Raw genomic sequence first — 113,735 nt, forward strand, 5'->3', positions numbered from 1 at the left:
TGGCCATGCTCCGCTTGCGGCGCGGCCAGGCCGGCTTCGGCCTCGTGGTCGTGCCCGTGGTGCATGACCGTGGTGACGCTGTAGATCAGCGCCACGCCCACGCCGACCAGCAGCAATTGCGGGACGGCATCGGCCAGGGATACCCGTTCGTGCATCTGCGGCATCAGGTCGGCCACCGAGATATAGAGGAAGCTGCTGGCTGCAACCACCAGGACATACGGCACCCATTGCTGCGCCTGCTGCAGCACGAAGTACCCTATTATGCCGCCCACGGCTGAACACAAGCTGGTGAAGAGGATCAGCGAAAAGGCGCGGCGGCGCGCCAGGCCCGCGTTGAGCAGCACCACGAAGTCGCCCAGCTTGTGCGGCACTTCATGAATGATGATGGACGCCGCGGTCAGCACGCCCAGCAGGGGGTCGGTCAGGAACGCCGCCGCCACCAGCACCCCGTCGCATAGATTGTGCAGCGAACTGCCGATCAGGATCAGCACGCCGCCGCGGCCCGCCTCGTGGCGGTCATGTCCCTTGTGGTGGTGATGGCCGTCGCCCTCGTGGTGATGGCTGTGGCGCAGCAGCGCGATCTTCTCCAGCACGAAAAACCCGATCAGCGACGCCAGCATCAGGCCGAACAGCACGTGGGCATCGCCCACCCCGGTCTCGAAGGCCTCGGGCAGCAGGTGCAGCAGCGCCACCGACAGCAGCACCCCCACCGACAGGCTGACCATATGGTGCAGGTATTGCGCGAAGACCTTGTAGGCCAGCCAGCTGGCGACAAGGACGGCGATAAGCCCGCCGGTGACGGTGGCGAGCAAGATCCAGAGCAGCAACATTTTTGGGGGGACGCTTTAAGGCGGAGGGAAGCGAAACATTATATTGTTTCAATACCAAAAACGGAAATGGGCTGCCCGAAGGCAGCCCATGTGTCTTGGGACGGGGTGATTCCGGCCCTAGTGGGCCTGCTCCCAGTTCTTGCCCATGCCGACTTCCGCCACCAGCGGCACGCGCAGTTCCGCAACGTTGCACATGAGGCGCGGCAACGCTTCCTTGACCAGCTCCAGCTCGGCGTCGGGCGCTTCCAGCACCAGTTCGTCGTGCACCTGCATGATCATGCGCGTCTGCAGCTGTTCGGCTTCCAGCCAGTCCTGCACCGCCACCATGGCCATCTTGATCAGGTCGGCCGCCGTGCCCTGCATGGGCGCGTTGATGGCCGCGCGTTCGGCCGCCTGGCGGCGCGGACCCGAGGCGCCGCGGATTTCCGGCAGCTGCAGGCGGCGCCCGAAGACGGTTTCCACGTAGCCCTGTTCGCGCGCGCGGCGGCGGGTATCGTCCATGTACATCGCCACGCCGGGATAGCGGGCGAAATAGCGGTCGATGTAGGCCTGGGCGGCATCGCGCGTGATGCCCAGGTTGGACGCCAGGCCGAACACCCCCATGCCGTAGATCAGGCCGAAGTTGATGGCCTTGGCGGCGCGGCGCTGATCGGTGGAGACGTCGGCCAGCGCCACGCCGAACACTTCGGAGGCGGTAGCGCGGTGGATGTCCTCGCCCGCCGCGAAGGCGCGCTGCAGGTTGGCGTCGTCCGACACGTGCGCCATGATGCGCAGCTCGATCTGGGAATAGTCCGCCGACAGCAGCATGCCCTGCTCGGCGATGAACGCCTCGCGCACGCGCCGGCCGGCTTCGGTGCGCACCGGAATGTTCTGCAGGTTGGGATCGGACGAGGCCAGGCGGCCGGTGATCACCGCGGCCTGCGAATAGTGCGTGTGCACCCGCCCCGTGTCCGGGTTGATCATGCGCGGCAGCTTGTCCGTATAGGTGGACTTCAGCTTGGACAGGCCGCGGTACTCCAGCAGCACCTGCGGCAGCGGATAGTCCAGCGCCAGCTTGCTCAGCACCTCTTCGTCGGTGGATGGCGCGCCGCTGGCGGTCTTGCGCACCACCGGCAGCTGCATGCGGCCGAACAGGATCTCGCCCAGCTGCTTGGGGGAATTCAGGTTGAAGGGTTGGCCTGCCAACTCATAGGCCTTCTGTTCGAGCTGCAGCATCTCCTGGCCCAGCTTGTGGCTCTGGCGGCCGAGTTCCGCGGCATCCACCTTGACGCCGTTGCGCTCGACCGTGGTCAGCACCGAGGACACCTGCATTTCCAGCAGATAGATGCGGTTCAGGCCTGCGTCGGCGGCCACCATCGGGCGCAGCACCTGGTGCAGCTGCAAGGTGAAGTCCGAATCTTCGGCGGCGTAATGGCCGGCCTTGTCCACCGCCACTTCGTCAAAGCCGATCTGCTTGGCGCCCTTGCCGCAGAGGTCCTCGTAGGACACGCCGCTGCGGCCCAGATAGCGTTGGGCCAGGTCATTCAGGCCCACGCCGCGGTGCGATTCCAGCACATAGGCCTGCAGCATCGTGTCTTCGGCGATGCCGGCCAGCTTGATGCCTTCGTTGGCGAACACGTGCGCGTCGTACTTGGCGTGGTGCAGCAGCTTGGCGCGGGACGCGTCTTCCAGCCAGGGCTTCAGGCGCGCCAGCACCTCGGCCTTGGGCAGCTGCGGCGCATTGTCCGGGCCGCGGTGCGCAACCGGGATGTAGCACGCCACGCCGGGCGCCACCGCCAGCGACATGCCCACCATCCTGGCCTGCATTTCGTCCAGCGAGGTGGTCTCGGTGTCCACCGCGACCAGGGGCGCATCCTTCAGCTTTTCCATCCAGGCGTCGAACGCGGCCCAATCGGAAATGATCTGATAATCCAGTTCCACCGGCGCGGCTGGCGCCTCGTGCGCGACGCGGGCGTCGCCCGTGGGCACACGCTCGGCGTCGCCAGTCAGATCGCGCAGCCAGGTGCGGAAACCATAGCGTTCATAAAGTTCGGTCAGCGTCGCGTCGTCGCGCGGACGCGGCGTCAGGTCGTCCACGCTGTCCACATGGCCGGCCAGGTCGCAGTCGTACTTCACGGTCAGCAATTGGCGCGTCAGCGGGAAGTTGGGAATGGCCTCGCGCAGGTTGCTGCCCGCCACGCCCTTGACGCCTTCCGCGCCTTCCACCAGCTTGTCTATCGAGCCGAATTCCGTAAGCCATTTGACCGCCGTCTTCGGGCCCACCTTGGTCACGCCGGGAACGTTGTCCACCGCGTCCCCCACCAGCATCAGGTAATCCACGATGCGGTCGGGCGGCACGCCGAACTTGTTGACCACGCCGGGCTCGTCCAGCACTTCGCCGGTCATGGTGTTGACCAGGGTGACGTGGCTGTTGACCAGTTGCGCCAGGTCCTTGTCGCCGGTGGACACGATGGTGTGCACGTCATGCTCGGCGGCGCGCTTGGCCAGGGTGCCGATCACATCGTCGGCCTCGACCCCTTCGATGGCCAGCACCGGCCAGCCCAGCGCGCGCACGGCGCGGTGGATGGGTTCGATCTGCGCGGCCAGGTCTTCAGGCATGGGCGGGCGATGCGACTTGTATTCCGGATAGAGATCGTCACGGAAGGTCTTGCCGCGGGCATCGAAAATACATGCGGCATACTCTGCCTTATGATCAGAGACAAGTTTGCGCAGCATATTCACCACGCCGTAAAGCGCCCCCGTGGGTTCGCCTTGCGCGTTGCGCAAATCAGGCATAGCGTGGAAAGCGCGGTACAAGTAACTTGAACCGTCGACCAGTAATAAGGTTTTTTTCATGGTTACAAAGGCAGATATGGCAATAGCTGCGGAAACACCCGCCAACAAACAAATTCCGCTGATTATGTCAGAGATACGGACGGCGGCAGACAAGCTCGCGAACATCGGGCCTGCTGTCAGCGTCTTCGGCAGTGCACGAGTCAGCCGTAATTCCCCCCACTATGAAACCACCGTCGCAATTTCCGCCGCGCTGGCCGACGCCGGTTTCGCGGTGATCGCCGGCGGCGGTCCCGGCATCATGGAGGCAGCCAACAAGGGCGCGTTCGAAGCAGGCGGCACCAGCATCGGTCTGAACATCAGCCTGCCCCACGAAGCGCACAACAACGAATACCAAACCATCAGCCTGTCATTCGAGTATTTTTTCTCGCGCAAGGCAACCTTCTTCATGCACAGCTTCGCCTATGTGGCGATGCCTGGCGGCTTCGGCACCCTGGATGAACTCTTCGAAGCGTTGACGCTCATCCAGACGGGCAAGGTCCCGCCCGCTCCCATCGTGCTGGTGGGCAGCGAGTACTGGTCCGGACTGGTCGAATGGCTGGGCGGCCAGGTGCTGGCCAACGGCATGATAGGCGCGCACGACCTGGATCTCTTCATCATCGAGGACGATCCCATGAAGGTGGTGCGCAAGGTGGTGGAATTCCACGCCAAGGTCATTTCGGACGCGCAATACGCGCCGTCCCTGCCGGCCTGAAATCGTATGTAGCTTGAGGCCCCGCGGCGCCGCCTCCCTCGGGCGGCAGCAAGCGCGCAAAGCGCGTGCGGCGTGGGGGTCCGCGCCGCCGCCAGGCCGCCCTAAGGCGGCGCCGCCCCTCGGGGGGCAGCAAGCGCGCAAAGCGCGCGCGGCGTGGGGGCCCTTCCTCTATTTGCGCATGAACGACGGCAAGACATCCGCCGGTATCGGGCAGACGTAAGGCTGCCCGCGGCGCGTCTCCATCAGTTCTTCCTTGGCGCGCGCCAGCGCCTCCGGCTGCGTGTACAGATCGGCGGCGGTCGCCGCGATGATCTTGGCGGCGTGCACCATGCCCTTGTGCGCCATGGACATCTTGCCCTGCGCCACCATCTGCCAGGAATGGAACGGCGTGCCGTAGGCGTAGCAGGCGCCCCAGCATTGCGCGGTGGGCGCGACCCAGCTCACGTCGCCCACGTCGGTGGAACCGTAGGTGATCTCGGCTCGGCCGGGCTCGTAGGGCGCCACGCCGGCAAACAGCGGCGTGGGATTGCGCAGCACCGCGCCCAGGTTCTTGCCGGCGTTGTCGATGTCGTCCGCGGAGATCGCGTCCCACATGCGGCGCGCGGCCTGCTGCTCGCCCGCGGTGTAATCGGGACCCTGCAAGGCCAGCATGTTGGCGTACATGATCTGGTTCAGCACGCCGTTGGGGATGTAGTTCGAGCAGGCCTTGTCGAACACGATCTCCAGTTCGCAGCCCGTCATCAGCGCCGCGCCGCGCGCCACGTTCTGCACGCGTTCGTACAGTTCGGCGGCCTGCGAATTGATGGGCGCGCGCACCAGGTACAGCACCTCGGCGCGGGCCTGCACCACGTTGGGCGAAATGCCCCCGCTGTTGGTCACGGCGTAATGCACGCGCGCATCGGGCACCATGTGTTCGCGCAGGTAGTTCACGCCCACGTTCATCAGCTCGACCGCGTCCAGCGCGCTGCGGCCCAGGTGCGGCGAATTGGCCGCGTGCGCCGCGACGCCGCGGAAGCGGAAATAAGCCTGGATGTTCGCCAGCGAAGACTGGTGGAAGATGCCGGTGTGCGATGCGGGATGCCAGGTCAACGCCGCGTCCACGTCATCGAACAGGCCGGCACGCGCCATGAAGGTCTTGCCCGAGCCGCCCTCTTCCGCCGGACAGCCGTAGAAGCGGATGGTGCCGGGCAGGCCGTTGGCCTCCAGGAACTCCTTGACCGCCACCGCCGCGAAATGCGCGGCCGTGCCCAGCAGATGGTGGCCGCAGCCGTGGCCGTTGCCGTTCGGCGTCTCCGGCGAAGGCTGGCAGGCGTAGGCGCCGCTTTCCTGGCTCAAGCCGGACAGCGCATCGTACTCGCCCAGGATGCCGATCACCGGACCGCCGTTGCCGGCCTCGGCCACGAAGGCGGTGGGAATGCCGGCCGCGTCGCGCGTGACGCGAAAGCCGGCGTCCTCCAGCATGGCAATGTGCAGCTCGGCGGACTTGTGCTCGTCGTAGCGCAGTTCGGCCAGGCTCCAGATGCGGTCGCTCAGTTCCGCGTAGCGCTCGCTGCGCGCGTCGATGAACGGCGCAAGTTTATCGATGGCACCCATTGTTTCTCCTGTGGCTGTAATGGCGGGGAAAAAACCGGTCAGGTCACTCGTCGAGCTTGATGCCGGCAGTTTCAATGATTTTGCGGTTGGCGGCCAGCGTCTGCGCGATGCGCTCGGCAAAGGCCTGCGGCGTGCCCGCGTCGGGCTGCGCGCCCATGCCCGCCAGGCGCTGCACCAGCGCGGGATCGGCCAGCGCGCGCACCGCGGCCTGGTTCAGGCGCTGCACCACGGCATCGGGCGTTCCGGCCGGCACGACCAAGCCGAACCAGGTCTGGCCCAGCGCGTTCAGTTGCGGATAACCCAGTTCCGTCATGGTCGGCAGGTCCGGCATGTCGGGCATCCGGGCGGGCGCCGACACGGCGATGGCGCGCAGCTTGCCGGCCTTGACCAGCGATTGCGCGGACGCGTACTGGTCCTGCTGCACCTGCACCTCCCCGCCCACCGCGGCCGTCAGCGCCGGCCCCATGCCGCGGTACGGCACGTGCAGCACATCGACCTTCAGGTCCGCGTTCATCGCCGCCAGGTTCAGGTGGCCGAGCGAACCGACGCCGGGCGAACCATAGGAATACTTGCCCGGATGGGCCCGCAGCTCGGCCAGGAATTGCGCAAAATCCTGCGCCGGAAACGCCGGATTCACCATCCACACGACCGGCACCGTCGCCACCGAGGCCACCGGTTTCAGCTGCGTTTCGGGATTGACGCGCTTGGTGCCGTACAGCAGCGGATTGACGGCCATGGTGCTGACCGTGGCCATGCCCAGCGTGTAGCCGTCGGGTTCGGCCCGGGCCACCGCCTCGGTGCCGAGCAGGCCGCCCGCGCCGGCGCGGTTCTCCACCACCACGCTCTGGCCCAGTTCCTTGCGCAGGCCCTCGGCCACCGCGCGTGCCAGCGCGTCGGTGGACCCGCCGGGCGCGAACGGCACGATCAGCCGCAGGGGCTGGGGGGGATAGGCGTCCTGGGCGGCGGCCAGGGACGAAACACTGAAAGTTACGGCGCATACCAGCGCGTGCAGCAGACGGGACTTCATGGACCAGCCACTCCTGGGGAACGGAAGCGATGTAAGGGATCGCAGCATTGTGTCCAGGGCATATCCTTATTTCAAATACATTAATGCGTGGATATATTCGTGTTTTGAATATCTTTCCTGCCTGCGCCATGGACGTCGCTCCCGCCACCCTGCTGTCCCGCCTGCTCGCCAAGGGGCGCCTGCGCCACCTGCAATTGCTGGCCAGCATCGCCGACCTGGGCAGCATCCAGCAGGCGGCCAGCCATATCGGCCTGAGCCAGCCGGCGGCCACCCATGCGCTGGCCGACATAGAGGATCTGCTGGGCGTGCAGCTATTCGAGCGCCATGCCCGCGGCATGCGCACCACGCGCAGCGGCCAACTCATGGCGGAGTGCGCCCGCAGCATGCTGACGACGCTGCGCGCCTCCACGGATTCGGTGGCGGCCCTGCGCCAGGGCGCCACGGGCAATCTACGCCTGGGGGCCATCCCGGCAGCCACGGGCGGCCTGCTGGCCGAGCGCCTGCCCGCCTACCTGAACGCGCGCCCGGGATTGCAAGTGGAGGTGGTGGAAGGCAGCCGCGAACAGCTACTGCCCCAGGCCGCCAGCGGCAGCCTGGACATGCTGCTGTGCCGGCGTCCGGAAGCCGTGCCCGCCGGCCTGGAATTCGTGCCGCTGCAGGAGGACGCGGCGGTGATCGTGGCCGCTGCCGGCCACCCGCTGCTGGATGCGGACGGCGCGCCGACGCTGGCGCAAGTGGCGTCCCAACTGTGGATAGAACCCCGCCCGGAACTGGCCATCCACGCGGTGTTCAAGGCCTTCTTCGAACGCGCCGGGGTGGTGCCGCGGCTGTGCAGGCTGAGCAGCGCCGCCCCGCCCATGCCGCTGCTCATCGCCGTCATGCAGGCGCAGCAGGCCCTGGTCATGGTGCCGCAGACCTTGGGCAACTGGTACATGCAGCACGGGCATTTCCAGCGCCTGCGCATCGAATCGCCGGGTTCATTCCAGCCGATCGGCGCGATCGTGCGCGACCAGGGACCTGGCCGCGATTTCCTCGACTGGCTGGCGGCCTGAAAAAACGCCCCCGAGCCGCCAGCCAGCCCAGCGGGTCAGCCTATGTCGCCGCCCGCCACGTACATGATCTGCCCGGTAATGTAGGACGCCTCGGGCGCGGCCATGAAGCAGATCGCCGCGGCGACTTCCTCGGCCTGCCCCAGCCGGTCCTGCGGCGTGTCACGCAGGCAGGACGCATACATCTCGCCCACCCAGGCGGTCTCCTGCTCGGACGGCGTCTCCTGGTTGCGCGGGATCGCCCGCACGCCATTGTCCAGCGCACCCGGCGACACGCAATTGACGCGCACGCCGGACTTCGCCAGCTCCAGGGCCATGCAGACGGTGGCGGCGTGCACGCCGCCCTTGGACGCCGAATACGGCACCCGGTAGATGCCGCGCGTGGCGTTGGAACCCACGTTGACGATGGCGCCCGCGCCCTGCGCCCGCATCACCGGTATGACTTCGCGGCAGGACCAAAGCGTCGGCCACAGCGAGCGGTTGACCTCGCGCTGCATCTGCTCGGGCGTGTATTCCCAGAACGGGCGGGTCCAGATCGTGCCGCCCACGTTGTGCACCGACACGTCGATGCGGCCGTTGATTTCCAGCGCCGCGCGCACCATGGACTGCGCGCCCGCATGGGTTTCCAGATCGGCCTGGGCAAAGCTGGCGCGTCCGCCCGCGACCCGGATTTCCTCGGCCACGGCGGCGCCCTGCTCCTCCGCCCGGTCCACCACGACGACGTGCGCGCCCTCGGCCGCCAGGCGCCGCGCCGTTGCCCGGCCCACGCCCTGCGCGGCGCCGGTCACCAGGGCCACCTGGCCCTCGAAACGTAGATGTGTGCTCATGCTTGTATCGTCCTTTGCGGTATCAATGCGCCGCCGAAAGCGCGCCGTCCGGCCGCGCATGCTTGAGCTTGAGGCTCAGCACCGCCAAAGCCGCGACCGCCAGGGGTATGGCCAGCGCAATGAAGAATCCCGACGGTCCGCCCCAGGCCAGGAAACTGCCGCCGATTGCCGAACCCGCGATCGCGCCCGCGCGGCCCATGCCGATGGCCCAGCCGGTGGCGGTGGCGCGCAAGGCGGTCGGATAAGCGCCCACGACCAGGTAGTTCAGCGCGATCTGCTGTCCGCCGATGCCGAAGCCGGCCGCGCCAACCAGGATGAAGACCAGCGTCCAGTTGTCGCCGGCCTGGCTCAGGCCGACGGCCACCGCGATGCCCAGCGCGAACATGCCGCCCAGCAGCCGCCGGGTGTTGACGCGCGGCAGCACGAAGGACAGCGGAATCGCGCAGATGATGAAGACGGCATTGACGATGACGGTGCCCATGGGCGCCTGCTCGGCGGGCAGGCCCGCGGCCTTCAGCACCGTGGGCAGCCACGACAGCAGCATGAACCACGCCACCCAATTCAGCAGGTACACCGCCCAGATCGCCACGGTCTTGGCGCCGTGGCCGTCCGAGAACAGCGCGCCCACGCCGGCCCGCGCGACGGATTCCTCCGGCACGGTGAACTGCGTGTCCGCGCCCAGCTTGCGGCTCGATATCGCCGACAGGACGCGCCCGATATAGCGCTGGCTTTCCGGATCGCGGCGCGTGGCCTTGAAGTACAGCGACTCGGGCAGCATCACGAAGGCTACGGCCAGCAGGACCAGCGGCGCCAGGCCGCCAACGATGAAGATGCCTTCCCAGCCGATCACGGGCAGCATGCGGGCGGCCAGCAGGCCGCCCAGCATGGCGCCCGCCGGCAGGCCCAGCAGCACGCCGGTCATGATGGCGCCGCGCAAACGGGCCGGACCGTACTCGGCGGCCAGCGCCAGCAGCACCGGCGTGCAGCCGCCCATGCCCAGTCCGGCAATGAAGCGCAGCACCAGGATGTGGGTGGTGTCGGTGGCCCAGGCCGTGGCCAGCGTGGACAGGCCGAACAGGGCCAGGCCCAGCATGATGGCCGGACGGCGGCCGATGCGGTCGCCGATCAGGCCCAGGGTCATCGCACCCACCGTCATGCCGACGATGCCGGCGGTCAGAATGGGCGCCAGGGCGCCCGCCTTCAAATCGAAAGCGGCCAGGATCGCGGGTCCGGTAAAGGCGATCGCCTGTGTATCGAAGCCGTCGAAAAGCGCGATCAGAAAGCACAGGATCAGCACGCGCCATTGAAAGGCGCCCAGCCGTTCCTGGTCGATCAGCGAGGGGATCGACCAACTGGAAGTCGCGGTCATGATGGTTGTCTCCATGGCGCGGCCGAACCCGGCCTCGCGCCTGCGGGTTGTTCTAGGTGGTTTGGGGAAAAAATGGCGGCGCCGCTTGCGGGCGCCGCCCAGGCATCGGTCAGGCGGTGGCGCGGTCCATGCGGGCTTGCGGACGGGCCTCGTCGGCGTCCAGCGCCGGCTGCACCACAAAGTCGAAACAGACGCGTGTGAACGGCGCGTTCACGCCCAGGCTTTCATATCCGGCGGCCGGCGTATTGGGCTGCAGTTCGACCACCAGGCCGTCGCGCGTGGCGAAGGCGAAGTCATCGTCCAGGAAGGTGTCGCCCGGAATGTTGACCTGCGTGGTCAAGGTGCGCTGGCCTTCGGCGGCGACCAGGAAGTGGATGTGGGCCGGCCGGTTGCCATGGCGGCCCAGCGCCACGAACAGTTCGGACGTGGGGCTGTTCGGCGGAATCGCGTAGCCCGGCGGAATGAAGCTGCGGAAGCGGTAGCGGCCTTGTGCGTCGGTCTTGATCTTGCGGCGCAGGTGGTAGTCCGCCTGATCGGGATCGAAGTGCGAATAGCGCCCCAGCTCGTTGGCATGCCAGACGTCCACCAGCGCGCCGGCGACGGGATTGCCGTCCACGTCGCGCACCTGCCCTTCCATCACCAGCACCGTGCCGGCTGCGGGATCTTCGTCCAGACGGGCCTCGCCGTCGGACAAGGGCGCGCCCGCGATGTAGAGCGGCCCCTCGATCGCGCGCGGCGTGCCGGCGGCGCGGCCGGCGGCCTCGTCGGCTTCTTCCTCGCGGATGTCGATCAGGCGGTCAAAGCCCAGGCCGGCCGTGATCAATCCCAGCTGGCCGCTGGCGCCCAGGCGCGCCAGCCAGTCCACGCCCGCCCAGAATTCGTCGGGCTTGATGCCGAGATCGTCGATCGCGCGGAACAGGTCCGACACGATGCGCTGCGTGATCTGCCGGACGCGGTCGTTGCCCGGATTGACCTGGGAGCTGTTGACCAGGTCCAGTAGTTGTTGCTGGGTATATTCAGCCATGATGCGTCTCCTGCTTTTTGGAATGATCGGAAAAGTGGTGGGTCAGGTCGCGGCGGTCTCGCCGCGGCGGCCGAAGTCGACCGTGGCGGGCGTCAGGCCAGCCCTTGCGCGGTCAAAGCGTTCCAGCCGTTTTTCGTCGACGACGACGCCAAAGCCGGGGCCGTCGGGAAGATGGAGTTCGAAGTCGCGCACGGCCATGGGCTGCTCGACGATGTCGTCGACCAGCAACTGCGGGCCGAACAGTTCGCAACCGTGGTGCTGGTCGGAAAGCGTGGCGAACACGTGCGCCGACGCCGCGCTTCCCAGCGAGGTTTCCAGCATGGTGCCGCCGTACCAGCCGATGCCGGCGGCTTGCGCCACGGCCGCGACCTCGCGCGTGCGCAGCAGCCCGCCATGCTTGGCGACCTTCAGGGAAAACACATGGCAGGCGCGCTGCGAGGCCAGCATGTAGGCATCCTGCGCGGAGCACACGGTTTCGTCCGCCATGATCAGCGCGGCCGAACCCAGCGACTGCGTCGCTTCGCGCAAGGCCTGCACGTCCCACTTCGCCACGGGCTGTTCGATCAGGGTCACGCCGGCCTCCACCAGCTGCGGCAGATAGCGGCGCGCCGTGTTGCCGTCCCAGGCCTGGTTGACGTCTACCGTCATGTCGGCGCGGCCGTCCAGGCCGCGCGCGATGCGGGTCACGTGCGCCACGTCATCCGCCGGACTGCGCGCGCCGATCTTGAGCTTGAACAGGCGATGGCGGCGCGCCTGCATCATCTGCTCGGCCTCCTCCAGATCGCGCTGCGAATCGCCGCTGGCAAGCGTCCAGGCCAGCGGCAGGCGTTCGATGCGCTTGCCGCCCAGCAACTGCCAGGCCGGCACGCTCAGGCTGCGCGCCACCGCATCGATCAGCGCCATTTCCACCGCGCTCTTGGCAAACGCATTGCCCTTGCAGACGGCATCGAAGCGATTGATGTGTTCGGCGAACCTGCGCGCATCGGTGCCTGTCACAGCGGGAGCCAGGTAATTCTGGATCGCATGCAGGATGGTTTCCGGCGATTCCTCGTTCCACGACGGCCCGCCTATCGTGGCCGCCTCGCCAAAACCGTAGGCGCCGTTGGCAAGCCACAGCTGCACGATCACCGGGCTTTGCCGGTTGATGGCGCCGAACGAGAACTTGTGCGGCCGGATCGTCGGGATGTCGACGATTCTTGCGTGGATGCGCTCGATGCGCCAGGTGGCGTCGTCTGCCGTGATCGGAGCCGGGGTCGAAACGGATGTCATAAAGCCTGAAGCCCTGCGTGAGTGATGCGGCAAGATTAGGGCTCGGCCGGTTTTGCATCCAATGATTTATATTGCATTTATCATTCGATATCATCGAACAATATACTTGCGGTCATCGACCGCCAAGACCGGCTGGTCGCCAGGAGTCTATCGATGGAACTGCGCCAGTTGCGCTACTTTCTCAGCGTCGCCGACACCGAGCACCTGACCCGCTCGGCCGACGCCCTGCACGTCACGCAATCCACCCTGTCGCACGGCCTGCGGCAACTGGAAGAAGAACTCGGCATGCCCTTGTTCGACCGCATCGGCCGGGGGCTGCGCCTGTCGCAGGCGGGCCGGGTGCTGCGCGACCACGCCAGCCGGGCGCTACAGGAAATCGAAGCCGGCAAGATGGCCCTGGCGGATCTGGCCGGCCTGCAGGCGGGGTCCCTGACCATAGGCGTCATTCCCACCTTCCTGACCCATTTCGTGCCGGACGCGGTGGCCGGATTCAGCCTGGCCTTTCCCAAGGTCCAGATTCAGGTGCGCGATCTGCGGGCAGGCCCCATCGAAGACCTGCTGGTCAGCGGCCAGTTGGACCTGGGCATTTCCTTCCATCCGGCGCTGCGCGAAGAAATCGAGGCGCAACCCCTGTTCGACGAGCGCCTGCAGGTGGTGGTCGGCAAGAACCACCCGCTGGCCTCGCGGCGCAGCCTGCGCATGCGCGATCTCGCGGGCGTGCCGCTGGCGCTGCTGCCGCGCAGCTTCGCCACGCGCCGCATGATAGACGCGGCCTGCGCCCAGGCGGGCCTGATGCCCGACGTGCGGGTGGAAATGGAGTCGGTGGACGCCCTGATCCACCTGTGCCGGCAAGGTGAGCTGGCCACCATTGCCGCCGAACATGCGGCGGGCGCGGCCGGATCGGGGCTCAAGAGCATCGCGCTCACCGACCCGACCACCATCCGCCGCGCGGCCATCCTGTGGCGCAAGGAAGCCTCGCGCAGCCGCGCCGCGCAAGAGTTCGCCGCCCGGCTGCTGGATGCGGTACAGCGCCTGCCTGGCGCGGCGGCCGCTTCCAGCCACTGAGGTTCTAGCTCTGCAAATCTCGGTGGGCGTTCCCGTCCCAGATGGTGCGCAGCACCGCGCCCACGGCATCGTTGCTTTTCCTCGCGGCCGTAAGATCCCTCAGCCGTTCCATCAGAGCGGGCTGTGCAGGCATGTTGGCGGAAGGCAGGCCGGGCGCGCGCAGGCGGGCCATGCCGGCCCCCAATGCGGATTCATTCAGGCAGGCCAGCCACGCCCGAAGCGACGTGTGCGACCGAATAAGGAACAGCGCGGCGCGTCGCCGGGCAAAAAAAACGCAGCCCACGGGCTGCGTTTTTTTGATGTCACGCGCAGCAAGGCTGCGCGCAATTATCAGACGGCGGATTCGCGCGCGGCGCGCTTGCGCTCGTTTTCCAGCAGGAAACGCTTGCGCAGGCGGATCGACTTGGGCGTGATTTCGACGAGTTCGTCGTCGTCGATGAATTCCACGGCGTACTCCAGCGACATCTGGATCGGCGGAACCAGGCGCACGGCTTCGTCGGTGCCCGAAGCGCGCACGTTGGTCAGCTGCTTGCCCTTGATGGGGTTCACGACCAGGTCGTTGTCGCGGCTGTGGATGCCGATGATCATGCCTTCGTACAGCGCATCGCCCGGGCTCACGAACATGCGGCCGCGATCCTGCAGCTTCCACAGGGCGTAGGCCACGGCGTCGCCGTGATCCTGGCTGATCAGCACGCCGTTGCGGCGCTCGCCGATCGAGCCTTCCTTGATGGGCGCGTATTCATGGAAGATGTGGCTCATCAAGCCGGTGCCGCGCGTCAGCGTCAGGAACTCGTTCTGGAAGCCGATCAGGCCGCGGGCCGGGATCAGGTACTCCAGGCGGGTACGGCCGCGGCCGTCCGGCTGCATGTCCTGCAGGTCGCCCTTGCGGCGGCCCAGCTCTTCCATCACGCCGCCCTGATGGGCGTCTTCGACGTCGACGGTCAGCGATTCGAACGGCTCGCACTTCACGCCGTCGATATCCTTGAACACCACGCGCGGACGCGACACGGCCAGCTCGTAGCCCTCGCGGCGCATCGTTTCCAGCAGAATGGTCAGGTGCAGTTCACCGCGGCCCGACACTTCGAACACCGTGTCGTCGCCCGTGTCGCGCACGCGCAGCGCCACGTTGGACTTCAGTTCGCGGTCCAGGCGGTCGCGCAGCTGGCGGCTGGTCACGAACTTGCCTTCGCGGCCGGCCAACGGCGAGGTGTTCACCATGAAGTTCATGGTCAGGGTGGGCTCGTCGATGCGCAGCATCGGGAACACGTCCTGGTTGGCGGTGTCGGTCACCGTGCAGCCGATGCCCAGTTCTTCGATGCCGTTGATCAGCACGATGTCGCCGGCTTCGGCTTCGTCCACGACGATGCGCTCCAGGCCGTGGAACTTCAGCACCTGGTTGATGCGGCCGCGGCCGCCCTGGCCTTCGGGACCGAACTTGTAAGCCACTTCCATGCCGGGACGCATGCGGCCGCGGTTGATGCGGCCCACGCCGATCTTGCCGACGTAGCTGTTGTAGTCCAGCGAGATGATCTGCATCTGCAGCGGACCGTTGGGATCGTCGTCGCGCTGCGGCACGTGTTCGAGGATGGCTTCGAACAGCGGACGCATGTTGCCTTCGCGCACGTCAGGATTCAGGCCGGCGTAGCCCGACAGGCCCGAGGCGTAGATCACCGGGAAGTCCAGCTGCTCGTCGGTGGCGCCCAGCTTGTCGAACAGGTCGAAGGTGGCGTTGATGACGAAATCGGTGCGGGCGCCCGGACGGTCGACCTTGTTGACCACGACGATGGGCTTCAGGCCCAGGGCCAGCGCCTTGCGGGTCACGAAGATGGTCTGGGGCATGGGGCCTTCAACCGCATCCACCAGCAGCAGCACGCCGTCGACCATGGACAGCACGCGCTCGACTTCGCCGCCGAAGTCCGCGTGTCCCGGGGTGTCGATGATGTTGATGTGCGTGCCTTCGTATTCGACGGCACAGTTCTTGGCCAGAATCGTAATGCCGCGTTCTTTTTCCAGGTCGTTCGAGTCCATGACCCGTTCGGTCAGCGCCTGGTTTTCGCGGAAGGTGCCGGATTGGCGCAGCAGCTGGTCGACCAGGGTGGTTTTACCGTGGTCCACGTGGGCGATGATGGCGACGTTGCGCAAGGCGCGAGTCATAGCGAGTCCTTTAAGGTCAGGGTGGAGGGCAGCAAGCCCTCCGGCAATTCGTTCAATGCAAGCAATGCCTGCTTGGGGTCTGGCATGGCCTGCAAGGCATCCAGCGCAACGGCGCGTTCCAGGGAAAACGGCCCGACGTGCGTGCGCCGCAGCGCCGTCAGGTGGGCGTAACAGCCCAGCACGCGCCCGATGTCCTGGGCCAGCGTCCGGATGTATGTGCCTTTACTGCATGCCACATCGATCTCTGCCTCGGTCCCGTTCAGGGACAGCAGTTCGATGCGGTGAATCGTGATCTGGCGCGGCGGCCGTTCCAGCTCGATGCCGGCGCGCGCGTACTCGTACAAGGGCTTGCCGTCGCGCTTGAGCGCCGAATACATGGGCGGAATCTGCTCGATCGTGCCCGAGAAACGTGACAGCGCGTCGCGCAGCGCCTGCTCATCCACGGTAAAGCCCGGCTCGGCGGTGGACACGACATTGCCGGTCAGGTCGCCAGAATCGGTTTCGGAGCCAAATTGCAGCGTAGCGCGATATGCCTTGTCGGCGTTGAGCATCGCGCCGGAAATCTTGGTTGCGCGTCCCATGCAGCACACCAGCAGGCCGGTGGCAAAGGGATCCAGCGTGCCGGTGTGGCCGGCTTTCGCCGCGTCCATGGCGCGTTTGGCGCGTTGCAGGGCGTGGTTACTCGACAAACCCACGGGTTTGTCGAGCAACAGCACACCGTCGAGCGTAAGCCCGCGTCGTTTAGCCATCGTCGGAATCCGGTTTAAAGCAGTGACGACAGCCCGATCAGGACTGGTCTTCAGGTTCGTCGGGCACGCCCGAGTGCGGGCCGGGCCGATTTGCGCGGTCGATGAGGATCGACATTTCGATGCCACGGGCGATCTGCTCGTCGTGGAAGAAGCGCAAAGTGGGGACAGTGTGTATGTGCAGCAGCTTGTACAGCTGGGAATGCAGCCAACCGGCTTTTTCGTTCAGCAAGGCGGTCGCGGCTTCGGGCTCGGCGCCCAGAACCGTGAAATACACCTTGGCATGCGCGTAATCGGTCGACAGTTCCACACCGGAGAGCGTGATCAGTCCAGCGCGGGTCGTGTCGATCTCGCGCTGGATGATCCCGGCCAGATCCTTCTGGATCTGGTCGGCCAGCCGCAGATTGCGGCCGGGGATGGCTTTGGACTTGTGACGGCTCATTGGAAAAAATGCCTCGCGGTCGCCTTACAGCGTACGCGCGATTTCCTTGATTTCAAAGACTTCCAGCTGGTCGCCCACCTGGATGTCGTTGTTGCCGCGCAGCGTAAGGCCGCAGTCGAAACCCGACTTGACTTCCTTGACGTCGTCCTTGAAGCGGCGCAGCGAATCGAGCTGGCCGGTCCACTGGACCACGTTGTTGCGCAGCAGGCGGACTTGCGAATCGCGACGCACCAGGCCGTCCAGCACCATACAACCGGCGATGTTGCCGATGCGGGAAATGCTGTAAACCTCGCGGATCTCGACCAAGCCGATGACTTCTTCCTTCTTCTCGGGCGCCAACATGCCCGACATGGCTGCCTTCACCTCATCCACGGCGTCGTAGATGATGTTGTAGTAGCGCACGTCGATGCCGTTGTTCTCCGCCAGTTTCTTGGCGCTGGCTTCGGCGCGGACGTTGAAGCCGATGACGACGGCGTTCGAGGCGATGGCCAGGTTGATGTCGCTTTCCGAGATGCCGCCCACGGCGGCGTGCACGACCTGCACGCGCACTTCGTCGGTCGACAGCTTGACCAGGGACTGCACCAGCGCTTCCTGCGAACCCTGGACGTCGGTCTTCACGATCAGGGCCAGGGTCTGCGTGCCCTCGCCCAGGTTGTCGAACATGGACTCGAGCTTGGCGGCCTGTTGGCGGGCCAGCTTGACGTCACGGAACTTGCCCTGGCGGAACAGCGCGATTTCGCGCGCCTTGCGCTCGTCGGACAGCACCATCAGCTCGTCGCCAGCGGCCGGCACTTCGGTCAGGCCCTGGATTTCCACAGGGATCGACGGACCGGCTTCCTGGATCGGCTTGCCGTTTTCGTCCAGCATGGCGCGCACGCGGCCAAAGCTTGCGCCGGCCAGCACCACGTCGCCACGGTGCAGGGTGCCGCTTTGCACCAGGATGGTCGCGACCGGGCCGCGGCCCTTGTCGAGACGGGCTTCGATCACCAGGCCCTTGGCGGGCGCGTCGACGGGAGCCTTCAATTCCAGCACTTCGGCTTGCAGCAGCAGGTTTTCGAGCAGATCGTCGATGCCCTCGCCGGTCTTGGCCGACACGGACACGAACGGCACGTCGCCGCCGTATTCTTCCGGCACCACTTCCTCGGCAACCAGTTCCTGCTTGACGCGTTCGGGGTTGGCGGAGGGCTTGTCGATCTTGGTCATGGCCACGACCATCGGAACGCCTGCGGCCTTCGCGTGGTGAATGGCTTCGCGGGTCTGCGGCATCACGCCGTCGTCGGCCGCGCAGACCAGGATGACGATGTCGGTCGCCTTGGCGCCGCGGGCGCGCATGGCGGTAAACGCCTCGTGGCCCGGGGTGTCAAGGAAGGTCACCATGCCGCGTTCGGTCTGAACGTGGTAGGCGCCGATGTGCTGCGTAATGCCGCCGGCTTCGCCCGCGGCAACCTTGGCGCGGCGGATGTAGTCCAGCAGCGAGGTCTTGCCGTGGTCGACGTGGCCCATGACGGTCACGACCGGCGCGCGCGGCAGCTGTTCGGCTTCCGACACGCTGGCGGTTTCGTCCAGGAAGGCTTCCGGGTCGTCCAGCTTGGCGGCGATCGCCACGTGGCCCAGTTCCTCGACCACGATCATGGCGGTTTCCTGGTCCAGCACCTGGTTGATGGTGACCATCTGGCCCAGCTTCATCAATTGCTTGATGACTTCGGCGGCCTTGACGGACATCTTGTGGGCCAGGTCGGCCACGCTGATGGTTTCCGGCACGTGGACTTCACGCGCGATGAATTCCTGCGGCGCCGGCTCGTTGCGGCGATCGTTCTGCTGGTTACGGCCGCCTCGGCCGCCCTTGCCGCCACCCTTGCCGCCAGCGCGCCAGCCGTCGCGGCTGGCCGGGGCTGCCGGCTTGTCCGCGGGCTTCTTGCGCGAGGCGTCATCGGACCAGGTCGAAGCGACTTCGGCGGTCTTGATGGTCTTCTTCGCGCCGGGAGCGGCGGGCTTGGCGTCCTTCTTGGCGCCAGGAGCGGCGCCCGGCTTGCCAGCCGGCTTGTGCAGCGTGCCGGAGATCGGCGCGGCAGCGGCGGGCGCTTCCGGTTCGGGAGCGCGCAGCACCTTGCGCGGACGGTTCAGCATCTCGCGCAGAGCGGCGGCCTCAGCCTCGGCCTTGCGGCGAGCTTCATCGCGGGCCGCCGGCTGGGCGGAAGCCGCGAGAGGCGGGCCGGCGCGGCGGTTGTCCGCGCGGTTGCCAACCTTGACGGCGGGCGCGGCGGGCTCGGGCTTCGCGGCGGTTTTGACGGGTTCGGACTTCGCAGCAGGCTGAGCCTGGGCGACAGGCGCGGTGGCCTGGGAGGAAGATGTTTCGGACTTATTGGCTAGCACAACGGGTTCCGGCTTGGCTTCTTCAGCCTGGGGCTCGGTGGATTCAGTCTTGACTTCGGGCTTGGCCTCTTCGGCCACGGGCTCGGCAGGAGCAGGCGCCGGCGTCGGTTCGGGTTCAGGCTGGGCCTGGACTTCGGCGGCTTTCGCCTCGACGGGAGCGGGCGCTTCGGCCGCGACGGATTCAACAGGCGCGGGCGCTTCAACCGGCGCGGGCGCTTCTGCAGCAACGGGCTCTTCAGCCTTGGCCGGGGCAACAGCCTCGGCCTGGACGGGAGCGGTCTCGCGAGGAGCGGCAGCAGAGGGAGCCTCGGGCGCGACGGGCGCCGACACTTCCTGCGGCGCCGCTTCGGCGGCTGCTTCCTCTTCGGCACGCGCGGACGCGGCCTGTTCCAGGGCGATTTCGGAGGGATCACGCTTGACGAACACGCGCTTCTTGCGCACTTCGACTTGAATCGTGCGCGAACGGCCGGTGGCATCCGCCTGGCGGATCTCGGACGTCTGGCGGCGCGTCAAGGTGATCTTCTTGCCTTCGGTCGCGCCGTGGGCGCGACGCAGCGATTCGAGCAATTTCGCCTTGTCGCTGTCGGTGACGGAATCGTCGACCGATTTGAGGTCAACGCCAGCCGAGCGCAGCTGATCCAGCAGCACATTGGCAGGCATTTTCAGCTCGGTAGCGAACTGCGCGACGGTATTACTCGACATTAGGCTCTCTCTTCCCTATATGCAGCTATTACAAACAACGTGAACTCGCGGCGGCGGATATCCCGCCCGCCACGGACCCGTGTCCTTTTGGTTATTCCTCGTCGAACCAATGGGCGCGGGCACGCATGATGAGATCGCTGGCTTCCTGCTCGGTCAGACCGGCGATTTCCGCCAGTTCGTCCGTCGCCAGTTCGGCCAGATCATCACGCGTATGCACTTGGCGCTCAGCCAGCTTGGCAGCCAGCTCGGGCGTCATGCCTTCGAGTTCGAGCAAATCCTGCGCGGTCTCAAGGCGCTCTTCCTGGGCGATCGCCTCGGTCAGCAGCGCATTGCGGGCACGGGCGCGCAACTCATTGATGGTGTCTTCGTCAAAGGCCTCGATTTCCAGCAGTTCCTGCATGGGCACGTAGGCGATTTCCTCGATACCGGTAAAACCTTCGTCGATCAGGATGTCAGCGACTTCCTCGTCGACGTCCAGCTTGCTCATGAACGTGGAGCGCAGGCCCGAACGCTCGACTTCCTGGCGGTTCAGGCTTTCTTCCGGCGTCATGATGTTGATCTGCCAGCCGGTCAGCTCGGAAGCCAGGCGGACGTTCTGACCCTTGGCGCCGATGGCCTTGGGCAGGTTTTCCTCGTCCACCACGACGTCCATCGCGTGCTTGTCTTCATCAACGACGATGGACTCGACGTTGGCCGGCGCCAGGGCGCCGATGACAAACTGAGCGGGATCTTCTGACCACAGCACGATATCGACCTGTTCGCCGCCCAGCTCGTTGCGCACGGCGGTCACGCGCGAACCGCGCATGCCCACGCAGGTGCCGATCGGGTCGATGCGCTTATCGTATGCCACCACGGCGATCTTCGCACGCACGCCGGCATCGCGGGCCGCGGCTTTGATCTCGAGCAGGCCTTGCTCGATTTCGGGGACTTCGTTCTCGAACAGCTGGCGGATGAATTCCGGTGCGGTGCGCGACAGGATCACCTGCTGGCCGCGCGCGGCGTGGTCTACGCGCAACACAAAGGCGCGAACGCGGTCGGCCACCCGGAGGTTTTCCTTCGGGATCATTTCGGAACGCGGCAGGCGCGCTTCGATCTTGCCGGTTTCGACGATGGCGTCGCCCTTGTCCATGCGCTTGATCGTTCCGGACACGATGGTTTCGCCACGGTCCAGGAAGTCGTTCAGCACCTGTTCGCGCTCGGCGTCGCGGATCTTCTGCAGAATGGCCTGCTTGGCCGCCTGCGCGCCGATGCGGCCGAACTCGATGGGTTCGAGCGGCTCTTCGATGTACTCGCCTTCCTTGATGCCGGGAACGATTTCCAGCGCGTCCGACAGCATTTCCTGCTTGTCGGGCTCTTGCAGGCCTGCCTCATCGGGCACGACCAGCCAGCGGCGGAAGCCTTCGTGATCGCCCGTGTCCCTATCGATGGCGACACGGATGTCAGCATCATCCTTGAAGCGCTTTTTCATCGCCGAGGCCAGCGCGCTTTCCAGCGCTCCGAACACGACGTCGCGCGTGACGTTCTTTTCACGCGCCAAGGCATCGACCAACAGAAGAATTTCGCGACTCATCGCTTTTTGCCCTTGAAATCCAGAACGGGATCCAGTTTTGCACGTTCGATATCGTCGACCGTGAAATTCAACACCTGGACTTCGTTCTTTTTTGCCTCAAATTCGAGACCGAACACGGTCTTTTGCATTCCAGCAGCCGCGTCGGAGGCTGCGGCATCGTCTTCGGGCACCGTCAGGGTGCCGGCAAAGACCTTGCGGCCGTCCAATGCCTCGCGCAGCTTGATTTCGATGCGCTCGCCTGCGAACCGGCGGAAGTCGGCCTCGTTGCGCAGCGGGCGGTCGACGCCCGGCGAACCGACTTCCAGTCGTTTGTAGTCGACGTTCTCGACTTCGAACACCCGCGACAACTGGCGGGACACCTGTTCACAGTCTTCGATGCGCACACCGCCGACCCGATCGATCGTGACGCGCAAAAGGCCCAGGGCGGCACGCTCGACGTCCACGAGTTCGACGTCCATGCCGGCCAGAGCCTCTTTGGTCAATGCGAATAAATCAGCCATATACTCAAAAAAAATGGGCTGCACGCCCAGCCCACCGTATTGCACAGCGCCCAGCCGCCACCCTACTGCACGTAAGGAGCAATGCTGGGCAGTGCCCTATATTGCGACCTAAATTTGGCTTGCGCCGCCCAGGCCATTAAGACCGCCGCCCCAACCCGCAATCCGGGCCAGGCAGCACCAGGCGCAAAGTCCGATGCAAACTGCCAGGCTCTCGCCGCCCCCTGTATTTGCGTGCTTTTTCCTTGCGGGCACGCAAAAGACAACGGCGCGAAGCCATGAAAACCATTGATTTTACCAGATAAACTGGAAAAACGCCTGATTCGTCGCGGGCTTACGCTTATGCGGGACATATCCCGCGCGGCGGCGCGTCCGGCGCGCCGCCCGCGGACCTTCAGCGCCCCTGACGACCGCGCCCGCCCATCACACCGAGACGGGATTCGTGCGCCGACGCGCCGCGCGGCTGCCAGTCATCGCCACGCGGAGACGACGAGGCATTGCGGGGTGCGCGCGGCTTGCCGCCAGCGTTCGGCCCCTTGTTGCCGCCGGCGCCGCCCGACTTATTGCCGCTACGCCCGCCACCAGCGCCTGCCGGCTTGCCGCCGCGACCGCTATTGCCACGCGCGCCGGCAGGCTTGCCGCCAGCCGGCCGACGACCGCCGGCCGGCGCTTCCGCGACGTTGCCGGCGCCAGCCTCGACCGACATGGCATTGCCAGGCTGACCGCCTGCCGCAGCCGCGCGCGGACCGCGCGGCTTGCCGCCGGACTTGCCGCCAGGCTTGCCCCCGCCCTGCTTGCCGCCAGCCTTGCCGCCGCCCGTTCCCGTTGCGGAACGGCCGCCGCCAGGCTTGCCGCCCTTGCGGTTGCCGCCAGCGCCCTCGCCCGACAGGGGGTGGCCATTGGCGTAACCGCCAGCAATCATCAAGCCCGTGCCAAAAGGATCCGACGGACACGCGGCCGCCTGGCCTGCGCTGCCCAAGCGGCCGCCTTGCAGCTTGCCGCGGCGGCCGATGCGCGCGCCGTTCATGCCGTTGCGGTCCATGGTGCCGAAACCCGGGGGCAGCGCGCTGTCATGAGATTGCGGCTGCTTGGAGCGGCGGCGGTTGCCGCCGGATTCGTCGTCGTCGCGCACCAGGCCCAACTGGACCATCAAGGCCGTGACCAGGGAAGAATCCAGCTCTTCCCAGCGGCCGCGGCGCAACGTACGCGGCAGGACCACGTCGCCAAAACGGGTGCGGATCAGCCGGCTGACCGTGACGCCCACGGCCTCGAACATGCGGCGGACCTCACGATTGCGGCCTTCCTGCAGCGTGACGCGATACCAGCGGTTGCTGCCGTCGCCGCCCAGGTAGTCCAAGGCGCCGAAGGCAGCCATGCCGTCGTCCAGCTCGATGCCGTCGACCAGCGACTGGCGCTGGGCCTCGTCCATCTCGCCCAGCACACGCACCGCGTACTCGCGCTCCGTGCCGTAGCGCGGATGCATGATGCGGTTGGCCATGTCGCCGGAGGTCGTGAAGATCAACAGGCCTTCAGTATTCAGGTCCAGACGGCCGACCGACAGCCATTTGCCCGTGCGCAGCTTGGGCAGACGGGCAAAAACGCTTGCGCGGCCACCCGGGTCGTCGTGGCTGACGATCTCGCCGGCGGGCTTGTGATACAGGATCACGCGCGGCGGCTTTTTCGTGTTGACGCGCATGATGGGCTTGCCGTTGACGCGCACCTGGTCATTGGGCGCCACGCGCTGGCCGATATGGGCCGGCTCGCCATTGACCGACACGCGGCCCGCGACGATCAGTTCTTCCATTTCGCGGCGCGAACCGATGCCGGCGTCCGCCAGCACCTTGTGCAGCTTGGGCATGACCGAATCGCTGTTCAGGTACTTGCCCAGACGCTGCTCCATGCGGTCAGCGGTTTCCAGGTACGACAGCGCCTGCTCGGCTTCCTGCTCGGTGCCGCGCGATTCCTGCGGCTCGGCCTGAGGGGCGGCGGGCGCCGCGGGCTGCGCCTCGCCGGCCGGCGCCTGCTCGGCGGCGGTATCGCCGCGGCGGCGGCGGAACGGCGTTCTCAGCTTGCGGCCCCTGCCGCGGGCTCCCGTCTCGCCTTCAGCCGCCGGCTCACGCGCGGCGGATTCCGGCTGGCCGTTGGAAACGGCATCATCCGAACGGGGATTGTCGTCCTGCATTGCTGTATTCGTTGTCACTGGGACAGCTCCGAATTTCAAACTTGGGTGGGCCTGCCTGCGGCAGGCTCGTCATCATCTGGGGACGCCGGCTCTCGATCGGTCTCGGGCCGCTCGAAGCCTGCCTCGTCCGATTCCGGAGAGGCGGCATCCGGGCCAGGCCGAACAGGATCGGCAAGACCGGAAGCGGGCTCATGCCCGGCGGCGTCAGGCGCCGCGGTATCGGTCTCGTCAATCGGGTCGGTCGGTTCCGCGTGTTTTGCGTTCTCGACGTTTTCCTTTGCAGCGCCGGCTTCTGGGGCATCGGCGGCCATATCGGAAATGTCGTTGTCAGCCGTATCGTCGGGAAAACCGGACGTGGCTGACGTATTGGACAAGCCTTCGGCTTGCTCCCGGACGGTGGATTCGTCGGCGGGATCCGCGCCTTCTTCTGTGCGCGAAAGCATGGATTCTACGCTATCGACGGGAGCGATGGGTATATCCTGTTCCGAAACAGACAATTCCGCAACCGGAATACTGCTTTCGGACGCGTCGGGCTCGCCTGCCGTGGCCGCAGGTTCGCCCTCGGGACGAGCCTCGGCTTCGCCGCCAGCCCCGTCCTCGGCACTTATCTCACCTTCGGCACCCTGCTCGACCTCGGCAACGGCTTGATCGGCCGCCTCGGCGCCCTCGGCAGACGCATCAGCCTCTGCGGCGGGCGCTTCCCCACCCAGCACCTGCTGCACTTCGCCCAGGTCCAGCCCGGCGAGCGCCGCAGCGGCCTGCGCGGATTCCAGCGCCGGCAATTCGTCCAGGGCGCGCAGGCCCAGGTCATCGAGAAACTGGCGTGTCGTGCCGAACAGCGCCGGACGGCCCGGCGCGTCGCGGTGGCCGATGACCTCGATCCAACCGCGGTCTTCCAGCGCCTTCACGATCTGCGAAGACACGGTGACGCCGCGGATATCCTCGATGTCGCCACGCGTCACCGGTTGGCGCCAGGCCACGATGGCCAGCGTCTCCATCACGGCGCGCGAGTACTTGGGCGGCTTTTCCGGATTGAGGCGCTCAAGGTAGCGCTGCATGCGCGGACGGCTCTGAAAGCGCCATCCGGTGGCCAACTGCACCAGTTCCAGCCCGCCATCGGCCCAATTGGCCTGCAGCGTTTCCAGAAGCGCGCGCAATGCGCTGTTGTCGAATTGTTCATCGTCCCCGAACAGCTTGCGCATATCGGACAGTTGCATCGGCTGCGCCGCGCAAAGCAGCGCGGTTTCCAACACGAGTATTGCCTCGCTATCGTTCATCGACATTCAAATTCAAAAAGGGCTAACTTGCGCTAGGTTGAAAATAAGGCTACTATTCATTTCTCAGACGCGGGGTGGAGCAGTCTGGCAGCTCGTCGGGCTCATAACCCGAAGGTCGTAGGTTCAAATCCTGCCCCCGCAACCAAATTGATTCAGGCCTGGCGATTTCGCCGGGCCTTTTTCATTTGCGGCGCCGGAAAAAATCAGCGAGTCCGGCAAACCCGACCGCACCAGCGCGCGCAGCGCGCCAGCGCAGACACCCGCCGCCGCGCCGGCAGCCTCGGCGGCTCGCCAGCAACAGACAGCATTGGTTTGCGTAGTTCTCACGGGATTCCTGTGTTTACCGCCATGCGCCCCGGGTAGAGGTACCCTGGACATGTGCCGAAACGACCGCGCCAATCGGGATTGAGCGGGATGCCTGCCGCGCCTGGCGCAGCAAACACTCAAGCAAATTCTGGAAAAGCCGGCACAAATCGCCAGCCAGCCCGCGGAGCACGCCGGCAACCCGGCGCCGCTTTCCCGCGGCAATCGATATCAAGGACCTGAATCATCGAGGCTCGGGTGCCACGGACAGACCGCCGCACCCCACAAACCCGATATGTTTCCCCTGGCGCACGCGAAAAACCGGTTCCGCGATGCCGCGGCTCACCCGAGCCGCAACCACGATTCTTGGATGTTTTCTAACTACACACAGCAGGCATCCGCCGACCGCGCCCAACATATTCAAGCAGTTGTTTCATTATACCGCCATATACCCCACCCTCAAGCCCGCACGGCGCCTTGCGCGGCGCAAAAACTACGGAGCAGGCTTGTCCCACGGCGTGGACTCCAGGCGGCTCACGAGAAAATCCAGCATGGATCTCAAGATCAGGGGCATCTGGCGACGCGAGACATAAACGCCGTAAATGCCCAACTCCTGGGGCTTGCTTTGGGTCAGGATGGCCCGCAGGCGGCCCGATGCGATGTCGTCCGCGGCATAGTAGGTCGGCAACATCGCAATGCCCGCGCCCTCCAGCGCCGCGCGCGCCAACACCGAGACCTCGTTCGCGCTGATATTGCCGCTGACGGGCACATCCACCGGCTCGCCATCGCGCTCAAAACGCCACAGGCTCTTGCCGAAATACGAATGGGTCAGACAGTTGCGCAAGGACAGGTCTTCGATGCGCGCCGGCACGCCTTCGCGCTGCAGATACTCGGGCGAGGCGCACACCACCGAGCGGCAGACCGCCAGCTTGCGGGCAATCAGGTTGGGATCCAGGTCGTTGGTGATGCGTACAGCCAGATCCACGCGCTCTTCCACCAGATTGACGGCGCGATCCACCAGCATCAGGTCGACCGAGGTGCCCGGATGCAGCTTGACGTAGTCGGTAATGGCGCTGGCCAGATGGCGCGAGCCGAACGACATGCTGGTGGTGATGCGCAGCAGGCCGCGGGGCGTATCGTCCGGGGTCGATACCGCATTGCGCAGATCCCCCACCATGTCCAGCATCTGCCGACAGCGCGGCAGCGTTTCGGCGCCAGCGGGCGTCAGGCTCAGACGCCGCGTCGTGCGATGCAGCAGGCGCACCCCCACCCACTGCTCCATTTCCGCGAGATAGCGCGACACCATGGCGCGCGACATGTCCAGATGAATCGCCGCCGCCGACAGGCTGCCCCTGTCAGCGACTTCCACGAATACCTGCATGGCTTTCAAACGATCCATGATTGTCTCGATTCTTGCACCAGACCGCTCCGGTTATACCGTATTTCGGCGCAACATCGACACCATAATCGAGACCGCCGCCCGCGAACCCTGACCGGGCCAGACGTTCAGACGCAGGCGTTCAAGAGGTCGGCTGCCCGAGCGCGACGCTCAGGGCAGCACGGACCTCGCCCGCCTCAAGCCCCCGCAAGATGCAGACCAGCCGTGACGCCCGCTCCTCGTCCGGCCATCGCTCCAGCTGATTGATCGGATAGAGCTCGCCATGCACGCCATGCACCTCGCACGGCAGCACCTCGCCCTCGAAGCACACCAGCCCCTTCACGCGCAGCAAGCCCTGCCCATAGCGCTCCAGGACCCGCGACATGCCGGCAAGAAACGCCGCCCGTCCGACGGGAGCGGCCAGTACCAGCGAGAAACTGCCCACATCCCCATGAACGGCGCTCCGCGGCTGCGCGAAGGGCCGCAACCAATTCGCCAGAGCGACGCCATCGCGCCTGGCCTGCAGATCGAGACCCGCGCGCAGCGGATCCGCAAGCGGTGCATCGGGCCATTGCACGCAGCGCCGCGCCCCTGGATTGATCGCGACCACCGCCTGCTCCAGAAGATCCAGACTCGCCGCGTCCGCCAGATCGGGCTTGCTGAACACCACGACATCCGCCAGGGCCAGTTGCCGCAACGCTTCGGGCTGCCGTTCCAATTGGTCCGATCCGCCGCGCGCGTCCGCCAGGACGATCGCGCCCCGGTACGCATAGCGCTCGGCGAGGAAGCGGTCGTGCTTGAGGGTGAACAGGATGGGCGCGGGATCGGCCAAGCCGCTGGTTTCGATGATCACGCGACGAAAGGGCTTGATCTTGCGGCTGAGCGCCAACATGAATAACTCGCGCAAGGCTTCGACCACCGCGCCGCTGACGACGCAGCACAGGCAGCCGCCCTCGATCAGGACGATGTTGTCGCGGGCCTGGCGCACCAGGTGATGGTCGACGCCCACCTCGCCGTATTCGTTGACGATGACAACGCTATCGGCGTACGACGGATCCCGCAGCAACCGGTTGAGCAGCGACGTCTTGCCGCTGCCCAGGAAACCGGAGATCACCGTCACGCCTATGCGCTTGTCGTCCATACCCGACCTTCCATGCAAGCCATTCCGATGGAGAAAACCAAAAGGGCCATTCACTTGCGTGAATGGCCCTGAATTCTTTGGCTCCCCGAGCTGGGCTCGAACCAGCGACCTGCGGATTAACAGTCCGTCGCTCTACCGACTGAGCTATCGGGGAACTGCTAAGAAACGAGATTATGAACTAAAAATTCGAACTGTGCAAATCGCTGATTTTTTCGTCTGTTTGGCCTGCTTGGTTTCCCATCGCAAAAAAACTCTGATATGATCTCGGTCTTTCCAGATCGGACCCCATAAACAGGGTGACGGACCGGAAAAAAACAAAGATGTTTTGCTTGCGGTTCTTACAAGAGAAAAGCGGAGCAAATGGTCTTGCCGGCATAGCTCAGTTGGTAGAGCAGCGCATTCGTAATGCGAAGGTCGTAGGTTCGACTCCTATTGCCGGCACCAGATTCCAAAAAGCAGCCCTCTCGGGCTGCTTTTTTCATTTCCGCGCCGGTTCGCCCCCCCCTTCCCCCGCTCCGCCCGGGAACTCCCGCCCGCCGCCATGCGTCCAACCTGCTGGACCATCCTGGCGGACATCACCATGCGCATCCTTCTAGTCGAAGACGACCTCATGATAGGCGAGAGCGTGCTGGACTGCCTGCGCGCCGAGCACTACGCCGTAGACTGGGTCAAGGACGGCAATGCCGCGGAACTCGCGCTGCGCACCGATACCTACGACCTCATACTCCTGGACCTGGGCCTGCCCAAGCGCGACGGCCTGTCGCTGCTGCGCGATCTGCGCACGCGCAAGGACCGCACGCCGGTGCTGATCGCCACCGCCCGCGACGCGGTGAGCGACCGGATCGCGGGACTGGACGCCGGCGCCGACGACTACGTGGTCAAACCCTACGACGTGGATGAACTACTGGCCCGCATGCGCGCCCTGATCCGCCGCAGCGCGGGGCGCGCGGAACCGGTGTTCGAGCACGAGGGCATCACCATCGACCCCCAGTCGCACGCCGCCATGGTGGACGGCGCCCCAGTCACGCTGACCGCGCGCGAATGGGCGGTGCTGGAACCGCTGATCGCGCGCCCGGGCATGATTTTTTCGCGCGCCCAGCTGGAAGAAAAGCTGTACAGCTGGAAAGACGGCATCAGCAGCAACGCGGTTGAGGTTTATATTCATGGCCTGCGCAAGAAGCTGGGTCAGAACCTGATCCAGAACGTCAGAGGCGTCGGCTATGTCATCCCCAAAACATGAGCATTCCGCTTAGCTACTCACTGAGAGCCAGGCTGCTTTTCTTCCTGTTGGCCGCCATCATGGTCGGCGCGCTGGTGCAAGGCGTCATCGCCTACCGCAGCACCCTGGCGCAGGCCGACGATATCTTCGACTCGCTGCTGCAGCGCACCGCCCTGTCGCTGGGCACGGGCGACGGACTGCTCAGCACAGGCCCGGCGCACGCGCGCGGCGCGGGATCGCCCGTGGCGGACGACCTGATCATCCAGATCTGGACACCCGACGGCGTGCGCGTCTTCAATTCCCGATCCCGCCGGCCGTTGCCGGACCAGATCATCCTCGGCTTCTCCGACGCGAAGATGGAGGGCAGCACCTATCGCGTGTATTCGCTGGCCACGCCCTTCCAGGTCATCCAGGTGGCGCAGGACATGGCCGTGCGCACCAGCATGGCGCGCGCGCTGGCGCTGCGCACCATCGCCCCCATCGCCGCAGCAGCCCCCTTGCTCATGCTGATCGTCTGGTGCGTGGTCAGTTGGTCGCTACGGCCAGTGAAGCGCGCGCGCTCCCAGGTTGCGGCGCGCCAGCCCGAAGATCTGTCGCCCGTCAGCGTGGAGGGCCTGCCCGATGAGATCCGGCCGCTGGTGCTGGAACTGAACCTGCTGCTGGAGCGCATGCGCGGCGCCTTCGCGCAGCAGAAACAGTTCGTCGGCGATGCGGCGCACGAACTGCGTTCGCCCCTGACGGCGCTGCGCCTGCAGTTGCAGGCCCTGCAACGCGCGGGCGATGCGGATGCGCGCCGGCTTGCCGAACAACGGCTGGCCGCGGGCATCGACCGCGCCACGCGCCTGGTGGAGCAACTGCTCTCCCTGGCGCGCCACGAAAGCGCGGCGGAACAGGCGCCCGCCGAAGCCGTGGACCTGGCCGACGTGCTGCGCCAGGCGCTCTCTGAAATGCTGCCCCAGGCCAACGCCAAGTCACTCGGCATCGATCTGGACGGCGCGCCGCAAGCCTGGGTGCAAGGACACCGCGACGCACTGACACTGCTGGTCCGCAATCTGCTCGACAACGCGATCAAGTACACGCCCGCCGACAAGCGCATCCACCTCCATCTGGAACAGACTTCCGCTGAAGCCGCCCTGCTGATCGACGACGAAGGCCCGGGTATCGCCCCCGAAGAACGCGAGCGCGTGTTCGACCGCTTTTACCGCGTCGAAGGCAATGCGCAGCACGGCAGCGGCCTGGGGCTGGCGATCGCGCGCAGCATCGCCGACCAGCACGGCGCCGCCATAGAACTGCAGGACACGCCGGCTGGCTCAGGCCTGCGCGTGAAGGTGGTTTTTCCGACTTAAGGCTCGCCTAAGTGTCAGGCCCGAAGATAGCGCCATGTCCTTCAACATGAACGCAGGAGCCGACATGAAGACCACCCAAATGAAACCCTCGCGCCTGGTGCTGGCGCTGCTGGCTGCCGGCGCCATAGGCGGCGCGGGCGCAACCGCCTTCACCGGCGGCGTTTCGATGGCGGCCAACGCGCCGGCCATCACCTCCTCCATCCAAACGCCGGGCACGTCCAGCCCGCCGAATTTCGCGCAGATCACGCGCGACTTCGGCCCGGCCGTGGTGAACATCAGCGTCAGCGGCACGCGCAAGGTGTCGGCCGACGAAGGCGATCCCTTCGCCCAGTTCTTCGGCCAGATTCCCGGCGCGCGCGGCCAGCGGCCTGCGCGTGAAGTACCCATGCGCGGCGAAGGCTCCGGCTTCATCGTCAGCGCCGACGGCATCATCCTGACCAATGCGCACGTGGTCCAGGACGCCAAGGAAGTCACGGTCAAGCTGACCGACCGCCGCGAATACAAGGCCAAGGTGCTGGGCTCGGATCCCCAGACCGACGTGGCTGTCCTCAAGATCGACGCCAAGAACCTGCCGGTGGTGAAGGTGGGCGACGTCAACCAGCTGCAGGTGGGCGAATGGGTGCTGGCCATCGGCTCGCCCTACGGCCTGGAAAACACGGCCACTGCCGGCATCGTCAGCGCCAAGGGCCGCTCGCTGCCCGACGACACCTCGGTGCCTTTCATCCAGACGGACGTGGCGGTCAACCCCGGCAACTCGGGCGGCCCGCTGTTCAACGACCGCGGCGAAGTCGTGGGCATCAATTCGCAGATCTACAGCCGCACCGGCGGATTCCAGGGCCTGTCGTTCTCGATCCCGATCGATGTGGCCTACAAGATCAAGGACCAGATCCTGGAACACGGCAAGGTGCAGCACGCCAGGCTGGGCGTGACGGTGCAGGAAGTGAACCAGGACCTGGCCAACTCCTTCAAGCTGGATACGCCCTCGGGCGCGCTGGTTTCCAGCGTGGAGAAAGGCAGCGCCGCCGACAAGGCCGGCCTGCAGCCCGGCGACGTGGTGCGCAAGATCGACGGCAAGACCATCGTGTCCTCGGGCGACCTGGCCTCCACCATCACGCTGGCCACGCCGGGCGAGAAGATCAAGCTGGACGTCTGGCGCAACGGCTCGCAGAAGGAGCTGGTCGCCACCCTGGGCGGCGTGCCCAAGGACAAGACGCAGGCCTCGGCGGGCGACCAGGAGGTGCAGCGCGGTCAGCTCGGCCTGGCGCTGCGGCCGTTGAGTCCGCAGGAGCAGCAGGCGGCGGGCACCGAGGGCTTGCTGATAGAACGCTCGATCGGACCGGCCGCCAAGGCCGGGATCGAACCGGGAGACGTGCTGCTGTCGCTGAACGGCGTGCCGGTGCACAACGTCGCGCAGGTGAAGGACGCGCTGTCCAAGGCGGGCAAGACAGTCGCCCTGCTGGTGCAGCGCGGCGAAGACAAGATCTTCGTGCCGGTGCAGATCGGCTGAGCCGGTCCGCACCCGGATAGGCGCTACTCCGCGTCGGGCTGCTTGCCCGGCGCGGCCGCGTCGAACGCCGGCAACGCACGGCAGGCGGCATCGATGCGCACGACGTTGGGCATGGCCGACAGGTCGCAGTCGAAACGCTGGGCGTTCGCCACCTGAGGCACCAGGCACAGGTCGGCGATCGTGGGCGTATCGCCATGGCAGAAGAGGCCGGTGGCGGAAGAGCCCGCCAGTTGCGCCTCCAGGGCTTCCAGGCCCTGATGCACCCAGTGCTTGTACCAGGCGGTCTTGGCCGCCTCGTCCACGCCCAGGGTGTGCTTCAGGTACTTCAGCACGCGCAGGTTGTTCAAGGGATGCGTGTCGCAGGCAATGCCCAGCGCCAGGTCGCGCACGCGCGCGCGGCCGACCGCGTCCGCCGGCAGCAACGGCACTTCGGGATGCGTTTCTTCCAGGTATTCGATGATGGCCAGCGACTGGCCGATGACGGCGTCGCCATCGACCAGCGTGGGCACCAGCGCGGTCGGATTCACCTTGCGGTAATCCGCCGACAGTTGCTGGCCGCCGTCCTTCAGCAGATGCACGGGCAGGTATTCGTAGGGCAAGCCCTTCAGGTTCAGGGCGATGCGCACGCGGTACGCGGCCGAGCTGCGAAAGTAGCTGTACAACTGCATGAAGTCTCCTTGATTTTCTGTTGCGCCGCCGCGCATGCGCGCGGCGTCCGTCTGCTTATTCCAGCGATTCCGTCTGCGCCGACTTGCGGGACAGCCCCTTGGGCAGCGGGAACGCCACATTCTCTTCCAGGCCGGGCATGGTGCGTACCGAGACCGCGCCCAATTCCTTGACGCGGTCGATCACCTGCTGCACCAGGATCTCGGGCGCGGACGCGCCCGCGGTCACGCCGATGCGCTTGCGGCCCACCAGCCAGGCAGGGTCGATCGATTGTGCGCCGTCGATCAGATAGGAAGCGACGCCCTTGCGTTCGGCCACTTCGCGCAGCCGGTTGGAGTTGGAACTGTTGGGACTGCCCACCACCAGCACCAGGTCGCAATCCGGCGCCATCACCTTGACCGCGTCCTGGCGGTTCTGGGTGGCGTAGCAGATATCGCTTTTCTTGGGCTCGACGATATTGGGGAAGCGCTCTTTCAACGCCCGCGACACGGCCGCCGCGTCGTCCACCGACAAGGTGGTCTGCGTGACGTAGGCCAGGTTCTCGGGATCGGTCACTTGCAGGCCGGCGACGTCCTCGACGGTCTCGACCAAGTACATGCCGCCCTGGGCCTGGCCCAGCGTGCCCTCGACCTCGGGATGGCCCTTGTGGCCGATCATGATGATCTCGCGGCCGGCGGCGCGCATGCGGGCCACCTCGATGTGGACCTTGGTGACCAGCGGGCAGGTGGCGTCGAACACGCGCAGCCCGCGGGCTTCGGCTTCGGCCCGCACCGCCTTGGACACGCCGTGCGCCGAAAACACCACGATGGCGCCGGCAGGCGCGTCGTCCAGCTCGTCGATGAAGATGGCGCCCTTGGCGCGCAGGTCTTCCACCACGTAGCGGTTATGGACGATTTCGTGGCGCACATAGATGGGCGCGCCGTGCAGTTCAAGCGCGCGCTCGACGATGTCGATGGCGCGATCCACGCCGGCACAGAAGCCGCGCGGCTGCGCCAGCAGGACTTCGGCGTCGGCGGCGGTGACAACCTGGCTCATCAGAGGACTCCCAAGAGCGCCACGTCGACCCGCAAGCTGATGCCCGCGAGCGGGTGGTTGAAATCGAACAGGGCCGATTCGTCGTTGATTTCCTTCAGGACGCCCGAATAGCGGCCGCCATTGGGCGCGGTGAATTCCACCAGGTCGCCCGGCTCGAAGGCGGCGTCGGCGCCGGCATGCTCGGCCAGCATGGCGCGCGTGACGCGCTGGATCAGTTCGGGGTTGCGTTCGCCGTAGGCATTGGCGGGTTCCACCGTGACGCTGAAGCGCTCGCCTTCAGCGCGGCCGACCAGCGCGGCTTCCAGCCCGGGCGCCCATTGGCCGCTACCCATCTGCAGCGTGCCGGGACGGCCGTCGAAGGTATCGGCGAACACGGAATCCTTGCCCGGTCCCGAGGCCAGCGTGATGCGGTAGTGCAGCGTCAGGTAGGAATCCGGACGGACCAAAACGTTCACTTCATTAGAGGCGATGCTCAAGATCTGCCACCGTATATGCAATTGAATAAACCTTGATTTTAGAGCCTCTTATGAAATTGTCCGACCGGCTGCCCAAACACGAGCGTCCCAGGGAGCGACTGCTGCGCCACGGCGCCGCCGCGCTCCAGGACTCGGAACTGCTGGCCATCGCCCTGCGCACCGGCGTTCCCGGCCTGGACGTGGTGGAATTGGGCAACCGGCTGCTGGCCAGATACGGCGGCCTGCGGGGCCTCCTGGGCACGACGCCCGAGGAGCTGACCGCGGTTCCCGGCCTGGGAACCGCCAAGGCGTGCATGCTGGCCGCCCTGCTGGAACTGGCCCGCCGCGCCATCGAGGAAGACCTGGCCCGCAACAGCAACCTGGATCACCCGCTGCAGGTAAAACAATATTGCAAGATGGCGCTGGGGCACCGCCAGGTGGAACACTGCATTGCGCTCTACCTGGACAACCGCCTGCGCCTGATCGCCACGGGCGAACTGGCGCGCGGCACCCTGTCCCAGGCATCGGTCTATCCCCGCGAGGTCGTGCGCGAAGCCCTGCGCCACCACGCGGCGGCCCTGATCATCGCCCACAACCATCCGTCCGGCCTGGCCGAGCCCAGCGCCGCGGACCGCGGATTCACCCAGCACCTGAAGCAGGCGCTCGCCCTGGTGGACATCCGGCTGGTGGACCACCTGATCGTGGCCGCCGGCACCGTCGTGTCCATGGCCGAACTCGGCGGCCTTTAGGGGCTGCGGCCGGCGCCCGAATTCGTTAGACTAGCGCCCGCAATTGTTTTAGGCTTAACGCATCTCTCGACCCACCCCGCCTGACATGAAACGCTTGTGGGACATCTCCCCGCCCGTCTCCACGGCGTCGCCAGTCTTTCCTGGCGACACGCCGTACCGCCAGCAATGGAAATGGTCGCTTGCGCCCGGCTGCCCGGTCAACGTCAGCGAAATCACCATGTCGCCGCACATCGGCGCGCATGCTGACGCGCCCCTGCATTACCAGAACGGCGCCGCCGCCATCGGCGCGGTGTCCCTCGAACCGTTCCTCGGGCCCTGCCGCGTCATCCACGCCGTCGACTGCGGCCCCCTCATCACGGTGGACCACCTGGCCCATGCGGCCTTGAACCTGCCGCCCCGCGTGCTGGTCCGCACCGCCAAGCACGCCGCGCAGGACTGGTGGACCGACGATTTCTCCGCCTACGCGCCCCAGACCATCGAATGGCTGGCCGAACGCGGCGTCATGCTGATCGGCCTGGATACGGCCAGCATCGACCCCGCCTCCAGCAAGACCCTGGACAGCCACCACACGATCTTGCGGCACGACATGCGGGTACTGGAAAACCTGGTGCTCGACGATGTGCCGGAAGGCGATTACGAGTTGATCGCACTGCCGTTGGCGCTGGTCCAGGCCGATGCCAGCCCGGTTCGCGCCGTCTTGCGCGAACTGTAGGCTGGTCCGCTGGCCATGGCGGCCGATCCGAAGTCGGCCGCCGGTTCTGGAAGCACGACCATGAAAGACCATTCCGATTTGCATGCGGCGCTTGCCTGCGTCCGCCCCCACGCGCCCTCGTGGCGCGCCCTGCCCGCCTCGGCCCGCCGCGCCGCCCCGCCCTGCAAGGGAGGCCGCGCATGAGCCACTCCGAACGCCCCGAGGACATCGTCCGCCAGGAAAAAGCGCAGCTGGATTTCACGCGCGACATGACCTACGGCGATTACCTGCATCTGGACGAACTGCTGGGCGCGCAGCATCCGCTGTCGCCCGAGCACAACGAGATGCTTTTCATCATCCAGCATCAGACCAGCGAACTCTGGATGAAGCTGATGCTGCACGAACTGCGCGCCGCCATCGCCAACGTGGCCGCCGACCGGCTGCAGCCCGCCTTCAAGATGCTGGCCCGCGTCAGCAAGATCATGGAACAGCTGGTCCATGCCTGGGACGTGCTGGCGACCATGACGCCGCCCGAGTATTCGGCGCTGCGCCCCTATCTGGCGCGTTCCAGCGGATTCCAGAGCTATCAGTACCGCCAGGTCGAATTCCTGCTGGGCAACAAGAACGCGGCCATGCTCAAGCCGCACGCGCACCGCGAGGACCTGCTGGCCCAGGTGCGCAGCGCCTATGAAGCCCCGTCGCTGTACGACGAGGCGCTGCGGCTGCTGGCGCGCCACGGCCTGGACGTGCCGGCCGACCACCTCGAGCGCGACTGGACCCAGCCCTACCAATCGTCGGCTGGCGTGGAAGCCGCCTGGCTGACGGTCTACCGCCAGCCCGACCGCTACTGGGACCTGTACCAGCTGGGAGAAAAGCTGACCGACCTGGAAGACGCGTTCCGCCTGTGGCGCTTCCGCCACGTCACCACGGTCGAACGGGTCATCGGCTTCAAGCGCGGCACCGGCGGCACGTCGGGGGTGGATTACCTGAGGCGCATGCTGGAAGTGGTGCTGTTCCCCGAGATCTGGAAGCTGCGCACGGATCTCTAAGCGCCGAAACAATCCGACCCCAATTTCTGGCAAGGACCGCCCCGCTACGTGGCGAGTCCTTTCCTCTTGGCCTGGCCAAAATTCCCATGCTAGAATTTGGGGTTACTTTTTGGATACGTGGCTGGAACAGTCGACGAGTATCCGGCCGCTGGGCAAACCCGATCCGCATGTCGACGGGTTCGCCAGGCTGGCGGGACACCGGACACCCGGCTGGCGACCCTAACAACTTGCAAGGCTCGACCGAGCCCTAGGAAAGCACCATGAAAGAAGGCATTCACCCCGAATACCGCGAAGTCGTCTTCGCCGACCTGCAAACGGGCAACAAGTTCATCACCCGTTCGACCGTCCAAACGCGCGAAAGCATCGAACTGGATGGCAAGACGTACCCGCTCTTCAAGTGCGACGTGACCTCCGAATCGCATCCGTTCTACACGGGCGCCCAGACGCGCATCGTCGAAACCGGCCGCGTGGAAAAGTTCCGCGCCCGCTTCGCCCGCACCGCAGGCACGGTCAAGTCCGCTTCCTGATCTGTCGCTCCCCCGGGAGCCGCAGCGAAAAGGCAGCCTCCGGGCTGCTTTTTTTTCTCCCTGGCCGTCCGATTCTGACGCTGGGTACTAGCGCAACCAGACCACTCGGTTACATTAACGCCCGTGTCCCCACTTTCCATTTCCACTCCGGCCCGGCTCACGTCCGTGGCCACCGCGAAACTGCCCAGACTGATACTGCTGGGCTTGTCGCTGGCCTATATCGTGGCCGGCCTGTTCATGCGCGACCCGTGGAAAACAGACGATGCCGTGGGGCTGGCGACCATGATCACGGCGATCCGCGAAGGCGGCATCACCTGGCTGCTGCCGCAGGTGGGACATCTGGCGCACGCCGAGGAAGGCCCCCTGATCACCTGGGTGGGCGCGATCTGCATCTGGCTGTTCGGCCCCTTCATCGGCGACATCACCGCCGGCCGCCTGCCCAATCTGCTGTGGTTCGGCATCACCGCCACCAGCGTCTGGTACGGCACCTATCTGCTGGGCCGACGCGCCGAGGCGCAACCGCTGGCCCTGCCCTTCGGCGGCGAACCCGAGCCGCGCGACTACGGACGCATGCTGGCGGACGCCGCGCTGCTGTTGTTGCTGGCCACGGTCGGCATCCTGCAGCGCACCCACGAAACCACCGTCGTGCCCGCCATCATGGCGTGGCAGGCGCTTGCCTTCTATTCGCTGGCGCGCAGCATAGACCGGCCGTTCACCGGCAGCACCACTCTGGGCATCGCCCTGGCGGCCAGTTTCCTGACCCGCGGCTGGGTCGGCGCCATCCCCATCATGGTGGGTGCGGCCCTGGCGTTCTATCCGCGCAGCCGGCTGTGGAAATGCCGCCGCTGGCTGCTGTGGGCCGCGCTGCTGGCCGCCGTTCTGATCCTGGCCTGGTGGATACCCGCCAGCCAAAGCAGCGAGTACTGGATCCGCAACTGGAAGATCTGGAACCTGTCGTCCTTCACCGTGCCGCCCTGGCATGACATCGGGCGCACCCTGCGCGATCTGCCCTGGTACCTGTGGCCGACCTGGCCGCTGGCCCTGCTGGCCATCTGGCGCTGGCGCGCCTGGCTCTACGCGCCGCACATCTGGCTGCCCCTGGCCCTGCTGGTGTGCTCGGCGGTCGTGCTGTTCGGCTTGGAAGAAGCTTCCGATTCCGAATATGTGCTGCTGGCCGTGCCCTGCGCGGTGCTGGGCGCGTTCTCGCTGCCCACGCTGCGCCGCGGCGTGGTCAACACGCTGGACTGGTTCGCCGTCATGTGCTTTTCGCTGACGGCCACCACGGTCTGGCTGGGCTGGGTCGCCCTGCACTTCGGCTGGCCGGCGCAAATTTCCCGCAATATCGCCCGCCAGACCACCGGCTACGAACCCGAGATCTCCTGGGTGGCGTTCGCGCTGGCCGTGGGCTTCACCGTGGGCTGGATCGCGCTGGTGGTGTGGCGGCTGCGGGTGCGGCCGCAGGCGTTGTGGCGCGGCACGGTGCTGTCGGCCGGCGGCCTGACCGTGACCTGGATCCTGCTGGTGCTGTTGTGGCAACCGGCCGTGGACTACGCCCGCAGCTACCGCACCGTGTCGGGCCAGCTGGCCCATGCGCTGAAAGAGAACGCGCGCGCCGGCGAGTGCGTGCGCGGGCTGAGCCTGGGCAGCGGGCAGCGCGCCTCGTTCCTGATCTTCGATAACCTGACGTTCACGTTCGACTCCAAGTGCACGCTGGTGCTGCAGCAGACCAGCAATCAGAGCTTGCGCGACAACACCGCCGCTTACAGCGACGGCGCCGAGGTGCTGTGGCAAGGCGGCCGGCGCGCCGACCGCCAGGAAGTCTTCCGCCTGCTGCGAGTCGGCGCCCCCCGATGACGCCCGCTCCCGCCGCGCCGATGAGTTTCGGCGCCACCCTGCGCGGCATCGCCAGGCAGGCCTGGCCGGTGCTGGTCAGCCAGTGGGCCGGCATCTCCTTCGGCGTGCTCGACACCGCCATGACCGGCCATTCCAGCGCCGCCGACCTGGCGGCAATGGCGCTGTCCGCGTCGATCTACATCACTATCTTTGTCGGACTGATGGGCGTGGTGCACGCCCTGATTCCCATCCTGGCCCAGCACTTCGGCGCAGGCAACAACCTCGAGGTCGGCCGCAGCTGGGGTCAGGGCGTCTGGCTGGCGCTGGGCTTGTCCGTGGTGGGCGCCGTGCTGATGCTGTTCCCCAACATGTGGCTGTCCATGTCCGGCGAGGTCGCTCCCGGCGTGCGCGAACGCATCGGCTCGTATCTGCAGGCCCTGGTGCTGGCCCTGCCCGCCGCGCTGGTGTTCCGCACCATCTACGCGCTGGGCACGTCGGTCTCGCGGCCCAAGCTGGTCATGGCGATCAACCTGACGGCCATTGGCTTCAAGGCCTTCTTCAACTGGCTGTTCATCTACGGCAAGCTGGGATTGCCCGCCATGGGCGCCACCGGCGCCGGACTGGCCACCGCCGTGGTGTCGTGGATGAGCCTGGGCCTCGGCTTGTGGGTCATCACCCACGACCGCTACTACCGCCGCTTCAAGCTGCACGTCGGCAAGCCCGACTGGAAGACGCTCAAGGAACTGCTGCGCCTGGGCATCCCCATGGGCGGCTCCTATCTGGTCGAAGTGTCGGCCTTCACTTTCATGGCCCTGCTGGTGGCGCGCGAAGGCACTTACGTGACCGGCGGCCATCAGATCATGTCGAACCTGGCCGCGCTCTGCTACATGATGCCCATGGCGCTGGGCGTGGCCACGGCGGCCCTGACCGCGCAGGCCATCGGCGCGGGCAACCTCGCCCATGCACACCGCACCGGCATGGCCGGCCTGACGCTGGGCATACTGGGCGCGCTGTTGACGGCGGCGGTGCTGCTGGCCGGCCGCCCGCTGATCCTGGCCGCCTACACCGACAACCCCGAGGTGGCCGCGGTGGCGACCACGCTGCTGGCCGTCCTGCCCCTGTTCCACCTGTTCGACTCGATGCAGTGCATCAACTCCTACCTCCTACGCGCCTACAAGGTCGCGGTGGTGCCGCTGCTGCTGCAAGTGGTGGCGCTGGCGGGCGTGGGCCTGGTCGGCGGCTGGTGGTTCGGCTTCGGCCCGGGCCGCGGCGGCCTGGACGGCGTGCGCGCCATCCTGGTCCCTGGATCTCCCCAGGGCGCCGGCAGCATGTGGCTGATGGCCATGGTCGGCCTGGGACTGTCGGCGGCCTTGCTGCACTACTGGTACCGGCGCATCGTGCGTGGGACGATCAAGTAAAAAAAGCAGCCTTACGGCTGCTTTTTTTTGACTGCTACCTACAAGAAGCAGCCGCCCCGCCGGCGGGCCGCCCCCTCGGGGGCAGTTAGCCCGCGTAAGCGGGCGCGGCGTGGGGCTTCCTACTATTTCGGCCGCTTGTCGATCACGCGGCGCGCCTTGCCGGTCAGCGTGCGTTCCACATGGCCCGCGTCCGACACCTGGATGCGCGCGCTCACGCCGATGTGCGTCTTCACGGCATGCTGCAGCTGCTTGCCCAGATTCGTACGGTCCGCATCCGACAGCGTCGAGAATTCGGCGCGCAGTTCGGTCAGGATTTCCAGCTCGTCCATATTGCCGGTGCGCGACAGCACCAGCTGGTAATGCGGCGCCAGCTGGGCGATCTTCAGGACCAGTTCCTCGACCTGGGTCGGGAACATGTTCACGCCGCGCACGATCAGCATATCGTCGCTGCGGCCAGTGATCTTGCCGATGCGGCGCATGCTGCGCGCGGTGGGCGGCAGCAGGCGGGTCAGGTCGCGGGTGCGGTAGCGGATGATGGGCATCGCTTCCTTGGTCAGCGAAGTGAACACCAGTTCGCCCGGCTCGCCGTCAGCCACGGGCTCGCCCGTGTCGGGATTGATGATTTCCGCGTAGAAATGGTCTTCCCAGACCACCGGACCGTCCTTGGTCTCGACGCATTCGCTGGCCACGCCCGGCCCCATCACTTCGGACAGGCCGTAGATGTCGACGGCGTCGATGCCGGCTTCGGCCTCGATGTCGGCGCGCATCTGCCCGGTCCAGGGTTCGGCGCCGAAGATGCCGATGCGCAGCGAGCTTTGACGCGGATCAATCCCCTGGCGGCGCTGTTCCTCCAGAATATTGCAGAAGTAGGAGGGCGTGACCATGATGATGTCCGGACGGAAATCGTTGATCAGCTGCACCTGTTTTTCGGTCTGTCCGCCCGACATCGGAATGACCGTGCAGCCCAGGCGTTCGGCGCCGTAATGCGCACCCAGGCCGCCCGTGAACAGGCCGTAGCCGTAGGCCACGTGCACCGTGTCGCCGGGCTTGCCGCCCGCCGCGCGGATCGAGCGCGCCACCAGGTTGGCCCAGTTGTCCAGGTCGCCCTTGGTGTAGCCCACCACGGTCGGCTTGCCGGTGGTGCCGCTGGACGCGTGGATGCGCGAAATGCGCTCGCGCGGCACGGCGAACATGCCGAAGGGATAGTTCTCGCGCAGTTCCTTCTTCGTGGTGAAGGGGAACTTCGAGATATCGGACAGCTGCTTCAGGTCGTCAGGGTGTACGCCGGCTTCATCGAAAGCCTTCTTGTAGTGCGGCACGTTGTCGTAGGCGTGCTTGAGCGACCATTTCAGGCGCTCGAGCTGCAACGCGCGCAGCTCATCCTGGCTGGCATGCTCGATGGGGTCCAGCCCCGGCTTGCTCATGGTGTTGGACATGGTTATCTCTCTCCTGAAATTCTCTCTGCGCGGGGCCTGATCGCGGCGGGCATATGCCCTGCCCGCTCGCTGCCCGGCCCGCGGCCGTATAGCTTTGGTTGGCTGGCTGCCTCAAGCGTCCGCGGGAACGCCGACGATCTGGCCCTTGATGCGGTAGGAACGGCCGCGGAACAGCGCCACGTTGCGTCCGTCCTGGTTGGTGACGGTGACGTCATAGACGCCGGTGCGGCCGGCCAGCGAGCGCTCCTGCGCCACCGCGGTCAACAGATCGCCTTCGAAGCCCGGGGCCAGATAGTCGATGGTGCAGCCCGAAGCGACGGTGCTGACGTTGCGCGAATTGCACGAAAAGGCGAACGCGCTGTCCGCCAGGGCGAAGATGAATCCGCCGTGGCAGGTCTTGTGGCCGTTCAGCATGTCGGGACGCACGCGCATGGTCAGGCGCGCGTAGCCCGGCGCCATTTCCTCGACTTTCATGTCCAGGCCCTGCGACGCCGCGTCGCCCGCGTACATGACGGTGCCGACGGCTTGCGCCAGCTCCTGGGGATCGGCCGGCACTTCGACCTCGGGAACGTGTGCGTTCATTCTTATTGCCCCTTGAATTGCGGTTCGCGCTTGCCCAGGAAGGCGGCCACGCCTTCCGCATAGTCCGCGCTGCGGCCGAGTTCGCGCATCATGTCGCGCTCCAGGTCCAGCTGCGTGGACAGGTCATTGCCCAGGCTGGCCTGCATGGCCCGCTTGGTGAACGCCAGGCCCTTGGTCGGCGCCTTGGCGAAATGCTGCGCCAGGCGTTCCAGCGTCGCATCGAATTCCTCGTCCGCCACGCATTGCCAGATCAGGCCCCACTCTTCGGCCTGCTTGGCGCTGAGCTTGTCGCCCAGCATGGCCAGGCCCATGGCGCGGGCGCGGCCCACCAGGCGCGGCAGCACGAAGGTGCCGCCGGTATCGGGAATCAGCCCGAGGCGGCAGAACGACTGGATGAACGTGGCCGAAGCCTTGGCGATGACGATATCGCCGGCAAACGCCAGGTTGGCGCCCGCGCCGGCGGCCACGCCGTTCACGCCCACCACGACGGGCATGGGCAGGGCGTTCACGCGGCGCACCAGCGGCCCGTAGAACTTGTCGACGGTCTCGCCGAGGTCGGGCGGCGTGCCGTCGGCAGCGGGCTTGCGCTCGCTCAGGTCCTGGCCGGCGCAGAAGCCGCGGCCCGCGCCGGTCAGCACCAGCACGCGCGCGCCTTCGGTCTCCACGCGCGTCAACGCGTCGGCCACTTCGCCGTGCATGTTGGCGGTGAAGCTGTTCAGCTTGTCGGGACGGTTCAGCGTCAGGCGCGCGATGCCGCCCGACAGGTCGAATTGGATATCCTGGTAGCTCATGTCAGCGGCCCCGTTCAGACATGGCGGCGGGTTTGCACCACGCGGAAACGGTTCGATACGAAGGCCGAATCCGACAGCGCGGCGTTGGCGGCCGGGTTGGCGCCGGTGCCGTGGAAGTCGCTGAAGGCGGCGGTCTGGTTGACGAACACGCCGCCCGTCAGGTTCAGCGACAGCGACACGCCCGAGACTTCCGCCGCATCCTGCACCTGGTCGGCGACGGCGTCGCTGGTGGTGTAGGCCGACAGCGACAGCGCGCCATGCTTGATCACGCTGTCGCGCGCCAGCTGGATGCTGTGGGTGGTGGAGTCGGTGGCGACCACGAAGGCGATCGGACCGAACCATTCCTGGCTGATGGCGGCGTTGCCGGCTTCCGTGCGCAGCAGGAGCGGCGTGCGGACGCGGGCGTTCTCGAACTGCGGGTGCGTCAGCGCCTTGCTGTCGGCCACCACCGGCAGGCCCAGCGCGCGGGCCTTCTCGATGCGCTCGACGATGCCTTCGTTCTGGATCGCGCCGGTCAATTCGACGGCCTTGGCCGCATCGGCGCCGACCTTCTCGACCGCGGCGCCCAGGGCGGCGGCGACCTCGTCGAAGCTGACGCGGCCTTCCGGCGTCTGGATGCCGTCGCGCGGCACGTAGATGTTCTGCGGCGCGGTGCACATCTGGCCCGAATACAGGGCCAGCGAGAACGCCAGGTTGCGGGCCACGCCCTTCAGGTCGTCGGTGGAGTCGATGATGACCTGGTTGACGCCGGCCTTCTCGGTGTAGACCAGCGCCTGGCGGGCGTTGTTCTCCAGCCAGTCGCCATTGGCGGTGCTGCCGGTGAAGTCGACGATCTTGACGGCCGGGTCCAGCGCCAGCTTCTGCGCGGTGTCATCGCCGGCCGCATGCGCGGCCAGCAGGACGACGTCCGGATCGAAGCCCGCTTCCTGCAGCACTTCGCGCGCCACCTTCACGGTGATGGCCAGGGGCAGGATGGCGCCGGGGTGCGGCTTGACGATGACGGTGTTGCCGGTGGCCAAGCTGGCGAACAGGCCGGGGTAGCCGTTCCAGGTCGGGAAGGTGGAGCAGCCGATCACCAGCGCGACGCCGCGCGGCACCACGGTGAACTGCTTTTCCATGCGGATCGGGTCATTCTTGCCTTGCGGCTTTTCCCAGACGGCGACGCCGGGGATGCGCGACATTTCCTGCCAGGCGTAGGTCACGGCTTCGAAGCCGCGGTCCTGCGCGTGCGGGCCGCCGGCCTGGAAGGCCATCATGAAGCCCTGGCCGGTGGTGTGCTGGACCGCGTAGGCGATCTCGAAGCTGCGCTTGTTCAGGCGGGCCAGGATTTCCAGCGACACGCCCACCCAGGCGCGCGGGCCGGCGCGGCGCCAGTCTTCCAGCGCGCGCTTGGAAGCGGCGATCAGCTTGTCGGCGGGGACGTGCGGATAGGTGATGCCCAGGTCGAAGCCGAACGGCGATTTTTCGCCGCCCACGGTACCGTCGGCGTCGTGCAGGTTCAGCGGGAAAGGCTTGCCTTGCAGCGCCTCAAAGGCCGCGCGGCCCTCGTCGTTGGCGGTTTCGCCATAGTTGCGGGGGCTGGGCGACTCGGCAAAGGGGCTCCAGTAGCCGCGCAGGGAGGCGGCGGCCATGGCTTGTTCCAGCAGGGGCTGATGGCGTTCGAAGAATTGTTGGGACACTGCGTCTCTCCAAATGGATATGGTTTTATCTGCCTGGCGCGGGCCGGGTCAGGTTTCCTGGTCGAAGTCGATGACCAGGCGGTCGCTGACCGGAAAGCTCTGGCAGCTCAGGATGAACCCGCGCGCCACTTCGTAGTCTTCCAGGGCGAAGTTGGCGTCCATGTCCACCTCGCCTTCGATGACCTTGCAGCGGCAGGTGGAACACACCCCGCCCTTGCACGAATACGGCAGTTCGATACCTTGCGCCAGCGCCGAATCCAGCACGCTGTCTTTATTCTTTTCAATCACGAACATACGGCTGTGGCCGTCCTGCACCACGGTCACCTCGCACTGGCCCTTGCCGGGCGCCTGGCGGGCGTCCTGGCCGGTGCGCAATGCGCGCGGCCCCTTGGGCGCGCCGAAGAGTTCGAACTTGATGTTCGACTTCGGAATGCCGCGGGCCTGCAGCCGCTCGACCACGCTTTCGGTCATGGTCTGCGGACCACAGACAAAAGCGTAATCGATATCCTCGGGACTCATCCAGGCCGACATCAGCTGGTCGACCTTGTCGCCGTCCAGGCGGCCGTTGAAGAGTTCGATGTCCTGGGTCTCGCGGCTCATGATGTAGACCAGCGAGAAGCGCTCCATGTAGAGGTTCTTCAGGTCTTCGATCTCTTCGCGGAACAGCACCGCGGACGAGGCGCGGTTGCCGAAGAACAGCGTGAACTTGCTGTTGGGCTCGGTCGACAGCGCGGTCTTGACCAGGGAGAACACCGGCGTGATGCCGCTGCCTACGGCAAACGCCACATAGTGGCGCTTGTTCTCGGGGGAAAAATCGACGGTGAAGTTGCCGGCCGGCGCCATGACTTCCAGGGTCTGGCCGGGCTGCAGCTCATGGTTGGCCCAGCTGGAGAAGACGCCCTCGTCCACCTTCTTGATGGCCACGCGCAGCAGCTTGTCGTCGGGCGCGGAACAGATGGAATAGGAGCGGCGCTGTTCCTGGCCGTTGAGCTCGGTGCGCAACGTCAGGTACTGGCCCGGCTGGAAGGCGAACTCTTGCGCCAGCGTCTCGGGCAGGTCGAAGGTCACGACCACGGCGTCGCGCGTGTTGCGCGCCACCGAAGCCACCGTCAAGGAATGGAATTGGTTCTGGCTCATTGCGAAACCGCTCTCAGTGAGTCTTGAAATAATCGAAGGGTTCGCGGCAAGACACGCAGCGATACAGCGCCTTGCACGACGTGGACCCGAAGTTGCTGACCAGGCGCGTGTCTTTCGAGCCGCAGCGCGGGCAGGCGATGGCGGGGCCGGCCGCACGCCGGCTGATGCCCGAGATGTCGACGGCGCGTTCGGCGGGCGCGGCGATGCCATAGCCCTTGAGCGCCTCGCGTCCCTTCTCGCTCATCCAGTCGGTGGTCCAGGCTGGCGCCAGGCGGGTTTCCACGCGGACCTCGGCGATGCCGTGGCGGGCCAGCGTCTGCTGGATATCCTGCGTGATCTCGCGCATGGCCGGACAGCCGGAGTACGTGGGCGTGATGACCACGACACAGGCCTCGCCGTCCCAGGACACGTCCCGCACCACGCCCAGATCCACCACGGACAGCACGGGGATCTCCGGATCGGGGACCTCCTGCAGCCAGGCGTAGACCTGGTCGGCGGAAACGGGCGCCAGCGCGTTCACCAGGTGGCTCCCGGATAGGCGCGCGGCAGGAACTGCATTTCGGCGAGCACGTAGCCCAGTTCCTCGGTGTGCTTGCCCTGGCGTCCGCCGCGGTGCGCCAGATGGTTGGCGGCGGCTTCGTCGGGCACGGTCAGCGTGGCTTCTTCCAGCACTTCGCGCACGTGCGCCAGCCAGGGCTCGCGCAAGGCCGACAGCTCGCAGCCGATGCCGCGGGCGGCGACGTCCAGGTCCACGGCGTCGTCGGCGAACAGTTCGCCGGTGAAACGCCACGCGTCATCGATGGCCGCCTGCATCTTGGCATGGCTTTCCGCCGTGCCGTCGCCCAGGCGCACCACCATGTCCGAGGAACGGCGCACGTGGTAGGTCACTTCCTTGATGGCCTTGGCCGCGATGCCGGCGACGCGTTCGTCGCTCGACTTTTCCAGGCGCTGCAGCAGGAAGTAGTGCCAGACGTCGAACAGGAACTGGCGCGCCATGGTGTCGGCGTAGTTGCCGTTGGGGCGTTCGGCCAGCAGCACGTTGTGGAACTGGTGCGCGTCGCGCAGGTAGGCCAGCGCGTCTTCGTCGCGTCCGGCGCCTTCGACCTCGCCCGCCAGCGTCAGCCACATGCGGGCCTGGCCCAGCAGGTCGAGCGCGGTATTGGTCAATGCCAGGTCTTCTTCCAGGATCGGGCCGTGGCCGGTCCAGGCGCCCAGACGCTGCGACAGGATGAGCGAGGAATCGCCCAGGCGCAGCAGGTATTCAAACAGAGTCTTGTCCATGTCTCCCCCGCCGTCTTACATGTGCTTGATTTCTTCGGGCATCGGGAAGAACGTGGGATGCCGGTAGACCTTGCTGTTGGCCGGTTCGAACAGCGGATCCTTGTCGCCGGGGCTGCTGGCCGAAATGTCGGAGGCGCGCACCACCCAGATGCTCAGGCCTTCGTTGCGGCGCGTGTAGACGTCGCGGGCGTGGTTGATCGCCATTTCGGCGTCGGGCGCGTGCAGGCTGCCGACGTGCTTGTGCGCCAGGCCGTGCTGGCTGCGGATGAACACTTCCCACAGGGGCCAGTCTTTGCTCATGATGGATGTCCTTGAATGCCGGGCGCGCGCGGCGCGCCCTGATCTGCAATGGTTAAAAGAGTGAGTCCGGAAACCCAGCCACCGGAGCCGCAGCGCGGCCGCGCGGAGCCGGCTTTGCCGGTCCGCAGTGGCGCCCCCTTAAGGAGGAAGCGCGCAGCGCTTCGGGGGTGGGTTTCATCACGCGGCTTTGCGCTCTGCCTGCTTGTCGGCGTAGGCGACCAATGCGTCGCGTACCCAGGCGCCGTCCTCGTGCGCCTTGACGCGCGCGGCCAGGCGTTCGCGGTTGCAGGGGCCGTTGCCCTTGAGCACCGCGTAGAACTCGGACCAATCGATTTCGCCGAAATCGTAGTGGCCGCGCTCGGCGTTCCACTTCAGATCGGGATCCGGCACCGTCAGGCCCAGGTATTCGGCCTGCGGCACGGTCTGGTCCACCATTTTCTGGCGCAGTTCGTCGTTGGAGAAGAGCTTGATCTTCCAGGCCATGGACTGGGCGCTGTTGGGCGAGTCGGCATCCGAAGGACCGAACATCATCAGCGCCGGCCACCACCAGCGGTTCAGCGAGTCCTGCACCATCGCCTTCTGCTCGGGCGTGCCGTGCAGGCACATCTGCATCAGCAGGTCGTAGCCCTGGCGCTGGTGGAAGGACTCTTCCTTACAGACGCGCACCATGGCCCGCGCATAGGGGCCGTAGGAACAGCGGCACAGCGGGATCTGGTTGATGATGGCCGAGCCGTCGACCAGCCAGCCGATCATGCCGATGTCGGCCCAGCTGAGCGTGGGGTAATTGAAGATGCTGGAGTACTTGGCGCGGCCGGCGTGCAGATCGTCGATCAGGTCGTCGCGCGACACGCCCAGGGTTTCCGCGGCGCTGTACAGGTAGAGGCCATGGCCGGCTTCGTCCTGGACCTTGGCCAGCAGGATGGCCTTGCGCTTGAGCGAAGGCGCGCGGGTGATCCAGTTGCCTTCGGGCAGCATGCCCACGATTTCAGAGTGCGCGTGCTGGGAAATCTGGCGCACCAGCGTCTTGCGGTAGGCGTCCGGCATCCAGTCCTTGGCCTCGATGCGGACGCCGTCGTCGATCCGGCGTTGGAACGTCTGTTCCCGGCCTTCGAGCTGGTCCGCGGTCTTGACCTGCTTGACGCCGGTTTCGACGAGTTGAGCGTACATGTCTGTCTCCTTGAAGACGGTTTGCGAAAACGCAAAGCAAACGTTCCGCAGTGCCGTCATGTCATAGGCGGATTATTTAATACAAAAAATTCATTGTCAAACTCAAATCTGTATCACATTGGATTTATGTATCATATTGCGGATCCCGATATCGGCCGCCCCGGCCCCCTCTAATGGCAAACCCTCAGTCGCCCCTGGACCGCTTTCTGTCACGCCTGATCAAGAACGATCCGCCGCGCGCAAAATCGCTCTGCGTCAGCCTGCTCGGGGACGCATTGGCGCCGCACGGCGGCGCCATCTGGCTGGGCGACCTGATCGAGCTGCTGGCCCCGCTAGGCATCAATGAACGCCTGCTGCGCACCAGCGTGTTCCGCCTGGTGGCGCAGAACTGGCTGCAATCCGAACGCCACGGACGGCGCAGCCTCTACCTGATTTCCGAGCAGGGCCTGCGCCACACCGCGCATGCCTCCCAGCGCATCTATGTCGGCCCGCCCCAGGAATGGAACGGCGAGTGGACGCTGGTCGCCCTGCCGCGCACCGGCAACGGGCTGGCCGAGCGCGCCGAGTTACGCCGGGAGCTGGTCTGGGAGGGCTTCGGCATGATCGCGCCCGGGCTGTTTGCCCACCCGCACACCGAGGCGAGCGCCGCGCACGACATCCTGGAAAAGCTGGGCATCCCCGACCGCGCCCTGGTGCTGTCGGCGCGCGACCTGGCCGGCGCCGGCGGTCTGCCGATAGCCAGCCTGGCCTCGCAATGCTGGAACCTGGACGAGCTGGCCGAGCAGTACCGCCAGTTCGCCAAGAATTTCGGTCCGCTGGAAAAGCTGCTGGAAACCCCGCCCGCGCCTGCCGAGGCGTTCATCGTGCGCGTCATGCTGCTGCACAGCTGGCGCCGGATCGTGCTGCACGATCCGCAACTGCCGGGTCCCATGCTGCCCGACGACTGGCCCGGCCATGCCGCCCGCGAGATCTGCGGCCGCATCTACTGGCAGGTGTTCGACGCGTCGGAAGCGCATCTGGATGCGCTGGCCGGCCGCGACAACGAGCGCTACGCGCCGCTGGCAGCCGACATCGCCTCGCGCTTCGGCGGCAAGCCCGCGTAAGACGAATCCTTCGGGTCAGGCCGCCGGGGCGATGGTCACGCCCAGCGTGTCCACTGCCGACACGCCGCAGGCGTCGCGTCCCGGCCCCGGCAGTTCCAGCCCCCTCGCCCGGCCGATGAAAGACAGGGTCCAGCGCGCCCGGATCGGCCGCCCCAGGGCCTCGCCGCTATCGGCGTCGATGCCGCTGGGCACGTCCAGCGCCAGCACCGGCACGTTCCAGGCGTTGACCGTGTCCACCAGCGCCTGCCAGTCCGCGCCCAGCGGGCGATTCAAGCCGATGCCGAACAGGCCGTCGATGACCAGTTCCGGCACGAAGCCCGGCTGCAGCGCTGACCAGGTTTCACCGCCCGCGGCCTGCCAGCCGGCATAAGCGCGGGCGGCATCGGGCGGCAGGCGCTGCGCCCCCGATGGCAGCAGCACGCGCACGTCATGCCCCATGGCGCGCAGGCCGGCCGCGGCTTCCAGCGCATCGCCGCCATTGTTTCCAGGCCCCGCCAGCGCCAACACCACCGTCCCCGGCCGGATCCGCGCTGCCGCGTAACGGGCCGCGGCCGCCCCCGCCAGGGGCATCAAGCTTCTGCCGGCTGCCAGGGCCTGGCGTTCGGCGTCGCGGATGCTGGCAACTGAGTATGAGGATGGCATGGCCTATTTATGCGTGAAATTAACGCATTGCGTGAAAATTTACCCGCAAATCGGGAGGAATTGCGCCACTGGCCCCGCGAATTCGCGGGATTTTCGCTTCCTGCCCGTTGGCACGCATCTTGCGTTGTAGTCATTGCCGGTACGAGCGAGACCGGACGACTCAACTGAAGAGACTACACCCATGCGTTCCATGAGCATCATCTGCCCGAACGGGCACTTAGGATTCGCCCCCTTGCGCACCGAGAGCTTCCAGCTCGGCGTCGCCGCCGGGCCGGACTGCATCGCCGCCGACTCGGGCAGCGACGACGTGGGTCCCGTGCCGCTGGGCTCCGATACCTCCACCAGCCCGCAAGCCTGGCAGCGCCACGACCTGGAACAGATGCTGCTGGCCGCGCGCAAGCTGGGTGTGCCCATGGTCATCGGCTCGGCCGGCGACACCGGCTCCAACAGCCGCGTCGACCTGTATGTGCGCCTGATCAAGGAAATCGCCGCCGAGCACAAGCTGGCTCCGTTCAAGATCGGCTACTTCTATTCCGAAGTCGACAAGGAGCGCGTGCGCCGCGCGCTGCGCGCGGGCCAGCAGGTGGCGGGCCTGGACGGCTACGCCGACCTGACCGAGGCCGAGCTGGATGCCAGCGACCGCATCGTGGCCGTGGCCGGCGTGCATCCCTACATCAAGCTGCTGGAAGCCGGCGCGGACGTGGTCATCGGCGGCCGCAGCTCGGACGCCGCCGTGTTCGCCGCCCCGGCCCTGCACCAGGGCTACGATGCCGACCGCGCCTATTACCTGGGCAAGGTACTGGAGTGCGCCTCGTTCTGCGCCGAGCCCTACGGCGGCAAGGAAACCGTGATGGGCGAGATCTCGGCCGAGGACGTGCGCGTCACCGCCATGCATCCCGACCAGCGCTGCACCATCGCGTCAGTCGCGGGCCACGCGATGTACGAGCGCTCCAATCCGTACGAAGAATTCTTCGCCGGCGGCCGGCTCGACATGGCCGAATGCCGCTACGAGCAACTGAGCGAAAAGACCACCCGCATCACCGGCTCGCGCTTCGAGCCCGCCGCCCAGGTGCGCGTGAAGCTGGAAGGCTCCGGCAAGGTCGGCGAACGCTACATGGGGCTTTGCGGCATACGCGATCCCTACACCATCGCCAACGTGGACCGCGTCATCGCCTGGGCGCGCGACAAGGTGCGCGAACGCTTCGGCGACTCGGGCTACGAGCTGCACTACAAGGTCTACGGGCGCGACGGCGTCATGGGCGACCTGGAGCCGCTGCGCGACCAGCCCGGCCACGAGCTGTGCGTCATGGTCCAGGGCGTGGCGCCGACCGCCGAAATGGCCGAGGAGCTGACGCTCACGGGCCTGCGCCAGATGTTCTACGCCCGCCTGCCCGACGTGAAAGGCACGGCCGGCTCGGTATCGTTTCCGCTGGACGAAGTGGTACGCACCAGCGCCGCCTACCGTTGGACCCTGAACCACACGCTGCCGGTGGAAGACGCCGGCGAACTCTTCCCGACCCACCTCACCGAGGCTGGCGCCTGAGCCGGCAAGACCATGAGCACCCAGAAACTCAGCACCCTGGCCAAGACCATCCGCAGCAAGAACGCGGGCGTGAACAAGATCACCTTCGACATCATCTTCCGCGAGCCGGCGACCTACGAGGCGGTCAAGCGCTCCGGCGCGCTGACGCGCGCCAGCATGGCCGCCCTGTACCGCATCGACGACAGCCGCATATCGGACTTCGTGCATTACGATCCCGGCCTGGCCATCAAGTTCACGATCTACCGGCTGGCTCCCAGCGGGTCCGCGGGCGACGGCGACATCTTCGGCGCGCAGCAGTATGCGCCGCTGCTGGACGTCGCAGTTCCCATGCCGGACTGAACGCCGCGGGCGCCGCGTCCGGCGCCCGCTCCAACCTCCGCTCTCCTAGAGAATCGATCATGAAAGCGCTAATGCAAACAACGTTGTTCCTGGCGGCATCCCTGCTGGCCGGCGCGGCAGCGGCCCAGACGGAAGTGCCCAAGCAGGTCAAGATCGTAGTGCCGTTCACCGCCGGCGCCAGCAATGACGCGATCGCCCGCGCGATCGCGCCGCAACTCGCGGCCCGCCTCGGCAACACGGTGATCGTGGAAAATCGCGGCGGCGCGGCCGGCGCGATCGGTTCCGAGTACGTGGCCCGCTCGGCCAAGGACGGCTCGGTGCTGCTCCTGACCTCGTCGACCTTCCTGACCACCGCCGCCACCCAGCCGCACCTGCCCTACGACCCGCTGAAGCAGTTCGCGCCGGTGGCGATGATAGGACAGGGTCCGCTGGTCATCGCCGCCTCGGCGCAGACGCCCTACACCTCGTTGAAGCAGCTGCTGGAAGCGGCGCGCAGCAAGCCGGGCGCCCTGAACTACGGCAGCGCCGGCGTCGGCTCGCTGGCGCACCTGGCCACCGTCATGCTGGACGACGCCGCGGGTACGGACATGACCCACGTCCCCTACAAGGGCGCGGCCAACGCCGCCTCCGACCTGGCCGGCGGGCTGATCCACGTCATGCTGTCCAACTACAGCACGCTGGCCCCCGTGGTGCAGGGCAAGAAGGTCAAGCTGCTGGCCACCACGGCGCAAGCGCCCTCCGCGGCGTTCCCCGACCTGCCGCCGGCCGCGCAGGCGCTGCCGGGGTATTCGGTGCAGATCTGGGTGGGCGTGTTCGCGCCAGCGGGCACGCCGCAGCCTTATATCGACAAGCTCAACGCCGCGCTCGTCGAGATTTCGGCGTCGCCCGAAATGAAGGCCTTGCTGGATCTGGACGGCACCGTGCCGTCGCGCATGGACAGCGCCGAATTCGGCACGCGCGTGCGCGAGGAACTGGCCCTGTGGCAAGGCATTGCGCGCAAGCACAACATCAGCGCGGAATAGCTTTTAACCGTCCAGCCCCAGCTTGAGCATCTGGTGGCGCAGGGCGTGCCGCGTGAGTCCCAGGGACTCGGCGGCGCGCCCCAGATTGCCGTCCTGGGCCTGCAAAGCCGCGCGGATCAGGCCGCGCTGGAACTGCGCGGATAGTTCGGCATAGGTGCCGGCAGCGGCTGGCGAAGCCGCCGGCGCGGGCTTGCCGGCTTCGCGCAGGATGCGCTGCGGCAGGTGCCGCGCCAGCACCGTGTCGCCGTCTTCCAGGATGCAGATCCGTTCCAGCAGATTGCCGAGTTCGCGCACATTGCCCGGCCAGGCGTAGGCCTTGAAAATGCGCCGCACCTCGGGATCGATGACGGTAAAACGGCTGCCGTGGGTGGCGTTGTAGCGTTCCAGGAAACGCTGCGCCAGCACGATGACGTCATCGCCGCGCTCGCGCAGCGGCGGCAGGTTGATCGACACCACCTGCAGGCGGTAATACAGGTCGTCGCGAAAGCGGCCGGCCTGCACTTCCCCCAGCAGGATCTTGTTGGTGGCGGCGATGAAACGCGCATCGACCGAAACCTCCTGGACCGCGCCGATGCGCCGGAAGCGCCGGCTGTCCAGCAAGGTCAGGATCTTGGCCTGCATGACCGGATCCAGCTCGCGGATCTCGTCCAGGAACACGCTGCCGCCGTTGGCGGCTTCGAGCAGCCCGGTCTTGCGCGCCACCGCCCCGGTGAACGCACCGCGTTCATGGCCAAACAATTCGGATTCGAGCAGGTTGCCCGGGATGGCGGCGCAGTTGATCTCGGTATAGCCCTTGGCCGCGCGCGCCGACTGCGCATGCAGGTTGCGGGCGACCAGCCCCTTGCCCGTGCCGGTTTCGCCGTAGATGAGAACGATGCTGGCCTTGCTGCGCGCGACCCGGCCGACCAGATCGCGCAGCGCCGCCATCGACGGGTGCTCCCCGATGAGCGGCTCGCAGGCGGACGGGACGGCAGGCATGGCGAAAGACCGCTTACACCTTCAGGAAGTGTTCGCGGTAGTACTTGAGCTCGTCGATCGATTCGTAGATGTCAGCCAGCGCTTCGTGGCGGCTCTTCTTCTCGAATCCCTTGTAGACGGTCGGCGCCCAGCGGCGCGCCAGTTCCTTCAGCGTGCTCACGTCCAGGTTGCGGTAATGGAAGAACTGCTCCAGGCGCGGCATGTAAGCAAACATGAAGCGGCGGTCCTGGCTGATGGTGTTGCCGCAAAGCGGCGACTTGCCTGCCGGCACGTGCTGCGCCAGAAACGCCAGCAGCGTATCCTCGGCCTGCGCCTCGGAAATCGTCGACGCCTTGACCTTGTCGATCAGGCCGCTCTTGCCGTGGGTGGATTTGTTCCAGCTGTCCATGGCGTCGAGCAGGCTGTCGGGCTGGTGCACCACCAGCACGGGGCCTTCGGCCACGACGGTCAGGTCGGGTTCCGTCACCACCACGGCGACTTCGATGATGCGTTCTTTCTCAGGGTCCAGGCCGGTCATTTCCATGTCCAGCCAAACCAGGCGGTTTTCGTTCACAGCCATATAATTTGCCTATAAAACGTGCGATTTTCGCACATACCTACACTTGAGCACGCCACATCGCCCATGTTCACACTGCTGTTCGTTGCCTTCCTGCTGACCGATATCGCCGTGCGCCTGTGGCTGGCTACGCGCCAGATCCGCCACGTCGCGCGCAACCGCGACCAGGTGCCGTCTGAATTCTCCCACCGTATCGGCTTGGCCAGCCATCAGCGCGCGGCGGATTACACGGTGGCGCGGGTCAAGCTGGGCATGCTGGAACGCACCTACGACGCCATCCTGCTGGTGTGCCTGACGCTGATGGGCGGGCTGCAGCTCATCGACCTGATGGTGGCCCAGCTTACCAGCAACGACTTCCTGCGCCAGATGCTGCTGCTGGTCGTGGTGGCGCTGCTGCTGGGCCTGCTGGGCTTGCCTTTCACGCTGTGGCGGCAGTTCAAGCTGGAAGCGCGCTTCGGCTTCAACCGCATGACGCCCGGCCTGTTCATCGCCGACGCCGTCAAGGGCCTGCTGGTCGCGGCGGTGCTGGGCCTGCCGCTGGCGGCCGCGGTGCTATGGCTGATGGGCAGCGCGGGCGCCTACTGGTGGGTGTGGGCCTGGGCGCTATGGACCGCGTTCAACCTGGCGCTTCTGATCGTCTACCCGATGTTCATCGCTCCGCTCTTCAATAAATTCACGCCGCTATCCGATCCGGAACTGGCCGGCCGCATCCAGCGCCTGGCCCAGCGCTGCGGCTTCGCGCTCAACGGCCTGTTCGTGATGGACGGCTCGCGCCGCTCAGCCCACGGCAATGCCTATTTCACGGGCTTCGGCCGCTCGCGCCGCATCGTGTTCTTCGACACCCTGCTGGCGCGCCTGAACGGCGACGAGATCGAAGCCGTGCTGGCGCATGAACTCGGTCACTTCGCCAAGCGCCACATCATCAAGCGCATCGTCTTCAGCTTCGCCGCCGCGCTGGCGTTCTTCGCCATCCTGGGCTGGATCTCGCAACAGCCCTGGTTCTACGTGGGACTGGGCGTCATGCCGCAACTGGGCGGGCGCAACGACGCCATGGCGCTGCTGCTGTTCTTCCTGGTCATCCCCGTCTTCACTTTCATGCTCACGCCCGTGGCCAGCTGGTACTCGCGCCGCGACGAGTTCGAAGCGGACCGCTACGCGGCCGAACAGAGCTCGCCGGAACGCCTGGTGTCCGCGCTGGTCAAACTTTACGACGACAACGCCGCCACCTTGACTCCCGACCCCGTGCACTCCGCCTTCTACGACAGCCATCCCCCCGCCGCCGTGCGCATCCGCCACCTGACGGCGGCCGCTGCATGACCGCGCCGTCCAACGAAGGCCGCATCATCGCCGCCCACGGGCGCCACTACACGGTGGAACTCGCCGACGGCACGCTGCGCAAGTGCTTCCCGCGCGGCAAGAAGGCAGGCGCCGCCGTGGGCGACCGCGTGCGCATCACGCCCCAGGGCAAGGACGAAGGCGCCATCGACGCCATCCTGCCGCGGCGCAATCTGCTGTACCGCTCGGACGAAATGCGTTCCAAGCAGTTCGCCTCCAACGTCGACCAGTTGCTGATCGTCGTCGCCGTGCAGCCCACGTTTTCGGATGACCTGACCGGGCGCGCCCTGGCCGGCGCCTGGAGCGCGGACATCGCGCCCATCATCATCCTCAACAAGACCGACCTGTCCGACGAACTGCCGGCGGCGCGCGCGCGGCTGGCGCCGATTGCCGCGCTGGGTGTGGACGTGATCGAACTCAGCGCGCTGGAGCCCGAGAAAGTGCATACGCTGCTGGCGCCGCGCCTGGCCGGGCACACCAGCCTGCTGCTGGGCCAGAGCGGCATGGGCAAGTCCACGCTGCTCAACGCCCTGGTGCCGGACGCCGCCGCCCCCACCCGCGAACACTCCACGGCGCTGGACATGGGCAAGCACACCACCACCAGCACGCGGCTTTATCACCTGCCCGCTCCCGGCGGCGACCTGATCGACTCCCCGGGCTTCCAGGCCTTCGGCCTGCAGCACCTGAGCCGCGAGGACATCATCCGCGGCTTCCCGGAGTTCACCAAACCCATCGAACAGTGCCGTTTCTACAACTGCACCCACCGCCAGGAGCCTGGCTGCGGCGTGGTCGCGGCCCTGCAGGCGGGCGCGATCGACCCGGCGCGCTATGCCTTGTACCAGCGCATCCTGGAAGAGAACCTGGCGGGGCAACAACGCTACTAGCGTCTTGCCCCCTCGGCACTTGCGCCGGTGCCCGACGCTGACGTCTCCGAGCGGTCCCGCAATGAATACGGCCCCGGTATGGGGCCGTATTCATTGGCGGCGCGAACCAGAAACCCGACAAGGCCGGCGCGCAACAAAGATCAACGGGGCGTGAAGCCGTGGCGCAGCAGATGGTAGAGGTTGCGCAACATGCCGGCGGTCGCGCCCCAGATGAAATGCTTGCCGTAAGGCATGCCGTAGTACTGGCGCACCCGGCCGTCGTCCAGGCGGGCTTCGTACAGCCTGTGATTGGCGGGGTCCATCAGGAAGGACAGCGGCACCTCGAACACTTCCGCCACCTCGAAGGCATCGGGGGCCAGGTCAAAGCCCGGACGCACCAGCGACACCACCGGAACGATGGAGAATCCCGTCGCCGTCAGATACGGCGGCATGCTGCCCAGCACTTCGACGTGGTTGGCGGGCAACCCGGTTTCTTCCTGCGCTTCACGCAAGGCCGCGGCCTCGGGCGTGGAATCGCTGGTTTCGATGCGCCCGCCCGGAAAGCTGATCTGGCCGGCATGGTCATGCAGGTGGGCGGCGCGCTGCGTCAACATGATGTGGACGCCGTTGTCGCGCGTCACCAGCGGAATCAGCACCGCCGCCGGCACGGGCACGCCTTCGCGGCCCGGATAGCGCAGGTCGGTGTCGCGCGACAGCTCCAGCGTCCAGGTGGACGGCTGGCTGAGCGTGCCCCGCAACGAATCCGGGGTCAACAGGCTGGCGGGCACGGCCGGCAAGGACGCGTTGGCGACCACCCAGGGTTGCGTCGCCGGATCGAAGCCGGGACGCGCCAGCGGCCGCCGGGGCCGCGGAGAAGACGAGGAATCAGACATACGGCTCTGCAAAAGGCTCTGCAAAAAGAAAAAGGCACCCTCGCAGGTGCCTTTTTAACCCGGAAACCCGTGCCGAACGAAAACGCTGGATGGCGTGAGCGTCCGACACTGGTAGGGCCGTGTGCCGATAAGCGATCAAGCCGCCGAGGCTTGCTTGCTGACCAGCTTTTCCTTGATACGCGCCGACTTGCCCGAGCGGTTGCGCAGGTAGTACAGCTTGGCGCGGCGCACGTCGCCGCGGCGCTTGACTTCGATGCCGGCGATTTGCGGCGAGTACAGCTGGAACGTACGTTCCACGGCTTCACCCGACGAAATCTTGCGCACGGTGAACGCGGAGTTCAGGCCGCGGTTGCGCTTGGCGATCACGACGCCTTCGAAAGCCTGCACGCGCTTGCGGGTGCCTTCAACGACGTTCACGCTCACGATGACGGTGTCACCAGGAGCAAATTCAGGCTTGGCTTGACCGCCGGTCAGGCGGGCAATTTCTTCCTGTTCCAGGATAGCGATAAGGTTCATGAGAACTCCTAGATCATCATGTCTTTGCGGACTAAAACTTTTGCCGTTCGATGTTGTTCACGCGATTTCTGCAGGACTGCGCAGTACGCAGCCCACATCCGTCGCGTGTTGCACGGGCCATGGCGGTAAGGCCAGCCCCCGTTGCATGTGCCGCAAGCAGAGGATGAGATTTGGCAAACCAATGATTCTACACCAAAAATCGCTCCAGGCATCAGGTAACATGGCCCCGGTTCTCGCGGTTTGGAGTACCCTTCCGTCTTCTGTAACAAACACGTCATCTGACGCTGTTCCCTCATGTCGTATTCGTCCCTGATATTGGTCGTCCTGGCGGCAATGGCCCACGCCACGTGGAATCTGCTCGCCAAGCGCGCGGCCATGGTGGGCGCTCCCTTTGTCTTCGCCTATGGCCTGTGCGCTTCCGTGCTGTATGCGCCCTGGGTCATCTGGGTGCTGATGCATGACGGCATGACCTGGACCTGGCCCGTGGTCGGCGCCATCCTGACTTCCAGCCTGTTGCATCTGGGCTACAGCCTGTGCCTGCAGCGCGGCTATCAGGTAGCCGACCTGTCGGTCGTCTACCCCATCGCCCGAGGTACCGGCCCGCTGCTGTCCACCACCGGCGCCTTTTTGCTGCTGGGCGAACCCGCCACCAGCACCGGCATCATCGGCATGCTTTGCGTGGTGGGCGGCGTGCTGCTGATCGCGACCCAGGGCCGCCTGGCCATTTTCAAGCAGGCCCAGGCCTGGGTCGGCGTGCGCTGGGGCGTGGTGATCGGCCTGTTCATCGCGGCCTATACCGTCGTCGACGCCTATGGCGTGAAAGTGTTGTTGATCAGCCCGGTGCTGTTCGACTGGTTTACCTGCGTGACCCGCACGACCATGATGGCCCCCCACATGCTGCGCCGCCGCCCCCAGGCCTGGGAGGCCATGCGCGGGCACTGGCATCTGGCGTTGGCCGTGGGCCTGCTGTCGCCGTTGGGCTACATCCTGGTGCTGTATGCGCTGCGCAACGGCGCGCCGCTGAGCCTGGTCGCCCCTGCCCGGGAAATGTCGATGATGCTCGGCACCTTGGCCGGCATGTTCCTGCTGCGCGAAAAAGTCGGACCGGGCCGGCTGGCGGGTTGTATGGCCATCCTGGCGGGTGTCATTCTGCTCGGTTCAAGCTGACGGGCACCGCTCCTGGCCACTGCGGCTGGCGGGGCTGGCGCGTACCTACCGCTTACGCCCGGCCTGCCGGCTACCGCCGGGCATAGGGCCGCTCAGAATCCGGCGGCCGCGCCCAGCCACATCAGGCCGGGGATGATCGCGCCCCAGGCCAGCACCATCACCACATCGATCACCATGGCCTTCATGGTCACCTGCGCCGTTACGGGTTCCACCGTGGCGTTGCCCAGGCTGCGCTCGCGCGCGGCGGCAGGCGCGGCGGCAGGCGTGGCGGCAACCGCGGCCTCGACCGGTACGACCGGCGCTGCGGGCGCGGACATCGGCGCGGCGACTGCCGGACCAGCCAGCGCCCCGGCTTCGGCGGGCGCGGGCGGGAACGGCCAGCGAGCCGGGGCGGAACCGGGCCGCGTGCGGCGGCGCGGTTCGACATCGGCTGCGGATGTATTCCAGGGCAGCGCCATGCCGGCGACCCTGGCGCACCAGGCGCGGGCGCGGTTCGTGCCGCGGCGCAGCGGGTTCAGGGTGACGACGAGTTCATCCGACAAGACGGAAATATCAGCGGTGTTCATGGGAACTCCTAGGAAAGACGGTCCAGCGCCAGGGCATAGCCCCCCGGCAGGCATGCGCGGCGGCAGCCGGCGGTCAATCGAACAATGACAACTGGCCTGCGGCCATGGCTTGCAACTGGCGCGCTACGCGCCCGTGCGCGCCGCCGGCTGCGGGCGATACGGCGGGAAAAGGGACCCCTGAAGACGCTTGCGCGCCAGCCGGGGATAGGAAATCGGCAGCCTTCGCCGCGGCGGCGGCGGGAGGCAGGAAACGGTCGCAGTCCAGCGCCAGGCGATGGCGGTTCAAGCCCAGCTTGCGCGTGGCGATGGTGAAGCGCTGACGCAGCAGATCGGCCCAGACGCCGGTCCCGCGCATGCGCGACCCGAAATTGGGATCGTTGCGGCGGCCGTTGCGCAGGTCTTCGATACGATGCAGGACGCGCTGGGCGCGGTCCGGGAAATGGGCATTGAGCCAGTCCTCGAACAGGGTCTTGACCTCCCAGGGCAGGCGCAGGACGGTGTAGCTGGCATAGTGCGCGCCGGCCGCCTTGGACTCCTGGAGGATGTGCTCCATGGACTCGTCGTTGATGAACGGGATGATGGGCGCCACCAGCACGCCCACCGGCACGCCGGCGTCGGTCAGGCTGCGTACCGCTTCCAGCCGGCGCCACGGTGCGGCGGCGCGCGGTTCCAGCGTGCGGGCCATGCCGGCGTCCAGTGTGGTGATGCTCATGTACACCACCACCAGCTTCTGCTCGGCCAGGGCGGCCAGCAGGTCCAGGTCGCGGGCGACCAGCGCGTTCTTGGTGACGATGGTGAGCGGATGGCGGGTTTCCAGCATCAGTTCGAGCAGGCCGCGGGTAAGCCGCCATTCGCGTTCGATGGGCTGGTAGGCGTCGGTGGCGGAACCGATGTTGATGGGAGACGGCTTGTAGCCTGGCCGCGCGAGTTCGGCGCGCAGGGCCTCTACCGCATTGGCCTTGGCCACCAGCCGGGTTTCGAAGTCCAGCCCGGGCGACAGGCCCAGGTAGGAATGGGTGGGCCGGGCATAACAATAGACGCAGCCATGCTCGCAGCCGCGGTACGGATTTACCGCCACGTCGAAGGGGATGTCGGGCGAATCGTTGCGCGACAGCATCTTGCGCGCTTCTTCGGCGGTGACCGTGGTCTTGGGAGCGGCCGGCGCAATGCGCGCATCCGGCACGATGGGAATGACGCGGGCGGCTTGCTCGCCGGCGGCAGCTTCGGGGAAATTATCGGGGACGGAGTCTACGAAGTCGGCGGGCAGACCGGAGGAAGACCAGCCGTCGTCGACCTGCACGCGGTCATCGCGCTGAAAGCGATGCCGAACATTAGTAACCGCACCCCGACCGCGCAAGGCGGCGGGGGCGGCAGCCGGGGACCCAGAACCGGCGGGAAAAGAATGATCGGTGCGTGCCATGAAAACTACTGTACAAAAACACAGTGGTTTTGACAAGCACCAAAAGCCTTTTCGTAAGACAGCCCCACTTTACCGCAAGACGCCGGCGCCGTCCGGACAAATCGTTTTCACCAGGCGAGATCGCCTGGAAACCCGCACCAATACTGGATCTAGCAGAAAAACAACAGGTTCTGCGGGGGCAGGAAGCCCGTTGTTTTCCGGCCTCTTGCGGATTAGCGCAACATACCTGCCGCAGCGGTCTGATGCGTGGCTTCGTCGATCAGAATGAATGCGCCGGTCGCGGGCACATCGGCATAGCGATCGACCGCCAGCGACTCGCGCGTGGTGAGCGTGACGCGTCCGATATCGTTCATGCGCAGCGTGCCCTCGGTGTTCTCCACTTCCTGCAGTTCGTGGATGTCGCGATGCGACAGCACCGCGCGTATCTTCGCCGAGGTCAGGCGCGTGCCCGACTTCAGCAGATACTTGCGTGCGGGATTCAAGGCCTGCGCATCGAGCCAGCACAGCTCGGCTTCGAATTCCCGCGCGACCTGCGCCGGCGCCGACGCACGCACGATCACATCGCCGCGCGACACGTCCACGTCGCGGTCCAGCACCAGCGTGATCGAGTCGCCCGCCACTGCTTCATCCAGCGCGCGGTCGAAGGCGCGCACTTCGCTCACGACTGCCGTCACGCCCGAGGGTTGCACCGTGATCTCGTCGCCCGGCCGCAGCACGCCGCTTGCGACGCGGCCGGCATAGCCGCGGAAGTCATCCTTGCGGCTGCCGTCATGGCGTGCCACCCATTGCACCGGAAAGCGCAACGGCAAGGCGCGGCCATCGCTTGCCAGGTCCAGCGACTCCAGCAAGGCCAGCAAGGGCTGTCCTTCGTACCAGGGCGTTTGCGGCGACAGCGTGACGACGTTGTCGCCGTTGAGCGCCGACAGCGGCAGCGCGTCGAAGTGCTCGATGCCCAGCTTGCCCGCCAGGTCGGCGTAGGCGTCGCGGATGCGCTCGAACACCGTGCGGTCCCAGTCCACCAGGTCCATCTTGTTGACCGCCACCACGATGTGACGGATGCCCAAGAGGCGCGCGATGGTGCTGTGGCGCTTGGTCTGCGGCAACAGCACGCCGTCGGCCGCGCGGGTGGCGTCGATCAGGATGACGGCCACGTCGGCGGTCGACGCGCCCGTGACCATGTTGCGCGTGTACTGCTCGTGGCCCGGCGCGTCGGCGATGATGAACTTGCGCGCGGGCGTCGAGAAATAGCGGTAGGCCACGTCGATGGTGATGCCCTGCTCGCGCTCGGCCTCCAGGCCGTCGGTCAGCAGCGAAAAGTCGATGCCGTCGCCCGCCACGCGCTTGTGCTTGGCGCGCGAGATCGCGTCCAGCTGGTCGGCGAACACGCCTTTGCTGTCGTACAGCAGGCGGCCGATCAGCGTCGATTTGCCGTCGTCCACCGAGCCTGCGGTAATCAGGCGCAGCACGCCCGTGTCGGCGCCGGAAAGAAAAGAATCATTGAGTGCGTTCATGTGCGTTCCTGGTCGCCGGCGAATGCCGGCGTGTCATGCGATCAGAAATAGCCTTCTTTCTTGCGGCGCTCCATCGAGGCCTCGGAAGTCTGGTCGTCCATGCGCGTGGCGCCGCGCTCGGTAATGTCGGTCACCGCGGTTTCGGCAATGATGGCCCGGGTGTCGGCGGCATCCGACGCCACCGGGCAGGTGCAGGAGATATCGCCCACCGTGCGAAACCGAACCTGCAGGCGTTCGACCTGTTCGCCATCCTGCGGCGGGGTCAGCCGCGTGACCGGCACCAGCAGACCCTTGCGGCGCACGACCTCGCGCTGGTGGCTGTAGTAGATCGACGGCAGCGCCAGCTGCTCGCGCTGGATGTACTGCCAGACGTCCAGCTCGGTCCAATTCGAGATCGGGAACACGCGCATGTTCTCGCCGCGATGCACGCGGGTATTGAACAGGTTCCAGAGTTCCGGGCGCTGCGCCTTCGGATCCCATTGGCCGAACTCGTCGCGGAACGAGAAGATGCGTTCCTTGGCGCGGGCCTTTTCCTCGTCGCGGCGCGCGCCGCCGATGCAGGCGTCAAAGCCGAATTCCTCGATCGCCTCCAGCAGCGTCACCGCCTGGGCGGCATTGCGCGAGTCGGTCTCGCGGCGCAGCACCACGCTGCCGCGCGCGATGGAGTCCTCGACGCTGCGCACGATCAGGGTCTCGCCCAGCTCGGCCGCGCGCGCATCGCGGAAGGCGATCACTTCGTCGAAGTTGTGGCCGGTATCGATGTGCATCAGCGGGAACGGAAAACGCCCCGGCCGGAAGGCCTTCTCGGCCAGGCGCAACAGCACCACGGAGTCCTTGCCGCCCGAGAACAGCAGCACGGGCTTCTCGCTTTCGGCGGCCACCTCGCGCAGGATGAATATTGCTTCCGATTCCAGCCAATCCAGGTGGCTGCGTTGGATCACTGCAGACATATGCACTTCCCCTAAAACAGATTTCGAATTCGTGGGCCGCATCAATCGGCGCGCGCCGCGATGCTGATGACCCGGTTGCCCGCATGCAGGCCGCATTCCTTGGAATCCGACGACTCCCACCACCAGCGCCCTGCCCGCAGGTCTTCGCCGGGACGGATGGCTCGGGTACAGGGTTCGCAGCCGATGGACGGGTAGCCCTGGTCGTGCAACGGGTTGTATGGAATGCCCAGCGCGCGGATGGCGGACCAGACCTCGTCTTCGCTCCATTCGGCCAGCGGATTGAACTTGTAGAGGCCGAAAGCCTGGTCCTCTTCTTCCAGCGGCAGTTCGCCGCGGGTGGTGGATTGCGCCCGCCGCTGCCCTGTGATCCAGGCGCCGCGTCCGGCCAGCGCGCGCTTGAGCGGCTCGACCTTGCGGATCTGGCAACAGGCCTTGCGCAGTTCCACGCTTTCATAGAACGCGTAGGCGCCATGTTCGGCGACGTGCTGCTCGACCGCGGCCGCCACCGGCCGGTACACAGTGACCTCGCGGCCGTAGCGTTCGCGCACGGCGTCCAGCACGCCCAGCGTTTCGGCGTGCAGCCGGCCCGTGTCCAGCGTGAAGACTTCCAGGTCGAGGCTGGCACTGTAGATGGCGTGCGTCAATAGCATGTCCTCGGCCGCCAGCGAGGACGCCAGCGCCGCGTCCGGGTAGCGCCGCTGCACATCGGCCAGGCGCTCGCCCAGATCGCGCCAGCGCGCGGCCAGGCCCGGTTCGAGTTCAGGCAAAAGATCGGTAGTGCTCATGATTGCGTCGCGAAAATGCGCGCCCGCCGCGGACGCGCCAACAGTATTTCGCCATCGCGCAGGCCCAGTTCCCGGTACAGCGACTCGGGCACCTCGGCTTCGATGATGGCGTCGGAATCCTCGCTGGCCAGCTCCAGATAGGCGCTGGGGCCCGCAAGAAAGGCGTGCGCCAGGCGCACGGGGATGCCGTCCGCGCCGGCGCGATAGCGTTCGACCTCGAACTCGTGCGGCCGCACGTAGGCGGTGGCGCGTTGCGCTTCGGCGTGCGCCAGCTCCGGCGCGGGCAAGGACAGGCCGGCGCCGTTCCAGATGCCGCGCGTGGCAAAGCCCTGCAACTGGTTGACGTCGCCCAGGAAGCCGTAGACGAAGGGCGTGGCCGGCTCTTCCCAGACCTCACGCGGCGTGCCGACTTGCTCGATGCGGCCCGAGTTCATCAGCACCACGCGATCCGACACTTCCAGCGCTTCTTCCTGGTCATGGGTGACGAAGACGCTGGCCACGTTCAGCTCGTCATGCAGGCGGCGCAGCCAGCGCCGCAATTCCTTGCGCACCTTGGCGTCCAGCGCGCCGAAGGGCTCGTCCAGCAGCAGCACCCGCGGCTCGACGGCCAGCGCGCGCGCCAGGGCGATACGCTGGCGCTGGCCGCCGGAGAGTTGCGCGGGATAGCGGTCCGCCAGCCAGTCCAGCTGCACCAGTCCCAGCAGGTCATGCACCTTGCGCTGGATCACGTCCTCCGAGGGACGTTGCGAACGGTGCTTGACGCGCAGGCCGAAGGCCACGTTCTCGAACACCGTCATGTGCTTGAACAGCGCGTAGTGCTGGAACACGAAACCAACCTGGCGCTGGCGCACGTCCACCGCGGTGGCGTCTTCGCCCGCGAACAGCACGCTGCCGGAATCGGCCGACTCCAGCCCCGCGATGATGCGCAGCAGCGTGGTCTTGCCGCAGCCCGACGGACCCAGCAGCGCGACCAGCTCGCCCGTCTCGATATGCAGCGAGACGTCGTTCAGCGCGCGGAACTGGCCGAAGCGCTTGGATAGATTGCGGACTTCGATGCTCATGCTTATCTCCTGTCAGGCCGCCGCGTCAGGCCAGCGCCGGCTTGATGGCGGCCGGCTGGCCGGGATACTCGACCGGCAGGTCGGCGGCCTGTTGAAAGCGCGCGTTGCGCCACTCGACGATGTTCTTGGCCACCAGCGTCACCAGCGCCAGCAGGGCCAGCAACGACGCCACGGCGAACGCCGCGGAATACTGGTATTCGTTGTAGAGAATCTCGACGTGCAGGGTCATGGTGTTGGTCAGGCCGCGGATCTGCCCGGACACCACCGACACCGCGCCGAACTCGCCCATGGCCCGCGCGTTGCACAGGATGGCGCCGTACAGCAGGCCCCACTTGATGTTCGGCAGCGTGACGCGCCAGAAGATCTGCCAGCCGTTGGCGCCCAGGGTCAACGCGGCTTGCTCTTCTTCGCTGCCTTGCGCCTGCATCAGCGGGATCAGCTCGCGCGCCACGAACGGAAAGGTCACGAAGAGCGAGGCCAGCACAATGCCCGGCACCGCGTAGACGATCTTGATGTCGTGCGCCTGCAGCCAGCCGCCGAACCAGCCCTGCGTGCCGAACAGCAGCACGAATACCAGGCCGGCCACCACCGGCGACACCGAGAACGGCAGGTCGATCAAGGTGATCAGGAACTGCTTGCCGCGGAACTGGAACTTGGTGATCGCCCAGGCCGCGGCGACGCCAAACACCAGGTTCACCGGCAGCGCAATGGCCGCCACCAGCAGCGTCAGGCGGATGGCGGACAGCGCGTCCGGCTCGACGATGGCGTCCAGGTACAACTGCCAGCCCTTCTTGAAGGCTTCGGCAAATACCGCCGCCAGCGGCACCAGCAGGAACAGCGCCAGGAATCCCAGCGCGATGAAGAGCAGCACGCCGCGCACCCAGCGCGGCTCGGTCAGATGGGCGGGACGGTCCGCGGCGCTCATGCGAGCCTCCCGAGGTTGCGGCGGGCCTGCCAGCCCTGCAGCAGATTGATGACGAGCAACAGCGCGAAGGACAGCACCAGCATCACCGTGGCGATGGCGGCGGCGCCCGCGTAGTCGAATTCCTCGAGCTTGGCGATGATCAGCAGTGGCGTGATCTCGGACACCATGGGCATATTGCCGGCGATGAACACCACCGAACCGTACTCGCCCACCGCGCGCGCAAACGCCAGCGCGAAGCCGGTCATCAAGGCGGGCATGATGATGGGCAGCAGCACCCGACGTATGGTCTGCCAGCGGTTGGCGCCCAGGCTGGCCGCGGCCTCCTCGATTTCGCGCTCGACGTCTTCCAGCACCGGCTGCACCGTGCGCACCACGAACGGCACGCCGATGAAGATCAACGCGATCACGATGCCCAGCGGCGTGAACGCCACCTTCCAACCGAACCAGTCGGCCAGCGGCCCGCCCAGCCAGCCCTTCTGCGAATACAGCGAGGTCAGCGCGATGCCCGCCACCGCCGTGGGCAGCGCGAACGGCAGATCCACCAGCGCATCCAGGATCTTCTTGCCCGGAAAGCGGTAGCGCACCAGCACCCAGGCCACCACCGTGCCGAACACCAGGTTCACCAGCGCCGCGATCAGCGACGCGCCAAAGGTCAGCTTGTACGAGGCCAGCACCCGCGGCGCGGTCACCGCGTCCCAGAAGCCTTGCCAGCCCAGGCTCGCGCTCTTGATCGGCAAGGCCGCCAGCGGGATAAGCACGAGCACGCTGAGGTACAGCACCGCGTAACCCATCGAGATGCCGAATCCGGGCAGCACGCCCGGGCTGTTGCGCCGAAAGGCAAAAGGCGCTTGCGCGCCGTTTGCCGCCGGGTTCGAGGCTGTCGTCATGGCCGTCGTCCGATCATCAAGTGCTTATTTCTTTTGCGGCAGATAGATCTGGTCGAAGGTGCCGCCGTCGCTGAAGTGATCCTTCTGCGCCTTGCGCCAGCCGCCGAAGATCTTGTCGTCGATGGTCACGAGCTTGACCTTGGGAAACTTGCTTTCGTACCTGGCGGCCACGGTCTTGTCGATGGGCCGGTAGTAGTTCTTGGCAATGATTTCCTGCGCGGCGGGCGTGTAGAGGAATTCCAGATATGCCTGCGCCGCCGCACGGGTGCCCTTCTTGTCCACGACCTTGTCGACCACGGCCACCGGCGGCTCGGCCAGGATAGACAGAGACGGCACCACGATGTCGAACTTGTCCGGACCCAGCTCTTCCAGCGCCAGGAAAGCCTCGTTTTCCCAGGCCAGCAACACGTCGCCCACGCCGCGCTCCACGAAGGTGGTGGTGGCGCCGCGCGCGCCGGTGTCCAGCACCGGCACGTGCTTGAGCAGGTCGCCCACGAAGGCGCGGGCCTTTTCCTCGCTGCCGCCGTTCTTCTCCAGCGCATAGGCCCAGGCAGCCAGGTAGTTCCAGCGCGCCCCGCCCGAGGTCTTGGGGTTGGGCGTGATGACCTGCACGCCGTCCTTGACCAGGTCGTCCCAGTCCTTGATCTGCTTGGGGTTGCCCTTGCGCACCAGGAACACGATGGTGGAGGTATACGGCGAGCTGTTCTGCGGCAGGCGGGCCTGCCAATCGGCCGGCAGCAGCCCGCGGTCGGCGACCGCGTCGATGTCATAGGCCAGCGCCAGCGTCACCACGTCGGCTTCCAGCCCGTCGATGACAGAGCGCGCCTGACGGCCCGAACCGCCGTGCGATTGGCGGATGGTCAGGTCGACGTTGGCCTTTTCCTTATATTGCTTGATGAACGCATCGTCGATGGCGCGATACAGCTCGCGGGTCGGGTCATATGAGACATTCAGGAGCGTCTGCTTCTGCTGCGCCTGCGCCGGCGCAATCGCGGCAAACGACATCGTCAATGCGGCCAAGGCGGCCAACCAACCGGCTTTCCTGAAAGACATCCCATGCTCCCTGTGTTCGGCAATGTGGGAGCAAGTGTGCTGGCTGGGCGTTCTGAACGGAACGAATCATTATTTGGTTGCTCATCGCTCGCAGGCATATAGGACCAGCGTCCCAACAATGGAAATCTCCCTTGCCCCCAGGCGCGCCCAATAAAAAGCCGCCGCCTCCCCAAGGGGCAGGCGGCGGTTGCGAAGAGGGTCCAGCCCCTTCGATTGCCGAATTTACTTATTCGGCTGAGGCGTAATGCGCAGATAGGGACGCACGGCCTTGTAGCCCTTCGGGAATTTCTGCTTGATCACGGCCTCATCCTGCAAGGACGGAACAATGATCACGTCGTCGCCATCTTCCCAGTTCACCGGCGTGGCCACGCTGTGGCTGTCGGTCAGCTGCAGGGAGTCGATGACGCGCAGGATCTCGTTGAAGTTGCGGCCGGTGCTGGCCGGATACGTGATGGTCAGGCGCACCTTCTTGTTGGGGTCGATGATGAACACCGAGCGCACGGTCAGCGTGGCGTTGGCGTTCGGATGGATCATGTCGTAGAGCTCGGACACCTTGCGGTCCTTGTCGGCCAGGATCGGGAAGTTGACCTTGGTGGACTGCGTGTCGTTGATGTCCTCGATCCACTTGGTATGCGAATCGGTGCCGTCCACGGACAGCGCCAGCACCTTCACGTTGCGCTTGGCGAATTCGTCGGCCAGCTTGGCGGTGTAGCCCAGTTCGGTGGTGCAGACGGGCGTGAAATCGGCCGGGTGCGAGAAAAGTACACCCCAGCTGTTGCCCAGATACTCATGGAAGCGGATCGGCCCTGCCGAAGATTCCTGTTCGAAATCAGGGGCGGTGTCGCCCAGGCGTAGATGACTCATGGTGTCTCCTGTGTGCGGATGCAGGTGGGGGGCTGGCCGCCCGTCGCTGCGGGCGGCGCAGGAAAAGCGTTTCATGGCGCAGGCCAGCGCCTGTGAAACGATTCTTCCATCAAACCTGTAGCTGGGGAAATACGCAAGTCATATAACCTTATGCAATATTCAAGCTGGCGCCGCAGGCGTCCGCCACCACCCCGGCCCGCACCGCGGCCGACAAGGCCAGCGCGCGCGGCAGGATGTGGGCGCCATAGAACAATCCAGTCGCCAGCTTGGCCCCGTAGAACGGATCGGTGGATCCGGCCGCCAGGTGGCGCCGGCAGGCCAGCACGGCGCGCGCCATCTGCCAGCCGCCGTGCACCACGCCGGCCAGCATCAGATAGGGCACGCTGCTGGCGTAGACCGCCCTGATGTTGGTCGGCGATTGCTCCAGGATGAACGCCACGCCGGCCTCGTAGGCCTGGATGGCGCTGTCCAGGTTGTCGCGCAGCAGGCGCAGTCCCTCGCGATCGTCCGCCGACGCACGCGTGGCCTCGTTCTCCACCGCGCGCAGCGTCTCCCGCATCGCCGCGATCGCGGCATGGGCGGTGGCGCCGCCGTCGCGCTGGGTCTTGCGGCTGACCAGGTCATTGGCCTGGATCGCGGTCGTGCCTTCGTAGATGGGCAGGATGCGCGCATCGCGGTAGTACTGCGCGGCCCCGGTTTCCTCGATGTAGCCCATGCCGCCGTGCACCTGCAGGCCCAGGGACGCGACCTCGACCGCGGTCTCGGTCGAGAACCCTTTGACGATGGGCACCATGTATTCGTAGAAAGCCCGGTTGCGCGAGCGCTGCTCGGGATCGGGATGATGCGTGCCCTTGTCGTGCGCGGCCGCGGTCACGTAGGACACGGCGCGCGCCGCCTCGGTCAACGCCTTCATGGTCATCAGCATGCGCTGCACGTCCGGATGGCGCACGATGGCCACGGGGCCGGGCGACCCTTCCACGGCGCGGCCCTGCACGCGCTCGCGCGCATAGGCCAGGGCATGCTGGCAGGCGCGTTCGGACACGCCTATGCCCTGTTGCCCCACCGAATAGCGGGCGGCATTCATCATGATGAACATGTACTCCAGGCCGCGGTTCTGCTCGCCGACCAGATAGCCGATGGCGCCCTCGCCCACCTCGTCCTTGCCCGAGCCGTACATGAGCACGGCGGTGGGACTGCCATGGATGCCCAGCTTGTGCTCCAGTGATGCGCACCAGACGTCGTTGCGCCTGCCCAGTGTGCCGTCGGCCTGCACCAGGAACTTGGGCACGATGAAAAGCGAAATCCCCTTGACGCCGGCCGGCGCGTCCGGCGTACGCGCCAGCACCAGGTGGATGATGTTCTCGGCCAGGTCATGGTCGCCATAAGTGATGAAGATCTTCTGGCCCGTCAGCCGGTAGCTGCCGTCTTCCTGCTTCACCGCCCGCGTCGCGACTTGGGCCAGGTCCGAACCGGCCTGCGGTTCGGTCAGGTTCATCGTGCCGGTCCACTTGCCACCGATCAGCTGCGGCACGTATTGCTTGCGCTGCGCGTCCGACCCGACCGTCAGCAAGGCCTCGATCACGCCGTCCGTCAGCATGGGGCACAAGGAAAACGCCAGGCTGGCCGCCTGGATGTTCTCGCCCGGCGCCGCCGCGACCAGCTTGGGCAGGCCCTGCCCGCCCCACTCCACCGGATGCTGCAAGCCCTGCCAGCCGCCCGCGGCGTAATCCTTGAATCCCTGCGCGTAGCCCGGGGTAGTGGTGACGCTACCGTCTTTCCAGACCGGCGGCTGCGTATCGCCTGGCACGTTCAATGGCGCCACGGCCTGCTCGACGAAGCGGCCGTTCTCTTCCAGGATGGCGTCCACCAGATCCGGCGTGACTTCTTCGAAGCCGGGCAGTTTCAGGACGTCATCAAGTCCTGCCAGCTTCAAGGCAAAGCGGAAGTCCTGCAGCGGGGTTACGTAGGGCATGGTGTCTCCGTGGGTAGGCCGTCTTCATATTGTTTGGCCTATCTTAAACCCTATGCCCGCCAGGGTCTCTCGACGCCCCCTAGTTCAGATGATGCGCCAGCGACACGATGATCGGACCCAGCACCGGCAGCAGCACGTTGGCGATGGCGTACGTCACCGTGTAGCCAAGTAGCGGCACTGAACTGCCGCTGGAGGTCAGGATGGCGCTGATGGCCGGCGTGCTGACGTGCTGACCGGCGATGGCGCCGACCAGCAAGGGACCTTCGATCTTCAGGATCTTGTGGCCCAGCCACAGCGACAGGCAGGCAGGCCCCAACGACACCAGCAGGCCGATGAGCGGCAGCACCGCGCCATGCTCGCGGATCAGCGCGATGGCTTCCGGACCCGCCGACAAGCCCACGCAAGCCACGAACACCGCCAGCCCCAGATCCTTCAGCAACTGCACGGCATGGTCCGGCATGTGGCCTATCGAGGGCCGCTTGGCGTTGATCCAGCCGCAGACCAGGCCGCTGACCAGCGCCCCGCCGCCGCTGCCCAGCGACACGGGGATGCCCCAGAGCCGCGCGCTCAGGCTGCCGATCAGCAAGCCGGCCAGAATGCCGAAAGCCAGGAACACCAGATCGGTCACGCCGCTGCGCCGCAACTCGTTGCCCAGCGCCGCGCCGGCCTGGGACAGTTCGGGCTCGGCGCCGACCAGCGTCACCAGGTCGCCATACTGCACCACGGTGGCTGGCGTGATCGGCAAGGAATGGCCGGAGCGTACGATGGACTGCAGGAACACGCCGCGCGCGCGTTGGGCGTTGGGCCGCTTCGCCAGTTCGCCTACGGTATGGCCGTTGACGGTCTTCTTGCTGACGATGACGGCCAGCTCGCTCAGCTGCAAGTCGTCGGCGTGCGCCTCCGGCAGCTGGATTTCGGGTCCGATGACGGAACCCGCGCGCAGCGCGAAGCGCCGCAGGCCCAGCACCACCACGATGTCGCCCGTGGCCAGCGTGTCGCCGGGCGTGGCGTCGACTGCCTCGCCATTGCGCAGGATGCGGCTGATGACCGTGCGTCCGCCCAGCGCGGCCTCCACTTCAGCCACGCTTTTGCCATCCGCGTCCTTGACCACGTGCGAGCGTCCCACCAGCCGCGGCAAGGTGGGCATGTTCGATTCTTCGCCTTCGCCGGCCGCCACGCCGAGCTTTTCCTCCAGCGCCTTGGAGGCTTCGCGCAGATTCATGCGCAGCAGCGCCGGGGCGATCTGGCTGGTGAAGAACACGATGCTGATCAAGCCGACCAGATAAGTCAGCGTATAGGCCGTGGCGATGTTGGCTTCCATGCGCTGGACCTCGGCGTCCGCCAGGCCCAGGTGCTTGAGCGCCTCGGCAGCCGTCCCGACCACGGCCGATTCAGTCGCCGCGCCTGCCGCAAGACCCGCCGCCGTTCCCGCATCCAGGCCGAACAGCGGCACCGCGGTCAGCACGATCGCCAGCACCAGCAAGGCTTCGATCAGCGGCAGCGCGATATAGCGCAGGCTGGAGCGGTTCAGGTTGGCGAAGAACTGCGGCCCGCCCGAGTACCCCATCGCGAATATGAACAGGGCGAAGGCGACTTCCTTCAGGTCGCCGCGCATCTGGCAGCCGGTCTGGCCGATCAGCAGGGCGACGATGAGTGTTCCGCACACTCCGCCCAGCTGGATCGGCCCGACTTTGAGCTTGCCGATCAGGTATCCCAAGCCCACCGTCACGAACAGCACTGCGATGGGAACGCTATTGAAAAACCCGACCGTGCAAGTCATGTCGTCATGTCGCCCTGGAGGTTGCTGCCCGGCCCGCCTACTTGCGCGCCGCGGCCTTCTTGGCGGATTTCGCCGCCGTGCCGGCCTTCTTCACCGCTTTCTTCACCGCCTTCTTGGCCGCCGCGGTCTTGCCTGCGCTGCGCTTGGCCGCGGATGCCTTCACCGTCTGGCCCTTACCGGCCTTCGGGCCCGAACGCACCAGCTCGCCAGCCTTCCAGGCCTCGACGTACTCGGTCGCGGCTTCGACCATGTGCTTGCCGATCTTGGCGTAGTCGCCGTCGTCCAGGTTCGCCAGCGACACGCGGATCGACCACGGCGGGCCGCCAAAGCCGCCGCCGTCCATCAGCACCACGCCGGATTTTTCCGCCAGGCGGAACAGGAAGTCGACCGGCTCGTAGTTGGACATCATGTACTTGCAGAACGCGTCCCCGTACGTGATCTTGGCCCAGACCATGAAATCCAGCTCGACGTAGTACCAGGCGCGCATCGGGTCTTCGGGCGGCATCGGTATGCCCAGGCCGCGCCACAAGGCATCGCGGCGCGCACGTACGATCTTCATCGTCAGGTGCTTGTAGGAGTCCTTCAGATCCATCAGGTGCGACAGCGCGAAGAACCCCATCTGCACCTGCTGCGGCAAGGACAGGCCCGCGGTGTGGTTCAGCGCGACGTTGCGGCTGTCGGCCACCAGCCGGTCGATGAACTTGAGCTTTTCGGGCTCCATCGTCATGGCGCCGTAGCGCTTGTTCAGGCGCTGTTTCCAGGACGCGGGCAGCTCGGCGATGCGGCGGTCCATGGTGTTCTTTTCATGGGTCGCGATCACGCCCAGGCGCCATCCCGTGCAGCCGAAGTTCTTCGAGAACGAGTACACGCATATGGTGTTGTGCGGCACTTCGGCCATCAGCGAGCGGAAGTTCGGCACGAAGGTGCCGTACACGTCGTCCGTCACCAGCACCAGATCCGGGTTCTTGCGGATGAGGCGCACGATCTGCTTCATCTCGACCGGGCTGAACGCCACCGACGGCGGATTGCTGGGGTTGACCGTGACCGCCAGCTTGATCTTGGGATTTTCCAGCTTGGCGATTTCAGACGCCGGATAGTGCCAATCATGGGTGCCGTCGGCCCGCAGGCTGCTGGCGTTGATCGGCACGATCTTGAACTGGAAGCGCTCCAGATGCGAGATCTCGATATAGGGCGTGAAGGTCGGCAGGAACAGCGCGATGGTGTCGCCCTGCTTGAGCAGGCCGTTCTGCATCAGCGAATCGAAGATGTAGCACATGGCCGCCGTGCCGCCTTCGACCGGGAACAGGTCGAACTTGCCCTTGGGCGGACGGCCGTCGCACATTTCCTTGATCAGGTAATCGTGCACGATCTGTTCAAGATGGACCAGCGCGCGCGGCGGCACGGGATAGTTGTCGCCGATGATGCTGTCCGTCAGCTCATGGACCCACGCGTCGGGGTCGAAACCCTTGACCTTGACGCCATACTCCAGCACGCCGACCAGGAAATCGTAGCCGTCCATGCCTTTGTGCTTGGCCAGGAACTTGCGCATCCGGTCGGCGCAGCCCTTCTTGGCCGGCATGCCTGCCAGGATGGACTCGTCGCGCACGCGGCGCGCTTCCTTCATTGCGAACTGGCCCATCAGGAAGAAGGCGTCGCGCGGTTCGGTGGCGATCCAGTTCGGGTTGCCGCGGCCCGCGTTCAACATGGTGATGGCGGCGGTGTGCTGGTTGTCCTTGGCCAGCGTGATCAGATAGTCCTTGAGTTCAAACGGAGAAAGCTGTTCGAGGTCGCGCTGGCGCGAGCGGGTGGTTTTCAAGGCCGAAGCCAGGCTGACGGTAAGAGGCGTGGTGGAAGCCATTGTTCAGTACTCCTGGTTTGCATGGTGACAGGCGCTGGACGTCGCCGGCCGGGCCGGCGCGCTTGCAAAACGCCCCGCAAGCACGGGGCTTGCGGGGCGTTTTGCTAGGACATGAGCATGACGATGACAATCCCCCAAATGATGAGCAGGGTATTGCCGATGGCGTAAGGAACCGTGTAGCCCAGGGCGGGCACCTGGCTCTTTGCCGTTTCGGTGATCTGGCCAATGGCCGCGGTGGTGGTCCGGGCTCCGGCGCAGACTCCCAATGCAATGGCGGGATGGAACTTGAATACATACCGCGCAATGTATACGCCCACGATCATCGGCACGCTGGTGGCGATGATGCCCGCGATGAATAGCTTGGCGCCCAGTTGCTGGAAGCCCAGCACGAATCCCGGCCCTGACGATATGCCCACGACCGCAACGAACGTCGTCAGCCCCACCGATGTCAGGAACCAGTGCACCGGTTCCGGCACCCGGCCGAAGGTCGGATGCACCGAGCGCAGATAGCCGAAGATCAGGCCGGAAATCAGCGCGCCGCCGGAGGTCGACAAGGTGACGGGAACGCCGCCCACGGTCAGCACCAGCGAGCCGAACAGGCCGCCGAGCAGGATGCCGAAACCGACGAAGACCATGTCGGTCTGGCTGGTGGCGCGGTCGACGTAGCCCAGCTTGCCCACCACGCGCTCGACGTCGCGCTTGGCGCCCAGCACGAACAGGCGGTCGCCGCGGTCCAGCTTCAGCCCCCAGTTGATCGGCATGTCGTGGCCGCCGCGCACGACCTTGCGCAGGAACACGCCGCGGCCCAGTTCGCGGCCGACTTCGCTGTCCGCGATTTCCTTGATGGTCTTGCCGGCAATGTTCTTATTGGTCAGCACGACCTCGACGACCTCGGCGGGCATGCTGATGAGGTCGCGGTCCTCGACCTCGGTGCCGATGATGCCGGCGGCCTGGGTGACCAGCGCGTCATGCCGGCCGGTAATGCCTAACACGTCGCCCTGCTGCAACACCGTCTTGCCATCGCTGTCGATGACCTGGTCGCCGCGCCGGATGCGCTCCACGAACACGCGGGCCTCGACGAAGCGGGACTCCAGCTCTCCCACCGTCTTGCCGGCGAACTCGGCGTTGTCCAGCTTGTAGGCGCGCGCGGTGAACTTGCGATAACCGGACAGCTCCATCGAGTCGGCGCCGCCGGACATCTTGGCTTCGTATTCCTGGCACTCCTTGACGATGTCCACGCGCATCAGCTTCGGCCCCAGCGAGGCCAGCAGCCAGGCGCTTCCGACCGTGCCGAAGATGTAGCAGACCGCGTAGGCGACAGGAATGCTGTCGATCCATTTCTTTTTGGTGGCTGCGTCTATGCCCAGGCCGTTGATGGTGTCCGTCGCCACGCCCATGACCGCGGAAATGGTTTGGGCTCCGGACAACAAGCCTGCGCCAGTGCCGGCATCGAAGCCGAAGCCTACGGCTGTCGCCCATGTCACCAGCAGGCAGATCACGCACAGAATGACGGCGAAGATGACCTGCGGAAGGCCATCGCTTTTCATACCCCGGAAGAACTGCGGTCCGACGCCGTAACCCAGACCGAAGAGAAAGAGCAGGAAGAAGACCTGCTTGAGGACGGGAGCGATCGTGATGTTTAGCTGCCCCACCAGCACGCCTACCAGCAGCGTTCCGGTCACGGCTCCCAGATTGAATCCGAAAATCTTCTTGGCGCCTATCCAGTACCCGAGACCGAGGGTAAGGAATATCGCAAGTTCCGGATATTTTCGCAGAGTGTCAAAGAACCATTCCATCCCGAATCTCCTTCGTTCTGTACAGGTCAAGCACTTGCGCGTATCTAGCTGCGCGCGGAACACATTATCAGAATCTTTCGAGAAATCAAAAGATTTGGAACACTGAAATCACAAGATGTGTAGTCCTCGCGTCGAAAAATAAAAAAGCCCGCCAGCGCAAAGCTGGCGGGCCCTTCAAATACAGCAGCGCGTTGCGGCTTACAGCGCGCCGGTCAGTTCGGGCACGACCTGGAACAGATCGCCCACCAGGCCATAATCGGCCACGCCGAAGATCGGCGCTTCCGGATCCTTGTTGATGGCGACGATGACCTTCGAATCCTTCATGCCGGCCAAGTGCTGGATGGCACCCGAGATACCAACCGCCACATACAGCTGCGGCGCGACGATCTTGCCGGTCTGACCGACTTGCCAGTCGTTAGGCGCATAGCCGGCGTCGACCGCGGCGCGCGAGGCGCCCAGCGCCGCGCCCAGCTTGTCGGCCAGCGGATCCAGGATCTTGAAGTTCTCGGCGCTGCCCAGGCCGCGGCCGCCGGAGACGACGACGCGCGCGCCGGCCAGTTCCGGACGGTCGCTCTTGGCGACTTCGCGGCCCACGAAGGTGGACAGGCCCGAATCGGCCACGGCGGCGACTTCTTCCACCGCACCCGAACCGCCCTGCGCGGCCACGGCGTCAAAGCCGGTGGTGCGCACGGTGATGACCTTGACGGCGTCGGCCGACTGCACGGTGGCAATGGCGTTGCCGGCGTAGATCGGGCGCTGGAAGGTGTCGGCCGATTCCACGCCGATGATGTCGGAGATCTGCGCCACGTCCAGCTTGGCGGCCACACGCGGGGCCACGTTCTTGCCCGAGGCGGTCGCGGGGAACAGGATGTGGCTGTAGCCCGAGGCCACAGCCAGTACCTGGGCGGCGACGTTCTCGGCCAGGCCGTCGGCCAGTTGCGGCGCGTCGGCCAGCAGGACCTTGGCGACGCCCGCGGCGGCGGCGGCCTGGTCGGCCACGGCGCGCGCGTTGGCGCCGGCGACCAGCACGTGCACGTCGCCTCCGATCTTGGCGGCGGCGGCGACGGCGTTCAGGGTTGCGCCCTTGAGCTGGGCGTTATCGTGTTCGGCAATAACCAGCGTCGTCATGTTCAGACCACCTTCGCTTCGTTCTTGAGTTTGTCCACCAGGGCCGCGACATCGGCCACCTTGATGCCGGCCTTGCGAGCGGGCGGCTCGCTGACCTTCAGCGTCTTCAGGCGCGGCGCGGCGTCCACACCCAGTTCTTCCGGCGTGACGGTGTCCAGCTGCTTCTTCTTGGCCTTCATGATGTTGGGCAGCGTGACGTAGCGCGGCTCATTCAGGCGCAGGTCGGTGGTGACGATGGCGGGCAGCTTGAGCGTCAGCGTTTCCAGGCCGCCGTCGACTTCGCGCGTGACCGTGACCTTGCCGTCGGCCAGCTCGACCTTGCTGGCGAACGTGGCTTGCGGCCAGTCCAGCAGCGCGGCCAGCATCTGGCCGGTCTGGTTGGCATCGTCGTCGATGGCTTGCTTGCCCAGGATCACCAGCTGCGGCTGTTCCTTGTCGACCAGCGCCTTCAGCAGCTTGGCCACGGCCAGCGGCTGCAGTTCGGCATCGGTCTGGACCAGCACGCCGCGGTCGGCGCCGATGGCCATGGCCGTGCGCAGCGTTTCCTGGCATTGCGCAACGCCGCAAGAAACCGCCACGACTTCAGCCACGGCGCCCTTTTCCTTCAGGCGGGTCGCTTCTTCGACGGCGATTTCGTCAAAGGGGTTCATGGACATCTTCACATTGGCGATATCCACGCCGGTTTGATCAGACTTGACGCGCACCTTGACGTTGTAGTCAACGACGCGTTTGACAGGTACCAAAACCTTCATCCCGCTGCCTCCAAATGGAAAATAATTACCCGGCATGCGCCGGGATCGCATTGCACAATTTTTTCTCGATTCTACAGCTTCGCCAGCGCTCGTATATGGGCGACCACGCTGCGGCCCAGGGCGGACAAGTTGTAACCGCCTTCCAGCGTGCTGACGATGCGCCCCTGGCAGTGGCGCTCGGCCACCTCCACGAGCTGTTCTGTTATCCAGGCGTAATCGGCCTCGACCAGGCCCATCTGGCCCATGTCGTCCTCGCGGTGCGCGTCGAAACCGGCCGATACCAGGATCAGCTCGGGCCGGTGCGCTTCCAGCGCCGGCAGCCAGGTATCGGTGACGATGGCCCTGACCGCGGCCCCGCCGGTATACGCGGCCACGGGCACGTTCAGCATGTTCGAAGCGGGATTCTCGGCGCCGCTATTGGGAAAGAACGGGTGCTGGAAGAAGCTGCACATCAGCACGCGGTCGTTGCCGGCGAAGATGTCTTCGGTGCCGTTGCCGTGGTGCACGTCGAAATCGACGATGGCGACCCGCGACAGGCCGTGGAAGTCCAGCGCATGCTGCGCCGCAATAGCGACGTTGTTCAGAAAACAGAATCCCATGGCCTGGGAACGGCAGGCGTGATGCCCGGGGGGCCGCACCGCGCAGAAGGCCGTGCGGGCCTCTCCGCCCATCACCGCGTCCACCGCGGCCACCCCCGCCCCAGCGGCGTACAGCGCGGCTTCATAGGTGTGGGGGTTCATCAGCGTATCCGGATCGATAGGGAAATACCCTTGCTCCGGCGTATGTTCGCGCAAACTGTTCAGATACTGGACAGTGTGCACCCGCAATATGTCGTGGCGGGATGCCTGCGGCGCCTGGCGGTCGTCCAGGTAAGGCATCAAGCCGCTGGCCAGCAACTGGTCTGAAATGGCGTCCAGCCTCTGGGGGCTTTCGGGATGCCAACTGCCCATTTCATGCAGGCGGCATGCCGGGTGGGTAAGATACATGGTCTCCATAAGGAAGATTATGTTCATCTGTCGGCGATTACTGCAACTCGGAACGCTCTCCGCCCTGCTGGCGGGCTGCTCCACCACCGCCCCCTCTGCACCCAACACCGTCGCCGGCCAGCCGGCTGCCGAATCAACCCCGGCCCCCATCCGCATCGGACCCAGTGCGCCGACACCTGGATCCGAACTGGCGGACGACGCTCCCGCCGCGCTGGCCGCCAATGGCACGTTGCGGCCTGAAGTCCGCACTTTCGTGGAAAACCTGGCCACCGAGCGCCAGCTGCCGCTGGACCCCATGGTCGCCGCGCTGGCCGGGTCGCGCTACAACGCCACCGTCGCGCGCCTGATCGCGCCGTCGCCCCCGGGCAAAAAGATCTGGCGCAGCTGGCTGACCTACCGCTCGCGCTTTGTCGAACCCAAGCGCATCGGCTGGGGCGTGGAGTTCTACAACGAGAACCGCGACCTGCTCAATCAGGCGGCGCAGCGCTTCGGCGTGCCGGCGCCGGTGATCGCATCCATCATCGGCGTGGAAACGCTGTACGGCCGCAATATGGGCAATTTCCGCGTGCTGGATGCGCTGACCACGCTGGCCTTCGACTATCCGGACCCCGCCAAACCCGAACGCGCCACCATGTTCCGCGGCCAACTCGCCGACTTCCTGACCCTGGTCATGAAAGACAAGCTGGACCTGGAAACCCGCGGCTCGTACGCGGGCGCCATCGGCATGCCCCAGTTCATGCCCACCAGCGTCATGCATTACGCGGTGGACGGCGACGACAACGGCCACATCGACCTGAGCAACAACACCCGCGACGCCATCATGTCCGTGGGCAGCTTCCTGTCGCAGCACGGCTGGCAGCGCGGCCTGCCGGTGTTCGCTCCGGTGGTGCTGCCCGCGGATCCCGCCCCCCTGGTCGACGGCGGACTGGAACCCAAGCAAAGCTGGGGCACGCTCACCGCGGCCGGCGCCCGCCTGCAGCCTGGCGCATCGGCCGCGGGCTGGGGCAGCCAGCCGCTGGGCGTGGTCGACTTGGTCGAGGAAGCCCGGGGCACGGCGCAATACCGCGTCGGCACGCCCAACTTCTTCGCGCTCACCAAGTACAACCGCAGCTACTTCTACGCGACCTCCGTGGCGGATCTGGCAAGCGAGATCGAAGCGCGCGTGGGCCGCTGACGGCCCTGGGACCGCGGCGCCAAGCGCCGCGGTCTGCTTTACACCGTCGCGACGGGCGTCACGGGCGAACCCACGGCGCCAGGCAGGTTCAGCGGCGGCGCCGTCAGCAGGAAGCGGCTGCGGCCGTTGGCCGTGAGCCAGCGCGCAAGCGCCCCCAGGTACCACATCTCGCCTATCGGCAGGCCCAGCTTGAAGATGCAGTGGTGGTGCAAGGGCAACGCCGCGCAGCAGGCATTGGGCTTCTGCGTGGGATAGATTTCCAGCGCGTGGTTGTCCGAAGCCATGGCCGCCACCTTCGAGTCGGTGATCCACTGCAGCAGCTTCTCGTCGCTGCCGTCCAGGCCGGCGCAGATCTCGTGCAACGTATGGGGATCCGGCTCGCGGTTCTTTTCCAGCAGGGCGTCGCCGAATTCCGTATGGAACAGCACGATATCGCCCTGCTCGATCTCGATCCGGTCTGCTTCCAGGATGCGCATCAGATCGTCGTAGCCGACCGACTTCTGCTCCCGGCCGTAATGGCGCGCCAGGTCAACCATCACGCCCCGAGTCTGAAGGCAGGATTCGGCCAGTTGGGTGATGTCCAGCTTCTTGGCGTTGGAGGCCGGCCCCTGACCCAGGTCGGTCTTGGCGTAGCCATTGTCCACGTCGTAGTCCACCGGCCCCACCACGTGCTCATTGGGCCGGTAGCCGTTGTAGTAGACGCGCTCGGGCAGGCCGTCGCCGTTGGCGTCGAACAGTGCGCCCACGTGAGCCAGCGAATCCCATTGCGTCGAATACTGCAAGCTCATTTCGACGATGTCATCGCTGAGCACGTCGACGCAGCCGGGGCGCAGGCGCCCCAGCGGAAAATTCAGATACTGGTCGCCGTCCCTCTCGGTAGGCCGCAGCTTGGGCGGATGACGCCGCACGTTCACGCCGTTGCCGCCCGGGTAATCCAGCGGCAGCGACAGGCAAAAGCTCAGTCCTTCGCGGACTTCCCGCATGCCGCTCAGCACGTTCGCGGGGGTGATGTAATTCAGGCAGCCTCGCTGGTCGTCAGGCCCGAAATCTCCCCAGTTCGATCCCTCAGGACGGTTCTTCCATCTCATGCGTTGCAACTCCTGGTCGATTGAATGCTGTTTGACATAAATTTATCACGTATAGGATACTAACATCATGGATGTGAAAACCGCTGGCCGAGTGCTGGATGTGCTGAACCTCTTCGCCGAGGCGCAGAAGCCCCTGCTGTACAGCGAGATCGCTGCCCAGATGGGGATACCGCTGTCGAGCTGTCATGGGCTGCTGAAGACCATGGTGGCGCGCGGCTATCTCTATGAAATCGGCAAGAAGCACGGCTATTACCCGACCCAGAAACTGATCCACGTGGCCACCCTGATCTGCCATAGCGACCCGCTGAACGCGGTGATCGAGCCGGTGCTGGCCCGGGTGCGGGACCTGACGGGCGAGACGGCCTTGCTGGCCAAGCTGGCCGACGACAAGGTCGTGTACCTGATCGTTGCCGAGTCCAAGCAGACCATCCGCTTCTCGCACCAGCCGGGCGGCTTCAAGGCGGTGCACGCCACCAGCTCCGGCAAGGCGCTGCTATCGGTGCTGTCGCAGGAAGAACGGCAGAAATGGTTCAAGGCCTACAGCGGTTTTGCCGCCTATACGGACAGCACGCTCACCAGCCAGGAGGCCTTCGACCGCGACCTGGAAGCGGGCGTGGCACGCGGCTGGCAGCGCTCGGTGGGCGAGAACGTGGAAGACGTGATGTCCATTTCGCTCGGATTCCGGGCATACGAACAACCCTTTGCCATCGTGGTGGCCGGCCCGCTGAGCCGGATGCTGAAGAACGAAGCCACCACGGGGAAACAGCTGGCCGAGGTCAAGGCGATGCTGCAAGCAGCGCTGCCCTCGGCCAATCTCACCTTTGTAGGAGTAGACAGTAGATGAACAAACGCACCTTCCTCGCCGCGGCCTGCTCGGCCATCGCCACGGCGGCCTTGCCGGCAGCGACCGCCTATGCTCAGGCGGACTATCCGGACAAGCCCATCCGCGTGATCATGCCTTGGGCGGCAGGAGGACCGACGGACGTGGTCGGCCGCCTGATCGCGGTCCAGATGGGCGAGATCCTGGGTCAACCGCTGGTGATCGAAACCCGCGCCGGGGCCAGCGGCACCATAGGCACGGCCCAGGTCGCCAAGGCGCCGGCCGACGGCTACACCTTGCTGATGAACCCGTCGGTGCAGGGCATCTATCCGGCTCAATTCAAGAATCTGAGCTTTGACCCGATCAAGGACTTCAAGATGGTGGGCGTGCTGGGCACGGTGCCGATGGTGGCCGTCGTCCCGCCCAACTCCAAGTTCAAGACCTTCGGCGAACTGATCAAGCAGGGCCAGGCCCAGCCCGGCTCGCTGACCTTCGCCTCCCCCGGCGTCGCCACCTTGCCGCACCTGGCGGGCGAGCTGATCAATACCTCCACCAAGGCCAAGATCACCCACGTCGGCTACCGCGGCAGCAGCCCGGCCCTGACCGACGTCGCGGGCGGCCATGTGGACCTGATGTACGCGCCGCTGGCGCCGGCCTTGCCGCTGATCCAGAGCGGCAAGATCCGCCCGATCGCCGTGACGACCAAGACCCGCCTGGCCGAACTGCCCGACGTGCCGACCATCGCGGAAAGCGTCCTGCCCGGTTTCGACATCGTCACCTGGTACGGCATGTGGGCCCCGAAAGATACGCCGCAGCCCATCATCGCCAAGCTGAACAAGGTCATGATCGAAGCCTCGCAATCGCCCAAGGTGGTTGAAGCGCTGAAGTCGCAAGGCACCCTGCCCAGCACCATGAGCTACCAGGAAGCCGAAGCCTTCAACCTCGCGGAAAGCGAGCGTTGGATCAAGGTGATGCAGGACGCCGGCATCCAGCCCGAATAAGCGCGCAAGAAACGAGGGCGCCCGGCGCGCCCGTCCAATGAAAAACCGCCATGCCCGGCAAACCCGGCATGGCGGTTTTATTCTGCCCGAAGGCGATCAGGCGTTCAGTTGAAGACGCCCGTGGACAGATAGCGGTCGCCGCGGTCGCATACGATGAACACGATGGTGGCGTCGTTGACGCGTTCGGCCACGCGCAGGGCGGCGATCAGCGCGCCCGCCGAGGAAATTCCACCGAAGATGCCCTCTTCCGCCGCCAGCCTGCGCGCCATCTGTTCGGCCTCGGCCTGTTCGATGGATTCGTAGGCGTCCACCCGGCTGCGATCGAAGATCTTGGGCAGGTAGGCTTCGGGCCACTTGCGGATGCCCGGGATCGACGATCCTTCGGCGGGCTGCGCGCCCACCACCTGCACAGCGGGATTGCGCGATTTCAGGTAGGTCGACACGCCCATGATGGTGCCGGTGGTGCCCATGGCGCTCACGAAGTGGGTGACGCGGCCTTCAGTCTGGTTCCAGATTTCCGGCCCGGTGGTTTCGATGTGGGCGCGGGGATTGTCGGGGTTGGCGAACTGGTCCAGCACCAGCCCGCGGCCGTCCGCCTGCATGGCGGATGCCAGGTCGCGGGCATATTCCATGCCGCCCTTGTCCGCCGGCGTCAGGATCAGCTCGGCGCCATAGGCCGTCATGGCCGCGCGGCGCTCCACCGAAAGATTGTCCGGCATGATCAGGATCATGCGGTAGCCGCGCATGGCGGCGGCCATGGCCAGCGCAATGCCGGTATTGCCGCTGGTCGCCTCGATGAGGGTGTCGCCCGGCTTGATGTCGCCGCGCTCTTCCGCGCGAGCGATCATCGACAGGGCCGGACGGTCCTTCACGGAGCCGGCAGGGTTGTTGCCCTCCAGCTTGGCCAGGATGACATTGCCCCGGGCGGCGCCCGCGGCCCCGGGAATGCGCTGCAGGCGCACCAGCGGCGTGTTGCCGACGGTTTGCTCGATAGTGGGATAGGTAGTAGTCATGCGGACGATGATAACCCCGCCTGGCGGCGCGCGCCGCCAAAAGCCGCGCTCCCGCCAGGGCTAACGGCGCAGGCCGCTACTGGCTCAGGGCCGGGCGCGGGCGGCGGGCTGGGACGCCGCCGGTTTCGCTTCGGATTTGGCTTCGGCCTTGCCCGCAACCGGCTTGCCCTGCGCCGGCTTGGCCGCCGTCTCGCCCTGCCCGGCCTGGGGGCCCGCCCCTCCCACCTGCAGGCCTGCCTCTTGCAGGGCCTGCGCCTTCTTCGGGCCGATGCCGCGCACCCGTTCAGCCAGGTCGTTCAAGGATTCGAACTTGCCGCCCCGCTCGCGTTCCTTGATGATTATTTCCGCCATGCGCGGGCCGATGCCCCGGACACCTTCGAGCTGCTGGGCATTGGCCTGATTGAGGTCCACCGCGTACGCCAGCGGCGCGGCCAGGCCCAGGCCCGCCGTTACCAGCAGCGCGCCCAAGGCCTGCCGCAAAGGCCGCGGCCGGGCGCCGGAAGCAAGGGCGGCGCGCGCCCTGCGCCATCTGGCAAAGGGCGCCGGGCGGGCGGCGGCGGATTGAAGGAATGGATTCATGGATGATCTCCCTGGAGTCTGGCGCAACGGCTGTCACGCACGCTCAGATCATGCGGGCGGCGCGCTCGGTCACGGAGGCCCTGTGAATGGAAACATCCGCCCCGGCAAACCGCCAGACGAAAAAAAGCCACCGCGGACGGTGGCGTTCTTCCATGCACGGCGCCTGTGCAGACTTACTTGCGGGCGCGCCAATAACGCACGTACTCGGTAACGCCGGTCCGCACATCGCGCATCGGCGCCTGGAACCCTGCCGCGCGCAGGCGCGTGACGTCGGCCTGCGTGTAGCTCTGATAGCGCCCTTTCAGGTCGTCCGGGAACGGGATATAGCGGATCAGATCCAGTTCCACCAGTTGCGCCAGCGTCAGCTCGGCTTCGCCGCGCTCCGCGCGCAGCGCATTGACCACGCCGGCCGCCACATCGTTGAAGGGCTGCGCGCGGCCGGTGCCGCAGTTGAAGATTCCGGACTGCTCGGGGTGATCCAGGAAATGCAGGTTGACCGCGACCACGTCTTCGACGGAAATGAAGTCGCGGCTCTGGCCGCCATCCACGTAGCCGTCCCAGCCCGCGAACAGGCGCACATGCCCATGCTCCAGGAACTGGTTCATGTTGTGGAACGCCACCGAGGCCATGCGGCCCTTGTGCTGTTCGTGCGGACCGTAGACGTTGAAGTAGCGCAGGCCCACGACCTGTGCGGTCAGGCTGTCCATGCGCTGGCGCAGGACCTGATCGAACAGCAGCTTGGAATAGCCGTAGACGTTGAGCGGGCCTTCATTGGCAGGGTCTTCCACGTAGATCGAGGAACCGCCGTAGACCGCCGCCGACGAGGCGTAGAGGAACGGAATGCGGCGCTCCTGGCAGAACTCGAACAGCTCCAGCGTGACGCGGTAGTTGTTGTCGAGCATGTAGCGGCCGTTGCGCTCGGTCGTGTCCGAGCACGCGCCCTGGTGCAGCACGGCGCGCACTTCGTGCAGGCTGCCGTCGAGGACGCGGCGGCGGAAGTCGTCCTTGTCCATGTAGTCCGCGATCTGGCAATCGACCAGGTTGACGAACTTGTCGCCTTCGGTCAGGTCATCGACCGCGATGATGTCCTTGATGCCGCGGCGGTTGAGCCCGCGCACCAGGTTGCTGCCTATGAAGCCCGCGGCTCCGGTAACGACGATCATGAGAGTTCTCCTGCCAATTCCGCAGCGGTGACGATGGACGTGCCGAGCTTGCCCACGGCGATGCCGCCGGCCTTGTTGGCCCAGCCCATCGCGTCGACCCACGGCAGATCGATGGCGCGCGACACGGCCAGCGTCGCCAGCACGGTATCGCCCGCGCCGGACACGTCGAACACTTCGTGCGCCTGCGCGTCGATGTGGTCGCGTCCCGCGTCGGTAAACAAAGTCATGCCCTGCTCGGAACGCGTCACGAGCAAGGCTTCCAGATCCAGGTCGGCGCGCAGGCGCTGCGCGCGATCGGTAAGTTCGGCCTCGGAACTCCAGCGGCCCACGGCCTCCTGCATTTCCGAGCGGTTGGGGGTGACGAGCGTCGCCCCGCGGTAACGGGTGTAATCGTGGCCCTTCGGGTCCACCAGCACCGGCACGCCGGCGTTGCGGGCCAGGGCGATCAGCGATTCGACCCGCGTCAGCACGCCCTTGGCATAGTCGGACAACACGACGATGTCGTGGTTGGCCAGGTGGCGCGCGAATGCGGCATCGACGTTATCCAGCGCGGGCTGTGCCGGATGCTGTTCGAAGTCCACGCGCAGGAGCTGCTGCTGGCGGCCCAGCACGCGCATCTTCAAGGTCGTGTGCAGGGACGGATCGGCGACCAGCTCGGCCTGTATGCCGGCTTCGGCGGACAAACGCCGCACGCTGTCGCCGGCCTCGTCTTCACCCAGCACGCCGACCAAGGTCACGTGGCCGCCCAGGGCCGCCACGTTGCGCGCGACGTTCGCCGCGCCGCCCAGGCGGTCTTCGCGGCGCGCCACGCGCACCACGGGCACCGGCGCTTCCGGCGAAATGCGTTCGACTTCGCCGAACCAGTACCGGTCCAGCATCACATCGCCCACCACTAGGACGCGGCTATGCGAAATGGCTTCGGCGGGAAATGCATTCATTCAAGTTCTTCCAAGCGGCGCGGCGCGTAGGTTTCCCAGGCATTGCAGCCGGGACATTGCCAGTAAAAGCGACGCGCCTGAAATCCGCAACTGCGGCAGGCGTAGCGGTCCAGCCGCTGCGTATGCTTGTGTATCAGGCTGCGCAACAGCGTCAGGTCGGCGCCCGGCACCGGCGCCTGCTCGGCGCCGCTTTCCGGATTGGCCAGCTCGGCCTCCAGCAGTCGGTCCAGCCCCAGCAGCGACGGATGGCTGCGCAGCGCGTTGCGGGCAAATGCCCATGACGTCGCTGCGCCCTGCTGGGCGCGCAGCTCGCGGAACAGCACGTTGAACAGGTCCAGCGACGCGTGGCGCGCATACTGCTTCTGCAGCACGTCGAGCCCGGCCGCTTCCTGATTGGCGGCGCGGTAGTTCGCCAGCACCTGCTCGGCGACCAGGCCGGCGTACTCGGGAGCGTCGGTCATGATCGACTCCAGGTACAGGCGTTCGCGCTTCGGGTCCTGTTCGATCAGGGCCAGACGGGCGCGCAGCATCGCGGTGCGCACCATGGCGCCCTTGCTCGACGCCGGATCGATGGTCGACAAGGCATGGTCGGCGGCGTCCAGCGCCTTGTGGGCCGCGTCGATGTCGGCAGGCTTGGCCGACAGCGCGGTCTGCGCCTGTTCGCAGTAATAGTGCACGAGCTGCGGCACCGGCTCGTCGACCAGGCCCTGCAGCGTCTTCACGGCTTCGATGGCGCGCGGCCAGTCGTGTTCCGATTCGTAGATCCGGATCAAAGAACGCAGCGCGGGCAAGGCGTAGCGGGTGTCCTTGAGCTGCTCGAAGCCGTTTTCGGCGCGATCCAGCATGCCGGCCTTGAGAAAATCCTGCGCCAGCTCGTGCTGCGCATGCTCGCGTTCGGCGGCGGGCAGGTCGGAACGGTTCAGGAGGCTTTGGTGCACGCGGATGGCGCGCTCCATTTCGCCCCGGCGGCGGAACAGGCTGCCCAGCGCGAAGTGCAGCTCGGTGGTTTCCGGGTCCAGCTTGGCCACTTCGACGAAGGCGTCGATGGCGCGGTCCGGCTCTTCATTGAGCAGGAAGTTCAGCCCGCGGAAATAGGAATCGGGCAGGCTGCGGGTTTCCCGCAGCATTTGCCGGATATCGAAGCGCGCGGCCAGCCAGCCCAGCGCGAACAATACCGGCACGAAAATCAACCACCAAGGTTCAAAATCCACTATGCGGGCTCTTGCGGTAATTCAGTGCGGAAAGGGATTCAGTGCTGGCGCAACGGCATCACAGCGGCGACATCGGGGCCACGGCCTCCGGCGGCACGGCGGGTGTGGTGCCGGCCACGGCGGCCTGGACACGGTCCAGCTCACGGCGCAGGCGCATGGCTTCGCGGCGGCGGCGCATGGCGGCGGGCACGGTCAGCAACAGGCCGAACAAGGCGCCCAAGACGAACACGACCAGCATCACGACGATGAGGGGCACGTCCTGCACCACGTAATCGGCGTAGAACTTCACGGCGACCGGATCCGTGTTTTTCAACGCAAACATCAGAACTGCAACAAACACGAGCAATCGCAGGGCCCAGACTAGGTAGCGCATGGCGCATGCTCCAAAGAATTCAAGACTATCAATTGTAAGCGACGGATCCCTCCTGGCGCCAAAAAACAAAGCCCCTTGATTGCTCAAGGGGCTAGGTTCTCGGTCCGATCCGCCCGAAGGCGGCCTTACTGCCGTGCCGTCAATGCATGGCGTGCAGACTCACCATCGACGGCATCGGTTCACTCGATCCAGAGGATTGAGCGTCCTCGTCATTGCCGCCGGCCAAGTCCACCCGCTCGCGCAATTCCTTGCCCGCCTTGAAGTGCGGCACCTGTTTGCCAGGCACCAGCACCTGTTCGCCGGATTTCGGATTGCGACCGATGCGGGGAGACCGCTGCGACAACGAGAAGCTGCCAAAACCGCGGATCTCGATGCGCTGACCCGAGGCCAGGGCCTGGGTCATTGCGTCGAGCACGGTCTTGACCGCGTAATCGGTGTCGCGGGCGGCCAGCTGAGGATAGCGGGCCGCCAAGGCGGCGATCAGCTCCGACTTGGTCACGAATTAACCGTCGTTGCGCTGTTGGTCCAGCTTGGCCTTCAGCAGCGCGCCGAGGTTGGTGGTGCCGGACGAAGCGCTGGCGTCGGACATGCGCTGGATCGTTTCGGCGGTTTCGGCGTTGTCGCGGGCCTTGATCGACAGCTGGATCGAACGCGTCTTGCGGTCGATGTTGACGATCATGGCTTCGATGTTCTCGCCGGCGGTCAGAACGGTGGTGGCGTCTTCAACGCGGCCCGAGGAGATCTCGGAAGCGCGCAGGTAGCCTTCAACGTCCACGGACAGCGTGACAACAGCGCCCTTGGCTTCGACCGACTTGATGGTGCCCGGAACAACGGCGCCCTTGTCGAAGGTGGCAACGAAGTTGTTGAAGGGGTCGCCTTCCAGCTGCTTGATGCCCAGCGAGATGCGTTCCTTGTCGGTATCGATGCCCAGAACCACGGCTTCGATCTCGTCGCCCTTCTTGAAGTTGCGCACGGCTTCTTCGCCGGTTTCCGTCCACGACAGGTCGGACAGGTGAACCAGGCCATCGATGCCGCCGGGCAGGCCGACGAACACGCCGAAGTCGGTGATCGACTTGATGGCGCCGCGGACCTTGTCACCACGCTTGAAGTTGGTGGCGAACTCTTCCCACGGGTTCTGGCGGCACTGCTTCATGCCCAGCGAAATGCGACGACGGTCTTCGTCGATTTCCAGGACCATGACTTCGACTTCTTCGCCCAGGGTCACGACCTTGCGCGGATCGACGTTCTTGTTGGTCCAGTCCATTTCGGAGACGTGCACCAGGCCTTCGATGCCGGCTTCGACTTCAACGAACGCGCCGTAGTCGGTCAGGTTGGTGACCTTGCCGAACAGGCGGGTGCCTTGCGGGTAGCGGCGAGCCAGGCCCACCCACGGATCTTCGCCCAGCTGCTTGACGCCCAGGGAGACGCGGCTCTTTTCCTGGTCGAACTTGAGCACCTTGGCTTCGACTTCCTGACCCACTTGCAGGACTTCGGAGGGGTGACGCACACGGCGCCAGGCCATGTCGGTGATGTGCAGCAGGCCGTCGATGCCGCCCAGGTCCACGAACGCGCCGTAGTCGGTGATGTTCTTGACCACGCCCTTGACCACAGCACCTTCGTGCAGGGTTTCGAGCAGCTTCTGGCGCTCTTCGCCCATGCTGGCTTCCAGCACCTGGCGACGCGACAGAACGACGTTGTTGCGCTTGCGGTCGAGCTTGATGACCTTGAATTCGAGGGTCTTGCCTTCGTACGGGGTGGTGTCCTTGACCGGACGCAGGTCCACCAGCGAACCCGGCAGGAACGCGCGGATGCCGTTGGTCATGACGGTCAGGCCGCCCTTCACCTTGCCGGTGATGGTGCCGGTAACCAGTTCGCCGTTTTCCAGGGCCTTTTCCAGTTGCAGCCAGGCCGACAGGCGCTTGGCGCGGTCACGCGACAGGATGGTGTCGCCGTAGCCGTTTTCCAGGGAATCGATGGCCACCGAGACGAAATCGCCAGGTTGCACTTCGAGCTCGCCCTGGTCGTTCAGGAACTCTTCCAGGGGGATCAGCGCTTCGGACTTCAGGCCGGCGTTGACGACGACGAAGTTGTGGTCGACGCGCACGACTTCGGCGCTGATCACCTCGCCGGACTTCATGTCCTGGCTCTTGAGGCTTTGTGCGAAAAGGTCGGCGAAGCTTTCGCCGCCGGTGGCGGTAGTGGAAACGGAAGACATGGGGTTGAAATCCATTGGGCCGAAATGGCCGTTAAAAACACACCGCAGCGGATTGCCCGCCACAGTGGAGTCAAAATGCCTGCTTGCCGGTTTACCCTTGCGGGGTGTCCCGTGGGGGCTGCGCCTGGCTTGAACAGGGCCGATAAAAAAAAACAGAAAACTGCGGAGGATTCGAGGGGAAAGTCCGGGACCGGTACTTCAATCCGCGGCGGCGTTCTTCCAGAAATCCAGTATTGCCTGCACCGTTTCCGCAATCGTCAAATCAGACGAATCCAGTACGTGTGCATCCGCTGCGGGAGCCAAGGGAGCGGTAGTCCGCCCCATATCGCGGGCGTCCCGCTCGCGCATATCCCGTAGGAGGTCATCAAGATTAGCAGAAATTCCCTTTTCGATCAACTGCTTACAGCGCCTCTGCGCCCGCGCGACCACATCGGCGACCAGGAACACCTTCAGGGGCGCATCGGGAAACACCACCGTACCCATGTCGCGCCCGTCCGCAACCAGGCCCGGAGCCAGCCGGAAGGCGCGCTGGCGCTCGAGCAACGCCTGGCGCACGCCCGGGAAGGCGGCCACGCGCGAGGCGAAATTGCCGACTTCCTCGCGGCGGATGTCGTGGCCGACGTCCACGCCTTCGAGGTAGACATGAGGCCCCTCGAAACGCACGTCCAGGGTTTCAGCCACGCGCGCGACGGCGGGTTCGTCCTCGGGCGACAAGCCGCGATTGAGCGCCGCCAGCGCGGTCAGGCGATAGAGCGCGCCGCTGTCGAGCACGGCCCAGCCCAGGGCCTTGGCGACGCGGTGGGCCACCGTGCCCTTGCCGGACGCGGTGGGGCCGTCGATGGTGATGACGGGGACAGTGGAAGAAGTTGCAGGGGAAATCGAAGTCATGGGCGATTCTTCGCTAGGCCGCTACCAGGCCCGCGTAAACATCAAAGTAACCCGGGAAGGTCTTGCTGACGCAGCCCGGGTCGAGGATACGGACGGCCGCCGGCCCGAAAGCCGCCAGCGAGAAGCACATCGCCATGCGGTGGTCGTCCCAGGTGCCGATGTGCGCGTCGCGCCAGGCGTCCTGCGCCGGCGGCGTCACGCGCAGCCAATCCGGCCCCGATTCCACCCGCGCACCCAGCTTTTCCAGCTCGGTCTGCATGGCGTGGATGCGGTCGGTTTCCTTGACGCGCCAGCTGCCGATGTTGCGCAGGCGGCACGGGCCGTCGGCATACAGCGCCAGGGCCGCCGCCGTCATGGCGGCATCCGGGATCAGGTTGAAATCGGTGTCGAAGGCCTTCAGGCGTTCGCCCTGGGCGACGCGCGCGCCCGACACCTCGATCCAGTCGGGGCCGTAGGTCACGGTGGCGCCCATGTCGGCCAGCGTGTCGGCAAAGGCGACATCGCCCTGGATGCTGTCCGCGCCCACGCCGGTCACGCGCAGCGGCCCGCCGCCGATCGCGCCCAGCGCCAGGAAATAGGAGGCCGTCGAGGCGTCGCCTTCGACCGCGATCCGCCCGGGGCTGCGATAGGCGGCCCCGCCGTCGATGACGAAACGGCTCCAGCCGTCGCGCCGCACCTGCACGCCGAAGCGCGCCATCAGGTTCAGCGTGATCTCGATGTAGGGCTTGGAGATGAGCTCGCCCAGCACTTCGATCGTGACCGGCTTGCCGCTGCGGCCGGCTTGCAGCGGCGCGGCCATCAGCAAGGCGGTGAGGAACTGGCTGGACACAGAACCCTGTACCCGCGTGACAGCATCCGCCGCGATGTCGCCGCGGCCGATGTGCAGCGGCGGATAGCCAGGCTGGCCCAGGTAGTCGATGCTGGCGCCCAAACCCTTGAGCGCATCGACCAGATCGCCGATGGGACGCTCATGCATGCGCGGCACGCCCGACAGACGGTAGTCGCCGCCCATCAGCGCCAGCGCCGCGGTCAGCGGCCGGATCGCGGTGCCGGCGTTGCCCATGAACAGGTCGGCGCTTTCCACCGGAAAGCGGCGCACGCCCTGCACCGTGACGCTGCCCGCTTCCAGTTCCGACACCTGCACGCCCAGCTGGCGCAAGGCGCCCAGCATGACGCGGGTGTCGTCGGAGTCCAGCAAACCGGTGATGACCGTGCTGCCCTCGGCGATGGCGGACAGCAGCAGCACGCGATTGGAAATGCTCTTGGAACCCGGCAGGGCAATCACGCCCCGCGCTTGCCGCACGCGCGGCAGATCGAGATAAGGCAAAGCGCCCATGTCAGCTACTCCTTGCGCCAGTTGCGGCGGGCGCGGGCCGCCGTGTCCAGCAGCGTCAGCAAAGCCGCGCCATCGCCGTCGGCAATGGCGCGTTCGGCACGGTCCAGCACCGCGCGCACGTCGGCCAGTTCGGCCAGCATCGCATCGCGGTTGGACAGAAAAATATCGCGCCACATTTCGGGCGAACCCGCGGCGATACGCGTGAAGTCGCGAAAGCCGCTGCCTGCCAGCTCCAGGCGCGTGGCGGCGTCGGCGGCCTCGGCCACCTGTTCCATGTATACCGCCGACAGCAGATGCGGCAGATGGCTGACCGAGGCCAGCACCCGGTCATGGGCGTCGGCGTCCATGTCGATCACATCGGCTCCGCAAGCCTGCCACGCGCGGCGCACCAGCTCCAGGGACGACTCGCCGTTCTCGGCCAAGGGCGTCAGGATCACGGTGCGCTTACGATACAGGCCGGCATCGGCCGCCTCGGGTCCGCTGCGTTCGGCGCCGGCGATGGGATGGCCAGGCACGAATTGCGCGACGCGATCGCCCAGCGCGACCCGCGCGGCCTCGACCACTTCGGCCTTGGTACTGCCCCCATCCGTCAGCACGGTATCGGAGCGCAGATGCGCACGCATGCGCGACAGCACGTCGCCCAACCCGCCCACTGGCGTCGCCAGCAGGATCAGGTCGGCACGCGCCGCGGCTTCCTCGGCCGAAGCAGCCTCGTCGATCAAGCCCAATTCAACGGCGCGGGCCAGCGATTGCGCGTTGCGCCCTACTCCCAGCACCCGGCCCACCTGCCCCGCCCGGCGCAAGGCCGCGGCGAAGGATCCGCCGATCAGGCCCACCCCTACGACGGCCAATACAGGAATCAGGGGGCCAGCGGCCCCCTGATCGGATTTCGGTGACGCGTCGTTCATGCGGACAGGATGGCGGTCAGGGCTTCGATGAACCGCTCGTTTTCCTGCGGCAGTCCGATGGACACCCGCAGCCACTCCGGCAAGCCGTCGCCGGCGACCGGGCGCACGATCACGCCGCGCTTGAGCAGTTCCAGGTTGATGCGCGGGGCGTCGCCCACATGCACCAGCACGAAGTTGCCGTAGCTGGGCACGTAGCGCAGCTTCAGGCGCTCGAACGCGGCGCAGAGCTGCGCCTTGCCCGCCTTGTTGGAGGCATAGGCCTCTTCCAGGTAGGCCGTGTCGCGCAGCGCGGCGATGGCCGCGGCCTGCGCCAGCGTATTGACGTTGAAGGGCTGGCGCACGCGATTCAGCAGATCCGTCAGGGCGGGCTGCGCCACCGCGAAGCCCACGCGCAGACCCGCCAGGCCGTAGGCCTTGGAGAAGGTGCGCGACACGATCAGGTTGGGATAGCGGCGCACCAGCGCGGTGCTGTCGAAGCGGAACTCGGGATCCAGGTACTCGTTGTAGGCCTCGTCCAGCACCACCGTGACGCGATCGCCGTGGGCGGCGTGGACGCGCTCCAGGAAGGCCGCGATCTGGTCGCCCGGCACGAAGGTGCCGGTGGGGTTGTTCGGGTTGGCGATGAACAGCAGCCGCGTGTCGTCGGCGATGGCATCGAACATCGCGTCCAGGTCATGGCCATAGTCCTTGGCCGGCACCACGATGTGGCGCGCGCCGCGCGCCTGGGTGGCCAGGCGGTAGACCGCGAACGAATGCTGCGCATAGACCGCCGACACGCCCGGCTCCAGCAGCGCCAGCGCCGCGATTTCCAGGATGTCGTTGGAGCCGTTGCCCAGCGTGACCCAGCTCATCGGCACGCCATAGCGTTCAGCCAGCGCCGACTTCAGGTCGAAGCCGTTGGGATCGGGATAGCGCGCCAGCGACTCGGCCGCGGCCAGCATCGCCTCGCGCGCCGACTTGGGCATGCCCAGCGGGTTTTCATTGGACGCCAGCTTGACGATGCCGGCCGGGTCCAGCCCGAATTCGCGGGCCAGTTCTTCGATGGGCTTGCCCGCCTGGTAAGGCGCGATGGCGCTGACGTGCGCCGGAGCAACGAGGGGCTTGGATGCGGTGGTCATGTCGGAAGGGCTCACGGCGCCGGGTAGGAACCCAGCACTTTCAGGTAGGCAACCTGCGCCTGCAAGGCGGCCAGGGCGCGTTCAACGTTCGGATCATTGCGGTGACCCAGGACGTCCACATAAAAATAGTATTCCCACTGGCCGGTGCGGGCCGGCCGCGACTCGAAGCGCGTCATGGACACGCCGTTGGCCGCCAGCGGCGCCAGCATTTCGTAGACGGCGCCAGCGCGGTTCGGCACGGCCAGGATCAGGCTGGTCTTGTCCTTGCCGCTGACCAGCGGCTCGATGTTGCCGATCGCCAGGAAGCGCGTGCGGTTGTGCGGGTCGTCCTGAATGCCTGCGGCCACGATCTGCAGGTTCCAGGCGGGCGCCGCCACTTCGCCGGCGATCGCCGCGATGCTCGGGTCGCCGGCTGCCGCGCGCGCGGCCTCGGAATTGCTGGACGCGGCCACGCGGGCCACGTCGGGATAGTTGCGCGTGAGCCAGCCCTGGCACTGGGCCAGCGCCTGCGGGTGCGCGGAAATCGTCTTGATGCCGTCCATGCTGCCGGACTGCGACATCAGGCAGTGGCGTATCACCAGCGAACGCTCGCCCAGGATCTTCAGCGGTGTGTTCAGCAGCAGGTCCAGGCTGCGGTTGACCGCGCCTTCGGTGGAGTTCTCGACCGGGACCATGCCGACGTCGGCCTGCCCCGCCTCGACGGCGCGGAACACTTCATCGAACGAAGCGCACGGCAGCTTCTGCACAGCGTGGCCGAAATGCTCCTGCGCGGCCTGCTCCGAGAACGAGCCCTGCGGCCCCAGGAAGGCGACCGTCATGCCGCGCTCCAGGCCGCGGCAGGCCGAGATGATTTCGGTCCAGACCGCGGCCACGCCGGTGTTCGGGAACGGGCCGGGATTGGACTGTTGCAGGCGGCGGATGACCTCGGCTTCGCGCTCGGGGCGCAACACGGGGCCATCGGCATTCGCGGCGTGCTTGGCCTCGCCCACTTCCAGCGCGGCGCTTGCGCGCTGCGTCAGGAGGTCGAGGATCTGGGCGTCCAACGCGTCGATGCGCTGACGCAGGGGGAGCAGCTTGCGCTGCAGATCGTCATCCATAGCGACGCTCGAATTCCTTGAGGTACTCGACCAGCGCCGAGACCCCGGCCAGGGGCACCGCGTTGTAGATCGAGGCGCGCATGCCGCCCACGCTCTTGTGGCCCTTGAGCTGCGTCAGGCCGGCCGCGTCCGCGCCTTGCAGGAAGGCGTCGTTGAGCGATTCGTCGCGCAGCACGAACGGCACGTTCATGCGCGAACGCACGGGTGCGTGGATGGGGTTGCGGTAGAAGCTGGTGCTGTCCAGATAGCCGTACAGCAGATCGGCCTTGGCCTTGTTCGCGGCTTCCATGCCGGCCACGCCGCCATTGGCCTTGACCCACTTGAACACCAGGCCGGCGACGTAGATGGCGAAGGTGGGCGGGGTGTTGTAGCGCGAGTGTTCGGCTGCCACGTTGGCGTAGTCGAACGCGGACGGGCAGATCGGCAAGGCGTGGCCGATCAGGTCGCGGCGCGCGATGACCATGGTCACGCCCGCCGGGCCGGCGTTCTTCTGCGCGCCAGCGTACATCATGCCGCAGCGCGTCACGTCCATCGGACGCGACAGGAAATGCGAGGACGCGTCGACGACCAGCGGCACGTCGGGGGCGCCCAGCGCGGCGGTGTCGGGCCAGTCCATGAACTCGACGCCGCCGATGGTTTCATTGCTGCACAGGTGCAGATAGGCCGAATCCTGGCGCACTTGCCAGGTATCGACCGGCGGCACCCAGGTCAGCGGCGCCTGCTCGCGGCCATCCAGCTGGATGGCCTGCTCGCTGCTTGCCGCCACATGGGTGCTGCCGTAGCGGCCGGCTTCCTTGTACGAACGCTTGGACCAATGGCCCGTCACGACGAAGTCGGCCGCCGGCGTACCGCGGCGTCCCATGAGATTCATGGGGACGATGGCGTTTTCCCCGGAACCGCCGCCCTGCATGAACATGACGGCGTAATCCGCCGGCAGTCCAAGCAGGTCACGCAGATCGGACTCGGCTTCATCGCAGATCTGCACGAAATGCTTGCCGCGATGGCTCATTTCCATCACGGACATGCCGCTGCCGTGCCAGTCCAGCATTTCCGCAGCGGCTTGCTGCAGCACCACCTCGGGCAAGGCCGAGGGGCCTGCCGAGAAGTTCCAGGGGCGGGCCATTATTGCTCCGTAGGTTCCGTCGAATCCGTCGAGTCCGCAGCGCCGTTGTCGTCGCCGCCATCCGCGTCCTGGCCGTCTTCGCCCAGGTCGCCGTCATCGTCCGCATCGCTTTCCACGACGCGACGCACGCCGGACAGGGAACTGCCGTCGTCGACGTTGATGAGCGTGACGCCTTGCGTGGCGCGGCCCATTTCGCGGATTTCAGAGACGCGGGTGCGCACCAGCACGCCGCCGGTCGTGATCAGCATGATCTCGTCCGAAGGCATGACCAGCACGGCGCCCACGACCTTGCCGTTGCGCGAGCTGGTCTGGATGGCGATCATGCCCTTGGTGCCGCGGCCGTGGCGCGTGTACTCGGTGATCGGCGTGCGCTTGCCGTAACCGTTTTCGGTGGCGGTCAGCACGCTTTGCGTTTCGTCGCCAGCCACGAGCAGCGCGATGACGGTCTGGGTGTCTTCCAGCATCATGCCGCGCACGCCACGGGCGTTGCGGCCCATCGGACGCACGTCGTTCTCGTCGAAGCGCACGGCCTTGCCGGCGTCCGAGAACAGCATGACGTCATGCTGGCCGTCGGTCAGGTCGGCGCCAATCAGGTAGTCGCCGTCGTCCAGGTCCACGGCGATGATGCCGGCCTTGCGCGGGTTGGAGAAGTCGGACAGCGGGGTCTTCTTGACCGTACCGCGCGAGGTCGCCATGAAGACGTAGTGGTCTTCGCTGAATTCCTTGACCGGCAACACCACGGTGATCTTCTCGCCTTCGGCCAACGGGAACATGTTGACGATGGGCTTGCCGCGCGAATTGCGCGTGCCTTGCGGCACTTCCCAGACCTTCAGCCAGTACACGCGGCCGCGGTTGGAGAAGCACAGCAGGAAGTCGTGCGTGTTGGCGATGAACAACTGGTCGATCCAGTCGTTTTCCTTCATGGCCGTGGCCTGCTTGCCGCGTCCGCCACGCTTTTGCGAGCGGTACTCGGACAGCGGCTGGCTCTTGATGTAGCCGCCGTGCGACAGGGTCACGACCATGTCGGTCGGGGTGATCAGGTCTTCGGTGTCGAGCTCGGTGGCGTTGAGTTCGATTTCCGAGCGGCGCGTATCCTTCGCGCCGGTCGAGAACTCCGCCTTGATGGCCTGCAGCTCTTCGCCAATGATCGTCGTGATGCGCTCGGGGCGCGCCAGGATATCCAGCAGGTCGGCGATGGTGGACATGATGTCCTTGTATTCGCCGACGATCTTGTCCTGCTCCAGCCCGGTCAGGCGTTGCAGGCGCATGTTCAGGATTTCCTGGGCCTGCGTGTCGCTCAGGCGGTACAGGCCGTCGCCCTGGAGGCCGAACTCGGCGCCCAGGTCGTCCGGACGGAAGGCCGCGCGGCCTCCCGGCGTATCGCCGTCGGCGCGCGACAGCATTTCGCGCACCAGCGACGAATCCCACGACTTCGCCATCAGTTCCTGGCGCGCGACCGGGGGGGTCGGCGCCGCCTTGATGATGGCGATGAAATCGTCGATGTTGGCGAGCGCGACGGCCAGGCCTTCCAGCACGTGGCCGCGTTCGCGGGCCTTGCGCAACTGGAACACCGTGCGGCGCGTGACCACTTCGCGGCGATGCTGCAGGAAGTAGTCGATCATCTGCTTCAGGTTGAGCAGGCGGGGCTGGCCGTCGACCAGCGCCACCAGGTTCATCCCGAAGGTGTCTTGCAGTTGCGTGTTCTTATAGAGGTTGTTCAGGACAACCTCGGGAACCTCGCCGCGCTTGAGCTCGATGACCAGCCGCATCCCGTCCTTGTCGGACTCGTCGCGGATGTCCGAGATGCCTTCGATCTTCTTGTCGTTGACGAGCTCGGCGATGCGTTCCTGCAGCGTCTTCTTGTTGACCTGGTAGGGGATCGCGTCGACCACGATGGCCTGGCGGTTGCCCTTCTCCATGTCTTCGAAGTGGGTCTTGGCGCGCATGATGACGCGACCGCGACCGGTGCGATAGCCTTCGCGCACGCCGGACATGCCGTAGATGATGCCGCCGGTGGGGAAATCGGGGGCCGGGATGAGCTCCATGAGCTCATCGACCGAGCAGCCCGGATTGCGCAGGCAGTACAGGCAGCCGTCGACCACTTCCTGGAGGTTGTGGGGCGGAATGTTGGTGGCCATGCCCACCGCGATGCCCGAGCTGCCGTTGACCAGCAGGTTGGGCAGGCGCGACGGCAACAGCAGCGGTTCTTGTTCGCTGCCGTCGTAATTGGGGCCAAAGTCCACCGTTTCCTGGTCGATGTCGGCCAGCAATTCGTGGGCGATCTTGGCCAGGCGGATTTCGGTGTAACGCATCGCCGCGGCGTTATCGCCGTCGATCGAGCCGAAGTTGCCCTGGCCGTCGACCAGCATGTAGCGCATGGAAAAATCCTGCGCCATGCGGACGATGGTGTCGTAGACGGACTGGTCGCCGTGGGGGTGGTATTTACCGATGACGTCCCCGACGATACGCGCCGACTTCTTATAGGCGCGGTTCCAGTCGTTGTTCAGTTCGTGCATCGCGTAGAGCACGCGCCGGTGGACAGGCTTGAGGCCGTCCCGCACATCCGGTAGCGCCCGCCCGACGATCACGCTCATCGCGTAATCGAGGTAACTGCGGCGCATCTCTTCTTCCAGCGATACCGGAAGCGTCTCCTTGGCAAAGGAATCCATATATATAACGACAGAATCGTGTAAGGAGGAACCCGGGCCGGGTAAACAGGAAATTCTATCATCCGATTCCCGTAGAGGTCAGAAGGCGCTCCCCAAGTAGCGCCTCGACCGGCCGGAGCGGAAGATATGGGGCGGCGACCGACCGCGCGTCCGCCCGCGTCCCGCGGCCCTGTTGTCAAAAACCAACATGGAAAACCGAAGGAGCGCCGAAAACGTCATATCCAGCGCCAATGCGCCTCTCCAGGGAAGCCAAAGCCCCCCAAATGCCTTAAGATTGTTTCCAGCACGCAGGAAACCCAGTAGCTATTCCTTTGAACCAGCTCTTGGCGTTGCTATACTGGCCCCGTTTTCCTGATATGCGGCGGGGGTTCGCTGCGAGTCACTTATCCAGCTTCAAGCTCAACGAGGAGAAACATGAACAAACCCTCCAAATTCGCTCTGGCGCTCGCCTTCGCCGCCGTCACGGCCTCTGGTGTAGCTTCCGCGCAAACCGTGGACAACTGGCGCAACCCGTTCGGTGACGTTTGGAAGAACGGCACGAACGAACTGTGCTGGCGCGATGCATTCTGGACCCCGGCCACCGGCATCCCCGGTTGCGACGGCGTTCCGGTTGCACAACAGAAGGCGAAGCCGGCCCCGATGGCGGCCAAGGTCGTGTTCAATGCTGACACGTTCTTCGACTTCGACAAGTCGACGCTGAAGCCCGAAGGCCGTCAGCTGCTGGACCAAGTCGCCCAGCAAGCTCGCGGTATCGACCTCGAAACCATCATTGCTGTGGGCCACACCGACTCGATCGGTACGGAAGCCTACAACCAGAAGCTGTCCGAGCGCCGCGCCGCTTCGGTCAAGACCTACCTGGTCAGCAAGGGTATCGACCCGAACCGTATCTACACGGAAGGCAAGGGTGAGCTGAACCCGATCGCTTCCAACAAGACGAAGGAAGGCCGCGCCCAAAACCGTCGCGTTGAGATCGAAATCGTGGGTAGCCGCAAGTAATTGCTGGACTAGCTACAATAAGGGGGCCTCGCATAGCGAGGCCCTTTTTTTCGCCGGCCACGCACCAAAGCGGTGCAGGGCTGCGCCGCCCCTCCCTCGCCCGGCGCGACGGACCCCTCTATATATAGAGTCATAGAGTCGCCTTACGCTGAACCTGCCCATGACTACGCAAACTCACGACACCGCCCGCCCCGCCATCAACGCCGACCAGGCCGAAATCGACAAGTTCGGCGCCCTGGCCAGCCGCTGGTGGGATCCCGAAAGCGAGTTCAAGCCTCTGCACGCCATCAACCCGCTGCGGCTGGAATGGATCCAGGAATGCGCAGGCAGCCTGGCGGGCAAGAAGGTGCTGGACGTGGGCTGCGGCGGCGGCATCCTGTCCGAAGCCATGGCGCGCAGCGGCGCCGAGGTCACCGGCATCGACCTGGCCGACAAGTCCCTGAAAGTGGCTCGCCTGCATGGCCTGGAATCCGGCGTGAAGGTGGAGTACCGCAAGGTTCCCGTAGAGGAACTCGCAGCGGAACAACCCGGTCAGTACGACGTGGTGACCTGCATGGAAATGCTGGAACACGTGCCGGACCCGGCGTCCGTCGTGCGCGCCTGCTCGACCCTGGTCAAACCGGGCGGCTGGGTGTTCTTTTCGACGCTGAACCGTAATCCCAAGTCCTTCCTGTTCGCCATCGTGGGCGCCGAATATGTCCTGCGCCTGCTGCCGCGCGGCACGCACAGCTATGACCAGTTCATCAAGCCCAGCGAGCTGTCGGCGGCCGCGCGCGGCGCCAACCTGGAACCGGTCAGCATGCGCGGCATGGAATACAACCCGATCACCCAGATCTACACCCTGTCGTCCGACACCTCGGTCAACTACCTGATGGCTACCCGCAAATGAGCGCCCTGATCCTGTTCGACTTCGACGGCACGCTGGCCGACACCGCCCCCGACCTGGCCGCCGCGGCCAACCGCCAGCGCACCCGCAAGGGCCTGGAACCGATGCCCTACGAGGCCTTGCGTCCGGTCGCATCCCAGGGCGCGCGCGGCCTGCTGCGCGTGGCGCTGGACCTGAAACCGGGCGACGCCGACTACGAGCCCACCCGCCTTCAGTTCCTGGAAGACTACGCCGCCGGCTCCACCGTCCACAGCAAGCTGTTTCCCGGCATCGAAGCGCTGCTGGCGGACATCCGCAGCCGCGGACTGTCCTGGGGCATCGTGACCAACAAGGTCACCTACCTGACGCTGCCCATCGTCGAATACCTGGACCTGACGCGCGACAGCGCGGTCCTGGTCTGCGGCGACACCACGGCGCACGCCAAGCCGCACCCGCTGCCGCTGCAGCACGCCGCGCGCGAAGCCGGCTTCGCCGTAGACCGCTGCGTCTATGTCGGCGACGACCTGCGCGACATCCAGGCCGCGCACGCGGCAGGCATGCCCGCGGTGGCGGCCGCTTACGGCTACGTCGGCGAGGACGACAACATCACGGCCTGGGAAGCGGAAACCTGCGCCAATACCCCCGCGGAACTCTGGTCCGCCATCCATCCGCTGCTGCCCAGCGATCTGCGCTAAGTCTGCACGGCCGGGCCGCCATGCGGCCCGGTTCCGGCCTTTTGGTTGTTCGCAGGAATTAGTTGAGTTACCCGAACAATATTTCCGACACCAGGGTCTTTATCCTGAAACCATAGTCACTTAAAGTGTGACTCATGCAAGGCATGCGGGTGCTTCCCGATTGCCTTTTCCGGCTGATGCCGGCAGTTGCGGCCAGTACCATCCGCCGCCACTGATCCCCGCACCGGCGCCTTTCGGCCCCGATGCTCTGCCCGGCGCTCCGGCCGGCGCACCCCTGACCTTTTTTTAGACCGCCCACAACGCCGCCCGCGCGCCGCCATCCCGCGCCGCGCCAGAGGAATGCCTATGCTATTGCCCATCCTGTTACTTTCCGCCGCCGGCTTCACCATCCTGACGACAGAGTTCCTGATCATCGGGCTGCTGCCCGGCCTGGCCCGCGACCTGGACGTCACCGTGTCCCAGGCCGGCCTGCTGGTATCGCTGTTCGCCTTCACGGTGGCGGCGACCGGTCCGCTGCTCACGGCGCTCATGGCCAATATCGAGCGCAAGCGGCTGTTCATCGGCGTGCTGGTGCTGTTCGGCCTGTCCAACGCCCTGGCGGCCGTCGCGCCGAACATCTGGGTCATGGCCGTGGCTCGCCTCGTCCCTGCCCTGGCGCTGCCCGTATTCTGGTCGCTGGCCAGCGCCACGGCCGTGGAGCTGGTCGGCCCGGCGCGCGCCGGCCGCGCCATCTCCATGGTCGCCTTCGGCATCGTCGCGGCCACGGTGTTCGGCATCCCCATCGGCGTGCTGATTTCCGACGCCTTCGGCTGGCGCGCCGCCTTTGGCGTGCTGTCGGCGGTGGCGTTCGCCAAGGCCCTGCTCTTGCTGTTCGCCTTCCCCAGCACCCGCATCCGCGCCGATAGCGTCAAGCTCATCACGCAACTGCGCATCCTGCGCAATCCGATCGTGGTGGGACATGTGCTGCTGTCGCTGCTGGTTTTCACTGGCATGTTCACGGCCTACACCTACCTGGCGGACATGCTGGAGCGATTGGCCGGCTTCAACGGCCAGATCGTGGGCTGGACCATGATGGCGTTCGGCGCCGTCGGCTTGATCGGCAACACCCTGGGCGGCCGCATGGTCGACCGCAGCCCGCTGGGCGCGACCGCGCTCTTTTCGGCCCTGATGGCGGCCGGGCTGGCCGTGATCGCCCCCGTGATGCAATCGCATGGCCTGCTGGCCGTGGCGCTGGGCGTCTGGGGCATTGCGCAAGCCGCCCTCTTCATCGTCTGCCACGTTCGGCTAATGAAGTCCGCGCCGGAAGCGCCGGCCTTTGCCGCGTCCCTGAATATCTCGGGCGCCAATACCGGCATCGGCCTGGGCGCCGTGGTCGGCGGGTACGTCATCGACAACTACGGGCTGGCCTCGCTGGGCTGGGCCGCGGCCGTCATCGTCGGCGTCTCCGTGATCCTGGCCTTCGCGCTGATGGCGGCTTCGCGCCCGCGCCGGGAGCCCAAGGCGGCCTGCGCCAACGCCGCCTGACGCCCCGCCTGTATCGTCTGCGCCACGCCCGGGCATGGCGGCGCAGACGATGCAGCAGGCTATGGCATTTCCCAGTACAATAGATGTTCTTGGGGCCGATCCGGATTCGACGTGGGTCGCGAAACAACTCAGGGCATGCCGAGCACCAGTACGCTCGTTAAACCACTGGAACACTACAAACGCCAACGACGAGCGTTTCGCTCTCGCCGCTTAAGCGGTGAGCCGCTGCACTGATCTGTCCTTGGGTCAGGCGGGGGAAGGCAACTTCCTAGAGGGGCAACCCTCGAACCGCAGCAGCGACATTCACAAGGAATCGGTTTGAACTGGGGTCACACGGTTCAAATTTAAATTACGTGAATCGCTCTGGTCCGGCCTGTCGGTTGGCTAAGTCCAGGGTTAAAACCAAATAAATCGACTACGCATGTAGAACTGGTTGCGGAGGGCTTGCGGACGGGGGTTCAATTCCCCCCGGCTCCACCAAATACCGCAGAAGGCCGGTCTGATTCAAAGTCAGACCGGCCTTTTTTATTTGCCTGCGCCAACCGCGCGCCGGCTACCCCAGGATATCGCGCTTCTCCTGCTCCAACCACCGCCGCTGTTCCACCAGGAAATCCATCAGCGCCCGTATCTTGGCCGGCATCTGCGCCCGCGACGGCACATAAAGAAAGAATCCCGGAAATGGCTTGCACCACGGCCGCAGGACGCGCACCAGCGTGCCCTCGGCCAGTTGCTGGCGCACGCACAGGTCGATGTGCTGGACCAGCCCTACCCCCTGCACCGCCGCGCGCAGCATGCTGTCGTCGTCGTTGAAGACGGCGTTGCCCTGCGGCTCCAGCACGATCGTGCGGCCCTCGGCATCGGGGGAGTTGAACGTCCAGCGGTCTATCGTGCCGCTGGTGGTGTAGCGGTAGGACAGGCAGTTGTGCCGCATCAGGTCGGCGGGCGTTTCGGGGATGCCGTGGCGCTCGAAGTAGGCCGGCGCGCCGACGATGGCCATTTCCAGCATGGGGGTCACCGGCACCGCGACCATGTGTTCGTCCAGGCTTTCGCCCAGCCGGATGCCGACGTCCAGCCCTTCGGCCACGATGTTGGCGAAGCCGTCGTTCATGACCAGTTCCAGCCGCAACTTCGGATAGGCCGCCAGGAAGCGGGTCATGCCCGGCTCCAGCAACAACCTCGCGGCCGGCCGCGAGGTGTTGATGCGGATCAGCCCGGCGGGCTCGGCGCAGGCCTCGCCCAGTTCGCCGACTGCGCGTTCGATGGACGCGAGCGCGGGCGCAAGCGCATCGAACAGCCGTTGCCCTTCTTCGGTCAGCGACATGTCGCGGGTCGTGCGATGCAGCAGCCGCACGTTCAACTGCTGTTCGAGCGCCTTCAACTGCTGCGACAAGGCCGCGCGCGACACTTCCATTTCCGCCGCGGCCTTGGTGAAGCTGCGATGGCGGGCGATGTGCGCGAACCAGGCGAGCGCGGGGAGTAGCGAGGGCGACATGGGCATATTGGTAAGCATAGCTTAACTCTCATGTCCTTCAATGCGTATTTATCTTAATCAATGGCGCTCCTAAGATGACTCCATTGCATCACTGATCACCCCATCCTCTGGCACACACCGCCCGACAAGGAAACCATCATGACCTCGACCACCATCAAGCACGTCAGCTACCGGAACCTGGGCTGGGACACGGCCGCCGACCTCTACCTGCCGCCGGGTTTCGACGAGAAGAAAAAGTATCCGGCCATCGTCAGCACCCACCCCATCGGCAGCTGCAAGGAACAGACCAGCGGCAATGTGTACGGCGCCGGGCTGGCCAAGGAGGGCTTCATCGTCCTGGCCTTCGACGCGAGCTTCCAGGGCGCCAGCGGCGGCGAGCCCCGCTATATGGAGGATCCGGCCATCCGCGTGTCCGACATCCGCTACGCCATCGACTATCTGCAGTCGCTGCCCTATGTGGACGAGAACCGCATCGGCGCGATCGGCATCTGCGGCGGCGGCGCCTATACCATCCACGCCGCCATCACCGACCACCGCATCAAGGCGCTGGCCTCGATCACCGGCGTGAATTTCGGGCGCCTGATCCGGGAGGGTTTCGCCAATTTCGATCCGGTGGCCGCGATCGAGGCCATGGCCAAGCAGCGCACGGCGGAGGCCAAGGGCGCCGCGCCCCACATCATCAATTACCTGCCGGACTCGGTGGAAGCGGGCAAGCAGGCCGGCATCACCGACATCGACCTGCTGGAAGCCACCGAGTACTACAAGACGCCGCGCGGCCGGCAGCCTAATGGCGCGACCAGCGGTTTGTACTCCTTCAATAGCGCCGCGATGGGCTGGGATGCCTTCCTGAACGCGGAAGTGCTGCTGACCCAGCCGCTGATGGTGGTGATGGGCAGCAAGCCGGGCGGCTTCGGCGCCTACCGCGACGGCTGGGAAATCTACGGCCGCGCCGGCTCCAGGGACAAGCGCATGGTGCTGGTCGAAGGCTGGTCGCACTACGACCTCTATGACAAGCCCGAACCCGTGGCGCTGGCCATGGCCGAGCTGGTTCCTTTCTTCAAGCAGCACCTGTAGCCACGCAGCAACGCCGGCCACGGGCCGGCGCTGTGCTCAAGCCTCCAGCCTGAACTGCGGCAAGGTGATCTCGTCCGATACCTGTTCGAAGCACACCCGCACCCGGCTTCCTATCCGGACCGCCTCGGGCGGGCTGTCGATGATGTTTGCCATCATGCGCACGCCTTCGTCCAGGTCGATCATGGCGACGACATAAGGCACTTTTTCGCTCAGGGCCGCGTTGCTCGGGCGCCGGTTGACGGTGTAGGTGTAGACGGTGCCCTGGCCTGCGGAGGCTATCCATTCGATGCTGTCGGACAGGCAGGCCGTGCAGAATTCGCGCGGATAGAACTGGCGCGTCTTGCAGCAGCCGCACTGCTGGATGACCAGGCGGTTTTCCTTCGCCGCATCCCAGTAGGGCTGGGTGATCCGGGTCGGTTGCGGCAGCGGGCGTTGGGCGAGATCCATGGTCAGACTCCGAGTATCAGGGTGGTATTGCAGGAAAAAACCAGGCCGGGCGCATGCACCAAGGCCAGCTCGGCGCGGGGCAGCTGACGCTCACCGCATTCCTTGCGCAATTGGTGCACGGCCTCGAGCAGCAGCAGCATGCCGAACTGGCCGGGATGGTTATAGGACAGGCCGCCGCCCGAGGTATTGATGGGGAAGTCGCCTCCGGGAGCCAGGCGCCCGTCCGCCACGAAGGCCCCGCCCTCCCCGCGCTTGCAGAAGCCCAGTTCCTCCAGCGACTGGATCACGCCGATGGTGAAGTGGTCGTAGATCTGCACCACATCGATGTCGGCGCGCGTGACGCCGGCCATGGCCAGCGCGGCGTCCGCCGTCTGCGCCACATTGGTGTCCAGCCAGTCCGCGGTGTTGAAAGGCGTGTAGTGGTGCGAGAAGGATTCGGCGATGCCCATCACGTAGACCGGCGGCCGCTTGAGTTCGCGGGCGCGTGCCGCGGACGTGATGATGACCGCGCCGCCGGCGTCGGTCACCAGGCAGCAGTCGCGCTGGCGCAGAGGGTCGGCAATCATCTTGGACGCCATGACTTCCTCGATCGAGGTGTCCTCGCGGCGGTAGGCCTTGGGATTGAGCTGCGCCCATTTGCGCGCCGCCACCGCCACTTCGGCCAGGTCCTTGTGCGTGGTGCCGTAGCGCTGCATGTGCAGCTGCGCCACCATCGCGTAGTAGCCGATGGGGCTCAGCTGCCCATACGGCGTGATGAACTGCCCGCGCGGCATGCGCATGTCTTCGGGCGTGCCGCCCACTTTGCGTGTGCCGTCCGACAGCTGGGTGCTGCCATAGGCCACCAGCGCCACCTCGCACATGCCGGCCTCGATGGCGGCCATGGCGTGGCGGATGTGCATGACGCTGGACATGCCGCCCACGCTGGTCGAATCGACGTAGCGCGGCCGTATGCCCAGGTATTCCGCAAGGTGCAGGCCGGCGAACTTGTCGTCCACGTGCGCGAACACGCCGTCGACGTCCTTGAGCGTCAACCCGGCATCACGCAACGCGCGGGCCGCTGCCTGCGCCTGCAGGTCCAGCGAGGTCATCCCGGGCACTTTCCCCAGGTCGGATTCCGCGGCGCCGACGATGGCGACCGATTTCGAGAGATGCTTGCTCATGTAGGGATCTGTTCCTGTCGAAGTCGAAGAAGAAGGTTCAAAGCGTCCGCGCGATCAGCTCGCGCATGACCTCCGAAGCGCCGCCGTAAATCCGGTTGGGCCGCACGTCGGTGTAGGCGCGGGCGATGGGGTATTCGCGCATGTAGCCGTAGCCGCCGTGGAACTGCAGCAGGTCGTCGATGGCGCTGGTGGCTTCAGAAGCCCACAGCTTGGCCATGGCCGCGCCGCCGGCATCGAGCTCGCCATCCAGGTATTGCTGCACGCAGCCGTCGACGAAGGCGCGGGTGGCGGCGGCCAGGGTCTTGATGTCGGCCAGCTTGAAGCGGATGTGCTGGTTGTCGATCAACGCCTTGTCGAAAGCGCGCCTGTTCTTGGTGTAGTCGACGGTCCATTGCAGCGCGCTCTCCAGCGCCATGGCGCAGCGCACCGCGATCATCAGGCGCTCGCGCACCAGTTCCTTCATCAAATAGCCGAAGCCCTGCCCCGGCTCGCCCAGCATGTCCGCGTCCGGCACGAACATGTCCTGGAAAAAGAGTTCGGCCGTGTCCTGCGCCTTCTGCCCGACCTTGTCCAAAAGGCGTCCGCGGGTGAATCCGGGCGTCGCGGTATCGACCCAGAACAGGCTGATGCCGCGGGCGCCGGCGGCGGGATCGGTCTTGGCCACCACCAGCACGCGGTCGGCATGGAAGCCGTTGGTGATGAAGGTCTTCTGGCCGTTGATGACATAGCCGCCCTGCGCCTTGGCCGCCGCCGTGCGTATCGCCTTGACGTCGCTGCCCGCGCCCGGCTCGGTCATGGCGATGGACGCCACGATGTCGCCCTGGGCCATGCCGGGCAGGTCGCGCTGCTTCTGGCGGTCGCTGCCGAAGTTCAGCAGGTAGGGCGCGACGATGTCGGAATGGGTGGTGAAGCCGGTGACGCCGGTGGCCAGCGCACGGGCGATCTCTTCCACCACGATGATGGTGTGCAGGAAGTCGCCGCCGCCGCCGCCGTATTCCTCGGGCGTGCTGGGCAGCAGGATTCCGGCCGCGCCGGCCTTGCGCCACAGCTCGCGCGGCACCAGGCCTTCCTGTTCCCATTGGTAGTGATGGGGCGTGATCTCTTGCGCAATGAAGCGCGCCACCGTGTCGCGGAACAGTTCGTGCTCCGCCGAGAAAAGCTTGCGCTGCGGGTTCATGCGGTCTCCTGGTCTGTCATGGCGGGCCGCCTAGGCTTGCGGCCAGTAGCGTTGCTTGACCAAGCGCTTGAGCAGCTTGCCGGTCTCGGTGCGCGGCATGTCGCTGGAAAAGTCCACGCTCTTCGGGCACTTGATGGGCGAGATCCGGTCGCGGCAGTAGGCGATGAGCTGCTGCGCCAGGTCGGGGCTGGCGGCGGCGGGATCGCGCAGTTGCACCACCGCTTTCACCTCCTCGCCGAACTCCGTGTTCGGCACGCCGACCACCGCCACGTCGGCCACCGCGGGATGCGTGCTCAGCAGGTTCTCCGCTTCCTGGGGATAGATGTTGACGCCGCCCGACACGATCATGTTGGACAGGCGGTCTGTCAGGTACAGATAGCCGTCCTGGTCCAGATAGCCGATATCGCCGTAGGTGGCCCAGCCGCGCGCGTTGTAGGCGCCGCGCGTCTTGTCCGGATCCTTGTGATATTCGAAGGAGCCGCCGCCGGAAAAATAGATGACGCCGGGCTGGCCCGCGGGCAGTTCGTTCAGCCCGTCCTCGCTCATGATGTGGGCCTGGCCGAACTCCGGCCGGCCGACCGAGCCGCGGTGCGCCAGCCACTCGTCGGAGCCCAGCGAGGTGCGTCCCACCAGTTCGGTGCCGCTGTAGTACTCGTACAGGATCGGCCCCCACCACGCGATCATCGCCTCCTTGACGTCGGCCGGGCACGGCGCGGCCGCGTGCACCGCGTAGCGCAGCGTGGACAGGTTGTGTCGCGCGCGCTCCTCTGGCGGCAGGCGCAGCAGGCGGATGAACATGGTCGGCACCCATTGCGAATGGGTAACGCCATAGGTGGCGATGGCCTCCAGCGCCGCGGCCGCGTCGAATTTTTCCATCATGACGCAGCTGCCGCCCGCCCGCAGCGCCGCCATGTTCCAGCGCACCGGGGCCGCGTGGTAGAACGGCGCGGTGGACAGATAGACGGTGTCGCGGTCGAAGGCCTTCCAGGCGCTGCTGGGCGCGTCGCCAACGCGGAAATAGCGGTTGGCCACGGACAGCGGGCGCTTGATGCCCTTGGGCAGTCCGGTGGTCCCCGACGAATACAGGAAGTCCGTGCCTTCCGGGGTTTCGGGCAGGGCCACGTCGTCGGCGTAACGGCCGGTCCAGTCTTCGTACTGGATCGCGCTGGCGTCCGCGCCGTCCATGCTGACGCGCAGCACGCCGCGCGCGTCCAGCGCATCCGCATCCGTTTCGGCCTGGGTGTGGCCGGAGTAGAACAACACCCGCGCGTCGCAGTTCTCGATGATGTAGCGCGCTTCCTCGCGCTTGAGGTGGCGGCTGATGGTGGTGTAGTACAGGCCGACGCGGTGCGCGGCCCACAACAGTTCGAAGAAGCGCGGATGGTTCTCCAGGAACACCGCGATCACGTCGCCGGATTGCAGGCCGGCGTCCAGCAAGGCCGCCGCGCATTTGCGGCTGCGCAGTTCCAACTCGCGCCAGGTCACCGTGGTGCCGGACGGAATCATGCGGTAGGCGATGCCATCGGGCATCTCCCGGGCATGGGCTTCAAGTACAGACATGGTTCACCTCTGGTTTCTCTCAATGCGCCAGGCTGGCGGCGCCGTGGCTCAGCACCACCGTGCCGCGCTCGTGCGCCAGCGCGCGGAATTGCAGGCGGTCGCCGTCGCGCCAGATCTCCACGCGCAGCGTCTCGCCTGGAAAGAACGGCGCGGAAAAACGCGCGGCGATGGCGCCCAGGCGTTGCGCCCCCCCGGGCGCGCAGGCCTGCAGCAGCGCGCGCGCCGCCATGCCATAGGTGCACAGGCCATGCAGGATGGGCCGGTCGAAGCCCGCCGTGCGCGCCATGTGCGGCAGCGCGTGCACCGGATTGAGATCGCCGTTCAGGCGATAGAGCAATGCCTGCTGCGGCAGCGTGGACAGCAGCACGACCTGATCGGGCTCGCGTTGCGGCGTGGCCGGCAAGGCCTCGGGCGGTTCGTCGCCCTGGCCGAAGCCGCCATCGGCGCGGCAGAACGACACATGCTCCACCGTGGCCAGCGGCGCGCCGCTGTCGGCGTCCGAAATGTCGCGCACGGTCACCACCAGCGCACCTTTGCTGGCGCCCTTGTCCACCACCCGCGTGACGCGGGTCTGGCTGCGCACCGCGCCGGCCGCGGCCAGCGGCGCGTGGAAGGTCATGCGATGCTCGCCGTGCAGGATCTTGACCCAGTCTATGCCGGTGGCCGGATCGGCGGCCCAGCCGTTGGGCGCGCCGATGGTGGCCAGGAAAGTCGGCACCACGGCCGTCCCGTCCTCGTGCACGTAGCGCAGCTCGGCTTCATCGGCAGGGTCGCTGCCGTAGCCCAGGCCCAGCGCGTAGATCATGCAGTCGCGCGCGCTGTAGCGGTCGACGCGGTCCTCGAACTTCCAGTTGCGCAGGTTTTGATAATCGATTGCCATGGATCATGCCTCCCTACACATGCCGGCAGCGCCAGGCCGCCGGCATGCTGGTCATTCCGCCTTGATGCCGGCGGCCTTGATGATTTTTTCCCAACGGTCTTTTTCCGACCGGATGAAGCTGTCGAACTCGGCCGGCGTGCCGCCCAGCGGAATGCCGCCCTGCTGCGCCAGCTGCTTCTTCACCTCTTCATCGGCCAGGACCGCGTTGAGCTCCGTGTTCAGCCGCGCGACCACCGCCGGCGGCGTGCGCGCCGCGACCAGTACGCCCAGCCAGGCGCCGACGTCCACATCGGGATAGCCTTGCTCGGCCAGCGTCGGCACGTCGGGCAGGATCTGGCTGCGCTCGCGGGTGGTAACCGCCAGCGCCCGCAGCCTGCCCGCCTTGACCAGCGGCGCGACGGTGATCACGTTCTCGACCGTGAAGTCGACCTGGCCCGCGACCAGGTCGTTGGTCGCGGGCGCGGCGCCCTTGTAGGGCACGGTGACCGCGGTGAAGTCCAGGCGGTTCTTCAGCAGCTCTCCGCCCAGGTGTCCGGACGTGCCGATCATGGAAACCGCCATGGACAGGTTGCCCTGCTTCTTGCGGGCATAGTCGCGGAACTCCGCCAGCGTCTTGACCGGCGCGTTGGCGTTGACCACCAGCGCGTTCGGCATGGTGATGATGCGGATCACCGGGGCGAAGTCGGAC

102 protein-coding genes, 3 tRNA genes and 1 other RNA gene (2 of these 106 running past the window's edge) are annotated in these 113,735 nt (G+C 66.1%); 30 read left to right on the plus strand and 76 right to left on the minus strand.

The annotated features are described in order from the left end of the window. A protein-coding gene (locus NGK62_RS01850) for a ZIP family metal transporter (RefSeq protein ID WP_059379265.1) crosses the window boundary here: on the minus strand, positions 1-830 show its 5' portion. It extends 10 nt beyond the left edge of the window; 830 of the gene's 840 nt are visible here — the first part of the coding sequence; the start codon lies at positions 828-830; its stop codon lies off the left edge, out of view. A gap of 117 nt (positions 831-947) precedes the next feature. Then, positions 948-3,665: a DNA polymerase I gene (gene polA / locus NGK62_RS01855; protein WP_059379266.1), complete on the minus strand. Its 2,718-nt coding sequence runs from the start codon at positions 3,663-3,665 to the stop codon at positions 948-950. On the opposite strand from polA, the gene NGK62_RS01860 reads away from it, so the two are divergent. Then, complete coding sequence (locus tag NGK62_RS01860; protein WP_444861182.1) at positions 3,664-4,356, plus strand: LOG family protein; 693 nt, start codon at positions 3,664-3,666, stop codon at positions 4,354-4,356. The genes polA and NGK62_RS01860 overlap by 2 nt on opposite strands. Positions 4,357-4,524: 168 nt before the next feature. Here the strand turns inward: NGK62_RS01860 and NGK62_RS01865 are convergent, their stop codons facing one another. After that, a complete protein-coding gene (locus tag NGK62_RS01865; RefSeq protein ID WP_059379268.1) occupies positions 4,525-5,949 on the minus strand; it encodes a M20 family metallopeptidase in 1,425 nt (474 codons plus the stop codon). A 43-nt stretch (positions 5,950-5,992) separates the two neighbouring features. Continuing rightward, positions 5,993-6,976, minus strand: a complete 984-nt coding sequence (locus tag NGK62_RS01870; protein ID WP_251877216.1) for a Bug family tripartite tricarboxylate transporter substrate binding protein — start codon at positions 6,974-6,976, stop codon at positions 5,993-5,995. Positions 6,977-7,080: 104 nt separating this feature from the next. Here NGK62_RS01870 and NGK62_RS01875 point away from each other — a divergent pair, with 104 nt between their 5' ends. Further along, on the plus strand, positions 7,081-8,028 hold the full coding sequence (locus NGK62_RS01875; protein ID WP_251877218.1) for a LysR family transcriptional regulator: 948 nt from the start codon (positions 7,081-7,083) through the stop codon (positions 8,026-8,028). Positions 8,029-8,063: 35 nt separating this feature from the next. Here NGK62_RS01875 and NGK62_RS01880 read toward each other — a convergent pair whose 3' ends face one another. From NGK62_RS01880 to NGK62_RS01895, 4 genes are all read right to left on the minus strand, one after another. Then, entirely contained in the window at positions 8,064-8,852 is a 789-nt protein-coding gene (locus tag NGK62_RS01880) for a 1,6-dihydroxycyclohexa-2,4-diene-1-carboxylate dehydrogenase (protein WP_251877220.1), read from the minus strand. 22 nt (positions 8,853-8,874) lie between these two features. Next, on the minus strand, positions 8,875-10,221 hold the full coding sequence (locus NGK62_RS01885) for an MFS transporter (RefSeq protein WP_251877222.1): 1,347 nt from the start codon (positions 10,219-10,221) through the stop codon (positions 8,875-8,877). Positions 10,222-10,330: 109 nt separating this feature from the next. Beyond that, positions 10,331-11,245 carry a dioxygenase family protein gene (locus NGK62_RS01890; protein WP_251877225.1) on the minus strand — a complete coding sequence of 305 codons (915 nt, stop codon included), beginning with the start codon at positions 11,243-11,245 and terminating at the stop codon, positions 10,331-10,333. A 42-nt stretch (positions 11,246-11,287) separates the two neighbouring features. Then, complete coding sequence (locus NGK62_RS01895; RefSeq protein ID WP_251877227.1) at positions 11,288-12,514, minus strand: muconate cycloisomerase family protein; 1,227 nt, start codon at positions 12,512-12,514, stop codon at positions 11,288-11,290. A gap of 153 nt (positions 12,515-12,667) precedes the next feature. Between NGK62_RS01895 and cynR the strand changes: the two genes are divergently transcribed. Then, complete coding sequence (gene cynR / locus NGK62_RS01900) at positions 12,668-13,579, plus strand: transcriptional regulator CynR (RefSeq protein WP_059379275.1); 912 nt, start codon at positions 12,668-12,670, stop codon at positions 13,577-13,579. A gap of 330 nt (positions 13,580-13,909) precedes the next feature. On the opposite strand, the gene typA is transcribed toward cynR, so the two are convergent. The 8 genes from typA to scpB all read right to left on the minus strand — a co-directional run bounded on the left by typA (position 13,910) and on the right by scpB (position 25,528). Beyond that, positions 13,910-15,733: a translational GTPase TypA gene (typA, locus tag NGK62_RS01905; RefSeq protein WP_059379277.1), complete on the minus strand. Its 1,824-nt coding sequence runs from the start codon at positions 15,731-15,733 to the stop codon at positions 13,910-13,912. Next, positions 15,730-16,482, minus strand: a complete 753-nt coding sequence (gene truB, locus NGK62_RS01910) for a tRNA pseudouridine(55) synthase TruB (RefSeq protein ID WP_059379278.1) — start codon at positions 16,480-16,482, stop codon at positions 15,730-15,732. Before truB ends, typA begins: the two co-directional genes overlap by 4 nt. 37 nt (positions 16,483-16,519) lie before the next feature. Then, on the minus strand, positions 16,520-16,921 hold the full coding sequence (gene rbfA / locus NGK62_RS01915) for a 30S ribosome-binding factor RbfA (RefSeq protein ID WP_006388333.1): 402 nt from the start codon (positions 16,919-16,921) through the stop codon (positions 16,520-16,522). Between the two features lie 24 nt (positions 16,922-16,945). Then, on the minus strand, positions 16,946-19,996 hold the full coding sequence (gene infB / locus NGK62_RS01920; protein ID WP_118934805.1) for a translation initiation factor IF-2: 3,051 nt from the start codon (positions 19,994-19,996) through the stop codon (positions 16,946-16,948). 91 nt (positions 19,997-20,087) lie between these two features. After that, the gene (nusA, locus tag NGK62_RS01925) at positions 20,088-21,566 is read right to left on the minus strand and encodes a transcription termination factor NusA (protein ID WP_118934803.1); all 1,479 of its coding nucleotides are present in this window, start codon (positions 21,564-21,566) and stop codon (positions 20,088-20,090) included. Beyond that, a complete protein-coding gene (gene rimP / locus NGK62_RS01930) occupies positions 21,563-22,066 on the minus strand; it encodes a ribosome maturation factor RimP (RefSeq protein ID WP_059379281.1) in 504 nt (167 codons plus the stop codon). Before rimP ends, nusA begins: the two co-directional genes overlap by 4 nt. Positions 22,067-22,457: 391 nt before the next feature. Further along, entirely contained in the window at positions 22,458-24,245 is a 1,788-nt protein-coding gene (locus tag NGK62_RS01935) for a pseudouridine synthase (RefSeq protein ID WP_251877229.1), read from the minus strand. Positions 24,246-24,280: 35 nt separating this feature from the next. Beyond that, positions 24,281-25,528 (minus strand): SMC-Scp complex subunit ScpB, encoded by a 1,248-nt coding sequence (scpB, locus tag NGK62_RS01940; RefSeq protein WP_251877231.1) that lies wholly within the window; start codon positions 25,526-25,528, stop codon positions 24,281-24,283. Positions 25,529-25,590: 62 nt separating this feature from the next. On the opposite strand from scpB, the gene NGK62_RS01945 reads away from it, so the two are divergent. Continuing rightward, positions 25,591-25,667: transfer RNA gene (locus NGK62_RS01945), tRNA-Met, on the plus strand. A gap of 651 nt (positions 25,668-26,318) precedes the next feature. Here NGK62_RS01945 and NGK62_RS01950 read toward each other — a convergent pair. The 3 genes from NGK62_RS01950 to NGK62_RS01960 form a co-directional block, all read right to left on the minus strand. Further along, on the minus strand, positions 26,319-27,224 hold the full coding sequence (locus NGK62_RS01950; RefSeq protein WP_251877233.1) for a LysR family transcriptional regulator: 906 nt from the start codon (positions 27,222-27,224) through the stop codon (positions 26,319-26,321). Between the two features lie 121 nt (positions 27,225-27,345). Then, a complete protein-coding gene (locus NGK62_RS01955) occupies positions 27,346-28,344 on the minus strand; it encodes a CobW family GTP-binding protein (RefSeq protein ID WP_251877235.1) in 999 nt (332 codons plus the stop codon). 78 nt (positions 28,345-28,422) lie between these two features. After that, positions 28,423-28,498, minus strand: a tRNA-Asn gene (locus NGK62_RS01960). A 214-nt stretch (positions 28,499-28,712) separates the two neighbouring features. Here NGK62_RS01960 and NGK62_RS01965 point away from each other — a divergent pair. From NGK62_RS01965 to NGK62_RS01980, 4 genes are all read left to right on the plus strand, one after another. After that, a tRNA-Thr gene (locus tag NGK62_RS01965) sits at positions 28,713-28,788 on the plus strand. A 136-nt stretch (positions 28,789-28,924) separates the two neighbouring features. After that, the gene (locus NGK62_RS01970; protein WP_059379341.1) at positions 28,925-29,584 is read left to right on the plus strand and encodes a response regulator; all 660 of its coding nucleotides are present in this window, start codon (positions 28,925-28,927) and stop codon (positions 29,582-29,584) included. Further along, positions 29,581-30,909 (plus strand): ATP-binding protein, encoded by a 1,329-nt coding sequence (locus NGK62_RS01975; RefSeq protein ID WP_251877238.1) that lies wholly within the window; start codon positions 29,581-29,583, stop codon positions 30,907-30,909. The genes NGK62_RS01970 and NGK62_RS01975 overlap by 4 nt, the downstream gene beginning before the upstream one ends. A 64-nt stretch (positions 30,910-30,973) precedes the next feature. After that, positions 30,974-32,416: a DegQ family serine endoprotease gene (locus NGK62_RS01980; protein WP_059379342.1), complete on the plus strand. Its 1,443-nt coding sequence runs from the start codon at positions 30,974-30,976 to the stop codon at positions 32,414-32,416. A 23-nt stretch (positions 32,417-32,439) separates the two neighbouring features. On the opposite strand, the gene maiA is transcribed toward NGK62_RS01980, so the two are convergent. Genes maiA through NGK62_RS01995 form a run of 3 tightly spaced genes read right to left on the minus strand, consistent with a single transcriptional unit; the run spans position 32,440 to position 34,593 of the window. Next, positions 32,440-33,084: a maleylacetoacetate isomerase gene (gene maiA / locus NGK62_RS01985; RefSeq protein ID WP_054450982.1), complete on the minus strand. Its 645-nt coding sequence runs from the start codon at positions 33,082-33,084 to the stop codon at positions 32,440-32,442. A gap of 55 nt (positions 33,085-33,139) precedes the next feature. Then, the gene (gene ispH, locus NGK62_RS01990; RefSeq protein WP_118934220.1) at positions 33,140-34,117 is read right to left on the minus strand and encodes a 4-hydroxy-3-methylbut-2-enyl diphosphate reductase; all 978 of its coding nucleotides are present in this window, start codon (positions 34,115-34,117) and stop codon (positions 33,140-33,142) included. Further along, positions 34,117-34,593 (minus strand): FKBP-type peptidyl-prolyl cis-trans isomerase, encoded by a 477-nt coding sequence (locus NGK62_RS01995; RefSeq protein ID WP_118934218.1) that lies wholly within the window; start codon positions 34,591-34,593, stop codon positions 34,117-34,119. Before NGK62_RS01995 ends, ispH begins: the two co-directional genes overlap by 1 nt. 50 nt (positions 34,594-34,643) lie before the next feature. On the opposite strand from NGK62_RS01995, the gene radC reads away from it, so the two are divergent. The 6 genes from radC (at position 34,644) to NGK62_RS02025 (ending at position 40,839) form a co-directional block, all read left to right on the plus strand. Further along, positions 34,644-35,321, plus strand: a complete 678-nt coding sequence (gene radC / locus NGK62_RS02000; protein WP_251877240.1) for a RadC family protein — start codon at positions 34,644-34,646, stop codon at positions 35,319-35,321. A gap of 85 nt (positions 35,322-35,406) precedes the next feature. Further along, entirely contained in the window at positions 35,407-36,033 is a 627-nt protein-coding gene (kynB, locus tag NGK62_RS02005) for an arylformamidase (protein WP_059379291.1), read from the plus strand. Positions 36,034-36,212: 179 nt separating this feature from the next. Beyond that, positions 36,213-37,061, plus strand: coding sequence for a tryptophan 2,3-dioxygenase (gene kynA / locus NGK62_RS02010; protein ID WP_054450977.1), 849 nt, complete (start codon positions 36,213-36,215; stop codon positions 37,059-37,061). 260 nt (positions 37,062-37,321) lie between these two features. Next, a complete protein-coding gene (locus NGK62_RS02015; protein ID WP_054450976.1) occupies positions 37,322-37,588 on the plus strand; it encodes a type B 50S ribosomal protein L31 in 267 nt (88 codons plus the stop codon). Positions 37,589-37,711: 123 nt separating this feature from the next. Then, the gene (locus NGK62_RS02020) at positions 37,712-39,442 is read left to right on the plus strand and encodes an ArnT family glycosyltransferase (RefSeq protein ID WP_251877241.1); all 1,731 of its coding nucleotides are present in this window, start codon (positions 37,712-37,714) and stop codon (positions 39,440-39,442) included. Continuing rightward, positions 39,439-40,839, plus strand: coding sequence for an MATE family efflux transporter (locus NGK62_RS02025; protein ID WP_059379294.1), 1,401 nt, complete (start codon positions 39,439-39,441; stop codon positions 40,837-40,839). Before NGK62_RS02020 ends, NGK62_RS02025 begins: the two co-directional genes overlap by 4 nt. Positions 40,840-40,961: 122 nt before the next feature. Here NGK62_RS02025 and paaK read toward each other — a convergent pair whose 3' ends face one another. From paaK to paaA, 9 genes are all read right to left on the minus strand, one after another. Next, positions 40,962-42,275 carry a phenylacetate--CoA ligase PaaK gene (gene paaK, locus NGK62_RS02030; protein WP_059379295.1) on the minus strand — a complete coding sequence of 438 codons (1,314 nt, stop codon included), beginning with the start codon at positions 42,273-42,275 and terminating at the stop codon, positions 40,962-40,964. A gap of 111 nt (positions 42,276-42,386) precedes the next feature. Next, the gene (gene paaI, locus NGK62_RS02035) at positions 42,387-42,857 is read right to left on the minus strand and encodes a hydroxyphenylacetyl-CoA thioesterase PaaI (protein ID WP_059379296.1); all 471 of its coding nucleotides are present in this window, start codon (positions 42,855-42,857) and stop codon (positions 42,387-42,389) included. A gap of 2 nt (positions 42,858-42,859) precedes the next feature. Next, on the minus strand, positions 42,860-43,648 hold the full coding sequence (paaG, locus tag NGK62_RS02040) for a 2-(1,2-epoxy-1,2-dihydrophenyl)acetyl-CoA isomerase PaaG (RefSeq protein ID WP_059379297.1): 789 nt from the start codon (positions 43,646-43,648) through the stop codon (positions 42,860-42,862). Between the two features lie 14 nt (positions 43,649-43,662). Next, a complete protein-coding gene (gene paaN / locus NGK62_RS02045) occupies positions 43,663-45,327 on the minus strand; it encodes a phenylacetic acid degradation protein PaaN (protein WP_059379298.1) in 1,665 nt (554 codons plus the stop codon). Between the two features lie 48 nt (positions 45,328-45,375). Continuing rightward, the gene (paaE, locus tag NGK62_RS02050; RefSeq protein ID WP_059379299.1) at positions 45,376-46,464 is read right to left on the minus strand and encodes a 1,2-phenylacetyl-CoA epoxidase subunit PaaE; all 1,089 of its coding nucleotides are present in this window, start codon (positions 46,462-46,464) and stop codon (positions 45,376-45,378) included. Positions 46,465-46,477: 13 nt separating this feature from the next. Continuing rightward, on the minus strand, positions 46,478-46,984 hold the full coding sequence (gene paaD, locus NGK62_RS02055; protein ID WP_059379300.1) for a 1,2-phenylacetyl-CoA epoxidase subunit PaaD: 507 nt from the start codon (positions 46,982-46,984) through the stop codon (positions 46,478-46,480). Continuing rightward, positions 46,981-47,745, minus strand: a complete 765-nt coding sequence (gene paaC / locus NGK62_RS02060; protein ID WP_059379301.1) for a 1,2-phenylacetyl-CoA epoxidase subunit PaaC — start codon at positions 47,743-47,745, stop codon at positions 46,981-46,983. Before paaC ends, paaD begins: the two co-directional genes overlap by 4 nt. A gap of 15 nt (positions 47,746-47,760) precedes the next feature. Continuing rightward, complete coding sequence (paaB, locus tag NGK62_RS02065) at positions 47,761-48,045, minus strand: 1,2-phenylacetyl-CoA epoxidase subunit PaaB (protein WP_006388300.1); 285 nt, start codon at positions 48,043-48,045, stop codon at positions 47,761-47,763. A gap of 177 nt (positions 48,046-48,222) precedes the next feature. Continuing rightward, positions 48,223-49,212 carry a 1,2-phenylacetyl-CoA epoxidase subunit PaaA gene (gene paaA, locus NGK62_RS02070; protein WP_059379302.1) on the minus strand — a complete coding sequence of 330 codons (990 nt, stop codon included), beginning with the start codon at positions 49,210-49,212 and terminating at the stop codon, positions 48,223-48,225. A 173-nt stretch (positions 49,213-49,385) separates the two neighbouring features. Between paaA and paaX the strand changes: the two genes are divergently transcribed. Further along, a complete protein-coding gene (gene paaX, locus NGK62_RS02075; RefSeq protein ID WP_059379303.1) occupies positions 49,386-50,315 on the plus strand; it encodes a phenylacetic acid degradation operon negative regulatory protein PaaX in 930 nt (309 codons plus the stop codon). Between the two features lie 15 nt (positions 50,316-50,330). Here the strand turns inward: paaX and NGK62_RS02080 are convergent, their stop codons facing one another. Continuing rightward, complete coding sequence (locus NGK62_RS02080) at positions 50,331-50,957, minus strand: NAD(P)H-hydrate epimerase (protein ID WP_251877243.1); 627 nt, start codon at positions 50,955-50,957, stop codon at positions 50,331-50,333. Positions 50,958-51,138: 181 nt separating this feature from the next. On the opposite strand from NGK62_RS02080, the gene NGK62_RS02085 reads away from it, so the two are divergent. The 3 genes from NGK62_RS02085 to NGK62_RS02095 all read left to right on the plus strand — a co-directional run bounded on the left by NGK62_RS02085 (position 51,139) and on the right by NGK62_RS02095 (position 53,861). Beyond that, complete coding sequence (locus tag NGK62_RS02085; RefSeq protein ID WP_118934208.1) at positions 51,139-52,500, plus strand: acyclic terpene utilization AtuA family protein; 1,362 nt, start codon at positions 51,139-51,141, stop codon at positions 52,498-52,500. 12 nt (positions 52,501-52,512) lie between these two features. Beyond that, positions 52,513-52,839 carry a DUF4387 domain-containing protein gene (locus tag NGK62_RS02090; protein ID WP_013392433.1) on the plus strand — a complete coding sequence of 109 codons (327 nt, stop codon included), beginning with the start codon at positions 52,513-52,515 and terminating at the stop codon, positions 52,837-52,839. Positions 52,840-52,910: 71 nt separating this feature from the next. Then, a complete protein-coding gene (locus NGK62_RS02095; protein ID WP_251877245.1) occupies positions 52,911-53,861 on the plus strand; it encodes a tripartite tricarboxylate transporter substrate-binding protein in 951 nt (316 codons plus the stop codon). Positions 53,862-53,864: 3 nt separating this feature from the next. On the opposite strand, the gene NGK62_RS02100 is transcribed toward NGK62_RS02095, so the two are convergent. Together NGK62_RS02100 and orn are read right to left on the minus strand one after the other, a co-directional pair. Continuing rightward, a complete protein-coding gene (locus tag NGK62_RS02100; RefSeq protein ID WP_059379307.1) occupies positions 53,865-54,839 on the minus strand; it encodes a sigma-54 interaction domain-containing protein in 975 nt (324 codons plus the stop codon). Between the two features lie 13 nt (positions 54,840-54,852). Continuing rightward, positions 54,853-55,398, minus strand: coding sequence for an oligoribonuclease (gene orn / locus NGK62_RS02105; RefSeq protein ID WP_251877247.1), 546 nt, complete (start codon positions 55,396-55,398; stop codon positions 54,853-54,855). A 63-nt stretch (positions 55,399-55,461) separates the two neighbouring features. Here orn and NGK62_RS02110 point away from each other — a divergent pair, with 63 nt between their 5' ends. Then, positions 55,462-56,712, plus strand: a complete 1,251-nt coding sequence (locus tag NGK62_RS02110) for a M48 family metallopeptidase (protein WP_059379308.1) — start codon at positions 55,462-55,464, stop codon at positions 56,710-56,712. Continuing rightward, a complete protein-coding gene (rsgA, locus tag NGK62_RS02115) occupies positions 56,709-57,614 on the plus strand; it encodes a ribosome small subunit-dependent GTPase A (protein WP_118934202.1) in 906 nt (301 codons plus the stop codon). The genes NGK62_RS02110 and rsgA overlap by 4 nt, the downstream gene beginning before the upstream one ends. A 140-nt stretch (positions 57,615-57,754) precedes the next feature. Here the strand turns inward: rsgA and NGK62_RS02120 are convergent, their stop codons facing one another. After that, positions 57,755-58,486 (minus strand): CoA pyrophosphatase, encoded by a 732-nt coding sequence (locus NGK62_RS02120; RefSeq protein ID WP_059379310.1) that lies wholly within the window; start codon positions 58,484-58,486, stop codon positions 57,755-57,757. A 135-nt stretch (positions 58,487-58,621) separates the two neighbouring features. Next, positions 58,622-59,002: a 50S ribosomal protein L19 gene (gene rplS, locus NGK62_RS02125; protein WP_006218237.1), complete on the minus strand. Its 381-nt coding sequence runs from the start codon at positions 59,000-59,002 to the stop codon at positions 58,622-58,624. A 294-nt stretch (positions 59,003-59,296) separates the two neighbouring features. Between rplS and NGK62_RS02130 the strand changes: the two genes are divergently transcribed. Further along, positions 59,297-60,169, plus strand: a complete 873-nt coding sequence (locus tag NGK62_RS02130; RefSeq protein ID WP_059379311.1) for an EamA family transporter — start codon at positions 59,297-59,299, stop codon at positions 60,167-60,169. Between the two features lie 92 nt (positions 60,170-60,261). On the opposite strand, the gene NGK62_RS02135 is transcribed toward NGK62_RS02130, so the two are convergent. From NGK62_RS02135 to NGK62_RS02215, 17 genes are all read right to left on the minus strand, one after another. Beyond that, entirely contained in the window at positions 60,262-60,735 is a 474-nt protein-coding gene (locus NGK62_RS02135) for a hypothetical protein (RefSeq protein ID WP_251877249.1), read from the minus strand. Between the two features lie 73 nt (positions 60,736-60,808). Next, complete coding sequence (locus NGK62_RS02140) at positions 60,809-62,155, minus strand: PA0069 family radical SAM protein (protein WP_251877251.1); 1,347 nt, start codon at positions 62,153-62,155, stop codon at positions 60,809-60,811. A gap of 212 nt (positions 62,156-62,367) precedes the next feature. After that, the gene (locus NGK62_RS02145; protein WP_251877253.1) at positions 62,368-63,666 is read right to left on the minus strand and encodes a sulfate adenylyltransferase subunit 1; all 1,299 of its coding nucleotides are present in this window, start codon (positions 63,664-63,666) and stop codon (positions 62,368-62,370) included. 41 nt (positions 63,667-63,707) lie between these two features. Next, complete coding sequence (gene cysD / locus NGK62_RS02150) at positions 63,708-64,616, minus strand: sulfate adenylyltransferase subunit CysD (protein ID WP_059379315.1); 909 nt, start codon at positions 64,614-64,616, stop codon at positions 63,708-63,710. A gap of 41 nt (positions 64,617-64,657) precedes the next feature. Continuing rightward, positions 64,658-65,401: a phosphoadenylyl-sulfate reductase gene (locus NGK62_RS02155; RefSeq protein ID WP_251877255.1), complete on the minus strand. Its 744-nt coding sequence runs from the start codon at positions 65,399-65,401 to the stop codon at positions 64,658-64,660. Continuing rightward, positions 65,398-66,462: a sulfate/molybdate ABC transporter ATP-binding protein gene (locus NGK62_RS02160; RefSeq protein ID WP_118933402.1), complete on the minus strand. Its 1,065-nt coding sequence runs from the start codon at positions 66,460-66,462 to the stop codon at positions 65,398-65,400. The genes NGK62_RS02155 and NGK62_RS02160 overlap by 4 nt, the downstream gene beginning before the upstream one ends. A 25-nt stretch (positions 66,463-66,487) precedes the next feature. Beyond that, positions 66,488-67,387 (minus strand): sulfate ABC transporter permease subunit CysW, encoded by a 900-nt coding sequence (gene cysW / locus NGK62_RS02165; protein ID WP_059379318.1) that lies wholly within the window; start codon positions 67,385-67,387, stop codon positions 66,488-66,490. Then, positions 67,384-68,274, minus strand: coding sequence for a sulfate ABC transporter permease subunit CysT (gene cysT, locus NGK62_RS02170; protein WP_059379319.1), 891 nt, complete (start codon positions 68,272-68,274; stop codon positions 67,384-67,386). The genes cysW and cysT overlap by 4 nt, the downstream gene beginning before the upstream one ends. Before the next feature lie 24 nt (positions 68,275-68,298). After that, positions 68,299-69,327, minus strand: a complete 1,029-nt coding sequence (locus NGK62_RS02175) for a sulfate ABC transporter substrate-binding protein (protein ID WP_118933403.1) — start codon at positions 69,325-69,327, stop codon at positions 68,299-68,301. 222 nt (positions 69,328-69,549) lie between these two features. Further along, positions 69,550-70,191 (minus strand): peroxiredoxin, encoded by a 642-nt coding sequence (locus tag NGK62_RS02180; protein WP_042792543.1) that lies wholly within the window; start codon positions 70,189-70,191, stop codon positions 69,550-69,552. A 148-nt stretch (positions 70,192-70,339) separates the two neighbouring features. Continuing rightward, on the minus strand, positions 70,340-72,163 hold the full coding sequence (locus NGK62_RS02185; protein WP_251877257.1) for an acyl-CoA dehydrogenase: 1,824 nt from the start codon (positions 72,161-72,163) through the stop codon (positions 70,340-70,342). A 79-nt stretch (positions 72,164-72,242) separates the two neighbouring features. Next, positions 72,243-73,943: an aspartate-alanine antiporter gene (aspT, locus tag NGK62_RS02190; protein WP_118933405.1), complete on the minus strand. Its 1,701-nt coding sequence runs from the start codon at positions 73,941-73,943 to the stop codon at positions 72,243-72,245. Between the two features lie 37 nt (positions 73,944-73,980). Next, positions 73,981-75,801 carry a bifunctional aspartate transaminase/aspartate 4-decarboxylase gene (locus NGK62_RS02195; RefSeq protein ID WP_059379323.1) on the minus strand — a complete coding sequence of 607 codons (1,821 nt, stop codon included), beginning with the start codon at positions 75,799-75,801 and terminating at the stop codon, positions 73,981-73,983. 104 nt (positions 75,802-75,905) lie between these two features. After that, positions 75,906-77,597 (minus strand): aspartate-alanine antiporter, encoded by a 1,692-nt coding sequence (gene aspT, locus NGK62_RS02200; protein ID WP_251877259.1) that lies wholly within the window; start codon positions 77,595-77,597, stop codon positions 75,906-75,908. Between the two features lie 198 nt (positions 77,598-77,795). Further along, a complete protein-coding gene (locus tag NGK62_RS02205; RefSeq protein ID WP_054450918.1) occupies positions 77,796-78,725 on the minus strand; it encodes an electron transfer flavoprotein subunit alpha/FixB family protein in 930 nt (309 codons plus the stop codon). A gap of 2 nt (positions 78,726-78,727) precedes the next feature. Continuing rightward, positions 78,728-79,477, minus strand: a complete 750-nt coding sequence (locus tag NGK62_RS02210) for an electron transfer flavoprotein subunit beta/FixA family protein (RefSeq protein WP_013392406.1) — start codon at positions 79,475-79,477, stop codon at positions 78,728-78,730. Positions 79,478-79,548: 71 nt separating this feature from the next. After that, on the minus strand, positions 79,549-80,472 hold the full coding sequence (locus tag NGK62_RS02215; protein WP_187524001.1) for a histone deacetylase family protein: 924 nt from the start codon (positions 80,470-80,472) through the stop codon (positions 79,549-79,551). Between the two features lie 10 nt (positions 80,473-80,482). On the opposite strand from NGK62_RS02215, the gene mltB reads away from it, so the two are divergent. Beyond that, positions 80,483-81,637 (plus strand): lytic murein transglycosylase B, encoded by a 1,155-nt coding sequence (gene mltB / locus NGK62_RS02220; protein WP_059379325.1) that lies wholly within the window; start codon positions 80,483-80,485, stop codon positions 81,635-81,637. 38 nt (positions 81,638-81,675) lie between these two features. On the opposite strand, the gene NGK62_RS02225 is transcribed toward mltB, so the two are convergent. Next, positions 81,676-82,725 carry a cyclase family protein gene (locus NGK62_RS02225; RefSeq protein WP_118933406.1) on the minus strand — a complete coding sequence of 350 codons (1,050 nt, stop codon included), beginning with the start codon at positions 82,723-82,725 and terminating at the stop codon, positions 81,676-81,678. Positions 82,726-82,792: 67 nt separating this feature from the next. Here NGK62_RS02225 and NGK62_RS02230 point away from each other — a divergent pair, with 67 nt between their 5' ends. Together NGK62_RS02230 and NGK62_RS02235 are read left to right on the plus strand one after the other, a co-directional pair. Further along, positions 82,793-83,569 carry an IclR family transcriptional regulator gene (locus NGK62_RS02230; RefSeq protein ID WP_059379327.1) on the plus strand — a complete coding sequence of 259 codons (777 nt, stop codon included), beginning with the start codon at positions 82,793-82,795 and terminating at the stop codon, positions 83,567-83,569. Next, positions 83,566-84,546 (plus strand): Bug family tripartite tricarboxylate transporter substrate binding protein, encoded by a 981-nt coding sequence (locus NGK62_RS02235; RefSeq protein ID WP_118933407.1) that lies wholly within the window; start codon positions 83,566-83,568, stop codon positions 84,544-84,546. Before NGK62_RS02230 ends, NGK62_RS02235 begins: the two co-directional genes overlap by 4 nt. Positions 84,547-84,650: 104 nt before the next feature. On the opposite strand, the gene cysM is transcribed toward NGK62_RS02235, so the two are convergent. From cysM to gyrA, 15 genes are all read right to left on the minus strand, one after another. Next, on the minus strand, positions 84,651-85,559 hold the full coding sequence (cysM, locus tag NGK62_RS02240; protein ID WP_059379329.1) for a cysteine synthase CysM: 909 nt from the start codon (positions 85,557-85,559) through the stop codon (positions 84,651-84,653). Between the two features lie 84 nt (positions 85,560-85,643). Further along, positions 85,644-86,138, minus strand: a complete 495-nt coding sequence (locus NGK62_RS02245; protein ID WP_251877261.1) for a ComEA family DNA-binding protein — start codon at positions 86,136-86,138, stop codon at positions 85,644-85,646. 173 nt (positions 86,139-86,311) lie between these two features. Continuing rightward, a complete protein-coding gene (gene rfaD, locus NGK62_RS02250) occupies positions 86,312-87,301 on the minus strand; it encodes an ADP-glyceromanno-heptose 6-epimerase (protein ID WP_118933408.1) in 990 nt (329 codons plus the stop codon). After that, complete coding sequence (gene rfaE1 / locus NGK62_RS02255; protein ID WP_251877263.1) at positions 87,298-88,239, minus strand: D-glycero-beta-D-manno-heptose-7-phosphate kinase; 942 nt, start codon at positions 88,237-88,239, stop codon at positions 87,298-87,300. The genes rfaD and rfaE1 overlap by 4 nt, the downstream gene beginning before the upstream one ends. After that, entirely contained in the window at positions 88,236-89,450 is a 1,215-nt protein-coding gene (lapB, locus tag NGK62_RS02260) for a lipopolysaccharide assembly protein LapB (RefSeq protein ID WP_059379332.1), read from the minus strand. Before lapB ends, rfaE1 begins: the two co-directional genes overlap by 4 nt. A gap of 58 nt (positions 89,451-89,508) precedes the next feature. Next, positions 89,509-89,823: a LapA family protein gene (locus NGK62_RS02265; RefSeq protein WP_013392395.1), complete on the minus strand. Its 315-nt coding sequence runs from the start codon at positions 89,821-89,823 to the stop codon at positions 89,509-89,511. Positions 89,824-89,962: 139 nt separating this feature from the next. Continuing rightward, positions 89,963-90,322: an integration host factor subunit beta gene (locus NGK62_RS02270; protein WP_013392394.1), complete on the minus strand. Its 360-nt coding sequence runs from the start codon at positions 90,320-90,322 to the stop codon at positions 89,963-89,965. A gap of 3 nt (positions 90,323-90,325) precedes the next feature. Further along, entirely contained in the window at positions 90,326-92,038 is a 1,713-nt protein-coding gene (gene rpsA, locus NGK62_RS02275) for a 30S ribosomal protein S1 (RefSeq protein WP_026382780.1), read from the minus strand. Positions 92,039-92,236: 198 nt separating this feature from the next. Beyond that, positions 92,237-92,926, minus strand: a complete 690-nt coding sequence (gene cmk, locus NGK62_RS02280) for a (d)CMP kinase (protein WP_054450894.1) — start codon at positions 92,924-92,926, stop codon at positions 92,237-92,239. 13 nt (positions 92,927-92,939) lie between these two features. Beyond that, positions 92,940-94,262 (minus strand): 3-phosphoshikimate 1-carboxyvinyltransferase, encoded by a 1,323-nt coding sequence (gene aroA / locus NGK62_RS02285; RefSeq protein WP_251877266.1) that lies wholly within the window; start codon positions 94,260-94,262, stop codon positions 92,940-92,942. Between the two features lie 5 nt (positions 94,263-94,267). After that, entirely contained in the window at positions 94,268-95,170 is a 903-nt protein-coding gene (locus NGK62_RS02290) for a prephenate dehydrogenase (protein ID WP_251877268.1), read from the minus strand. Next, positions 95,167-96,288: a histidinol-phosphate transaminase gene (gene hisC / locus NGK62_RS02295; protein ID WP_059375308.1), complete on the minus strand. Its 1,122-nt coding sequence runs from the start codon at positions 96,286-96,288 to the stop codon at positions 95,167-95,169. Before hisC ends, NGK62_RS02290 begins: the two co-directional genes overlap by 4 nt. An 11-nt stretch (positions 96,289-96,299) precedes the next feature. Beyond that, on the minus strand, positions 96,300-97,385 hold the full coding sequence (gene pheA / locus NGK62_RS02300) for a prephenate dehydratase (protein WP_251877270.1): 1,086 nt from the start codon (positions 97,383-97,385) through the stop codon (positions 96,300-96,302). After that, a complete protein-coding gene (serC, locus tag NGK62_RS02305; RefSeq protein ID WP_059374521.1) occupies positions 97,378-98,508 on the minus strand; it encodes a 3-phosphoserine/phosphohydroxythreonine transaminase in 1,131 nt (376 codons plus the stop codon). Before serC ends, pheA begins: the two co-directional genes overlap by 8 nt. Further along, complete coding sequence (gene gyrA, locus NGK62_RS02310) at positions 98,508-101,177, minus strand: DNA gyrase subunit A (RefSeq protein WP_054450882.1); 2,670 nt, start codon at positions 101,175-101,177, stop codon at positions 98,508-98,510. The genes serC and gyrA overlap by 1 nt, the downstream gene beginning before the upstream one ends. Positions 101,178-101,591: 414 nt before the next feature. Here gyrA and ompA point away from each other — a divergent pair, with 414 nt between their 5' ends. From ompA to ssrA, 5 genes are all read left to right on the plus strand, one after another. Beyond that, a complete protein-coding gene (gene ompA / locus NGK62_RS02315) occupies positions 101,592-102,173 on the plus strand; it encodes an outer membrane protein OmpA (RefSeq protein ID WP_013392385.1) in 582 nt (193 codons plus the stop codon). Positions 102,174-102,333: 160 nt separating this feature from the next. Next, the gene (gene ubiG / locus NGK62_RS02320; protein WP_118933412.1) at positions 102,334-103,062 is read left to right on the plus strand and encodes a bifunctional 2-polyprenyl-6-hydroxyphenol methylase/3-demethylubiquinol 3-O-methyltransferase UbiG; all 729 of its coding nucleotides are present in this window, start codon (positions 102,334-102,336) and stop codon (positions 103,060-103,062) included. After that, complete coding sequence (locus NGK62_RS02325) at positions 103,059-103,733, plus strand: HAD-IA family hydrolase (RefSeq protein WP_059374526.1); 675 nt, start codon at positions 103,059-103,061, stop codon at positions 103,731-103,733. The genes ubiG and NGK62_RS02325 overlap by 4 nt, the downstream gene beginning before the upstream one ends. A gap of 345 nt (positions 103,734-104,078) precedes the next feature. After that, on the plus strand, positions 104,079-105,257 hold the full coding sequence (locus NGK62_RS02330) for an MFS transporter (RefSeq protein WP_251877272.1): 1,179 nt from the start codon (positions 104,079-104,081) through the stop codon (positions 105,255-105,257). A gap of 91 nt (positions 105,258-105,348) precedes the next feature. Beyond that, positions 105,349-105,737, plus strand: a transfer-messenger RNA (tmRNA) gene (gene ssrA / locus NGK62_RS02335). A gap of 73 nt (positions 105,738-105,810) precedes the next feature. Here ssrA and NGK62_RS02340 read toward each other — a convergent pair. Beyond that, positions 105,811-106,767: a LysR family transcriptional regulator gene (locus NGK62_RS02340; RefSeq protein ID WP_251877273.1), complete on the minus strand. Its 957-nt coding sequence runs from the start codon at positions 106,765-106,767 to the stop codon at positions 105,811-105,813. A 120-nt stretch (positions 106,768-106,887) separates the two neighbouring features. Between NGK62_RS02340 and NGK62_RS02345 the strand changes: the two genes are divergently transcribed. After that, entirely contained in the window at positions 106,888-107,823 is a 936-nt protein-coding gene (locus NGK62_RS02345) for an alpha/beta hydrolase (RefSeq protein WP_059374531.1), read from the plus strand. A 36-nt stretch (positions 107,824-107,859) separates the two neighbouring features. Here NGK62_RS02345 and NGK62_RS02350 read toward each other — a convergent pair whose 3' ends face one another. The 6 genes in view from NGK62_RS02350 to NGK62_RS02375 are tightly spaced (at most 51 nt apart) and all read right to left on the minus strand, a layout consistent with a single transcriptional unit that may run on beyond the window. After that, positions 107,860-108,270, minus strand: a complete 411-nt coding sequence (locus NGK62_RS02350; protein ID WP_118933414.1) for a Zn-ribbon domain-containing OB-fold protein — start codon at positions 108,268-108,270, stop codon at positions 107,860-107,862. A 2-nt stretch (positions 108,271-108,272) separates the two neighbouring features. Continuing rightward, on the minus strand, positions 108,273-109,430 hold the full coding sequence (locus NGK62_RS02355; RefSeq protein ID WP_054450871.1) for an acetyl-CoA acetyltransferase: 1,158 nt from the start codon (positions 109,428-109,430) through the stop codon (positions 108,273-108,275). Between the two features lie 37 nt (positions 109,431-109,467). Beyond that, entirely contained in the window at positions 109,468-110,607 is a 1,140-nt protein-coding gene (locus NGK62_RS02360) for an acyl-CoA dehydrogenase family protein (RefSeq protein WP_251877275.1), read from the minus strand. Between the two features lie 30 nt (positions 110,608-110,637). Next, positions 110,638-112,167 (minus strand): AMP-binding protein, encoded by a 1,530-nt coding sequence (locus NGK62_RS02365; RefSeq protein ID WP_251877277.1) that lies wholly within the window; start codon positions 112,165-112,167, stop codon positions 110,638-110,640. A gap of 19 nt (positions 112,168-112,186) precedes the next feature. Further along, complete coding sequence (locus NGK62_RS02370) at positions 112,187-113,047, minus strand: MaoC/PaaZ C-terminal domain-containing protein (RefSeq protein WP_251877280.1); 861 nt, start codon at positions 113,045-113,047, stop codon at positions 112,187-112,189. Positions 113,048-113,098: 51 nt separating this feature from the next. Then, positions 113,099-113,735: the 3' portion of a Bug family tripartite tricarboxylate transporter substrate binding protein gene (locus tag NGK62_RS02375; protein WP_059374542.1), read on the minus strand. Its footprint extends 347 nt past the window's final position; 637 of the gene's 984 nt are visible here — the last part of the coding sequence; its start codon lies beyond the right edge, outside the window; its stop codon occupies positions 113,099-113,101.

The organism is Achromobacter sp. Marseille-Q4954, from assembly GCF_943737025.1.
GTDB classification, from domain to species: domain Bacteria; phylum Pseudomonadota; class Gammaproteobacteria; order Burkholderiales; family Burkholderiaceae_B; genus Achromobacter; species Achromobacter bronchisepticus_A.

Coding starts and splice junctions, on each gene's coding strand:
- NGK62_RS01860 (WP_444861182.1), top strand. CDS start 3,664: ATGGTTACAAAGGCAGATATGGCAATAGCTGCGGAAACACCCGCCAAC.
- polA (WP_059379266.1), bottom strand. CDS start 3,665: ATGAAAAAAACCTTATTACTGGTCGACGGTTCAAGTTACTTGTACCGC.
- NGK62_RS01865 (WP_059379268.1), bottom strand. CDS start 5,949: ATGGGTGCCATCGATAAACTTGCGCCGTTCATCGACGCGCGCAGCGAG.
- NGK62_RS01870 (WP_251877216.1), bottom strand. CDS start 6,976: ATGAAGTCCCGTCTGCTGCACGCGCTGGTATGCGCCGTAACTTTCAGT.
- NGK62_RS01880 (WP_251877220.1), bottom strand. CDS start 8,852: ATGAGCACACATCTACGTTTCGAGGGCCAGGTGGCCCTGGTGACCGGC.
- NGK62_RS01885 (WP_251877222.1), bottom strand. CDS start 10,221: ATGACCGCGACTTCCAGTTGGTCGATCCCCTCGCTGATCGACCAGGAA.
- NGK62_RS01890 (WP_251877225.1), bottom strand. CDS start 11,245: ATGGCTGAATATACCCAGCAACAACTACTGGACCTGGTCAACAGCTCC.
- NGK62_RS01895 (WP_251877227.1), bottom strand. CDS start 12,514: ATGACATCCGTTTCGACCCCGGCTCCGATCACGGCAGACGACGCCACC.
- cynR (WP_059379275.1), top strand. CDS start 12,668: ATGGAACTGCGCCAGTTGCGCTACTTTCTCAGCGTCGCCGACACCGAG.
- typA (WP_059379277.1), bottom strand. CDS start 15,733: ATGACTCGCGCCTTGCGCAACGTCGCCATCATCGCCCACGTGGACCAC.
- truB (WP_059379278.1), bottom strand. CDS start 16,482: ATGGCTAAACGACGCGGGCTTACGCTCGACGGTGTGCTGTTGCTCGAC.
- rbfA (WP_006388333.1), bottom strand. CDS start 16,921: ATGAGCCGTCACAAGTCCAAAGCCATCCCCGGCCGCAATCTGCGGCTG.
- infB (WP_118934805.1), bottom strand. CDS start 19,996: ATGTCGAGTAATACCGTCGCGCAGTTCGCTACCGAGCTGAAAATGCCT.
- nusA (WP_118934803.1), bottom strand. CDS start 21,566: ATGAGTCGCGAAATTCTTCTGTTGGTCGATGCCTTGGCGCGTGAAAAG.
- rimP (WP_059379281.1), bottom strand. CDS start 22,066: ATGGCTGATTTATTCGCATTGACCAAAGAGGCTCTGGCCGGCATGGAC.
- NGK62_RS01935 (WP_251877229.1), bottom strand. CDS start 24,245: ATGCAGGACGACAATCCCCGTTCGGATGATGCCGTTTCCAACGGCCAG.
- scpB (WP_251877231.1), bottom strand. CDS start 25,528: ATGTCGATGAACGATAGCGAGGCAATACTCGTGTTGGAAACCGCGCTG.
- NGK62_RS01950 (WP_251877233.1), bottom strand. CDS start 27,224: ATGGATCGTTTGAAAGCCATGCAGGTATTCGTGGAAGTCGCTGACAGG.
- NGK62_RS01955 (WP_251877235.1), bottom strand. CDS start 28,344: ATGGACGACAAGCGCATAGGCGTGACGGTGATCTCCGGTTTCCTGGGC.
- NGK62_RS01970 (WP_059379341.1), top strand. CDS start 28,925: ATGCGCATCCTTCTAGTCGAAGACGACCTCATGATAGGCGAGAGCGTG.
- NGK62_RS01975 (WP_251877238.1), top strand. CDS start 29,581: ATGAGCATTCCGCTTAGCTACTCACTGAGAGCCAGGCTGCTTTTCTTC.
- NGK62_RS01980 (WP_059379342.1), top strand. CDS start 30,974: ATGAAGACCACCCAAATGAAACCCTCGCGCCTGGTGCTGGCGCTGCTG.
- maiA (WP_054450982.1), bottom strand. CDS start 33,084: ATGCAGTTGTACAGCTACTTTCGCAGCTCGGCCGCGTACCGCGTGCGC.
- ispH (WP_118934220.1), bottom strand. CDS start 34,117: ATGAGCCAGGTTGTCACCGCCGCCGACGCCGAAGTCCTGCTGGCGCAG.
- radC (WP_251877240.1), top strand. CDS start 34,644: ATGAAATTGTCCGACCGGCTGCCCAAACACGAGCGTCCCAGGGAGCGA.
- kynB (WP_059379291.1), top strand. CDS start 35,407: ATGAAACGCTTGTGGGACATCTCCCCGCCCGTCTCCACGGCGTCGCCA.
- kynA (WP_054450977.1), top strand. CDS start 36,213: ATGAGCCACTCCGAACGCCCCGAGGACATCGTCCGCCAGGAAAAAGCG.
- NGK62_RS02015 (WP_054450976.1), top strand. CDS start 37,322: ATGAAAGAAGGCATTCACCCCGAATACCGCGAAGTCGTCTTCGCCGAC.
- NGK62_RS02025 (WP_059379294.1), top strand. CDS start 39,439: ATGACGCCCGCTCCCGCCGCGCCGATGAGTTTCGGCGCCACCCTGCGC.
- paaK (WP_059379295.1), bottom strand. CDS start 42,275: ATGTCCAACACCATGAGCAAGCCGGGGCTGGACCCCATCGAGCATGCC.
- paaI (WP_059379296.1), bottom strand. CDS start 42,857: ATGAACGCACACGTTCCCGAGGTCGAAGTGCCGGCCGATCCCCAGGAG.
- paaG (WP_059379297.1), bottom strand. CDS start 43,648: ATGAGCTACCAGGATATCCAATTCGACCTGTCGGGCGGCATCGCGCGC.
- paaE (WP_059379299.1), bottom strand. CDS start 46,464: ATGAGCCAGAACCAATTCCATTCCTTGACGGTGGCTTCGGTGGCGCGC.
- paaC (WP_059379301.1), bottom strand. CDS start 47,745: ATGGACAAGACTCTGTTTGAATACCTGCTGCGCCTGGGCGATTCCTCG.
- paaB (WP_006388300.1), bottom strand. CDS start 48,045: ATGAGCAAAGACTGGCCCCTGTGGGAAGTGTTCATCCGCAGCCAGCAC.
- paaA (WP_059379302.1), bottom strand. CDS start 49,212: ATGTACGCTCAACTCGTCGAAACCGGCGTCAAGCAGGTCAAGACCGCG.
- paaX (WP_059379303.1), top strand. CDS start 49,386: ATGGCAAACCCTCAGTCGCCCCTGGACCGCTTTCTGTCACGCCTGATC.
- NGK62_RS02080 (WP_251877243.1), bottom strand. CDS start 50,957: ATGCCATCCTCATACTCAGTTGCCAGCATCCGCGACGCCGAACGCCAG.
- NGK62_RS02085 (WP_118934208.1), top strand. CDS start 51,139: ATGCGTTCCATGAGCATCATCTGCCCGAACGGGCACTTAGGATTCGCC.
- NGK62_RS02090 (WP_013392433.1), top strand. CDS start 52,513: ATGAGCACCCAGAAACTCAGCACCCTGGCCAAGACCATCCGCAGCAAG.
- NGK62_RS02095 (WP_251877245.1), top strand. CDS start 52,911: ATGCAAACAACGTTGTTCCTGGCGGCATCCCTGCTGGCCGGCGCGGCA.
- NGK62_RS02100 (WP_059379307.1), bottom strand. CDS start 54,839: ATGCCTGCCGTCCCGTCCGCCTGCGAGCCGCTCATCGGGGAGCACCCG.
- orn (WP_251877247.1), bottom strand. CDS start 55,398: ATGGCTGTGAACGAAAACCGCCTGGTTTGGCTGGACATGGAAATGACC.
- NGK62_RS02110 (WP_059379308.1), top strand. CDS start 55,462: ATGTTCACACTGCTGTTCGTTGCCTTCCTGCTGACCGATATCGCCGTG.
- rsgA (WP_118934202.1), top strand. CDS start 56,709: ATGACCGCGCCGTCCAACGAAGGCCGCATCATCGCCGCCCACGGGCGC.
- NGK62_RS02120 (WP_059379310.1), bottom strand. CDS start 58,486: ATGTCTGATTCCTCGTCTTCTCCGCGGCCCCGGCGGCCGCTGGCGCGT.
- rplS (WP_006218237.1), bottom strand. CDS start 59,002: ATGAACCTTATCGCTATCCTGGAACAGGAAGAAATTGCCCGCCTGACC.
- NGK62_RS02130 (WP_059379311.1), top strand. CDS start 59,297: ATGTCGTATTCGTCCCTGATATTGGTCGTCCTGGCGGCAATGGCCCAC.
- NGK62_RS02135 (WP_251877249.1), bottom strand. CDS start 60,735: ATGAACACCGCTGATATTTCCGTCTTGTCGGATGAACTCGTCGTCACC.
- NGK62_RS02140 (WP_251877251.1), bottom strand. CDS start 62,155: ATGGCACGCACCGATCATTCTTTTCCCGCCGGTTCTGGGTCCCCGGCT.
- NGK62_RS02145 (WP_251877253.1), bottom strand. CDS start 63,666: ATGAACGCACTCAATGATTCTTTTCTTTCCGGCGCCGACACGGGCGTG.
- cysD (WP_059379315.1), bottom strand. CDS start 64,616: ATGTCTGCAGTGATCCAACGCAGCCACCTGGATTGGCTGGAATCGGAA.
- NGK62_RS02155 (WP_251877255.1), bottom strand. CDS start 65,401: ATGAGCACTACCGATCTTTTGCCTGAACTCGAACCGGGCCTGGCCGCG.
- NGK62_RS02160 (WP_118933402.1), bottom strand. CDS start 66,462: ATGAGCATCGAAGTCCGCAATCTATCCAAGCGCTTCGGCCAGTTCCGC.
- cysW (WP_059379318.1), bottom strand. CDS start 67,387: ATGAGCGCCGCGGACCGTCCCGCCCATCTGACCGAGCCGCGCTGGGTG.
- cysT (WP_059379319.1), bottom strand. CDS start 68,274: ATGACGACAGCCTCGAACCCGGCGGCAAACGGCGCGCAAGCGCCTTTT.
- NGK62_RS02175 (WP_118933403.1), bottom strand. CDS start 69,327: ATGTCTTTCAGGAAAGCCGGTTGGTTGGCCGCCTTGGCCGCATTGACG.
- NGK62_RS02180 (WP_042792543.1), bottom strand. CDS start 70,191: ATGAGTCATCTACGCCTGGGCGACACCGCCCCTGATTTCGAACAGGAA.
- NGK62_RS02185 (WP_251877257.1), bottom strand. CDS start 72,163: ATGCCCTACGTAACCCCGCTGCAGGACTTCCGCTTTGCCTTGAAGCTG.
- aspT (WP_118933405.1), bottom strand. CDS start 73,943: ATGACTTGCACGGTCGGGTTTTTCAATAGCGTTCCCATCGCAGTGCTG.
- NGK62_RS02195 (WP_059379323.1), bottom strand. CDS start 75,801: ATGGCTTCCACCACGCCTCTTACCGTCAGCCTGGCTTCGGCCTTGAAA.
- aspT (WP_251877259.1), bottom strand. CDS start 77,597: ATGGAATGGTTCTTTGACACTCTGCGAAAATATCCGGAACTTGCGATA.
- NGK62_RS02205 (WP_054450918.1), bottom strand. CDS start 78,725: ATGACGACGCTGGTTATTGCCGAACACGATAACGCCCAGCTCAAGGGC.
- NGK62_RS02210 (WP_013392406.1), bottom strand. CDS start 79,477: ATGAAGGTTTTGGTACCTGTCAAACGCGTCGTTGACTACAACGTCAAG.
- NGK62_RS02215 (WP_187524001.1), bottom strand. CDS start 80,472: ATGGAGACCATGTATCTTACCCACCCGGCATGCCGCCTGCATGAAATG.
- mltB (WP_059379325.1), top strand. CDS start 80,483: ATGTTCATCTGTCGGCGATTACTGCAACTCGGAACGCTCTCCGCCCTG.
- NGK62_RS02225 (WP_118933406.1), bottom strand. CDS start 82,725: ATGAGATGGAAGAACCGTCCTGAGGGATCGAACTGGGGAGATTTCGGG.
- NGK62_RS02230 (WP_059379327.1), top strand. CDS start 82,793: ATGGATGTGAAAACCGCTGGCCGAGTGCTGGATGTGCTGAACCTCTTC.
- NGK62_RS02235 (WP_118933407.1), top strand. CDS start 83,566: ATGAACAAACGCACCTTCCTCGCCGCGGCCTGCTCGGCCATCGCCACG.
- cysM (WP_059379329.1), bottom strand. CDS start 85,559: ATGACTACTACCTATCCCACTATCGAGCAAACCGTCGGCAACACGCCG.
- NGK62_RS02245 (WP_251877261.1), bottom strand. CDS start 86,138: ATGAATCCATTCCTTCAATCCGCCGCCGCCCGCCCGGCGCCCTTTGCC.
- rfaD (WP_118933408.1), bottom strand. CDS start 87,301: ATGATCGTCGTTACCGGAGCCGCGGGCTTCATAGGCAGCAACCTGGTG.
- rfaE1 (WP_251877263.1), bottom strand. CDS start 88,239: ATGAATGCATTTCCCGCCGAAGCCATTTCGCATAGCCGCGTCCTAGTG.
- NGK62_RS02265 (WP_013392395.1), bottom strand. CDS start 89,823: ATGCGCTACCTAGTCTGGGCCCTGCGATTGCTCGTGTTTGTTGCAGTT.
- rpsA (WP_026382780.1), bottom strand. CDS start 92,038: ATGTCTTCCGTTTCCACTACCGCCACCGGCGGCGAAAGCTTCGCCGAC.
- cmk (WP_054450894.1), bottom strand. CDS start 92,926: ATGACTTCGATTTCCCCTGCAACTTCTTCCACTGTCCCCGTCATCACC.
- aroA (WP_251877266.1), bottom strand. CDS start 94,262: ATGGGCGCTTTGCCTTATCTCGATCTGCCGCGCGTGCGGCAAGCGCGG.
- NGK62_RS02290 (WP_251877268.1), bottom strand. CDS start 95,170: ATGAACGACGCGTCACCGAAATCCGATCAGGGGGCCGCTGGCCCCCTG.
- hisC (WP_059375308.1), bottom strand. CDS start 96,288: ATGACCACCGCATCCAAGCCCCTCGTTGCTCCGGCGCACGTCAGCGCC.
- pheA (WP_251877270.1), bottom strand. CDS start 97,385: ATGGATGACGATCTGCAGCGCAAGCTGCTCCCCCTGCGTCAGCGCATC.
- serC (WP_059374521.1), bottom strand. CDS start 98,508: ATGGCCCGCCCCTGGAACTTCTCGGCAGGCCCCTCGGCCTTGCCCGAG.
- gyrA (WP_054450882.1), bottom strand. CDS start 101,177: ATGGATTCCTTTGCCAAGGAGACGCTTCCGGTATCGCTGGAAGAAGAG.
- ompA (WP_013392385.1), top strand. CDS start 101,592: ATGAACAAACCCTCCAAATTCGCTCTGGCGCTCGCCTTCGCCGCCGTC.
- ubiG (WP_118933412.1), top strand. CDS start 102,334: ATGACTACGCAAACTCACGACACCGCCCGCCCCGCCATCAACGCCGAC.
- NGK62_RS02325 (WP_059374526.1), top strand. CDS start 103,059: ATGAGCGCCCTGATCCTGTTCGACTTCGACGGCACGCTGGCCGACACC.
- NGK62_RS02330 (WP_251877272.1), top strand. CDS start 104,079: ATGCTATTGCCCATCCTGTTACTTTCCGCCGCCGGCTTCACCATCCTG.
- NGK62_RS02340 (WP_251877273.1), bottom strand. CDS start 106,767: ATGCTTACCAATATGCCCATGTCGCCCTCGCTACTCCCCGCGCTCGCC.
- NGK62_RS02345 (WP_059374531.1), top strand. CDS start 106,888: ATGACCTCGACCACCATCAAGCACGTCAGCTACCGGAACCTGGGCTGG.
- NGK62_RS02350 (WP_118933414.1), bottom strand. CDS start 108,270: ATGGATCTCGCCCAACGCCCGCTGCCGCAACCGACCCGGATCACCCAG.
- NGK62_RS02355 (WP_054450871.1), bottom strand. CDS start 109,430: ATGAGCAAGCATCTCTCGAAATCGGTCGCCATCGTCGGCGCCGCGGAA.
- NGK62_RS02360 (WP_251877275.1), bottom strand. CDS start 110,607: ATGAACCCGCAGCGCAAGCTTTTCTCGGCGGAGCACGAACTGTTCCGC.
- NGK62_RS02365 (WP_251877277.1), bottom strand. CDS start 112,167: ATGTCTGTACTTGAAGCCCATGCCCGGGAGATGCCCGATGGCATCGCC.
- NGK62_RS02370 (WP_251877280.1), bottom strand. CDS start 113,047: ATGGCAATCGATTATCAAAACCTGCGCAACTGGAAGTTCGAGGACCGC.